This window comes from Agrobacterium albertimagni AOL15 (assembly GCF_000300855.1).
Taxonomy (GTDB): Bacteria; Pseudomonadota; Alphaproteobacteria; order Rhizobiales; family Rhizobiaceae; genus Allorhizobium; species Allorhizobium albertimagni.
In genome coordinates this window covers 1-114,713 of record NZ_ALJF01000023.1, presented here as the reverse complement: position 1 = coordinate 114,713, position 114,713 = coordinate 1, and the positions used below count along the sequence as shown (strand labels likewise).

General features: G+C 60.9%; 108 protein-coding genes (1 of these 108 running past the window's edge). 70 read left to right on the top strand and 38 right to left on the bottom strand.

The genetic code is table 11. The annotated features are described in order from the left end of the window. The 3 genes from QWE_RS22425 to QWE_RS22415 all read left to right on the top strand — a co-directional run. Positions 1-77, top strand: the 3' end of a protein-coding gene (locus tag QWE_RS22425; RefSeq protein WP_006728472.1) for an AzlC family ABC transporter permease. Its footprint begins 706 nt before the window's first position; the window shows 77 of its 783 coding nt (coding positions 707-783); its start codon lies off the left edge, out of view; it ends in the stop codon at positions 75-77. Further along, the gene (locus QWE_RS22420) at positions 77-406 is read left to right on the top strand and encodes an AzlD domain-containing protein (protein ID WP_006728471.1); all 330 of its coding nucleotides are present in this window, start codon (positions 77-79) and stop codon (positions 404-406) included. Before QWE_RS22425 ends, QWE_RS22420 begins: the two co-directional genes overlap by 1 nt. 90 nt (positions 407-496) lie before the next feature. Then, positions 497-685, top strand: a complete 189-nt coding sequence (locus QWE_RS22415) for a hypothetical protein (RefSeq protein WP_006728470.1) — start codon at positions 497-499, stop codon at positions 683-685. Between the two features lie 28 nt (positions 686-713). Here QWE_RS22415 and QWE_RS22410 read toward each other — a convergent pair whose 3' ends face one another. The 4 genes from QWE_RS22410 to QWE_RS22395 all read right to left on the bottom strand — a co-directional run bounded on the left by QWE_RS22410 (position 714) and on the right by QWE_RS22395 (position 3,613). Further along, a complete protein-coding gene (locus QWE_RS22410) occupies positions 714-1,133 on the bottom strand; it encodes an HIT family protein (protein ID WP_006728469.1) in 420 nt (139 codons plus the stop codon). Between the two features lie 71 nt (positions 1,134-1,204). Then, a complete protein-coding gene (locus QWE_RS22405) occupies positions 1,205-2,404 on the bottom strand; it encodes a GNAT family N-acetyltransferase (RefSeq protein ID WP_006728468.1) in 1,200 nt (399 codons plus the stop codon). A 10-nt stretch (positions 2,405-2,414) separates the two neighbouring features. After that, positions 2,415-3,146 carry a glycerophosphodiester phosphodiesterase gene (locus QWE_RS22400; RefSeq protein ID WP_006728467.1) on the bottom strand — a complete coding sequence of 244 codons (732 nt, stop codon included), beginning with the start codon at positions 3,144-3,146 and terminating at the stop codon, positions 2,415-2,417. Continuing rightward, positions 3,143-3,613: a RidA family protein gene (locus QWE_RS22395; RefSeq protein WP_006728466.1), complete on the bottom strand. Its 471-nt coding sequence runs from the start codon at positions 3,611-3,613 to the stop codon at positions 3,143-3,145. Before QWE_RS22395 ends, QWE_RS22400 begins: the two co-directional genes overlap by 4 nt. A gap of 116 nt (positions 3,614-3,729) precedes the next feature. Between QWE_RS22395 and QWE_RS22390 the strand changes: the two genes are divergently transcribed. The 14 genes from QWE_RS22390 to lpxB all read left to right on the top strand — a co-directional run bounded on the left by QWE_RS22390 (position 3,730) and on the right by lpxB (position 17,976). Continuing rightward, complete coding sequence (locus QWE_RS22390; protein ID WP_006728465.1) at positions 3,730-4,560, top strand: cell envelope integrity EipB family protein; 831 nt, start codon at positions 3,730-3,732, stop codon at positions 4,558-4,560. 189 nt (positions 4,561-4,749) lie between these two features. After that, positions 4,750-5,517 (top strand): 30S ribosomal protein S2, encoded by a 768-nt coding sequence (gene rpsB / locus QWE_RS22385; protein WP_006728464.1) that lies wholly within the window; start codon positions 4,750-4,752, stop codon positions 5,515-5,517. A 257-nt stretch (positions 5,518-5,774) separates the two neighbouring features. Further along, a complete protein-coding gene (tsf, locus tag QWE_RS22380) occupies positions 5,775-6,701 on the top strand; it encodes a translation elongation factor Ts (RefSeq protein ID WP_006728463.1) in 927 nt (308 codons plus the stop codon). Between the two features lie 95 nt (positions 6,702-6,796). Further along, positions 6,797-7,519: a UMP kinase gene (pyrH, locus tag QWE_RS22375; protein WP_006728462.1), complete on the top strand. Its 723-nt coding sequence runs from the start codon at positions 6,797-6,799 to the stop codon at positions 7,517-7,519. Between the two features lie 59 nt (positions 7,520-7,578). Continuing rightward, on the top strand, positions 7,579-8,139 hold the full coding sequence (frr, locus tag QWE_RS22370) for a ribosome recycling factor (RefSeq protein WP_006728461.1): 561 nt from the start codon (positions 7,579-7,581) through the stop codon (positions 8,137-8,139). 50 nt (positions 8,140-8,189) lie between these two features. Beyond that, positions 8,190-8,933 carry an isoprenyl transferase gene (locus QWE_RS22365; protein WP_006728460.1) on the top strand — a complete coding sequence of 248 codons (744 nt, stop codon included), beginning with the start codon at positions 8,190-8,192 and terminating at the stop codon, positions 8,931-8,933. 8 nt (positions 8,934-8,941) lie between these two features. Beyond that, positions 8,942-9,775: a phosphatidate cytidylyltransferase gene (locus tag QWE_RS22360; RefSeq protein WP_006728459.1), complete on the top strand. Its 834-nt coding sequence runs from the start codon at positions 8,942-8,944 to the stop codon at positions 9,773-9,775. Between the two features lie 65 nt (positions 9,776-9,840). Further along, on the top strand, positions 9,841-10,974 hold the full coding sequence (rseP, locus tag QWE_RS22355) for an RIP metalloprotease RseP (RefSeq protein WP_006728458.1): 1,134 nt from the start codon (positions 9,841-9,843) through the stop codon (positions 10,972-10,974). Positions 10,975-11,168: 194 nt separating this feature from the next. Next, positions 11,169-13,523 (top strand): outer membrane protein assembly factor BamA, encoded by a 2,355-nt coding sequence (bamA, locus tag QWE_RS22350; protein WP_006728457.1) that lies wholly within the window; start codon positions 11,169-11,171, stop codon positions 13,521-13,523. A 50-nt stretch (positions 13,524-13,573) separates the two neighbouring features. Next, positions 13,574-14,638 (top strand): UDP-3-O-(3-hydroxymyristoyl)glucosamine N-acyltransferase, encoded by a 1,065-nt coding sequence (lpxD, locus tag QWE_RS22345; protein ID WP_006728456.1) that lies wholly within the window; start codon positions 13,574-13,576, stop codon positions 14,636-14,638. Then, positions 14,631-15,098 (top strand): 3-hydroxyacyl-ACP dehydratase FabZ, encoded by a 468-nt coding sequence (gene fabZ / locus QWE_RS22340; RefSeq protein WP_006728455.1) that lies wholly within the window; start codon positions 14,631-14,633, stop codon positions 15,096-15,098. The genes lpxD and fabZ overlap by 8 nt, the downstream gene beginning before the upstream one ends. Next, positions 15,095-15,910 carry an acyl-ACP--UDP-N-acetylglucosamine O-acyltransferase gene (gene lpxA, locus QWE_RS22335; RefSeq protein WP_006728454.1) on the top strand — a complete coding sequence of 272 codons (816 nt, stop codon included), beginning with the start codon at positions 15,095-15,097 and terminating at the stop codon, positions 15,908-15,910. The genes fabZ and lpxA overlap by 4 nt, the downstream gene beginning before the upstream one ends. Before the next feature lie 3 nt (positions 15,911-15,913). Further along, on the top strand, positions 15,914-16,795 hold the full coding sequence (locus tag QWE_RS22330; RefSeq protein WP_006728453.1) for an LpxI family protein: 882 nt from the start codon (positions 15,914-15,916) through the stop codon (positions 16,793-16,795). Positions 16,796-16,800: 5 nt separating this feature from the next. Continuing rightward, positions 16,801-17,976, top strand: a complete 1,176-nt coding sequence (gene lpxB / locus QWE_RS22325) for a lipid-A-disaccharide synthase (protein ID WP_006728452.1) — start codon at positions 16,801-16,803, stop codon at positions 17,974-17,976. 1 nt (position 17,977) lies between these two features. Here lpxB and QWE_RS22320 read toward each other — a convergent pair whose 3' ends face one another. Further along, positions 17,978-19,168, bottom strand: a complete 1,191-nt coding sequence (locus tag QWE_RS22320) for a GTP-binding protein (RefSeq protein WP_006728451.1) — start codon at positions 19,166-19,168, stop codon at positions 17,978-17,980. A 92-nt stretch (positions 19,169-19,260) separates the two neighbouring features. Then, positions 19,261-20,331 (bottom strand): zinc ABC transporter substrate-binding protein, encoded by a 1,071-nt coding sequence (locus QWE_RS22315; RefSeq protein WP_006728450.1) that lies wholly within the window; start codon positions 20,329-20,331, stop codon positions 19,261-19,263. A 100-nt stretch (positions 20,332-20,431) separates the two neighbouring features. Here QWE_RS22315 and znuC point away from each other — a divergent pair, with 100 nt between their 5' ends. From znuC to QWE_RS22300, 3 genes are read left to right on the top strand one after another with little or no spacing between them, the layout of a single operon-like run. After that, complete coding sequence (gene znuC / locus QWE_RS22310) at positions 20,432-21,355, top strand: zinc ABC transporter ATP-binding protein ZnuC (protein WP_040300880.1); 924 nt, start codon at positions 20,432-20,434, stop codon at positions 21,353-21,355. Then, complete coding sequence (locus QWE_RS22305; RefSeq protein ID WP_040300899.1) at positions 21,345-22,160, top strand: metal ABC transporter permease; 816 nt, start codon at positions 21,345-21,347, stop codon at positions 22,158-22,160. The genes znuC and QWE_RS22305 overlap by 11 nt, the downstream gene beginning before the upstream one ends. A gap of 1 nt (position 22,161) precedes the next feature. Next, complete coding sequence (locus QWE_RS22300; RefSeq protein WP_006728447.1) at positions 22,162-22,569, top strand: Fur family transcriptional regulator; 408 nt, start codon at positions 22,162-22,164, stop codon at positions 22,567-22,569. A 10-nt stretch (positions 22,570-22,579) separates the two neighbouring features. On the opposite strand, the gene QWE_RS22295 is transcribed toward QWE_RS22300, so the two are convergent. From QWE_RS22295 to QWE_RS22270, 6 genes are all read right to left on the bottom strand, one after another. Further along, positions 22,580-23,107 carry a gamma carbonic anhydrase family protein gene (locus QWE_RS22295; protein ID WP_006728446.1) on the bottom strand — a complete coding sequence of 176 codons (528 nt, stop codon included), beginning with the start codon at positions 23,105-23,107 and terminating at the stop codon, positions 22,580-22,582. Between the two features lie 16 nt (positions 23,108-23,123). Next, entirely contained in the window at positions 23,124-23,396 is a 273-nt protein-coding gene (locus QWE_RS22290) for a hypothetical protein (protein WP_006728445.1), read from the bottom strand. A 48-nt stretch (positions 23,397-23,444) separates the two neighbouring features. Further along, positions 23,445-24,866, bottom strand: coding sequence for a D-alanyl-D-alanine carboxypeptidase (locus QWE_RS22285; protein ID WP_040300879.1), 1,422 nt, complete (start codon positions 24,864-24,866; stop codon positions 23,445-23,447). Between the two features lie 136 nt (positions 24,867-25,002). Further along, a complete protein-coding gene (locus QWE_RS22280) occupies positions 25,003-25,797 on the bottom strand; it encodes a hypothetical protein (protein WP_006728443.1) in 795 nt (264 codons plus the stop codon). 204 nt (positions 25,798-26,001) lie between these two features. After that, the gene (locus QWE_RS22275) at positions 26,002-26,610 is read right to left on the bottom strand and encodes a transglutaminase-like cysteine peptidase (protein ID WP_006728442.1); all 609 of its coding nucleotides are present in this window, start codon (positions 26,608-26,610) and stop codon (positions 26,002-26,004) included. A 484-nt stretch (positions 26,611-27,094) separates the two neighbouring features. Continuing rightward, complete coding sequence (locus tag QWE_RS22270; RefSeq protein ID WP_006728441.1) at positions 27,095-27,706, bottom strand: PilZ domain-containing protein; 612 nt, start codon at positions 27,704-27,706, stop codon at positions 27,095-27,097. 313 nt (positions 27,707-28,019) lie between these two features. On the opposite strand from QWE_RS22270, the gene QWE_RS22265 reads away from it, so the two are divergent. Then, entirely contained in the window at positions 28,020-28,796 is a 777-nt protein-coding gene (locus tag QWE_RS22265) for a rhomboid family intramembrane serine protease (protein WP_006728440.1), read from the top strand. A gap of 102 nt (positions 28,797-28,898) precedes the next feature. Beyond that, positions 28,899-29,333 (top strand): CBS domain-containing protein, encoded by a 435-nt coding sequence (locus QWE_RS22260; protein ID WP_006728439.1) that lies wholly within the window; start codon positions 28,899-28,901, stop codon positions 29,331-29,333. 48 nt (positions 29,334-29,381) lie between these two features. Here the strand turns inward: QWE_RS22260 and QWE_RS22255 are convergent, their stop codons facing one another. From QWE_RS22255 to folE, 3 genes are all read right to left on the bottom strand, one after another. After that, positions 29,382-30,338 carry a patatin-like phospholipase family protein gene (locus QWE_RS22255; RefSeq protein ID WP_006728438.1) on the bottom strand — a complete coding sequence of 319 codons (957 nt, stop codon included), beginning with the start codon at positions 30,336-30,338 and terminating at the stop codon, positions 29,382-29,384. A gap of 81 nt (positions 30,339-30,419) precedes the next feature. After that, entirely contained in the window at positions 30,420-30,872 is a 453-nt protein-coding gene (gene hisI, locus QWE_RS22250; protein ID WP_006728437.1) for a phosphoribosyl-AMP cyclohydrolase, read from the bottom strand. A gap of 14 nt (positions 30,873-30,886) precedes the next feature. Continuing rightward, positions 30,887-31,492, bottom strand: a complete 606-nt coding sequence (folE, locus tag QWE_RS22245; protein ID WP_006728436.1) for a GTP cyclohydrolase I FolE — start codon at positions 31,490-31,492, stop codon at positions 30,887-30,889. 270 nt (positions 31,493-31,762) lie between these two features. Between folE and QWE_RS22240 the strand changes: the two genes are divergently transcribed. The 5 genes from QWE_RS22240 (at position 31,763) to QWE_RS22220 (ending at position 36,111) form a co-directional block, all read left to right on the top strand. Continuing rightward, positions 31,763-32,209 (top strand): iron-sulfur cluster assembly scaffold protein, encoded by a 447-nt coding sequence (locus QWE_RS22240; protein ID WP_006728435.1) that lies wholly within the window; start codon positions 31,763-31,765, stop codon positions 32,207-32,209. Between the two features lie 2 nt (positions 32,210-32,211). Next, positions 32,212-32,580: a membrane protein insertion efficiency factor YidD gene (gene yidD, locus QWE_RS22235; RefSeq protein WP_006728434.1), complete on the top strand. Its 369-nt coding sequence runs from the start codon at positions 32,212-32,214 to the stop codon at positions 32,578-32,580. 44 nt (positions 32,581-32,624) lie between these two features. Next, positions 32,625-33,053 carry a DUF2267 domain-containing protein gene (locus QWE_RS22230; RefSeq protein ID WP_006728433.1) on the top strand — a complete coding sequence of 143 codons (429 nt, stop codon included), beginning with the start codon at positions 32,625-32,627 and terminating at the stop codon, positions 33,051-33,053. A 118-nt stretch (positions 33,054-33,171) separates the two neighbouring features. After that, positions 33,172-35,169 (top strand): threonine--tRNA ligase, encoded by a 1,998-nt coding sequence (gene thrS, locus QWE_RS22225; protein WP_006728432.1) that lies wholly within the window; start codon positions 33,172-33,174, stop codon positions 35,167-35,169. Positions 35,170-35,271: 102 nt separating this feature from the next. Then, positions 35,272-36,111: a lysophospholipid acyltransferase family protein gene (locus tag QWE_RS22220; RefSeq protein ID WP_006728431.1), complete on the top strand. Its 840-nt coding sequence runs from the start codon at positions 35,272-35,274 to the stop codon at positions 36,109-36,111. 6 nt (positions 36,112-36,117) lie between these two features. On the opposite strand, the gene QWE_RS22215 is transcribed toward QWE_RS22220, so the two are convergent. Next, a complete protein-coding gene (locus QWE_RS22215; RefSeq protein ID WP_006728430.1) occupies positions 36,118-37,071 on the bottom strand; it encodes a hypothetical protein in 954 nt (317 codons plus the stop codon). A gap of 110 nt (positions 37,072-37,181) precedes the next feature. On the opposite strand from QWE_RS22215, the gene QWE_RS22210 reads away from it, so the two are divergent. The 3 genes from QWE_RS22210 to QWE_RS22200 all read left to right on the top strand — a co-directional run bounded on the left by QWE_RS22210 (position 37,182) and on the right by QWE_RS22200 (position 39,658). Continuing rightward, the gene (locus tag QWE_RS22210; protein ID WP_006728429.1) at positions 37,182-37,766 is read left to right on the top strand and encodes a nitroreductase family protein; all 585 of its coding nucleotides are present in this window, start codon (positions 37,182-37,184) and stop codon (positions 37,764-37,766) included. Then, positions 37,766-38,374 carry a flavin reductase family protein gene (locus tag QWE_RS22205; RefSeq protein ID WP_006728428.1) on the top strand — a complete coding sequence of 203 codons (609 nt, stop codon included), beginning with the start codon at positions 37,766-37,768 and terminating at the stop codon, positions 38,372-38,374. Before QWE_RS22210 ends, QWE_RS22205 begins: the two co-directional genes overlap by 1 nt. 144 nt (positions 38,375-38,518) lie before the next feature. Beyond that, positions 38,519-39,658: a DUF2336 domain-containing protein gene (locus QWE_RS22200; protein WP_006728427.1), complete on the top strand. Its 1,140-nt coding sequence runs from the start codon at positions 38,519-38,521 to the stop codon at positions 39,656-39,658. Positions 39,659-39,662: 4 nt separating this feature from the next. On the opposite strand, the gene QWE_RS22195 is transcribed toward QWE_RS22200, so the two are convergent. From QWE_RS22195 to parE, 3 genes are all read right to left on the bottom strand, one after another. After that, positions 39,663-40,076 (bottom strand): hypothetical protein, encoded by a 414-nt coding sequence (locus tag QWE_RS22195; protein WP_006728426.1) that lies wholly within the window; start codon positions 40,074-40,076, stop codon positions 39,663-39,665. 136 nt (positions 40,077-40,212) lie between these two features. Then, positions 40,213-41,415, bottom strand: a complete 1,203-nt coding sequence (locus tag QWE_RS22190) for an AI-2E family transporter (RefSeq protein ID WP_040300897.1) — start codon at positions 41,413-41,415, stop codon at positions 40,213-40,215. Between the two features lie 90 nt (positions 41,416-41,505). Beyond that, entirely contained in the window at positions 41,506-43,560 is a 2,055-nt protein-coding gene (gene parE / locus QWE_RS22185; RefSeq protein ID WP_006728424.1) for a DNA topoisomerase IV subunit B, read from the bottom strand. Between the two features lie 223 nt (positions 43,561-43,783). On the opposite strand from parE, the gene QWE_RS22180 reads away from it, so the two are divergent. The 5 genes from QWE_RS22180 to QWE_RS22160 all read left to right on the top strand — a co-directional run bounded on the left by QWE_RS22180 (position 43,784) and on the right by QWE_RS22160 (position 48,383). Next, entirely contained in the window at positions 43,784-44,659 is an 876-nt protein-coding gene (locus tag QWE_RS22180; protein ID WP_167539710.1) for an alpha/beta hydrolase, read from the top strand. 143 nt (positions 44,660-44,802) lie between these two features. Then, positions 44,803-45,573, top strand: coding sequence for a triose-phosphate isomerase (tpiA, locus tag QWE_RS22175; RefSeq protein WP_006728422.1), 771 nt, complete (start codon positions 44,803-44,805; stop codon positions 45,571-45,573). A gap of 108 nt (positions 45,574-45,681) precedes the next feature. Further along, positions 45,682-46,062, top strand: coding sequence for a preprotein translocase subunit SecG (secG, locus tag QWE_RS22170; RefSeq protein WP_006728421.1), 381 nt, complete (start codon positions 45,682-45,684; stop codon positions 46,060-46,062). Between the two features lie 133 nt (positions 46,063-46,195). Next, positions 46,196-47,833: a CTP synthase gene (locus QWE_RS22165; RefSeq protein ID WP_083872989.1), complete on the top strand. Its 1,638-nt coding sequence runs from the start codon at positions 46,196-46,198 to the stop codon at positions 47,831-47,833. A 106-nt stretch (positions 47,834-47,939) separates the two neighbouring features. Then, a complete protein-coding gene (locus QWE_RS22160) occupies positions 47,940-48,383 on the top strand; it encodes a hypothetical protein (RefSeq protein WP_006728419.1) in 444 nt (147 codons plus the stop codon). Positions 48,384-48,395: 12 nt separating this feature from the next. On the opposite strand, the gene QWE_RS22155 is transcribed toward QWE_RS22160, so the two are convergent. The 6 genes from QWE_RS22155 to gltA form a co-directional block, all read right to left on the bottom strand. Further along, positions 48,396-49,610, bottom strand: a complete 1,215-nt coding sequence (locus QWE_RS22155; RefSeq protein WP_006728418.1) for a molybdopterin molybdotransferase MoeA — start codon at positions 49,608-49,610, stop codon at positions 48,396-48,398. Continuing rightward, on the bottom strand, positions 49,610-50,107 hold the full coding sequence (gene moaC / locus QWE_RS22150; RefSeq protein WP_006728417.1) for a cyclic pyranopterin monophosphate synthase MoaC: 498 nt from the start codon (positions 50,105-50,107) through the stop codon (positions 49,610-49,612). Before moaC ends, QWE_RS22155 begins: the two co-directional genes overlap by 1 nt. Then, the gene (trpC, locus tag QWE_RS22145) at positions 50,104-50,919 is read right to left on the bottom strand and encodes an indole-3-glycerol phosphate synthase TrpC (RefSeq protein WP_006728416.1); all 816 of its coding nucleotides are present in this window, start codon (positions 50,917-50,919) and stop codon (positions 50,104-50,106) included. The genes moaC and trpC overlap by 4 nt, the downstream gene beginning before the upstream one ends. Before the next feature lie 16 nt (positions 50,920-50,935). Next, on the bottom strand, positions 50,936-51,952 hold the full coding sequence (gene trpD / locus QWE_RS22140; protein ID WP_006728415.1) for an anthranilate phosphoribosyltransferase: 1,017 nt from the start codon (positions 51,950-51,952) through the stop codon (positions 50,936-50,938). 25 nt (positions 51,953-51,977) lie between these two features. Then, positions 51,978-53,867, bottom strand: coding sequence for a peptidylprolyl isomerase (locus tag QWE_RS22135; protein WP_006728414.1), 1,890 nt, complete (start codon positions 53,865-53,867; stop codon positions 51,978-51,980). Positions 53,868-54,088: 221 nt separating this feature from the next. Further along, positions 54,089-55,378: a citrate synthase gene (gene gltA, locus QWE_RS22130; RefSeq protein WP_006728413.1), complete on the bottom strand. Its 1,290-nt coding sequence runs from the start codon at positions 55,376-55,378 to the stop codon at positions 54,089-54,091. A 265-nt stretch (positions 55,379-55,643) separates the two neighbouring features. Here gltA and QWE_RS22125 point away from each other — a divergent pair, with 265 nt between their 5' ends. Next, positions 55,644-58,136, top strand: coding sequence for a ComEC/Rec2 family competence protein (locus QWE_RS22125; RefSeq protein ID WP_100220970.1), 2,493 nt, complete (start codon positions 55,644-55,646; stop codon positions 58,134-58,136). On the opposite strand, the gene lexA is transcribed toward QWE_RS22125, so the two are convergent. Further along, positions 58,117-58,833: a transcriptional repressor LexA gene (gene lexA, locus QWE_RS22120; RefSeq protein ID WP_006728411.1), complete on the bottom strand. Its 717-nt coding sequence runs from the start codon at positions 58,831-58,833 to the stop codon at positions 58,117-58,119. The two genes, QWE_RS22125 and lexA, sit on opposite strands and share 20 nt — an antisense overlap. A gap of 203 nt (positions 58,834-59,036) precedes the next feature. On the opposite strand from lexA, the gene QWE_RS22115 reads away from it, so the two are divergent. The 15 genes from QWE_RS22115 (at position 59,037) to QWE_RS22045 (ending at position 72,285) form a co-directional block, all read left to right on the top strand. Next, complete coding sequence (locus QWE_RS22115) at positions 59,037-59,591, top strand: DUF1003 domain-containing protein (RefSeq protein WP_420804578.1); 555 nt, start codon at positions 59,037-59,039, stop codon at positions 59,589-59,591. 20 nt (positions 59,592-59,611) lie between these two features. Continuing rightward, complete coding sequence (locus QWE_RS22110; RefSeq protein WP_006728409.1) at positions 59,612-60,505, top strand: VOC family protein; 894 nt, start codon at positions 59,612-59,614, stop codon at positions 60,503-60,505. Then, positions 60,502-61,350: a 3-deoxy-8-phosphooctulonate synthase gene (gene kdsA / locus QWE_RS22105; RefSeq protein WP_006728408.1), complete on the top strand. Its 849-nt coding sequence runs from the start codon at positions 60,502-60,504 to the stop codon at positions 61,348-61,350. The genes QWE_RS22110 and kdsA overlap by 4 nt, the downstream gene beginning before the upstream one ends. A gap of 213 nt (positions 61,351-61,563) precedes the next feature. Then, entirely contained in the window at positions 61,564-62,838 is a 1,275-nt protein-coding gene (eno, locus tag QWE_RS22100) for a phosphopyruvate hydratase (protein WP_006728407.1), read from the top strand. A gap of 139 nt (positions 62,839-62,977) precedes the next feature. Then, positions 62,978-63,295, top strand: a complete 318-nt coding sequence (locus tag QWE_RS22095) for an FtsB family cell division protein (protein WP_006728406.1) — start codon at positions 62,978-62,980, stop codon at positions 63,293-63,295. Positions 63,296-63,444: 149 nt separating this feature from the next. After that, on the top strand, positions 63,445-64,491 hold the full coding sequence (gene pdhA, locus QWE_RS22090; RefSeq protein WP_006728405.1) for a pyruvate dehydrogenase (acetyl-transferring) E1 component subunit alpha: 1,047 nt from the start codon (positions 63,445-63,447) through the stop codon (positions 64,489-64,491). A 15-nt stretch (positions 64,492-64,506) separates the two neighbouring features. Next, on the top strand, positions 64,507-65,913 hold the full coding sequence (locus tag QWE_RS22085) for a pyruvate dehydrogenase complex E1 component subunit beta (protein ID WP_006728404.1): 1,407 nt from the start codon (positions 64,507-64,509) through the stop codon (positions 65,911-65,913). Positions 65,914-65,925: 12 nt separating this feature from the next. Next, positions 65,926-67,266, top strand: coding sequence for a pyruvate dehydrogenase complex dihydrolipoamide acetyltransferase (locus QWE_RS22080; RefSeq protein WP_006728403.1), 1,341 nt, complete (start codon positions 65,926-65,928; stop codon positions 67,264-67,266). A 16-nt stretch (positions 67,267-67,282) separates the two neighbouring features. Next, on the top strand, positions 67,283-67,921 hold the full coding sequence (locus QWE_RS22075) for an SGNH/GDSL hydrolase family protein (RefSeq protein ID WP_006728402.1): 639 nt from the start codon (positions 67,283-67,285) through the stop codon (positions 67,919-67,921). A 111-nt stretch (positions 67,922-68,032) separates the two neighbouring features. After that, a complete protein-coding gene (locus QWE_RS22070) occupies positions 68,033-68,299 on the top strand; it encodes an HP1242/YdcH family protein (RefSeq protein ID WP_006728401.1) in 267 nt (88 codons plus the stop codon). Positions 68,300-68,374: 75 nt separating this feature from the next. Then, the gene (gene lpdA / locus QWE_RS22065; protein ID WP_006728400.1) at positions 68,375-69,820 is read left to right on the top strand and encodes a dihydrolipoyl dehydrogenase; all 1,446 of its coding nucleotides are present in this window, start codon (positions 68,375-68,377) and stop codon (positions 69,818-69,820) included. A 76-nt stretch (positions 69,821-69,896) separates the two neighbouring features. Further along, entirely contained in the window at positions 69,897-70,151 is a 255-nt protein-coding gene (locus tag QWE_RS22060) for a GlsB/YeaQ/YmgE family stress response membrane protein (protein ID WP_040300877.1), read from the top strand. Between the two features lie 38 nt (positions 70,152-70,189). After that, positions 70,190-71,182 (top strand): lipoyl synthase, encoded by a 993-nt coding sequence (gene lipA, locus QWE_RS22055; RefSeq protein WP_006728398.1) that lies wholly within the window; start codon positions 70,190-70,192, stop codon positions 71,180-71,182. 71 nt (positions 71,183-71,253) lie between these two features. Next, positions 71,254-71,823: a P-loop NTPase family protein gene (locus QWE_RS22050; protein ID WP_006728397.1), complete on the top strand. Its 570-nt coding sequence runs from the start codon at positions 71,254-71,256 to the stop codon at positions 71,821-71,823. 9 nt (positions 71,824-71,832) lie between these two features. Continuing rightward, entirely contained in the window at positions 71,833-72,285 is a 453-nt protein-coding gene (locus QWE_RS22045) for a type II toxin-antitoxin system RatA family toxin (protein ID WP_006728396.1), read from the top strand. On the opposite strand, the gene QWE_RS22040 is transcribed toward QWE_RS22045, so the two are convergent. Both QWE_RS22040 and QWE_RS22035 read right to left on the bottom strand, forming a co-directional pair. Then, on the bottom strand, positions 72,270-72,776 hold the full coding sequence (locus tag QWE_RS22040; RefSeq protein ID WP_006728395.1) for a CinA family protein: 507 nt from the start codon (positions 72,774-72,776) through the stop codon (positions 72,270-72,272). The two genes, QWE_RS22045 and QWE_RS22040, sit on opposite strands and share 16 nt — an antisense overlap. Next, entirely contained in the window at positions 72,776-73,984 is a 1,209-nt protein-coding gene (locus tag QWE_RS22035) for a bifunctional 2-C-methyl-D-erythritol 4-phosphate cytidylyltransferase/2-C-methyl-D-erythritol 2,4-cyclodiphosphate synthase (protein WP_006728394.1), read from the bottom strand. Before QWE_RS22035 ends, QWE_RS22040 begins: the two co-directional genes overlap by 1 nt. Positions 73,985-74,232: 248 nt before the next feature. Between QWE_RS22035 and dusB the strand changes: the two genes are divergently transcribed. The 11 genes from dusB to bchJ all read left to right on the top strand — a co-directional run bounded on the left by dusB (position 74,233) and on the right by bchJ (position 88,069). After that, positions 74,233-75,159: a tRNA dihydrouridine synthase DusB gene (gene dusB, locus QWE_RS22030; RefSeq protein ID WP_240532606.1), complete on the top strand. Its 927-nt coding sequence runs from the start codon at positions 74,233-74,235 to the stop codon at positions 75,157-75,159. Then, positions 75,156-76,289, top strand: a complete 1,134-nt coding sequence (locus tag QWE_RS22025) for a two-component system sensor histidine kinase NtrB (RefSeq protein ID WP_006728392.1) — start codon at positions 75,156-75,158, stop codon at positions 76,287-76,289. The genes dusB and QWE_RS22025 overlap by 4 nt, the downstream gene beginning before the upstream one ends. Next, positions 76,289-77,740, top strand: a complete 1,452-nt coding sequence (gene ntrC, locus QWE_RS22020) for a nitrogen regulation protein NR(I) (RefSeq protein WP_006728391.1) — start codon at positions 76,289-76,291, stop codon at positions 77,738-77,740. Before QWE_RS22025 ends, ntrC begins: the two co-directional genes overlap by 1 nt. 180 nt (positions 77,741-77,920) lie before the next feature. Next, positions 77,921-80,188 carry a sensor histidine kinase NtrY-like gene (locus tag QWE_RS22015; protein ID WP_006728390.1) on the top strand — a complete coding sequence of 756 codons (2,268 nt, stop codon included), beginning with the start codon at positions 77,921-77,923 and terminating at the stop codon, positions 80,186-80,188. Next, the gene (gene ntrX, locus QWE_RS22010) at positions 80,178-81,542 is read left to right on the top strand and encodes a nitrogen assimilation response regulator NtrX (RefSeq protein ID WP_006728389.1); all 1,365 of its coding nucleotides are present in this window, start codon (positions 80,178-80,180) and stop codon (positions 81,540-81,542) included. Before QWE_RS22015 ends, ntrX begins: the two co-directional genes overlap by 11 nt. 50 nt (positions 81,543-81,592) lie before the next feature. After that, positions 81,593-82,969: a Trk system potassium transporter TrkA gene (gene trkA, locus QWE_RS22005; protein WP_006728388.1), complete on the top strand. Its 1,377-nt coding sequence runs from the start codon at positions 81,593-81,595 to the stop codon at positions 82,967-82,969. Positions 82,970-82,982: 13 nt separating this feature from the next. Then, the gene (locus QWE_RS22000) at positions 82,983-83,846 is read left to right on the top strand and encodes a D-amino-acid transaminase (protein WP_006728387.1); all 864 of its coding nucleotides are present in this window, start codon (positions 82,983-82,985) and stop codon (positions 83,844-83,846) included. 111 nt (positions 83,847-83,957) lie between these two features. After that, positions 83,958-84,209: an RNA chaperone Hfq gene (gene hfq, locus QWE_RS21995; protein ID WP_006728386.1), complete on the top strand. Its 252-nt coding sequence runs from the start codon at positions 83,958-83,960 to the stop codon at positions 84,207-84,209. Between the two features lie 67 nt (positions 84,210-84,276). Further along, on the top strand, positions 84,277-85,611 hold the full coding sequence (hflX, locus tag QWE_RS21990) for a GTPase HflX (RefSeq protein ID WP_006728385.1): 1,335 nt from the start codon (positions 84,277-84,279) through the stop codon (positions 85,609-85,611). Between the two features lie 84 nt (positions 85,612-85,695). After that, complete coding sequence (gene bchE, locus QWE_RS21985; RefSeq protein WP_006728384.1) at positions 85,696-87,321, top strand: magnesium-protoporphyrin IX monomethyl ester anaerobic oxidative cyclase; 1,626 nt, start codon at positions 85,696-85,698, stop codon at positions 87,319-87,321. Then, positions 87,308-88,069 carry a bacteriochlorophyll 4-vinyl reductase gene (bchJ, locus tag QWE_RS26065; RefSeq protein ID WP_083872986.1) on the top strand — a complete coding sequence of 254 codons (762 nt, stop codon included), beginning with the start codon at positions 87,308-87,310 and terminating at the stop codon, positions 88,067-88,069. Before bchE ends, bchJ begins: the two co-directional genes overlap by 14 nt. On the opposite strand, the gene QWE_RS21975 is transcribed toward bchJ, so the two are convergent. The 3 genes from QWE_RS21975 to QWE_RS21965 are packed head-to-tail and all read right to left on the bottom strand — an operon-like array spanning position 87,969 to position 90,634. Further along, a complete protein-coding gene (locus tag QWE_RS21975) occupies positions 87,969-89,186 on the bottom strand; it encodes an FAD-dependent oxidoreductase (protein ID WP_006728382.1) in 1,218 nt (405 codons plus the stop codon). The two genes, bchJ and QWE_RS21975, sit on opposite strands and share 101 nt — an antisense overlap. Positions 89,187-89,192: 6 nt before the next feature. After that, positions 89,193-90,026, bottom strand: coding sequence for a nucleoside triphosphate pyrophosphohydrolase (gene mazG, locus QWE_RS21970; protein WP_006728381.1), 834 nt, complete (start codon positions 90,024-90,026; stop codon positions 89,193-89,195). 20 nt (positions 90,027-90,046) lie between these two features. Further along, complete coding sequence (locus QWE_RS21965) at positions 90,047-90,634, bottom strand: deaminase (RefSeq protein ID WP_006728380.1); 588 nt, start codon at positions 90,632-90,634, stop codon at positions 90,047-90,049. A 269-nt stretch (positions 90,635-90,903) separates the two neighbouring features. On the opposite strand from QWE_RS21965, the gene cysG reads away from it, so the two are divergent. The 5 genes from cysG to QWE_RS21940 all read left to right on the top strand — a co-directional run bounded on the left by cysG (position 90,904) and on the right by QWE_RS21940 (position 95,860). Further along, entirely contained in the window at positions 90,904-92,346 is a 1,443-nt protein-coding gene (gene cysG / locus QWE_RS21960; protein ID WP_006728379.1) for a siroheme synthase CysG, read from the top strand. Between the two features lies 1 nt (position 92,347). Continuing rightward, positions 92,348-92,662 (top strand): DUF2849 domain-containing protein, encoded by a 315-nt coding sequence (locus QWE_RS21955; protein ID WP_006728378.1) that lies wholly within the window; start codon positions 92,348-92,350, stop codon positions 92,660-92,662. 15 nt (positions 92,663-92,677) lie between these two features. Continuing rightward, positions 92,678-94,351 carry a nitrite/sulfite reductase gene (locus tag QWE_RS21950; RefSeq protein ID WP_006728377.1) on the top strand — a complete coding sequence of 558 codons (1,674 nt, stop codon included), beginning with the start codon at positions 92,678-92,680 and terminating at the stop codon, positions 94,349-94,351. A 13-nt stretch (positions 94,352-94,364) separates the two neighbouring features. Then, entirely contained in the window at positions 94,365-94,877 is a 513-nt protein-coding gene (locus tag QWE_RS21945; protein WP_006728376.1) for a DUF934 domain-containing protein, read from the top strand. Positions 94,878-95,047: 170 nt separating this feature from the next. Next, positions 95,048-95,860: a ferredoxin--NADP reductase gene (locus tag QWE_RS21940; protein ID WP_006728375.1), complete on the top strand. Its 813-nt coding sequence runs from the start codon at positions 95,048-95,050 to the stop codon at positions 95,858-95,860. A gap of 71 nt (positions 95,861-95,931) precedes the next feature. On the opposite strand, the gene bmt is transcribed toward QWE_RS21940, so the two are convergent. The 4 genes from bmt to QWE_RS21920 form a co-directional block, all read right to left on the bottom strand. Beyond that, positions 95,932-96,951 carry a betaine--homocysteine S-methyltransferase gene (bmt, locus tag QWE_RS21935; protein WP_006728374.1) on the bottom strand — a complete coding sequence of 340 codons (1,020 nt, stop codon included), beginning with the start codon at positions 96,949-96,951 and terminating at the stop codon, positions 95,932-95,934. A gap of 126 nt (positions 96,952-97,077) precedes the next feature. Next, positions 97,078-98,130 carry a quaternary amine ABC transporter ATP-binding protein gene (locus tag QWE_RS21930; protein ID WP_006728373.1) on the bottom strand — a complete coding sequence of 351 codons (1,053 nt, stop codon included), beginning with the start codon at positions 98,128-98,130 and terminating at the stop codon, positions 97,078-97,080. Next, positions 98,123-99,037, bottom strand: coding sequence for an ABC transporter permease (locus QWE_RS21925; RefSeq protein ID WP_040300875.1), 915 nt, complete (start codon positions 99,035-99,037; stop codon positions 98,123-98,125). The genes QWE_RS21930 and QWE_RS21925 overlap by 8 nt, the downstream gene beginning before the upstream one ends. Positions 99,038-99,260: 223 nt before the next feature. Further along, complete coding sequence (locus QWE_RS21920) at positions 99,261-100,259, bottom strand: ABC transporter substrate-binding protein (protein ID WP_006728371.1); 999 nt, start codon at positions 100,257-100,259, stop codon at positions 99,261-99,263. A gap of 999 nt (positions 100,260-101,258) precedes the next feature. On the opposite strand from QWE_RS21920, the gene QWE_RS21915 reads away from it, so the two are divergent. Further along, complete coding sequence (locus tag QWE_RS21915; RefSeq protein ID WP_006728370.1) at positions 101,259-102,713, top strand: cobyric acid synthase; 1,455 nt, start codon at positions 101,259-101,261, stop codon at positions 102,711-102,713. A 38-nt stretch (positions 102,714-102,751) separates the two neighbouring features. Here the strand turns inward: QWE_RS21915 and QWE_RS25965 are convergent, their stop codons facing one another. Continuing rightward, positions 102,752-102,877, bottom strand: coding sequence for a hypothetical protein (locus tag QWE_RS25965; RefSeq protein ID WP_276307007.1), 126 nt, complete (start codon positions 102,875-102,877; stop codon positions 102,752-102,754). A gap of 135 nt (positions 102,878-103,012) precedes the next feature. Then, positions 103,013-103,135, bottom strand: coding sequence for a hypothetical protein (locus tag QWE_RS25960; protein WP_276307006.1), 123 nt, complete (start codon positions 103,133-103,135; stop codon positions 103,013-103,015). Positions 103,136-103,606: 471 nt separating this feature from the next. Here QWE_RS25960 and QWE_RS21910 point away from each other — a divergent pair, with 471 nt between their 5' ends. After that, entirely contained in the window at positions 103,607-104,263 is a 657-nt protein-coding gene (locus QWE_RS21910; RefSeq protein WP_040300874.1) for a response regulator, read from the top strand. 5 nt (positions 104,264-104,268) lie between these two features. Here the strand turns inward: QWE_RS21910 and QWE_RS21905 are convergent, their stop codons facing one another. After that, positions 104,269-105,828, bottom strand: coding sequence for a sensor histidine kinase (locus tag QWE_RS21905; protein WP_240532601.1), 1,560 nt, complete (start codon positions 105,826-105,828; stop codon positions 104,269-104,271). 198 nt (positions 105,829-106,026) lie between these two features. Here QWE_RS21905 and QWE_RS21900 point away from each other — a divergent pair. Continuing rightward, the coding region (locus QWE_RS21900) for a peroxidase family protein (protein WP_006728367.1) at positions 106,027-114,713 on the top strand (8,687 nt) is incomplete at its 3' end.

Below are 114,713 nucleotides of genomic sequence, written 5' to 3'. Positions count from 1 at the left end.
ATGTGATCCGGGGAGCCCAGAAGCAGGCGACCGTCGCTATCGCCGAGTCGACCCCCCAAACGGACGAGGTGGTCTGATGCAGGACTACTGGCCTTATATCGTCATCATCGTCGCCGGCTGGCTTGCCACGGACATCTGGCGCTGGCTCGGTGTCCTGGCCGGAAACCGGCTGCAGGAGGGATCCGAAGCGCTGAACTGGGTGAGGGCGGTCGCGACGGCGCTGGTGATGGCGGTGACGGCAAAACTCGTCGTCTTCCCGACAGGCACGCTCGAAACCTCACCGCTCTGGCTGAGGCTGGCGGCGGCTGCGCTCGGCTTTGCGGCCTTCCTGCTGGCCGGTCAGCGCGTCATCGTCGGAGTCCTGGTTCCCCTGGCGATCCTGGGTGCCGGCCTCATCTGGCTCTGACATCATGTCCGTTCACAGACACGTGTGATCGCTGGTATTGCCACATTTCGCTTCCCAAATCGGGTGTCCGATCAACCGGAGGATAGCGAAATGTCAAAGGTAGTACGCTTCCGAAAGCTGAAGCACGGGGACCCGCCCCGTTTCAAGGTCTTGCCTGATGATCTGCGCAAGACGTCGTCCCGCGACGGCGGCTGGAGTTCGACGGGCTCGTTCCCCCTGATGGTTCTTGCGCTCATCGGTTTTGCCGCCGTTCTGGTCGTCGGCGGCGTCATCGGCTGATTTGTAGCAAGCCTGGCTGGTGCTCGCCTCAGAGCGCCGCCTTGATCTTCTCGGCCTGGGCCTTCAACATCTCCACATCGGCCATGCCGCCCGCATGCGGCTTGAGCGGCACGCCTTCGTGGCGCGGGATGACATGGAAGTGCAGGTGGAAGACGGTCTGCCCGGCTGCCAGTTCGTTGAACTGGGCGACATAGACGCCATCGGCGTCGAAGGCGTCCTTCGCGGCGTTGGCAAGCTTCTGCACGACCGGGATCAGCTTCGCCAGCACCGCCGGATCGGCATCGAGCAGGTTACGCGATCCGGTCTTCGGGATGACCAATAGATGTCCCGGCGCCTGCGGCATAACATCCATGAAGGCCAGCGTGTGTTCATCCTCGTAGAGTTTCACCGAGGGAATGTCGCCGGCCAGGATCTTGGCGAAGATGTTGTTGGGATCATAGGCGGTCATGGTGCTCTCCTCGATTTCTGCGGCCACTTAACGGCAAGGCAGGCTGCGCTTCAAGCCTGAGCTTGCAGCTCTCAACCGTCGAATTCCTCGCCTTCGCGTGGTTGGCGCTCGCCCTTGCGGAAGGGCGTATGTTCTCCGAGATACTCGCCGATCTGGGCCACTTCGCGCCGCTCGTGTTCGAGATAGTCGGCGACCGCCCGGCGCAGCCCGGGATGGGCAATGAAATGGGCGGAATGGGTGGTCACGGGTTCGTAGCCACGTGCAAGCTTGTGCTCACCCTGCGCGCCGGCTTCCACACGGGGAAGGCCCCGGTGCAGGGCGAAATCGATCGCCTGGTGATAGCAGACCTCGAAATGCAGAAATGGGTGATCCTCGATGCAGCCCCAGTGACGGCCATAGAGCGCGTCGGCGCCGATGAAGTTGATCGCCCCTGCCACGTAGCGCCCGTCGCGCTTTGCCATGACGAGCAGGATGTCGTCCGGCATGCGCTCGCCGACCAGCGAGTAGAACAAGCGGGTCAGGTAAGGTCGGCCCCATTTGCGGCTGCCGGTGTCGATGTAGAAACGGAAGAACTGATCCCAGATCTCCTCCGTCAGATCGCTGCCCGTCAACCAGTCGATGCTGATCCCGTTCTCCAGCGCGATGCGCCGCTCCTTGCGCAAGTTTTTGCGCTTCGACGAGGAAAGCTCGGCGAGAAACGCCTCGTGATTGGGGTAACCGCGATTGATGAAATGGAACTGCTGGTCCGTGCGCTGCAGAAAGCCGGCTTCCGTGAGGGCAGGGAGCTCACCTTGCGACAGGAAGGTCACATGCGCCGAGGATGTCCCTAGTTCGCGGCATACCTGTTCCAGCCCTTGTGCAAGCAGGCTCTGGACCCTTCCCACGTTCTCGCCCTGCCGGATGAGCAGTCGGGGCCCGGTGGCCGGTGTGAAAGGGATGGAAGCCTGAAGCTTGGGGTAATAGCTCCCACCCGCACGGTGAAAGGCATCGGCCCAGCCGTGGTCGAAGACATATTCTCCCTGGCTGTGGCTCTTCAGATAGCAGGGAATGGCGCCGATGAGGCGCCCTTCCTCTTCAAGCAGCAGATGGTGCCCCATCCAGCCCGTCTCGGCTGTCGCCGAGCCAGACTCTTCAAGCGCCGAGAGAAAGGCAAACGAGGTGAAGGGATTATAGCCTGGGGCGGAGCGGGACGCTCCAATGAGCTCTCCCCATTCGGCCGAAGCGATCTCCTTGAAGGAGCGCACTACGCGGATCGTCACCTCGTCTGCCATGGGTCTCCCGTCAGGCGATCGCCGGCGACTGGCGCGGGTCGAAGCCTTCGAATGTCATCTGGTCTGCATATTTATAGGTCTGTGCCCGCATGATTTCATCCCTGACGGTCCAGGTAATCACGGGTGTGCCCTTTTCACGCAGGCCGCTGACGAAGTCATTCGGCAGATGCGCGACGCAATACGACGTGAAATCGAGGCCGAGATCCATGGCTTCGCGATGCGCCGCAAAGTTTTCGGGCTTCACGCCTTCCGCAGTCAGGCCGACAGGCCAGGGGCATTCGGCGATCTTCAATGCCCGTAGCAGGTGATAGTCGAAGCTCATCAGCGCGACCTTGCCTTCGTAACCCTCGAGCACTTCGAGCACGGCCTCGACGAAACCGTCGTCCTGCTCGGCGTCCAGGCCCTTGAGTTCGATCACAAGCGGCACCTGGCCCTTCACGAGGTCGAGCATCTGGCGAAGCGTCGGGATCTTGTCCTTGGTGCCGCCGATCGACAGCATCCGTAACTCGCCGGCCGTGCGCTCACGCACCTCACCGGTCATGTTGCAGAGCCGCTGCAGGTCGTGGTCGTGGAAGACCATCGGGACGCTGTCGGAGGAGAGCTGGATGTCGCATTCGATGGCAAAGCCTGCCTCGATCGCCCGGCTGAAAGCCGAAAGCGTGTTTTCCCAGATCTCTCTGTTCATGTCGTGATAGCCGCGATGCGCGACGGGCAGGTCCTTGATCCAGTCGATATGGCTCACAGGGCAATCTCCAGGATGGCGTCGATCTCGACGGCAGCGTTCAGTGGCAGTTGCGCTACACCGACGGCCGCACGCGCATGCTTGCCCGCGTCGCCGAGTACATTGGCGATCAGGTTGGATGCGCCGTTGATGACGAGATGCTGTTCGACGAAGCCGGGTGCCGAAGCGACGAAGCCGTTGAGCTTGACGACGCGGGTGATCCGCGAGAGATCGCCGGACAAGGCAGCTTTCGCCTGCGCCAGGATGTTGATCGCGCAGAGTTCGGCTGCTCTCTGGGCGTCGGCAAGCGCAACGTCACCGCCGACCAGACCGATCACTGCCACTTTTCCGCCTTCAATCGGCAACTGTCCCGAGAGGAGCAGCAGGTTTCCGCTGATCACATAGGGCACGTAATTGGCGGCGGGGGCTGCGGCTTCCGGCAGGCTGATGCCCAGCGCTGCAAGGCGGCCGTCGATTGTGTCGGACATGGTCGATTCCCGGTCTGTTGATAAAAGTTGAGAAAGTTGTGGCGACGAAAAGCATGTCTCGCTTTTGCCGGATGTGTTCTTATAACATCGATGACGAGTCCAACAGGAGGGTGTCGATGTTTCCTTTGCGAATGGCGGTCCGTGCGACGCTTTCCCTGGCAGCCGTCAGCGCGGCGGGGCAGGCAGCATCTGCTGCGACCGTCGGCCTGGTGCCGCATCGCGCCGTCTACGAGATCGGGCTGAAGGAAGCGTCCGACCGCTCCGGCATCGAATCCGTACGCGGCCGCATGGTCTATGAGTTCAGCGGCTCGGCCTGCAAGGGCTTCAACACCCAGTTCCGCTTCGTCACCCGCATTGATGTCGGCGAGGGCGTGCGCGTCACCGACCAGCGATCCACGACCTTCGAAGATGTCGCCGCCGGCACGTTCAGGTTCGAGAACAAGTCCTTCACCGACGATCAGCTCGACAAGGATGTCAGCGGCGCCGCAGCCGAAGCCGGTGGCAAGGTCAAGATCGAGCTGACCGGTCCCGACAAGCGGGCGCTCGAGCTTGCCGACAGCCGCTTTCCGGCCGAACACATGCTCGAAGTGATCGCCCGTGCGCGAAAGGGAGAGCAGGTCTTCGAATCGCGGATCTTCGATGGCTCCGAAGATGGCGACCAGACCTTCCTCACCACGACCATCGTCGGTGGACCGACCAAGTCGAGCGACACGGACCCGGAGGCCAAGGCCCTGGAATCGCTCGGCGCTCAGGACTACTGGCCCGTTTCGATCGCCTATTTCGACGAGAAGACCAGGGGCGACCAGGAGCCGATCTACAGCCAGTCCTTCAAGCTTTACGAGAACGGTGTCACACGCGACCTGACGCTCGACTATGGTGATTTCGTCCTGGCCGGGAAGCTGACCAAGCTCGAAGTTCTCGGCAAGCCGGATGTCGGCTGCCCGTAAAGGGGCTCGAATACCGGCAAATTACCTGTTTTTCCCTTGATTTTTACCCGACGCCCCTGTATGGCCGGCGTCATTCCACACGCGAGGCTTGGGATCGACAGGGAGAAATCCTGCCGCTTCCGCCCGGTGGCAGTCCGAAAGGACTGCTGTTTGCTTCGCGGGGGTTCAACCGGAAAAGGAGAAAAAGGCATGGCATTGCCTGATTTTAGCATGCGTCAGCTTCTGGAAGCTGGCGTTCACTTCGGTCACCAGACTCACCGCTGGAACCCGAAGATGAAGCCGTACATCTTCGGCGATCGTAGCAACATCCACATCATCGACCTGGCTCAGACCGTTCCTATGCTGTCGCGCGCCCTTCAGGTCGTGTCCGACACCGTCGCTCGCGGCGGCCGCGTTCTGTTCGTTGGCACCAAGCGTCAGGCTTCGGAAATCATCGCTGATTCCGCCAAGCGTTCGGCCCAGTATTACGTCAACTCCCGCTGGCTCGGCGGCATGATGACCAACTGGAAGACCATTTCGAACTCGATCGCCCGTCTGCGCAAGCTCGACGAGATCCTGGCTTCGGAAGCCTCTGGCTACTCCAAGAAGGAGCGCCTGAACCTCGAGCGCGAACGCGAGAAGCTTGAAAAGGCTCTCGGCGGTATCCGCGACATGGGCGGCACCCCGGACCTGATGTTCATCATCGACACCAACAAGGAAAAGATCGCGATCGACGAAGCCAAGCGCCTCGGCATCCCGGTTGTTGCTGTGATCGACTCGAACTGCGATCCGGACCTGATCGACTACCCGATCCCGGGCAATGACGACGCTTCGCGCGCCATCGCTCTCTACTGCGACCTGATCTCGCGCGCTGCCATCGACGGCATTGCTCGCCAGCAGGGCGCTTCCGGTCGTGACATCGGCGCCTCTGCCGAAGCTCCGATCGAGCCGGCTCTCGCGACCGAAGCCGAAGCGTAATCGCGTATAGCGGCGGGCTCTCCGCCGCTTTTCCCGTCAAGGGAATGGCCGCCTGTGCGCTCTTCGAGCAGCGGGCGGCCTCCGTTCTTCCGGATGCCGCTTGCCAAAGCGAGAGGGCGTCGAAGACGGCCGATTGTTTCCGTGGTGACCTGCTTCATCACGTTGTCATACATCCGGGTACATTTCGTCCCCAACACAGCGGCCCTCCGTTCGCCCAAAGCCACGGATCGTCCGCCTGAACAGACAAGAGGCACACAATGGCTGAAATCACTGCAGCACTGGTAAAAGAACTGCGCGAAAAGTCCGGCGCAGGCATGATGGATTGCAAGAAGGCTCTGACCGAGAACAACGGTGACGTCGAAGCCGCCATCGACTGGCTGCGCGCCAAGGGTATCGCCAAGGCCGACAAGAAGTCGGGCCGCACGGCTGCTGAAGGCCTGATTGGTATCAACGGCGCCGGCACCTCCGCCGTTGTCGTCGAAGTCAACTCCGAAACCGACTTCGTTGCCCGCAACGACGCCTTCCAGGATCTCGTCCGCGGTGTGGCTTCGGTCGCCATCGGTACCGACGGTTCTGTTGAAGCAATCGGCGCTGCAAGCTATCCGGCCACCGGCAAGACCGTCACCGACACGATCAAGGACGCGATCGCCCATATCGGCGAGAACATGACGCTGCGCCGCGCCGTCAAGCTCTCGGTCGAGGACGGTGTCGTCGCGACCTACATCCACAATGCCGTTGCTGACGGCCTCGGCAAGCTCGGCGTTCTAGTCGCGCTCAAGTCGACCGGCAACAAGGACGTTCTGGCTGCCATCGGCCGTCAGGTCGCCATGCACATTGCCGCGACGAACCCGCTCGCCATCCGTTCGGAAGAAGTCGACGCCGCTGTTGCCGAGCGCGAGCGCAACGTCTTCATCGAGCAGTCTCGCGCTTCGGGCAAGCCGGACGCCATCATCGAAAAGATGGTTGAAGGCCGCATGCGCAAGTTCTTCGAGGAAGTCGCTCTTCTCTCGCAGGCTTTCGTCATCAACCCGGAACTGACCGTCGGCGACGCCATTAAGGCTGCCGAGAAGGAAGCCGGCGCTCCGATCGAAGTCACCGGCATGGCTCGCCTGCTGCTCGGCGAAGGCATCGAGAAGGAAGAATCCGACTTCGCCGCCGAAGTCGCAGCCGCTGCCAAGGGCTGATTGCTGCTACCCTTCTTCGAGGGAAAACATCGGGCATCGCGTGACAACGCGATGCCCTTCGTGTATCCGGCACAGAATTGATCTCGGGAGTATTCATGTCAGCCAAGCCATTGTTCAAGCGCGTCCTCCTCAAGGCTTCGGGCGAAGCCCTCATGGGTAGCCAGGGATTCGGGATCGATGTGGCAGTGGCCGACCGGATCGCCGGAGACATCGCCGAAGCCCGCCGCATCGGCGTGGAAGTCGGCGTCGTTGTCGGTGGTGGCAACATCTTCCGCGGTGTAGCCGTCGCGTCGAAGGGGGGCGATCGCGTCACCGGCGACCACATGGGCATGCTGGCAACGGTGATCAACGCGCTCGCTCTCGCTACCTCGCTCCGCAAGCTCGATATCGACACCGTGGTTCTCTCGGCCATCGCCATGCCCGAGATTTGCGAAAGCTTCTCCCAGCGCGCTGCCTTGCACCACCTAGCTCAGGGCAGGGTGGTGATCTTCGCCGGCGGCACGGGCAATCCGTTCTTCACGACCGATTCTGCCGCTGCCTTGCGCGCCGCCGAAATCGGCGCACAGGCCATTTTCAAGGGCACCCAGGTCGACGGCATCTATTCGGCCGACCCCAAGAAGGACCCGGCTGCAACCCGCTTCGACAGCCTGACCCATGATGAAGTCCTGCAGAAGGGACTCGCCGTCATGGACGTCGCCGCCGTTGCACTCGCACGCGAAAACCATATTCCGATCATCGTCTTCTCGATCCACGAGAAGGGTGGTTTCGGCGAAATCCTGTCCGGCGCCGGCCGCATGACAATCGTTACCGACAACTGATTTCACATGAATGGCGGCGATCTGATGCCGCCGACAGACAGAGCAATGGGAGAACCATGATGACCGCAGGGGTTGATCTCAACGACATCAAGCGCCGCATGGACGGCGCGATCAACGCGTTCAAGAACGACATCGCATCGCTGCGCACCGGCCGCGCTTCGGCCAACGTCCTCGATCCGGTCGTGGTCGAAGCCTATGGGTCGCGCGTGCCGCTGAACCAGGTCGCCAACGTCACGGTGCCGGAGCCGCGCATGCTCGGCGTGTCGATCTGGGACAAGTCGATGGTGGGTGCCGTCGATCGTGCGATCCGCGAAGCCAATCTCGGCCTCAATCCGATCGTTGACGGCCAGAACCTGCGTATTCCGCTGCCTGAGCTCAACGAAGAGCGCCGCAAGTCGCTGGTCAAGGTGGCACACGACTACGCCGAAAAGGCCAAGGTCGCGATCCGCCACGTCCGCCGCGACGGCATGGACGGCCTGAAGAAGGCGGAAAAAGACGGCACGATCGGTCAGGATGACAGCCGTAGCCAGTCTGAGCGTGTTCAGAAGATGACTGACGAGACGATTGTCGAAGTCGACCGCTTGCTCGTGGAGAAAGAAAAGGAAATCATGCAGGTTTAAGGCAGAGTCGTTTCTTTCGAGCACTCTCAACGCCGCCTGGATCCTCGCCAATGTCGACAGTTCAACATCGCATCGTTCCGCAGCATGTTGCGATCATCATGGATGGCAATGGTCGCTGGGCAAACGCCCGGGGGCTTCCCCGGACGTTCGGCCATCGCAAGGGCGTTGAGACTGTCCGCGAGACCGTGAAGGCTGCCGGCGAGGCAGGCGTCGGCTTTCTGACGCTTTTTGCATTCTCCTCGGAGAACTGGCGGCGGCCTGAAGCTGAGATCAACGAACTGTTCGGCCTGCTCAAGGCATTCATTCGTCGAGACCTCGCCGATCTGCATAGGGCCGGTATCCGCATCCGGATCATCGGTGATCGGGTCAACCTGCGCGACGACATCCGCTCCCTGCTCCTCGAAGCAGAAGAAACCACGACAAACAACACCGGCATGACGCTCGTCATTGCCTTCAATTACGGTTCGCGTGACGAGATCGCACGCGCCGCTGCACGTCTGGCGGCCGACGTACAGGCTGGCCGGCTTGATCCCTCGCAGATCGATGCAAGCAAGCTCAACGACTGCCTGGATACTGCCGGCATCCCCGATCCCGATTTGGTGATCCGCACCAGCGGAGAGGAACGTCTGTCGAATTTCCTTCTCTGGCAGGCAGCCTATGCCGAATTGATGTTTGTGCCCGACTTCTGGCCAGACTTCACGCCGGCACTTTTTGATTCCGTGCTCGAACGATATGCCGCCCGCGACCGTCGCTTCGGCGGCCTCTCGGCCAAAGCCGTGGCCGTCGGCTCATGATGCTCACAATGTCGCGAGAACTTCAGCTCAGAATCGTTTCCGCCATCGTGATGATTGCGGTGGTTCTGGCGGCAACCTGGTTCGGCGGCCTGGCTTTCAAGATCCTGGCTGCCGGTATCGGTCTGCTGATCTACTACGAATGGTCGACGATCACGCGACTCGCGGAAAACAGCATCCGGGCCAATGCCTTCGGCTGGTTCTCGATGGCATTAATCAGTCTCAACATGTTGTTCGGGCGGGCGGAATTGACCGTTCCGCTGTTTGCGGGGCTGGTCGTCACGGCTGCAATCCCGGCCGTTCTTCGCCGCGTCAACTGGTGGCAGCCGGGCGGACTGTTTTACGCAGGGCTGAGCGCAATCTCGCTCTCCGCCATTCGCGGCGAAGATTCGCTCGGTTTCATCGCTATGCTTTTCGTGTTCATCGTCGTGTGGTCGACCGACATTCTTGCCTATTTTGTGGGGCGAGCAATCGGTGGGCCGAAGCTTGCACCGAAGATCTCTCCCGGCAAGACCTGGTCCGGCGCGATCGGGGGGACTGTGGCTGGCGTAATCGGCGGGCTCCTGATTGCGATGGCGCATTTCCAGGATGTCGGGCTTTGGGTTGCGATCGTCGCCTTTGCCTTGTCGGTCGCGAGCCAGATCGGCGACCTCTTCGAATCGTTCATCAAGCGCCGTTTCGGGGTCAAGGATTCGAGCCGCCTTATACCGGGGCATGGAGGCGTCATGGACCGTGTCGACGGCCTTGTATTTGCCTGTTTTGCCGCGTTCTTCTTGGCAATCGGCAGTTCCGCCGGCGGTGTCGGTACCGTCGTCTCGATGGGCGCCTTCCTCTTCGGTCTCTGAGGCGGGTGGCTGGCGTCAGGTGACGGGCACAAATTCTCGCTGAAGCGAGTGCAGGAAACGGACAGATGGATCACATCAGCGCAGTCTTCGGCTTTCTTGGCGGATACATCCTGCCTTACATTCTCATTCTGTCACTGCTCGTCTTCATCCATGAGCTGGGCCACTATCTGGCAGGCCGCTGGTCGGGCATTCGAATTCTGGCATTCTCCGTTGGCTTCGGCCCTGAGTTGGTCGGCTACACGGACAAGCACGGAACACGCTGGAAAATCTCGGCGATTCCCTTGGGCGGTTATGTCCGGTTCTTCGGCGATGCGGATGCCGCGAGCCGTCCGGACGGCTCCCTTGCAGACGAACTGACCGAAGAAGAGCGCGCTCAGACGCTGAATGGCGCCAAGCTCTGGAAAAGAGCCGTCACCGTCGCCGCGGGTCCCCTTGCAAACTTCCTGCTCGCGATTGTCATCTTTGCCGGCATGTTCGCCTTTATGGGCAAGCCCGTTTCCGATCCTGTCGTGGCAGATATCAAGGCGGGCAGTGCGGCTGAAGAAGCCGGCATCGAGCGCGGCGACGTCCTGCTGGCTCTGGACGGCCGCATGATCGAGACCTTCGACGATGTCGTGCGCTACATCACCATGCGTCCGGAAATCCCGGTGGAAGTTACTGTGCGGCGTGATGGCCAGGAGATCGATTTTGCCCTGACCCCGAAGCGGGCCGTAACCAGCGACCGCTTCGGCAATGAGATGGAAGTCGGACAGATCGGAATCATCACCGACCAGCAGGCGGGCAATTTCCGAATCGTGGAGCTGTCGCCGCTCCAGGCGGTGTGGGAAGGCGTGCGCCAGACCGGGCACATCATCACCGGGACCTTCGACTATATCGGCAACATGATCGCCGGACGCATGAATGCCGATCAGCTCGGCGGCCCGGTTCGCGTCGTTCAGGCCTCCGGTCAGATGGCGACGCTCGGCGTTATCGCTCTGTTAAATCTGGCAGCGGTTCTCTCCGTTTCCCTGGGGCTTTTGAACTTGTTCCCAGTTCCGGTCCTTGACGGCGGCCATCTCGTTCTCTACGCGATTGAGGCAGTGCGGGGGAAGCCCATGGGGCAGGGCGCACAGGAAATCGCGTTCCGGATCGGTATGGCGATGATCCTGTCTCTGATGGTCTTCGCCACTTGGAATGATATCAGCCGTTTGATTGGCTAAGGCGGGATCCCGCAAGCTGCGAAAGGATTTGTTTACGCTGTTTCAAATTGATAGTGGCGATTGGGCCACGCGTTGAAATGAAGTAAACAGAAATTAACGCGCGCACTTGCTTGTAGGGTAAAACCCGTTAAAACCACACACGGGCCGGAGTCGGGTGCCGACTTTGGGGCAATGGAAGAAGGTATAGTATACACATGAAGGCTGGTTCAAAGTTTTTGAACGCAGTATCGGCGGTCGCGCTGTCTGCTGGTGTCGTGTCTTCGGGCGCAGGTATTGCCGTTCTTGCATCGGCAATTGCTGCCGAAGCCGCAGTGGTTCAGCGTATCGACGTACGCGGAGCTCAGCGTGTTGGTCCGGAAGCTGTGCGCTCCAACCTTTCGATCCAGCCGGGTCGGACTTTCTCCAACGCCGACATCGATGAATCGGTCAAGCGTCTCTACGCGACCGGCTTCTTCTCCGATGTTCAGATTTCCGTTTCCGGCGGTACGTTGGTGGTCACGGTTGCTGAAAACCAGCTGATCAATCAGGTGGTCTTCAACGGCAACCGCAAGATCAAGGACGACAAGCTTCAGGGCATCGTCCAGACGCAGGGTCAGGGTCCTTACAGTGACAGCCTGATCAGCGCCGACATTCAGCGCATCCGTGAAGCCTATTCCGCCATCGGCCGTTCCGACGTGGAAGTGACGACGCAGGTCGTTCCGGTCGCCGAAGGTCGTGTGAATCTGGCCTTCGTGATCAACGAAGGTGAGCGCACCAAGATCAGCTCGATCAATTTCGTTGGCAACAGGGCTTATTCCGATGGCCGACTGGCCGCCGTTCTGCAGACCAAGGAATCGGGCATTCTGTCCTTCCTGACCCGCAAGGACGTCTACAACGAGGACAAGCTGCGCGCTGACGAAGAAGCGCTGCGTCAGTTCTACTACAACCACGGCTACGCAGACTTCCGCGTGATCTCGTCCGAGGCCGTCCTCAACGAGACCGGCAACGAATACACGATCAACATCACGGTCGATGAAGGTCAGCGCTACCGCTTCGGCGCTGTCTCCGTCGAATCGACTGTTGACGGCATCGATGGTTCGGAACTCCAAGGTCTCCTCGAGACCCGCGAAGGTCAGACCTACAGCGCCCGCGACATTCAGAAGTCGATGGAAGCCATTTCCCGTCGCGTGTCGTCGGCCGGCTATCCCTTCGCCCGTGTCGTTCCGCGCGGTGACCGCAACTTCGAAACCAACACCATCGGCGTGACCTATCTGGTCGACCAGGGTGAGCGCGCTTATGTCGAGCGTATCGAAGTCCGTGGCAACACCCGTACCCGCGACTACGTCATTCGCCGCGAATTCGACATCTCCGAAGGCGATGCCTTCAACCAGGAGACCATTTCGCGCGCCAAGCGTCGTCTGGAAGCTCTCGGCTTCTTCTCGGCGGTCAACATCTCGACCCAGGCTGGCAGCTCGCCGGACCGCGTCGTCGTGATCGTCGACGTTCAGGATCAGCCGACCGGCTCGTTCGGTATCGGCGCCGGCTACTCCGTCGGTGACGGTGGCCTGGTTCTGGAAGCCTCCGTCGAAGAAAAGAACTTCCTCGGCCGCGGTCAGTTCATCCGCGTTGCCGCCGGTGGTGGCTTCGACGAGACCCAGACCTACAACTTCTCCTTCACCGAGCCCTACTTCCTCGGTTATCGCCTGGCTGCCGGCTTTGACGTGTTCAAGAGCTCGACCAGTGCGAACTCCTACTACGACTACGAAGAGCAGGGCGGTACGATCCGCGTCACTGCGCCGATCACCGAAGATCTGGCCACGACGCTGCGTTACACCTACAAGACCCTCGACTACATCAACGATGGCGCCTTCGGTGCGAATGGCGTTGCCGGCGGCGGTGATGACCGTGTAGCAGACCCTTACATCGATGCGATCACGGGCAGCACCTGGAAGCAGTCGATCCTCGGTCACTCGATCGTCTACAACACCGTCGATGACCGTCAGAACCCGCACGAAGGCATCTATGCGAGCTTTACGCATGAATATGCCGGCCTCGGTGGCGACTCCGAATACTACAAGGCCTTTGTCCGCGCCCGCGTCTTCTACACGCTGTCGGACGAGTTCGACATCGTCGGCTCGCTCGCTGGTTCGGCTGGCCATGTCGTTGCTCTCGGTGACAACCTGAACGTCTTTGATCAGTTCAAGATCGGCGGCAAGGAAATCCGCGGCTTCGACAACAGCGGTATCGGCCCGCGCATCGGTGACGACTCGATCGGTGGCACGACCTATTTCACGGCTTCGGCTGAAGCGACTTTCCCGCTTCCGCTCGTGCCCCAGGACCTGGGTTTCCGCGGTGCGGTCTTCGCAGATGCCGGCACGCTCTACGGCAGCGATCTGCGCAGTCAGTCTGGCGTTGTCGGTACCGACATGTCGCTCCGTGCATCGGTTGGTGCAGGCGTGATCTGGAATTCGCCCTTCGGTGCGCTTCGTGTCGACTACGCGGTTCCGGTCGCCAAGGAAGACTTCGACGATACCCAGGAATTCCGTTTCAGCATGGCGAACCAGTTCTAAGACTGGCTGTCCAGAACTGCTGACAGGTTGACGTTCTGGAGCGTTTGCTGATGGACCATAATCATTTCTTTCCGCCCCATGCCGGGGTGACCCTGGCTGCGCTTGCAGCCCAGACGGGGGCGGAATTGCAGGACGAGAGCCAGGGCGGACGGATCGTAAGGTCCGTGTCGCCTGTCTCCAGAGCGAAGGAAGGGGATGTTTGCTACATCCTCTCTCGTCGCAACAAGGAAGAACTGGCGACATGCCAGGCGGCTGCGATCTTCTGCGAAAAGCCTCTTCTCTCTCTCATTCCCGACCATATTCCCGTTCTTCTCGCTAAGAGCGCGCAGACGGCCTTTGCCCTTGCAGGCGCAATCCTGCATCCGACGGGCTTGAAGCCCATACGGATGACGACCGAGCCTGCTCGTATCTCGCCGGCAGCCTATGTCGATGCGACGGCAAAGCTCGAAGATGGTGTCGAAGTCGAGCCCATGGCGGTCATCGGCGCTGATGTCGAGATTGGCAGCGGCACACGGATCGGCCCCGGAGCCGTGATCGGTCCCGGTGTTCGCATCGGTCGCGACTGTGTGATTGCTGGTGGCGCGACAATCCAGGTCGCTCTCGTCGGCAACAATGTCATCATTCACAACGGCGCGCGTATCGGGCAGGACGGTTTCGGCTATGCACCGGGTCCTCGCGGCATGCTGAAGATCGTCCAGATCGGCCGCGTGATTATCCAGGACCATGTAGAAATCGGCGCCAACACCACGATCGATCGCGGCACGATGGACGACACCGTGATCGGCGAGGGGACGAAGATCGACAACCTCGTGCAGGTCGGCCACAACGTTCGCATCGGCCGCCATTGCGGTATCGTCAGCCAGGTCGGTATTGCCGGCAGCACGGTGATCGGTGACGGCGTGATGATCGGTGGTGCCGCCGGCATCAACGGCCATATCAAGATCGGCGACGGCGCCCAGATTGCCGCCATGAGCGGCGTCCTGGCCGAGGTGCCGGCAGGTGAGAAATACGGCGGCGTTCCGGCCCGCCCGTTGAAGGATTATTTGCGCGAGGTGGCCGATACGCTCAGCCGCTACGATAGCCGCGCCAAGGAAAAAGGAGCCAGCAATGACTGAACTCGCGAAAAGCGAATTGGGTTCGGCTGATATCCTCGAGATCATGAAGCTTCTGCCCCACCGCTATCCCTTTTTGCTGGTGGACAAGATCATCGAGATTGACGGCGACAATTCGGCCATCGGCATCAAGAATGTCACGGCGAACGAACCGCATTTCACCGGACATTTTCCGGAAAGCCCGATCATGCCGGGCGTCCTTTTGATCGAAGGCATGGCCCAGACTGCTGGTGCCATCTGCGCTCGGCTTCAGGGCGAGGGCGGAAATCTCGTCTATTTCATGACGATCGATAACGCGCGTTTTCGCAAGCCGGTCGTTCCTGGCGACCGCGTTGAATTCCATGTCGTCAAGCAGAAGCAGCGCGGCAACATCTGGAAGTTCCATTGCGACGCCAAGGTCGACGGTGCACTGGTCGCCGAGGCCGACATTGGGGCCATGATCATGCGCAAGGATCAGAAATGAGCCAGATCGCCGCAAGCGCCGTCATCCATCCGATGGCCGTGGTCGAAGACGGCGCGGTGATCGGCGAGAATGTGAAGATTGGGCCCTTCTGCCGGGTGGGTGCTCGCGTGACGCTGAAAGACGGCGTCGAACTGATTTCGAACGCTGTCGTCACCGGTCTCACCGAAATCGGCGCGGGTTCGACTATCCACCCGATGGCCGTGATCGGTGGTGTCTCGCAAAGCCTTCACGAGGCGGGCGAGGATTCCACGCTGGTCGTCGGTGCAAATTGCACCATGCGCGAAGGCGTGACGATGAACTGCGGCACGGTCGGCGGTGGCGGTATCACCCGCGTCGGCGACAACTGCCTGTTCCTGGCCAATTCGCATGTCGCCCATGACTGCATTCTCGGCAATGACATCATCCTGTCGAACAATGTCATGCTGGCCGGTCATGTTCACGTCGGTGACAAGGCGATTCTCAGCGGTGGCTGCGCCGTGCACCAGTTCACCCGTATCGGCCGTCAGGCATTCATCGGTGGTCTATCCGCCGTTGCCTATGATGTCATTCCCTATGGCATGCTGAACGGCAATCCCGGCATTCTCGGCGGCCTGAACGTGGTCGGCATGACCCGCGCCGGCATCGAACGCTCGGTGATCCACCAAGTGCGTCGCGCCTTCAAGCAGATCTTCGAAAGCGAAGGATCGGCGCGGACGAATGCTGCCGCCATTCGCGACGAATATCTGGACTGCGCGCCGGTGATCGAGATCCTCGACTTCATAGCCGCTGAAAGCGATCGGGCACTGTCCTCGCCCAATCGCGGCAAGAACTGAGTGATGACGGCGGCCGCTCAATCGGACGGCCTGCCCCGAACCGGTCGCCTGGCCATTATTGCCGGCAGCGGAAAGCTCCCCGTTTTCCTGGCTGAAGCAGCACGCGCCGCAGGCGAAGACCCCTTCGTTCTCAGGCTGAAGAACGAAGCCGATGATATCTGGCAGGGCTTTGACAACGCGGTCATTGGCGTCGGTGATATGGCCGGCCTGTCGGCGCTCTTTCGCCAGCATGATATTCGCCGGGTCGTCATGTCGGGGGCGGTCAAGCGCCGGCCGGCTTTTGGCGAAATTCGCGTCAATCTGAAATCCCTGCTGAAACTGCCGATGGCGCTGAAGACTCTGATGGCTGGCGGCGACGATGCCGTGCTTCGCATGGTCATTTCGTTGATCGAAGCACAGGGTTGTGAAGTGCTGGGCGCCCACGAGATCCTGCCGGGCTTGCTGGCAACGGTTGGACCGCTCGGTGCAGTGTCTCCCGACGGCGATGACGAGCGTGACATCGAAAAGGCGGCAGAGGCCGCGGAAGCCCTGGGAAGGCTGGATGTAGGGCAGGGCGCTGTTGCCGTCGGCGGCCGCATCGTAGCGCTGGAGGGCGTCGAGGGCACCGACGCGATGCTCGCCCGCGTCGAGGGCCTGCGTGCCGAAGGACGGATCTCCAGGCGCCGCAGGGGCGTTCTGGTCAAGCTCTGCAAACCCCAGCAGGATCTGCGCGCCGATCTGCCGACCATCGGCGTCTCGACCGTCGAGAATGCCAAGGCCGCCGGGCTTGCCGGGATTGCCGTTGAAGCCGGCCGTGCGCTGGTCGTCGAGCGTGAGGTGATGATTGCGGCGGCCAATGCCGCCGGTCTTTTCGTCGTCGGCCTGGATCGTTCGCGCAAGGAGTAGGCAGCATGTCGGACAAACCCTTGAAGATTGCCGTCATCGCCGGTGAGGTCTCAGGCGATCTCCTGGGGGCAGATCTGATCGCGCATCTGAAGACGATGCATGAAGGGCCTGTCGAACTCGTCGGCGTCGGCGGGGAGGCGCTCGAGGCTCAAGGATTGAAGTCGCTCTTCGACTTCTCCGAGCTCTCGATCATGGGCGTTACCCAGGTTCTGTCGAAGCTGCCGCGGCTGATCAAGCTGATCTCCTGGACAGCCGATTCCATTGTCGCGGCCAGACCGGACTTGCTCCTGATCGTCGACAGTCCCGATTTCACCCACCGCGTTGCCAAAAAGGTGCGGCAGAAGCTGCCGGATCTGCCGGTCGTGAACTATGTCTGCCCCAGTGTCTGGGCGTGGAAGGAGTACCGCGCCAAGGCGATGCTCGCCTATGTCGATTCTGTTCTCGCCGTCCTGCCCTTCGAGCCATCGGTGATGCAGCGTCTCGGCGGTCCGGAGACCCATTTCGTCGGTCATCGGCTCGCAAGCAATGCCGACATTCTGCGCGTACGCGAGGCACGCAAGGCGAGGGGAGTGAGAGCGGCGGGCGACAAGCGGACCATCCTCCTCCTGCCCGGTTCGCGCGGTGGCGAAATCACGCAGCTTCTGCCGGTTTTCGGTGAAGCCATGCAGGAATTCGTCGCCCGCAATGGCGAAACGCGCTTCGTGCTCCCCACCGTGCCGCGCCAGGAGGCGCGCGTCCGTGAAATCACGAAGGGCTGGCCATTGAGACCCGAGATCATGCTCGGCGACAAGGCGAAGTGGCGCGCCTTTGAAGAGGCGGATGCCGCGATCGCCGCCTCAGGGACCGTGATCCTCGAGCTGGCACTCGCGCATGTACCCGTGGTCTCGACCTACAAGGGCGACTGGATCATCAGAATGCTCAGCCACCGGATCAAGATCTGGACCGGTGCATTGCCCAACCTGATCGCCGACTACGCGGTGGTGCCTGAATACTTCAACGACGTCTTGCGCCCCGCAAGCCTCGTGCGCTGGGCCGAGCGACTGTCGACGGACACGCCGCAGCGTGCCTCGATACTCGCGGGCTATGACGATGTCTGGCAAAGGCTGCAGACGCAAAGGCCGGCCGGTGAAGCCGGCGCGGCCGTGGTTATGTCTTTGCTTCAAGAGCGCGGCAGGCTTTGACTCAAGCCCAACGCGCAAAGGGATCGGCAAGGCTTTCCCATGCGGATGGTGTGAACCTCTTTTCCGCAACTAGGCATGCATCGAGCTCGGCTTCGATCCTGCGCTGATCCATGGGATCGGCGCCGATGAAGACGAGTTCCTGTCGCCGATCGCCCCATTCCGGGTCGAGATAGGGCGCCATTGCGTCGAGGAAGCCTGGATCGTCCGGCCAGCGTGACTTCGGCACAGATGCCCACCAGAGCCCCATCTTCGTTGTCCGGACAAGCGGCCCCGCCTGGCTCATCTCGCCGACATGATGCGGACGGGTGGCGAGCCAGAAGAAGCCCTTGGCGCGAATGACGCCCGGCCAGGGGCGATCGAGAAAGGCGCGGAAGCGTGTCGGATCGAACGGTGCTCGCGCCCGGTAAACGAAAGAGCGGATGCCATACTCCTCGGTTTCCGGCACATGATCCCGAAAGCCGTGCAACTCCTGGAACCACAGCGGATGGGTCTCCGCCTTGGCGAGGTCGAAGAGCCCGGTACCGAGGATGTCCTTTGCCGCCACTTCGGCGAAATCGGTTTCGATCACACGCGCATCGGCATTGAGACCTGCGATGATCTTGCGTGCCGCGTCGAGTTGATCCGGCATCGCGGTGCCGACCTTGTTCAGGATGATGACATCGGCGAACTCGATCTGCTCGACCAGGAGATCGACAAGCGTCCGGTTGTCGTTGTCGCCAGCCGTTTCTCCACGATCGGCGAGGAAATCGCTGGAGGAATAGTCTCCGATCAGATTGGCGGCATCGACGACGGTCACCATCGTGTCGAGCTGCGCGATATCCGAAAGACTGCGGCCCTCCTCGTCGCGGAAATCGAAGGTGGTGGCGATCGGCAAGGGCTCCGCAATGCCTGTCGCCTCAATCAGCAGATAGTCGAAGCGGCCCTGTTCGGCGAGGCCGCGGACTTCGTTCAACAGGTCATCGCGCAGCGTGCAACAGATGCAGCCATTGCTCATTTCGACCAGTTGTTCCTGCGTCCGCGACAGGGCCGCATCACCGCCACGCACGAGCGCCGCGTCGATGTTGACCTCGCTCATGTCGTTGAGGATGACGGCAACGCGCAAGCCATCGCGGTTTGCGAGTACGTGATTGAGCAGTGTCGTCTTTCCAGCACCGAGAAAACCGGAAAGAACGGTGACAGGTAGCTTTTTCATAGGGCACCATATTTAATGTAATAACATTACAATCGAAGGCCTGAAAAAGGCGGAACCGAAGTCCCGCCTTTTCGCTCGGGGGAGGGATGGGATTATAGGGACAAGCAGGTGCTCATGGAGGTGGCCAGATTGCGCATCAGCTGGCCATACAAGGCAGGACCTGCCTCCAGCGAGCCGCCTTCGGGGTCGAGAACGCCGGACTTGGCTTCGGTGCCCTCGGTCACCACGCCAATCAGCTTGGGTTCGAACTGCGGCTCAGCGAAGACGCAGGCCGCTCCGAGTTCCTTGATCTTGGCATGGATCGCGGACAGGCGTTCTGCACCCGGCATGGTTTCGGGGCTGACCGTCACCGAACCGGCGACGCGCACATCGTAGCGCTTCTCGAAATACTGATAGGCATCGTGGAAGACGACGAAGGGCTTGTCGAGCACCGGCTTCAGCTGCGCGGCAATCTCGACGTCGAGAGCGTCGATGTCGGCGTTGACGGCCGTCAGATTGGCTTCGTATGCGCTCTTGTTCGCCGGATCGACGTCTACAAGGCTCTTGGCGATCTCTGCAGCCATGGCTTTCGCGTTGGCCGGATCGAGCCAGAGATGCATGTCCATGCTGCCATGCGCGTGGTCGTCATGCGCGTGTTCATGGCCAGCCTCGGCGGCTTCCTCTTCGTGCCCGTGCCCGTGCCCGTGATCGTGTCCATGATCATGATCATGGCCGGCCTCAGCGGTTTTCCCGTGATCATGGTCGTCATGCCCGTGGGCATGGCCCTCTTCACCATCCTCGCCATGGTCATGCGCCTCGAATGCCCCACCTTCACGGAACGGAAGCTTGGTGAGGCCGGGCGCATCTTCCAGCTCGATGACCTTGGCATTCTTCGGCAGCGCCTCAAGCGGCTTCTCGAGGAAGGCTTCGAGCCCGGGGCCGATCCAGAAGACCAAGTCTGCGTTTTCCAGTGCACGCGCATTGGACGGTTTCAGCGAATAGGTATGCGGCGATGCTGCGCCCTCGACGATCAGCGATGGCTCGCCGACACCCTTCATAATCGAGGCGACGAGCGAATGAACCGGCTTGATCGAGACGACGACATCCGGAGCGGCCGCGGCGAGTGTCGGAGACAGAATGAGGAACGCCGTCGAGGCGGCCAGTCCGAGGCGATAGCGGGTCATGCACAGCTCCTGAGGATGGTTATGTAATACTATTACCTAAGTTGCGTTATGCTATAACGTGTGGCATAGGAGGAGGCAACATCAAAATCTTGAGATTTCCATGAATGCGATGAAATCACGGGAGGCCGCACCGTTGGTGTCCCTCTCCGGCGCCGGTGTCTTCCGAAACGGACGCTGGCTGGTCCGCGGTGTCGACTTTTCCGTCCGTCCCGGCGAGATCGTAACCCTGATCGGGCCCAACGGCTCCGGAAAATCAACGAGCGCCAAGATGGCAATCGGTGTGCTCAAGGCCGACGAGGGCAGGGTGGAGCGCAAACCCGGCCTGCGTGTCGGCTATGTGCCGCAGCGCCTGAGCGTCGACTGGACCATGCCGCTCACGGTTCGCCGTTTGATGACGCTGACCTCTCCTTTGTCGAATTCGGAAGTAGAGGCGGCTCTCGAGGCGGTAGGCATTGCGCACCTTGCGGGCGCAGAGGTTCAGCACCTCTCGGGCGGAGAGTTTCAGCGTGCTCTGCTGGCCCGTGCCATGGGCCGCAAGCCAGATATCCTGGTGCTCGACGAACCAGTGCAAGGGGTCGACTTCTCCGGCGAGATCGCGCTCTATGACCTCATCACGTCGATCCGAAATTCGACAGGCTGCGGCATTCTTCTGATTTCGCACGACCTGCATGTGGTGATGGCCGAAACCGACACGGTCATCTGTCTGAACGGTCACGTTTGCTGCCGCGGCACCCCGGCGGCCGTCAGCCAGAGCCCGGAATATATGCGGCTTTTCGGCGCCAAGGCGGCTCAGACACTTGCCGTCTACAGCCACGACCACGACCACACCCATCTCCCGGACGGGCGCGTGCTGCATGCCGATGGCAGCGTCACCGACCACTGCCACCCGGATGATGGCCATCATGACCATCACAGCCATGATCACCACGATCACGGCCATGAACATGACCATGCCCATGATCATCACGTTGGGCAGCCTGCCGCGACGTCGGTGAAGGACCGGGAGCATGGCCATGCTGGATGATTTCTTCGTGCGCGCCATCCTCGCCGGCATCGGCCTCGCTTTGACGACGGGCCCGCTTGGCTGCTTCGTCATCTGGCGTCGCATGGCCTATTTCGGTGACACCATGGCTCATTCAGCGCTTCTCGGCGTCGCTCTGTCGCTGTTCTTCTCGCTCAATCTGATGGTCAGCGTCTTCGTCGTCGCTTCTATGGTCTCGCTGATCCTGATCGTCCTACAAAAGCGCCAGGGACTGTCGGCCGATGCCCTGCTCGGCATCCTCAGCCACGCAACGCTCGCCATCGGCCTGGTGATGGTCGCCTTCATGACCTGGGTGCGCTTCGACCTCATCGCCTTTCTGTTCGGTGACATTCTCGCGGTCACACCGACCGATGTCGCAATCGTCTGGATCGGCGGCTTGTTTGTTGTCGGCGTGATTGCCTGGCTTTGGCGGCCGCTGCTCGCCGGCACCGTCAATGTCGAATTGGCCGAGGCCGAGGGCATGCAGCCCGAACGCGCCCGCCTGATCTTCATGTTGCTGATGGCGCTGGTCATCGCGATTGCCATGAAGATCGTCGGCATTCTGTTGATCACATCCTTGCTGATCATTCCGGCCGCCGCCGCACGCCGTTTCGCTTCGACGCCGGAAATCATGGCCGTTCTCGCATCGCTGATCGGTGCCGTCGCTGTGGTCATGGGGCTCTTCGGCTCGCTGACCTATGACACGCCGTCGGGACCGTCGATCGTCGTTGCCGCACTTCTTCTCTTCCTCATCAGCCTCCTGCCGCGTCCTGGCAGCAAGGCTCGCGACATCAGCACGAGGGCATGACATGACCAAGAGCGATCTTACCCGCAATCAGTCCCTCGTCTTCGATGCGCTTATGCAGTCCGATGGCCCGCTTTCGGCTTACACATTGCTCGACAAGTTGCGCGAGCACGGCTTTCGTGCGCCCCTGCAGGTCTACCGCGCGCTCGACAAGCTGGTCGAGTTCGGCATGGTCCATCGCCTCGAAAGCCTTAACGCCTTCGTTGCCTGTGCCCATCCGCATGACGGTTGCAGCGGCCATGGCACCGTCGCCTTCATGATCTGCAACAAGTGCGGCCATGTGACAGAATTCCACGACCACGAAGTCGATCACCGCCTGGAAACGATCACCCGTGGCCGCAGCTTCAAGCCTGAAAAGACGACGATTGAAATCAGAGGGCTTTGTGCTGAATGCACGGAGATCGCGGCCTAGATCGGCAGTCTCAGAGTGGATGCAGATCGCGTGCAAACCGGCGCCAGTTGCGCACATAGTTTTCGGCTGACAGTCGCAGCCCTGCGATCGAGGCTGCGTCGAGCTCTTTGACCACCCGCGCGGGAGATCCGACAATCAGCGAATTGTCCGGGAAGACTTTGCCCTCGGTGATCAGGGCGTTCGCGCCGACGAGGCAGTTGTTGCCGATGCGCGCGCCATTGAGGACCGTCGACCCCATGCCAACAAGCGAATTGTTGCCGATCGTGCAGCCATGAATGATGGCATGGTGGCCGATGGTGCAACCTTCGCCGATCGTAACGCCCTTGCCGGGATCGGTATGCACCATGACGCCGTCTTGGATATTGGTGCCTGCACCGATCACGATGGGATCATTGTCGCCGCGCAGGACCGCCCCGAACCAGATGCCGACATCGTCTCCGAGGCGAACGTCGCCGATAACCTGGGCATCGGGCGCCAGCCAGAAACGGTCGGCGGCCGGTGTATTGGGAACTTTGTCCCCGAGGCGATAGAGCGGCATCAAAGGTGCCTTTCCGTCAACGCAGCCGCAGAATGACGGGGAACCGGCCGGCCTGTGCTGAGACATGCAGATGAATGTTGGCTTCCGGCTGCGAATAACGCCAGGCGCGCGCACCATGGCTGAGCAGCAAACCGATCAGATCCTTGGTCTTCGAGCGCTTCTCGCGCAAGCCGAGATCCGCCAGACGATAGGCAGCTTCGTGAAGAGGATGCAGGACACTGCTGGCGGAGGTGAAGCCGCCGTTATCCTGATCCTCGATTAAGCCGTAGTGGAAGTCTTTCGATGCCATTTCGTGATCCTCGTAAACAATACAAATCGAGGGTTTCGGGCGATCGTGTTACTGGGCGGCGGCCCAGCAGCCGATTCCCTTCTTCTTCAGCGCGTTACAGGCGTCGACGGCCTCCTTCTGCTCGCCGAAGCCGCCAAAACGTGCGCGGAAGATCTTCTTGGAGCCATCGCCGTAAGCAACGGTGAAGGGGGTGGCGGAACGCAATACCTGTCCGCCTTTCGCCTGCGCGTCACGCAGGAGATCCATGGCCATCTGCTGGTTCGGCGATGTCCCGATTTGCACGACCCAGCCACCGGACGGAGCGGTCGACGCCGTGGTAATGGCATCCACGTCAGGAGGTGTGGTTGCGGCCGAAGCGACGGACTGCGCAGCGGCTGCCGGTGCGACTGCTGCACCTTCGTTCGGCAGATAGGCCGGCGCGGGCTGCGGGACCGGGACGGGAGGCACAGAGGCCGATGGTGCAGCGGCAGGCATGCTGTTGAGAGCGGCGCTTGCGGCGTTTCCGGCCGGCGGCGCTGCATAGGCCTGGGCAACACCTGTATAGCGGACGTCAGGCATGGGCCCGGTCTGCGGCAGTTGCGGCAGGCCGCCCGCCGTCGCAGTAGCGGCGCCTGCGGGTGCGACCGACGTGTTGTTCTTGGCGATCAGGTTGCTGCCACCACGCGTGCTCGTCGCTGCCGGCAGGTAACGCTGAACCAGGCTCGTCATCTGCGCATTGCGCCGTGCGCCGGAAGTTGCACCCAGCACAACAGCGACGATGGAGCGGCCGTCCGCCTCGGCAGATGTCGCGAGGTTATATCCGGCAGCCCGGGTGTAGCCGGTCTTGATGCCATCGACGCCGCGGACCTGGCCAAGCAGACGGTTGTGATTGCCGATCGTCTGTTTGCCGAACTGGAAGCTGCGGGTGGAGAAGTAGCCGTAATACTGCGGGAAGTGCTGGCGCAGCGCAATGCTGAGCCGGGCCTGGTCGCGCGCCGTGGTCATCTGCGCGGTATTCGGAAGGCCATGCGCATTCCGATAGGTGGTCTTGGTCATGCCGAGGCTGCGAGCCTTGGCGGTCATCATTTGGGCAAAGCGCTGCTCCGAACCACCGACATATTCAGCAAGGGCGGTCGCCACGTCATTGGCCGAACGCGTGACGAGCGAGAGGATCGCCTGCTCGACGGTGATGCTGCGGCCAGTGCCGACGCCGAGCTTCGATGGCGGCTCCTTGGCAGCATTGGCAGAGAATGGCACCTTGCTGTTCAGCGAAATGCGACCGGCTTCCAGCGCTTCGAAAACCATGTAGAGCGTCATCATTTTCGTCAGCGATGCCGGATAACGCAGGCTATCGGCGTTCTCACTGTAGAGAACCTTGCCCGTCTTGGCATCGATGACGATGCCGGCATATTTGGGATTTGCCTGGGCAGAGCCGACGGCAGCGACACTCGTCACAAAGACCGCAAACGCCGCGATGACAAGCCGACGCATTGCGGCTGCGAAGTTGGAGCTTCCGAAAACTTTATGCACCACGATACTCTTTTAATCTCACCATTGACGACCGGACGCTCTCCCCCAATCGCGACCATCTCGGGTGGACCCTACGGAATTAGCCTTACCAAGAGGTTTATGATGAACGGTCGGTTGACGCTTTGGATTGATTTTTAAGCGTCGCGGTTGAAGCCGCCGGACCTGCCCGCCCTGAGACATAGGCGCGAACGGCCTCATCGATCGCCTGCCAGTCTCCGAGCATTCGGCTCGAAAATCTGTAGAGAACCGTCAGGTCCTCTCCGACATGGATGTCACGCTGGCAATCGCTGCTGGTGGCCTTGTCTGCGGCCGACGGCAAGAGGCAGCGGATCGCGTAGGTCGTTCCGTCCGGCGCTGTGGCCGTGAGCAGGCTTTCGCCCTCGTAACCCGTTCCAGCCCTGAAGGTCTGACGTTGCAGTCCCGCAGGCCCCAGAGCGATTTGTGGTTCGAGGAGGCTCCTGTAGATCGGTTCGACGCGCCCGGACATGTCCTTGGACATCGTGCTTTGCGAGATCTGCAGGAAGACAAGCGACTGCGAAAGCGCCAGATCGTCGAAACGGCGTCGCTCTGTGCTGGAATAGCCGGTCATTTCCGGCCAGAGCAGGTACAGATCGACCCGCTCGGCGACGCCGCTGCGGCGCTGGTGCTCGAAACGGATGGTGTTTGCGGGAACGGCGAGCCGGTCGCGGCCGATCGTGATGTCGACGATCTCGGTGCTTTCGCTATGGCCCGCGAGTGATAGTCGAGCGCCATAGGCGCGGCCAAACCAGCTGATGGCGATTGAGGCGGCCGCGAGGATCAGAATGGTGCTCGTGGCGATGATCAGGAAGCGCGTCGAGATGAGCGGTGCACGCTCGTCTTCCGCCTGCAGGCCTTTGCCGTCGCCTCGCATCTCGCTCTGATCCTCTCGACGCGGCCCTGATTGAATACGGCCGCAAGATCAGACTTCGGTGAACGTGGTTAAATTCGGGTTAAGGTTTTCTGTTGGCATCGGCAAAAAGAGAGCCGGTCCCGGTTGGACGGGACCGGCTCATTGGCTCCGGTCGGGGGACGGGTAGGCGGGGACAGACCGGGCCAGAAGGCGGTGGCAACGCGTTTATTGCGATACGCTGCCGACGTAGCTTGCGCGACCGTCCTGAAGCTTCACCCAGCGTGCCGGGTGGCTCGAAGACTGTCGCTTCAGATAGGTGTATTCGGTCTCGGACCACAGCAGCACCTTGTTGCGCATGTTGTCGAGAATGAAGTCGCCGTGGTCGGTCCGGACGGTGAGCACGGCATGCCCTTCGCCATTCGGCTGCAGGACAACGGTCATCAGGAGGTCTGCGGGATCCAGGCCGCGATCAATCAGCATCTTGCGCTTCAAGAGCGCGAAATCTTCGCAATCGCCGACGCTGCGGGGATAGGCCCAGCGTTCTTCGACGCCATAGATCTCCAGGTCGGTCAGCGGCGTGATCGAGCTGTTGACGGTGTAGTTGACGTCGAGGATGGTCTTCCAGAGCTGCTCCGTGAGCAACATCGGTCCGCTATCCGTCTGGCCGCCCGCGCATTCGCCCTGATAGGTCTGGCAGAATTCGTAATGACCGATCGGCGGATTGGCTTTGCCGACGACCTGCATGTTGGCCGGCATGGCCGAGACTTGAAAGGCCAGTGCGCCAGCGATGACGGCGGCCAGAGTTCCAATACCCAGATTTTTCTTTGTTGTCATTGGTTGTCTCCCGGTAATGGAGATAGCAATGACAGAGAGATTTTGATGGCCCGCGAATATTAGTGCTAAGATATAAGCTTAAGTTGACGAAAAAGAGAATCTATATTTAGTATCATTCGAGTTATATTTGAATAAACTTCGTGGCAAATTTGATGAAAATTTGAACTTAATCGTACCTTTTGATAAGCCGCGAAGGCGCTATCGGCGCACAAAAGGCAATATATACAATGGGATAACCGTAAGGCGTAATGTCGGCTTGGCTGTTGCGATGAAAGCACTTCGGCTGCTAGGCGCGGCGTTCCTGCCACCCTGGATGCTACTGTGTCCTTCCGTCACGGACCTGGAATGCCGTCCAGGGGCCAATTTCGGACCCCAAATTTTCTGAAAAAAACTGTGCCGGTCTGGGACGATTGTCGTTTCGGCATAGAAAAAGGCGCCTCGCGGTGTCCGCAGGCGCCTTGTCGGGGGAGGGATTGTTTAGCCCTCAGAGGAATTCGGTGAGCGCTTCCTTGGACTGGAGCGTCAGGAACTCGATGGCGACGCCTTCCATGAAATGGCGAACCACGCGTCCGCGCATGTTGCCGAGGCGTACGGCCGAGCCGATCGGCGGGCGAATGTCGATATCGACGGCTGCGCCCGACAGGGACAGGTCCATCAGGCGGCAAGGATAGGTCTTGCCGTCTTCGAGCGTGAGTTCTGTTCTCGTCTGGCGCGGCGTCAAGCGATCGTGGCGACGGTCTTCCGGCAGTCCAAGCTCGTGCTTGTTGGCGATCCAGGTCAGCTGTGCCGCAAGCTTCTCACGCTTTCGCACCGTCGCGTTGATGGAGATGACGAAGCCGTCATCGGTCAACTTGACTACGGTGCCCTCGATGCGCCCGAGATGATCGATATAGGCAATCACACGTTCGCCCGGACGCGGCATGCCGGCACAAGCGAAGCGCACGTCGCCTGGCGACATGTCGATAACCTTGCAGACATACTCCTCATAGCTGGCAAGCATGAGGCGACCCTGCAGGCTGACGGCGACGCGCTGAAATGCGCGTTGCTGTCCCGGCGAAGCGATCGTGTTCGTATGGCTTGCCTGCGTTGAGTACATCTCGGAGATTCTGTCTGTTTCTCTATGGCTCGACATTAGGGGGAGAGCCGTTAATATAGTGTTTGCTTTTGGGCGCGCTTTTTCCAGACGGAACGATATCGCCGCAGGATTAAGGTTAAGGAAGGCTTTCGGTTGTGGGCGTCGCTTGCTCATGGCATGAGGGTTCTACCATACGCGAAGGGCTTCCTTCGGCACCAACTCCAGTCGGCGCGACGATCCGCCTAGCGCCAGCAAGGCCACTCGGTTTCCGGGCGGCCTTTTTTTTATCTGCGGCCTGCATTACCTCATGTTTGCGCAACAGAAGGAAGTGCAGATGCAGGATGAGGTTGGATCGCGAGGCGAAGATCGCCGGGACAACGATGAGCTTGTGCCCCAGCGCGGCGCGCGGTCCGAGGAAAATCCGCCTGTCTTCAATCTGCCGACCGGCATCCTTGTTGCGCTCGCACTGATCTGCGGGATCTACGCGATCCAGGAATTCCTTCTGTCGCCGGCGCTCAACCAGTGGGTCGCCGTTGAGTTCGGTTTTTCGCCCATCCGCTATCTCTATCCGCTCGACGAACAGTCGCTGGCCTGGCTGTGGACGCCGGTGAGTTATTCTCTGCTGCATGGCAGCTTCGAACATCTCGCCTTCAACAGCCTTTGGCTCGCCGCATTCGGGACGCCCGTCTGTCGTCGCATCGGCGAGGTGCGATTCGTCTTGTTCTGGGTGGTGTCATCGGTGGCTGCCGCTGCATTGCACGCCGTCGTCAACTGGGGAGAGCCTTCATTGATGGTCGGCGCCTCCGGGGTGATTTCGGCCCTGATGGGTGCCGCCTGCCGCTTTGCTTTCGGGGATCGGCAGCGTAGCCTTGCCCGATTGAGTGGCTGGCAACCTCCCTTGCTGACGGTCGGTCAGGCCCTGGCCGACCGTACCGTGCGTGTCTTCATCATTATCTGGTTCTTGGGCAACATCGCGATCGCCTTTGGAATGCCGATGCTCGGTGGAAGTACCGCTTCGATTGCCTGGGATGCGCATATCGGCGGCTTCCTGCTCGGCTTCTTCGGATTTGCAGCCTTCGATCCCCATACGGGCCGTCACACAAGGGCGTGATGCCGGACTTATTGCATTCTCCTTGAATAAAGGGCACCCTTGGTCCTGGCGGTCGAAGGAGGGTTGGGCCGCCGCGCGAGTGTTCTATGCGAGGAGGAACTCATGCCTGCATCAGCCAGAAGCATACTCGAACAGAAGGGCCGCAACGTCATCACCATCAGTCCCAGTGTCAGCTTGGGCGAGGCGGCCCGGGTCCTGGAAGAACACAAGATCGGTGCCGTCGTCGTTGTCGGTATGGAAAGCCGCATTGTCGGCATCTTCACCGAACGTGACGTGGTTCGGGCGATCGGGACGGCCGGCAAGGATGCCTTCGATCAGCCGGTCTCGGCCTTTATGACGGCGAATGTCTATCGTTGCCGCGAAGAGACCGGCGTCAACGAGTTGATGGAAATGATGTCCAGTCGGCGTTTCCGTCACGTGCCCGTCGAGGACAATGGCAAGCTTTCAGGCATCATCTCGATCGGGGACGTGGTAAAGTCACGCATCCGCGAGATCGAGCAGGAAGCCGAGCACATCAAGGCCTATATCGCCGGCTGAATCTGGGATTGCGTGAAGGCCCGTGGGAGGGCGCGGTCGATACCGTGCCTAGCGGAGAACCGCTTCCTGCATGCGGCGGATCTCCGTGACGCGGGCCTTTGCTTCCTCATAGCCGCGATCGATTGCCTCGCCGGCCCGATGAAACTCGGAAAGCCCGATGTCATTGAGACGCGGATGCAGGGCAAGGTCCGGCGGATCCCCGGCAAGACGTGCCCTGGAAATGCGGTCCTGAATGATGTTGAAGGCCTGTACCATCACGCCGGTCAGGCCCACCTTGTTCGGCGCTCTAGCTGTGTCTGCGCTGGCCTTGTCCGGCGACGAGGCCTTGTGTTTGACCACCGCAGACCGTCCGAAAACGTCGTAGTGCAGATTGACCGCCATCACCAGCGGCTGCTCATAGGCACGGCAGACGGACACCGGCACCGGATTGACCAGAGCGCCGTCGATAAGCGTGCGGTTGTTGCAATGAATGGGTTCGAAGATGCCGGGCAGGGCATAGGATGCCCTCAGTGCCGTAATCAGGCTGCCGCCGTCGATCCAGACTTCGTGGCCGCTGTTGAGTTCGGATGCGACCGCAACGAAGGGCTTCGGCAGGTCCTCGACATTGAGCCCTTCGAGGTGCTCCTGCATCCGCTTGGTGAGGCGCATGCCGCCGAGAAGCCCGCCACCACCGATGGTCAGGTCGAGCAGCGAGGCTATCCGGCGCATGGTCAGCGACCGGGCGAAGGCTTCCAACTCGTCGAGTTTGCCGGCGAGATAGCAGCCACCGACGAGGGCGCCGATCGACGTGCCCGCAATCATCCCGACTTCGATGCCTTCTTCGTCAAGGGCTCTCAACACGCCGATGTGTGCCCAGCCACGCGCAGCACCGCCGCCAAGGGCAAGCGCCACTTTAGCCTTTGCGCGTTTCTCGGGAACGATCGGCCCCGCAGGCGCCGCGCCGACGTCCTTGGCAGGTTGCGAAACAGTCGCGCCGCCGTTCGAAATCATGCTCCAGTTCAGCATCTCCGCTACCCCATTAGCTGAACACTCAGGGCTCCATTAGGACATCGTCTGCTTACGATTTCGTTATGCACGCGGCGGAGGTCAATGACCGTAGACGTCACCGGGATCGAAGTGCCGGTGGTCGTCGGCAATCTCGAGTGATGGCTTTCCGTCGGCAAGCTGGGCAGTCCGATAAAAGCAGGAGCGTCGCCCGGTATGGCAGGTCGCATCATGACCGGCAACCTCAACCTTTAGCCAGATTGCGTCCTGGTCGCAGTCGACCCTGATTTCCTTGACCGTCTGAAGATTGCCGGAGCTTTCACCCTTCTTCCAGATCTTGGCCCTGGAGCGGCTGTAATAATGACCGATCCCGGTGTCGAGCGTGAGCGCGATGGCTTCGGCGTTCATATGCGCCACCATCAACAGCTCTCCGTCCCGCGCGTCGGTGACGACGGCGGTCACAAGTCCATGGTCATCGAACTTGGGGGTGAAGGCGAGCCCCTCCTCGAGGATCTTCTTGTCTGCCGAGGGGGCGTCGAAATCAAAACCGGACATGGGGACTCGCAGTCTTAGCGGCTCCGTACCATGGACATGAAGCGCGCCTGCTCGGCGGCATTGTCCTTGAAGGCGCCGGTGAAGGTTGTGGTGAGCGTCGTGGAACCGGTCTTCTGGATCCCACGCATGGCCATGCACATATGCTCGGCCTCGAGGAACACCGCAACCCCGCGTGGCACCAGGGTCTCGTCGATCGCCTGGGCAATCTGTGCGGTCATGTTTTCCTGGGTCTGAAGACGCTTGGCGAAGACGTCCACGACACGCGCAATTTTCGACAAGCCGAGCACACGTCCTTTCGGCAGATAGGCGACGTGGGCCTTGCCCATCACCGGCAGCATGTGGTGTTCGCAATGCGAGAAGAAGGAAATATCGCGTACGAGGACCATGTCGTCATAGCCGCCGACTTCCTCGAAGGTACGGCCGAGCACGTCCTCGATATCGGCGCTATAGCCGGAGAACAGCTCTTCATAGGCCTTTGCCACGCGCGCCGGCGTATCGAGCAGCCCCTCGCGTTGCGGGTCGTCACCTGCCCAGAGCAAAAGCGTGCGCACGGCCTGTTCAGCCTCTTCGCGCGTCGGCCGCGGGGCTTCTACAGTCAGTTTCTTGACGATGGCATCCATGGCCTTGGTCTCCCGGTCCCGCTTGAGGCGAGCCGCTGGTTTGGCTATGCCGGATTGTAAAGGCGTAATGCGGCTCATAATGCAAGTCCGTTATCGGTGTTTCAGCCGAGAAGATCGTTTCGTCCGTGGCCGGCCTGCGTTTGTCCTGCGCCTGTCGCTTCGATATAGTGTCCCGCGAGAACGACAAAAAGACGGCCGCTGCGACATGATGAAGGCTGCATTGTCGCAACCACTCCCTATATACGGGAGAGGCGCTGAACCGGATTGACCATGGACGACATCTACAACACCAAGATCCTAGAATTTGCCGGAAACATCGGTCGCATCGGCGTGCTCGCCGACGCCGATGCCGTTTCGGAGAAACACTCCAAGCTCTGCGGCTCCAAGGTTCGGGTCCATCTGAAGCTTCGCGACGGCGTGGTGACCGATTTTACCCATGAGGTGAAGGCCTGCGCACTCGGCCAGGCCTCGTCGGGCATCATGGCGCGCCATGTGGTCGGGGCGACATCGGCCGAACTGCGGCAGGCGCGGCTGGACATGCTGGCCATGTTGAAGGAAGACGGGGATGGACCTTCGGGTCGTTTCGAGGACATGCGCTTCCTGAAGCCCGTCAAGGACTACAAGGCCCGCCACGCCTCCACGATGCTGACCTTCGATGCGGTTGTCGACTGTCTGGATCAGATCGAAACGCCGGCTGCCGCCGCCGAGGCAAGCTGATCATGTGCGGCAGCCCCGACTGTGGCCATCAGCCGGCAGGCGGTGGACTGAAGAGCCGCAATTGGCAGGGGCCGTTTCGCAAGACCCCGGGCCGGCTGCTCGGCATGGGCTTTATCCGTTTCTATCAGCTAACCTTTTCCAGCATCGTCGGCAGTTCCTGCCGCCATATGCCGACCTGTTCCGAATATGGCTACGAGGCGGTAGCGCGGCACGGTCTCTGGCGGGGTGGCTGGCTCACCCTCTTTCGCGTCGTCCGCTGCGGTCCAGGCGGCACCTGGGGTCCGGATCCCGTGCCCGAAACTTTGGCTCAGCGCTTTACCTGGTACGCCCCCTGGCGCCTCTGGACCTTCGGACGCAAGCAGGCGACCTGAATTCGCCTTAGGATCGATATGCCGAATCGCTCGGGAGATGACGCATGCCCATGCCCCTCGAATATCGCCAGGCCTCTGCCGACTACGATGCCTTCATGAAGGATCTGGTCGCGAGCTCGATGCTCACATCGTCTCATCAGGCCTACACGATGTTGCAGGCTGTGCTGCAGGTCTTCCGGCGGAGGCTGACCTTTGCCGAGGCCATATCCTTCGCAAATGTGCTGCCGCCCGTCTTGCGCGCCATCTTCGTCAGCGACTGGGATGTCGATTTACCCAAGTCACCCTTTGCTGAAAGGGATGAGCTGATGAAAGAAGTCCGCGCCTTCCGTCACGACCATAATTTGTCGACCGAAACCGCGATCGAGGATGTAACGTCAACGATCAGGCGACATGTCGATCCTGCTGCCTTCGACCGCGTCATGAAGACCTTGTCCGCTGAAGCCCGCGGTTTCTGGTCAATGGGATCGGCCTAGCAAGATCCTTTACTCATCAGCACTTTCGGCCTATCAAGCGCCGGTTCGTGGCGGGGTTTTTGACCCCCGCAATTTTCACCACCCGCATTCGTTGGCGGGACTGGATCAGGAGACGTTTATGTCCGCTTCCGTAGCTCTCACTTTCCCCGATGGCTCTATCCGCGAATACGCAGCCGGCACGACCGGTGCCGAGGTCGCTGAATCCATTTCCAAGTCGCTGGCCAAAAAGGCCGTCGCCATCGCGCTCGACGGCACGCTCCGCGACCTCTCCGACCCGGTTGTCGAGGGGAAGATCGAGATCGTCACCCGCACCGATCCGCGAGCGCTGGAGCTCATCCGCCACGATGCCGCGCACGTCATGGCAGAAGCCGTGCAGGAACTGTGGCCCGGCACCCAGGTGACCATCGGTCCGGTGATCGAGAACGGCTTCTACTACGACTTCGCCAAGGACGAACCCTTCACCCCGGAAGATCTTCCGAAGATCGAAAAGAAGATGAAGGAGATCATTCAGCGCAACAAGCCGTTCACCAAGGAAGTTTGGTCGCGCGACAAGGCGAGGGACGTCTTCGCCTCCAAGGGCGAGAAGTACAAGGTCGAGCTGGTCGACGCGATCCCGGCTGACCAGGATCTGAAGATCTACTATCAGGGCGACTGGTTCGACCTCTGCCGTGGGCCGCATATGGCGTCCACAGGGCAGATCGGCATGGCCTTCAAGCTGATGAAGGTCGCCGGCGCATATTGGCGTGGTGACAGCAACAACCCGATGTTGACCCGCATCTACGGCACGGCCTTTGCCGAACAGGAGCAGCTGGACAACTATCTGCACATTCTGGCCGAAGCCGAGAAGCGAGACCACCGCAAGCTTGGCCGTGAAATGGATCTCTTCCATTTCCAGGAAGAAGGCCCCGGCGTCGTCTTCTGGCACGGCAAAGGCTGGCGCATGTTCCAGACGCTGACCTCCTATATGCGTCGTCGTCTCGAAGGCACCTATCAGGAGGTCAACGCACCGCAGATCCTCGACAAGTCGCTCTGGGAAACTTCGGGGCACTGGGGCTGGTATCAGGAAAACATGTTCGCCGTGAAATCGGCCCATGCCTTCATGAACCCGGACGACGCGGAAGCCGATCAGAAGGTCTTTGCCTTGAAGCCGATGAACTGCCCGGGTCACGTGCAGATCTTCAAGCACGGCCTCAAATCCTATCGCGAGTTGCCCGTGCGCCTCGCCGAGTTCGGCACGGTTCACCGTTATGAAGCCTCCGGCGCCCTGCATGGCCTCATGCGCGTGCGCGGCTTCACCCAGGACGATGCCCACGTCTTCTGCACGGAAGAGCAGATGGCGGCCGAATGCCTGCGCATCAACGACCTCATCCTCTCGGTCTACGAGGACTTTGGTTTCAACGAGATCGTCGTGAAGCTCTCGACTCGCCCGGAAAAGCGCGTCGGTTCGGACGACCTCTGGGATCGCGCCGAAAGCGTCATGATGGACGTGCTGAAGCAGATCGAGGAACAGTCCGGCGGCCGCATCAAGACCGGCATCCTGCCGGGCGAGGGCGCCTTCTACGGTCCGAAGTTCGAATACACCCTGCGGGACGCCATCGGCCGTGAATGGCAGTGCGGCACGACCCAGGTCGACTTCAACCTGCCGGAACGCTTCGGTGCCTTCTACATCGACCAGAACTCGGAAAAGGTTCAGCCGGTCATGATCCACCGCGCCATCTGCGGCTCGATGGAGCGTTTCCTTGGCATCCTGATCGAGAACTTCGCCGGCCATATGCCGCTTTGGTTTGCGCCGCTTCAGGTGGTCGTCGCAACGATTACCTCGGATGCGGACGACTACGGGCGCGAAGTGGCAGAACAGCTGCGCGATGTCGGCCTGCAGGTCGAGACCGACTTCCGCAACGAGAAGATCAACTACAAGGTTCGCGAGCACTCCGTGACCAAGGTGCCGGTCATTATCGTCTGCGGAAAGCGTGAAGCGGAAGAAAAGACCGTCAACATCCGTCGCCTTGGTTCGCAGGAGCAGGTCTCGATGCCGCTCGTTGAGGCCATAGCGGTGCTTGCGGGCGAGGCGACTCCTCCGGACGTGAAGCGCAAGCTTGCGAACCGGAAAGTCTGATCAAGACCGGCCGTCTGACAGTGTTTTGTCGCACTGTCAGACGACTGTCATCGAAACGGCATATGACGGTCCGATGACTTTCAGTATCACCGGAGCCTTGCCGTGAAGTTCAAAGAGCTTTCCTATGCCAACGAGCGCGACCCGAAGCTCAAGCGCTGGTTCATCCGCTCGATCGAAGGCCTCTCAGGTCGCGACCGCTTCACCCGGCTCTACGAAATCTGGCGCAACGACATCGTCGGCAAGACCGATCGCGTCTTCGGCAAGATGCTCGACCTGATCAATGTCGATCTGAAGGTCGAAGGCACCTGGCCGCCTGAAAACATCCCCGAAGGCCCAATCGTCATCGTCGCCAATCATCCCTTCGGCATCGGCGATGGCATGGCCGTCCTGGCGCTGGCAGAGCAGCTTGGCCGTCCTTTCCGCGTTCTGATCAACAACGAACTGTTGAAGGTGCCGGAAATGGCGCCTTACTCGTTGCCCGTCTCCTTTGAGGAAACCAAGGAAGCGCTCGCCATCAACATGCAGACCCGGCACGAAGCTTTGCGTCTGTTGAAGGAAGGCGTGACCGTCGTGATTTTCCCGGCAGGCGGTGTCGCGACTGCCCGAAAGGGCTTCGGCCGAGCCGAGGACCTTCCCTGGAAGATGTTTCCGGCCAAGCTCATCCAGGCCGCGAAAGCCAATGTGGTACCGGTCTTCTTCGAAGGCCAGAACGGCCGCCTCTTTCATCTCGCCAGCAAGATCTCCCTGACCTTGCGCGTGTCTTTGCTGATCCGCGAATTCCGCCGTCTGTCCGGATCCACGATCCGAGCGCGTGTCGGTGTGATGATTCCGTGGGAGGAGCTGAGCACGCATGCCGATCGCAAGGACCTCCTCGCACGGCTTTTCGGCGCGGTCTTCAGCATGGCACCTGCCGAGCGTAGCAAGGTCCGCCGCGCTGCCTGAGAGGTGTCAGGGCTGGTTGAGCATCAGCTCGACATCCATGTTGACACCGGCTTTGACCTCGAAATCCCGCTGGAAGAGCTTGTCCTTGTTGCGGGCAACCGCCGTGTACTGACCTTCTGCCAGCACCATAACCGGGAAAGCGCTGACGCTTTCCGCCACGATGTCGCCGCCTGATGTCAGCACGGACCAGGCGGTGTCGGCAATCGCTTCCCCACCTTCTTCCGAGACCAGCTTGAAGCCGACCTGAGAGGCGCGGTGCTGGATGGTCGCTTCGGTGAGTTCGCCGGCTTCGACCGTGATGTCGGCGCGCACCACGGCGTTGATCGAGCCGTATTCGGATACGACATGATAGGTGCCGGCGTTCAGGCGGACGATGGTGTTCGGCTTGACATCCGCAAGCACCAGGCCGCGCTCTCCGTCCTCACGCACTTCGGAGGCGTAGATGTCGAAACTCAGCTGCTTGTCGGGGATATGGGTGTCGGCGCCGGAGATGGCGCTCAGCGACATGCCGCCGGCATCAAGCACCAGAAGCTGATCGGCGACCTCGCCTTCGGCCGGCACGGTGAGCTTTTTGGTGGCGCCCGCACGCCCGAAGGAGACGTTGACGAAATAGTCGCCGGGCGCAAGCTGAAAAGCCGCAGATCCACCCTCGGCGCTGGCAAGCAAAGGCAGCTTGCCGTCGGCTCCGGGAATGGGGCTGAAGACGCGCCAGGACAGCCCATGCTGCATCGGTTCGCCCTTGTCGGTCAGCTTGGCGTCCAGCTTTACGCTGCGCCCTTGCGTCACATTGGCGATCGCGGCTGCACCCGGAGCCGAAAACGCCTTCAGCTTCGGCATCTTGGTAGAGCCGTTCAGCTGTTTGAAGGTTTCAAAGGCTTCCTGAGCAAAGGAAGGCGACGTTGCAGCTAAGGCCACAAGAAGCCAGAGCAGCAGCCGGACAAGACCAGATTGGCGGGACATGCGATGCACTGTGTGTTGACTTCCTTCCCAATGCCGGCAACTTCAAACCGAACCGCATGGCAATTTCAAGACCTGCCGCGACCGCAAAGGCCTATGAAGGTAACAAGAAAATGAAAAAAGACATCAAGCTGCTCGATTATCTCGCAGTTCGCCGCTCCGTGCCCGCTTTTCAGATGTGCGAGCCGGGTCCGGACAAGGCGGAAATCGAGTCGATTCTGACACTGGCGGTCCGCGTTCCCGATCATGGCAAGATCGCCCCCTGGCGCTTCATCGTCTATCGTGGCGAGGAACGCGCCCGGATCGGCGAAGAACTGCTGAAGATGGCGCTGGAGAAGAACCCGGGTCTCTCCGAGGAGATGATCCAGGTCGAACGCGCGCGTTTCACCCGGGCGCCAGTGGTCATCGCAGTCATCTCGACGGCTGCCCCGCATGCGAAGATCCCGGAATGGGAGCAGGTCATGTCCGCCGGCGCCCTCTGCCTCAACCTGCTGATGGCGGCCAATGCCCATGGCTACGTCTCGAACTGGCTGAGTGAATGGTTCGCCTTCGACGAGCGCGCCCATCCGCTTCTCGGCGTAAAGGCCGGTGAAAAGGTGGCGGGCTTCATCCATATCGGCTCGACCGAGTTTCCGATCGTCGAGCGTCCGCGTCCGGCGCTGGAAGATCTCGTCTCCTGGCAGGGTGGCGAAGACTGATGTTCTACGACACCGAAACGAATGCCCACGGCATGGCACACGATCCCTTCAAGGCGATCGTGGCGCCGAGGCCCATCGGCTGGATTGGCACGAAGGGCAGGGACGGCATCCGCAATCTTTCCCCCTATTCCTTCTTCAATGCCGTCGGCGACAGACCGAAGATGATCATGTTCTCGTCGAGCGGCCGCAAGGACAGCCTCAGAAACGTCGAGGAAACCGGCGTCTTCACGGCGAGTTTCGTAAGCCGGACATTGATGGACAGGATGAACGAATCGTCGGCCGCCGTTGCCTACGAGACGGATGAATTCGAGCTTGCGGGTCTGACCCCGGCACCTGGCCACATCGTCGACGCGCCCTTTGTCGGCGAGGCGGTGGCAGCGCTCGAATGCCGGGTCACCAAGGTTCTGACCTTGCCCGACATGGACGGGAATGACACTGACAGCCATGCCGTCTTCGGCCAGGTCGTCGGAATCCACATTGCCGAAGAGGTCATCCGCAACGGGCGATTCGATCTGGCAGCTGCCGACCCCATCATGCGTCTCGGCTATATGGACTATGCCGGCATGGGGCCCATCTTCGAGTTGAAGCGGCCGAGCCAGAGAACCTGAGCAAGCCGCGACGCGGTCTTCGCTTTGCTGAACGGGTCGGGCTTCGTGGTTAATGAACGTGGTGAACGTTTCTTAAACACTTTGATCCTACTGTCGAAACACTGAATGCTTCGGGTTTTGTACAGGTGGCGAGTGGGTTCGACTTTGATCGTTGCAGCTTTTCTCAGATGGGTCGAAACGGCAAAGACGCAGGAGCGGGCACGTGCGGCAAACGCGCTCGCTCGGGCTTACCTCAAGTCCGACATGGCGCCGGACGAACGCCAGTCAGCCCAGATGGCGATGACCTATCTGCTAGATGATCCGGCACCGCAGGTGCGGCTCGCGCTCGCCGATATTCTGGCCCGCGAAGAATGTGCGCCACGGGCATTGATGGTGTCTCTCGCCGAGGATCAGCCGGAGATCGCTTCGATCGTCATTCTGTGCTCGCCAGTGTTGTCGGATGCCGATCTGGTCGACATAGCCGGCCGCGGCACCGTCGAGACGCGTGCTCTGATTGCTGCCCGTAGCGAAGTGAGCGTTGGCGTCGCAGCGGCGCTGGCCGAGATTGGCGATGCAGCCGAACTCGAGGTGCTGCTGGAAAATCCCGGTGCCCGCATCACCTCGTTCACACTGCGCCGCATTGCGGAGCGTCACGGCCACAGCGAACGCATCCGCGCCCTTCTTCTGGATCGTGACGATCTGACTAGCGGTGTGCGGCAACTGCTCGTTCAGTTCGTCACAGAAGCGCTTGCAGGCTCGGATCTCGTGATCGGTGCCATCGGCAGCCGTCGTATTGAGCGCATCGCGCGTGAAGCGGGCGACAGCGCCACCATTGCACTACTCGCCGACGTTCATGGCGACGAACTCGTGCGTCTGACAGAACAGCTTCGCGTCGCCGGGCGCCTGACGCCCGCTTTCCTGATGCATGCGCTGTGTGCTGGCCGGACCGACTTCTTCTCCAGTGCAATCGTTGCGATTTCCGGTCTCGACGAGCGCCGCGTGCGCTCGATCCTGGCAACCGGTCGATTCCATGCCGTGCGCGCACTTTTGGAATCTGCCGGCCTCGGTCGAGATGTCAGCCCGCTTTTCGTCGAGGCTGTCATGCTGTGGCGGGGGCTCATCCAGTCGGCGAGCGGCTTCGACCTCGATCACATCGCCCACCGCCTGGTGCAGCGTTATCGCGGGGACAGCAATCTGAGCGAACCCGCAACAGCACTCGTCGACATGATCGAACGGCTCGCCATCGCGGAAGAACGTCGACTGGCGCGGGATTACGCCTCCGGTTTCGCGCTCGCTGCAGCCTGAGCCGTCAGGGCACGATCTTCTTCGCAACCCACGAATAGCTTTCCGACACGACGTGGATCGGCTTTTCGAAGATCATCTTGATTGCGGCCTTGCCGGGCAAGACCTCGCGGACCGCATCGACCGCACGGTCCTTCAGCGTCCGCTCCTGTTCTGGCGTCGGTGCCGCAACCGCAGCAGCATTGTTCTCGTTCTCCGCTGATTGAGCAGCCAGTGCCTCGGTAATGTCAGGTGGAGGCATCTGGCAGACGGCAACGGCCGTGGGGTAACCGATATTGCCGTAGCGTCCGAGCACCTGCTCCGATGCGGCGTTGCACAGCTCTATCGACACAAAGCGTTCTGCCGGCGTCTCGACGAACTCGCATTGGCTGACACTGTCGTCGCAGCCGAGAATCGTCATCATGATCAGTGCAGTCTTCATCGCAAGGGGCTCCCGTCGGGGTCGTTGGCCGTCAGACGAAACAGAATGATTGGAGCCGAAGCAAGGCAGGAGGCCGATGTCTCATCGACATAGGCTTCAAGGTGCGAGGAGTGACGTCTTGAACCCGCAGATCGTGCTAGGCAGCCGAGATCCGCTTGGCTTCAAGCTCCGATTCGGTGAAGAGATCGAGTTCCCCTTGTTCCTCCGAGGGAAGGGCCTCATCCGAAAGCTCGACCTCGCGGATCCACTCGCGCCAGATGGACACCAGCAACGCCATCAACACCGGACCGATGAAAAGGCCCAGGAAGCCCATGGTTTTCACGCCTCCCACCAGACCGAAGAAGGTCGGCAGGAACGGTAGCTTGATCGGGCCGCCGACGAGGCGGGGACGGACCGTCTTGTCGACGATGAACAGTTCGACCGAGCCCCAGATGAAGAGAGCCACGCCCTCGATCGTCGCGCCGCTGGCGACGAGATAGATCGAGACCAGCGTAAACGAGAGCGGCGCGCCGCCGGGTATGAGAGCCATAATGCCGGTGATGACGCCCAGCGTGACAGGAGAGGGAACGCCGGCCAGCCAATAGGCGATGCCGAGGATGATGCCTTCGCCGATGGCGATCAGTGTCATCCCGGTGACGGTTGAGCTTATCGTGGCGGGCACGACGCGCGAGATCCGCTCCCAGCGATTGGGAAGGATGCGTTCGCCGAGCAGGTCCAGCTGCCGGGCGAAGCTCTGGCCGTCCCGGTACACGAAGAACAGCGCAATCAGCATGAAGAGCAGGGTCAGCAGCAGATGGAACAGGCCATCGCCGGCTGCGACCACGGCCCGGTAGATATTGCCGATATTGGCGCCGCTGACGATCTGGATCAGTTCGCCGATGGCGCCAGGCTGCCCGACATGCTCCGTCCATTTCAGTGCCAGCCAGTCGCCGACGCGCGGCAGTGCCGCAATCCAGGCGGGCGGCGGAGTGCCCGTGGTATTGGCCTCGACGGCCCAGGTGATCCATTGCCGGATTTCTTCGATAGCGTAGGAAATCGCGATGCCGATCGGCACGATCAGGAATGTCAGGATGAACAGCAGAGCAAGCGTCGCGCCGAGCGTCGTATTGCCGCCGATGCGGTCGAGAAGCCCCCGGTAGAGCGGCCAGCTTGCAAAGGCGATCACGAGTGCCGCCAAGACTGGCACGACAAAGCCGTGAAAGAAGTAGATCGCCGCTATACCGATCAGCACCAGCAGCCAGCGCGCCACCGAGATCGGCGTAATCAGCGCGATACGATTGGCCGTCGCCTGACCGAGCCAACGTGGCCCCTTCGACGTCTGAATTTCAGCTTGGCTCACGATCTGGAATGTCCCGTTAAAGCTGCCCTGCATATGGCGCATTATCGCGCTGGAAACAAGCGGCGGCCCGGAAGTCATCGTGTCCATGCTTCAGATGTCGAGGTTCTCGGCGAAGGCGGCGCGCTCCTGGATGAAGCGGAAACGGGCCTCGGGCTTCGTCCCCATCAAGGCGTCGACTGCGTCCCGCGTGCCCTCGAAGTCGACGTCATCAATGCCGACCCTAAGCAGCGTCCGCTTGCTCGGATCCATCGTCGTTTCCTTCAACTGCGCCGGCATCATTTCGCCAAGGCCTTTGAAGCGCCCGATTTCGACCTTCTTGCCCTTGAAGACCGTCTCCATCAGTTCGGCGCGGTGGGCGTCGTCGCGGGCATAAACGGTCTTCGCCCCCTGTCGAATGACGTAAAGCGGTGGAACGGCGAGATAGAGATGGTTGCCTCGGATGAGTTCGGGCATTTCCTGATAAAAGAAGGTGATCAGCAGCGATGCGATATGCGCGCCATCGACGTCGGCATCGGTCATCACGATGATGCGTTCGTAACGAAGGTCTTCCTCGCGATATTTTGTCCGCGTACCGCAGCCGAGCGCCTGAATGAGATCGGCGATCTGCTGGTTGGCCATCAGCTTTTCGCGGCTGGCTGAGCCGACGTTGAGGATCTTACCGCGCAGCGGCAGGATCGCCTGGTTGGCGCGGTTGCGCGCCTGCTTGGCCGAGCCACCGGCCGAGTCACCCTCGACGATGAAGAGTTCGGCGCCTTCTGCCGTGTTCTGCGAGCAGTCGGCGAGTTTGCCCGGCAGGCGCAGCTTGCGCACGGCCGTCTTGCGATTGACTTCCTTTTCCTTGCGCCGACGCAGACGCTCTTCCGCGCGCTCGATGACCCAGTCGAGGAGCTTTGCCGCCTCATTGGGATTGTCGGCGAGGTAATGGTCGAAGGGGTCGCGAAGAACGTTTTCGACAAGACGCTGGGCCTCGACGGTCGCGAGCTTGTCCTTGGTCTGGCCGACGAATTCTGGCTCGCGGATGAAGACCGACAGCATGCCGACAGCGGAGATCATCACGTCGTCGGTGGTGATCTCCTTGGCGCGCTTGTTCTGCGTCAGTTCAGCGTAGTTCTTCAGGCCCTTGGTCAGCGCAATGCGCAGGCCAGCCTCATGCGTGCCACCCTCGGGTGTCGGGATCGTGTTGCAGTAGGAGTGCAAAGCCGGATCGCCACCATACCAGGTGACCGCCCATTCCATCGCGCCATGGCCGCCGGTCTTCTCGGTCTTGCCGGCGAAAATCTCGCGGGTGACGGTGAACTCCTTGCCGAGCGTCGCGGCCAGATAGTCCTTCAGGCCTCCGGGGAAGTGGAAGACGGCCTTCTCCGGGATGTCGCCACCCTCGGGCACCATGCCGGGATCGCAGGACCAGCGGATCTCGACGCCACCGAACAGATAGGCCTTCGAGCGCGCCATCCGGAAAATCCGGCCGGGATCGAACTTCGCATGATCGCCGAAGATCTGCGGGTCGGGGTGAAAGCGCACACGCGTGCCGCGTCGGTTATGCACTTCGCCCAGTTCTTCGAGCCCGCCCTGCGGTACACCGCGCGAAAAAGTCTGGCGATAGAGCTTGCGATTACGAGCGACTTCGACCTCAAGCAGGTCGGAGAGTGCGTTGACGACGGAGACGCCGACGCCGTGGAGACCGCCTGAAGTCTCATAGGCCTTGCCGTCGAACTTACCGCCGGCATGCAGCTTGGTCATGATGACTTCGAGTGTCGACTTGCCCGGGACCTGTGGATGCAGTTCGACCGGGATACCGCGACCATTATCCGTGACGGTCAGAAAGCCCTGAGTATCGAGATGCACGTCAATAAAGTTGGCGTGGCCGGCCACCGCTTCGTCCATCGAGTTGTCGATGACTTCGGCAAACAGGTGGTGCAGCGCCTTTTCGTCCGTGCCGCCGATATACATCCCCGGACGCATACGCACCGGCTCGAGGCCTTCGAGAACACGAATGGAGGACGCACCATATTCCTCGCCACCCGCACTCGAAGCAGGGGCAGCCGGTCGCGCGGCGGGCGCGGGCGCAGGGGTCGGCGTCGTCACGGTTTCCGTCTCGACCTTCTGGGCGAGCGGCATGCCGGAAAAGAGATCGTTGTCGTCCATGGCGTCGTTCGATACTCTGTTGCTGTTCGATGCCGGCTTCGCGGCACCTTCATAAAGCCGCCGCATCAGGCCAGTCGCATCTGCGAATCGGTCGGATTGTGCCAGAAAGGCAGGGCAGGCGCGAAGGACCAGAGAGCCGGCGCATGTTGAATTCGGGCCAGCTTTGCGTGGCGCATTTCGCGAAGGCAAGCGTGAGCCGAGAGGAAACCCATCTTCCATGCAGATGTCCACAGCTCATTTCCGCACTGCGGCGATTTCCTGCGTTCTCTTTCCGTTTCTGTTCCTGTCGAGTGCCAAAGCCGACACCATCGCACCATTCAAGGATGAGCTGTTTTCGAACCAGACGGTGCTGGAAAGTGGAGACAGCGGCGATTTCACCCGCATCGATTATGACGAGATGCGCGACATCAACGGTCGCGACAGTATCCCTGAGCGTCGCGTGAAGGAGCGCTATGTTTCGCTGAAGGTACGCAGGGTCCAGGAGAACCAGACACTGCAGCTCCCGACCGGGCCGATGGAGGTCGGACGGGTCGGCCGTGACCAGGGCCAGGCCTTCACCGTGATCTTCATTCACGGCAGGGGCGGGGACAGACGCCTTGGCCTGAACGACATCAGCTTCGGCGGCAATTTCAACCGCCTGAAGAACCTCGCTGCCGAAAACGGCGGCACCTATTACGCGCCTTCTGTGAGAAGCTTCGACGACAAGGGGGTAAGCGAGGTCGCGTCTCTTGTTGCCTACGCCTCGGCCCAATCCGGCGGTAAGCCCGTGGTGCTCGCCTGCGCTTCCATGGGCAGCTTCATCTGCTCGGGCGTGTCGAGGGACCCGGCAACCGTGGCGAAGCTCTCAGGCATGGCGATCCTCGGCGGTGCGCCGGATCCGGCACTGTCGAAGAGTGCCGCCGCCAAGGCCAGGCTGCCGATCTGGTTCACCCATGGCAGCCGCGACAGTGTCTACGCGGCCGAAGACCAGGTTTCCATCTACAGGAAGCTCCGCGCAGCCAGTCAGCCGGTACGCTTCACTCTGTTCGAGACCGGATCGCACGGGACGCCGGTGCGTATGTCGGATTGGCGTGCCCTCCTCAATTGGCTCATCCGCTAACGGGTTGGTCTGCCGGTTATCCAGGCGGGCAGGGTTCACATTTTCACCATGTCGCCCGATAAACGGGCCAATCGGATAGCGCAATCTTTCCTTCTGGGCTCAGATTTGTTACTTCGCACAAGCGAAATAGGGGGTAAGACGATATGACACCGGATGTTCGCCCGCTTGTTGCGGGCAATTGGAAGATGAACGGCACACGAGCCTCGCTCGATCAGATCAAGGCGATTGCTGAAGGTGTCCAGGGGCCGCTGTCCGAGAAGGTCGAAACCCTGATCTGCCCGCCGGCAACGCTGCTTTACGTCGCGACCGCGCTGTGCACCGACAGCCCCCTCCAGATCGGCGCCCAGGATTGCCATCAGAATGCTTCTGGCGCTCATACGGGCGATCTCTCGGCCGAGATGATCGCCGACTGCTTCGGCACGCATGTGATCGTCGGTCACTCCGAGCGCCGCACCGACCATGCCGAAACCGATCATCTTGTGCGCGCCAAGGCGGAAGCCGCCTATGCCGCAGACCTGACGGCCGTGATCTGCATTGGCGAGACGGCAGACGAGCGCAAGTCCGGTCAGACACTCGACATCCTCAAGCGTCAGCTTGCCGGCTCCGTCCCGGATGGCGCGACGGCAGAACGCACTGTTGTCGCCTATGAGCCAGTTTGGGCGATCGGGACCGGGCTAACGCCGACCGTTGCCGACGTGGCCGAAGCGCATGCTTTCCTGCGTGCCGAACTCATCAAGCGTTTTGGCGACGTGGGCAAGAAGATGCGCCTCCTCTATGGCGGCTCGGTCAAGCCGTCGAATGCGAAGGAACTGATGGCGGTCGACAATGTCGACGGTGCCTTGATCGGTGGCGCAAGCTTGAAGGCGGCCGATTTCCTCGCCATATACCAGGTCTATGAGGAACTGACCGCCTAAGGGGCAAAGTCCCGAAATGCGGAAGAGGGGCTTTCAATGCCCGTTCCTCTCATGTAAAGAGCCGCCAACCTCATTGATTTTGCCCTGATAGGGCAGGATGGACATTCCATGCAGACCGTATTGCTCGTTATCTATCTCATGGTCGTCGTCGCCCTGATCGGCGTCGTCCTCATCCAGCGCTCCGAAGGCGGCGGCCTCGGCGTCGGCGGCGGCTCGGGCTTCATGTCGGCACGCGGCACGGCCAATGCGCTGACCCGCACCACAGCAATCCTCGCGACGCTGTTCTTCGTGATCTCCTTGGCGCTCGGCATCCTGGCTCGTCATGAATCGCGTCCGACCGACATCCTTGACCGCATCCCGGCAGGCAACGGCACGACCCAGGGCGGCGGCAGCGTACTCGACCAGCTCCCGGGCACCGCACCGGCTCAGTCGACGCCTGCGGCACCTGCTGCTCCTGCAGCAGACCCCAACGTCGTTCCGAACAACTGATCGGAACGACTTCCATCACTCCGGCGGGCTCCAGGGTCCGCCGGTTTTCTTTTGTCCATATTCCGCCGATTCCACGAAAAATGTGGGACAAACCCGATTAGGGCTGGCGGAATCGAATCTGAAACGGTATCCGGTGAAGCCCATGGCGCGATATGTATTCATCACTGGCGGCGTGGTTTCCTCTCTTGGCAAAGGAATTGCGGCCGCGGCACTCGGAGCATTGTTGCAGGCACGCGGTTACCGCGTACGTTTGCGCAAGCTGGATCCTTATCTCAACGTTGACCCGGGCACCATGAGTCCGACTCAACACGGCGAAGTCTTCGTCACCGACGACGGCGCCGAGACCGACCTTGATCTCGGTCACTATGAACGCTTCACGGGGCGGTCGGCCACCAAGACCGACAACATCACCACCGGTCGCATCTACAAGAACATCATCGACAAGGAACGCCGCGGCGATTATCTCGGCGCAACCGTTCAGGTCATTCCCCACGTGACAAACGAGATCAAGGATTTCGTCATCGAGGGCAATGACGACTATGATTTCGTCATCTGCGAAATCGGCGGCACCGTCGGCGACATCGAAGCTATGCCTTTCATGGAAGCGATCCGCCAGCTTGGCAACGACCTGCCGCGCGGCACGGCCGTCTACGTTCACCTGACCCTGATGCCTTTCATCCCGGCGGCCGGCGAGCTGAAGACCAAGCCGACCCAGCATTCCGTCAAGGAACTGCAGGCGCTCGGTATCCATCCGGACATTCTTCTGGTTCGTGCCGACCGCGAAATCCCGCAGGCGGAACGCCGCAAGCTCTCGCTGTTCTGCAACGTGCGTGAAAGCGCCGTGATCCAGGCTCTCGACGTCGCCAACATCTATGACGTGCCGATGGCCTATCACAAGGAAGGCCTCGACAACGAGGTTCTGGCGGCCTTCGGTATCGAGCCGGCCCCGAAGCCACGTCTGGATGCCTGGGAAGAGGTCTGCAATCGCATCCGCACACCGGAAGGCGAAGTGACGATTGCAATCGTCGGCAAGTACACCGGCCTCAAGGACGCCTATAAGTCGCTGATTGAGGCGCTTTATCACGGTGGCATCGCCAACCGGGTGAAGGTGAAGCTCGAATGGATCGAGTCGGAAATCTTCGAAAAGGAAGACCCGTCGCCATGGCTCGAAAAGGTCAACGGCATCCTGGTGCCCGGCGGTTTCGGCGAGCGCGGCTCCGAGGGCAAGATCCTGGCGGCCCAGTTCGCCCGTGAGCGCAAGGTGCCATATTTCGGCATCTGCTTCGGCATGCAGATGGCCGTCGTCGAAGCGGCCCGTCATCTCGCCGGCATCGAGAACGCGTCTTCCACCGAGTTCGGCAAGACCGAAGAGCCGGTCGTTGGCCTTATGACCGAATGGATGAAGGGCAACGAGCTCGAGAAACGTTCGGCTGTCGGCGATCTCGGTGGCACGATGCGTCTCGGCGCGTACAAGGCCTCGCTGAAGAAGGGCACCAAGATCTCCGAGATCTATGGCTCGACCGACATCTCTGAGCGCCACCGCCACCGCTACGAAGTCAATGTCGACTACAAGGACCGCCTGGAAGCCTGCGGCCTAGTCTTCTCGGGCATGTCGCCGGACGGCCTTCTGCCGGAAACCGTCGAATATCCTGACCATCCGTGGTTCATCGGCGTTCAGTACCATCCGGAACTGAAGTCACGCCCGCTCGACCCGCATCCGCTCTTCGCGAGCTTCATCGGTGCGGCCCTCGAGCAGAGCCGCCTCGTCTGACCTTTGCCTTCGATACTGTTTGAGAAACCCGGCCTAGTGCCGGGTTTTTTTCGTTCAAGGCCTGCGCAAGGAACAACGTCTACTTCAGGTAGAGAAGGAGTTCGCTATGCGCATTTCAGACACAGGGCTTTATGTGCCGACGACCTACACCACCCGTAGCAAGCCTGCCCAGGAACAGCTGCCGACCACAGCGGCCGGGTCTCCAACAACCGCACAACGCACCCTGGAGCGAGACCAATCCGCCTCTGGCCTTGCCTCGAACCTCTGGCAGTTGCAGACGGGTGTGTATTCAAGCAAGGACGCCGCAGAGGCTGCCATGAAGCGAAATGATCTGCGTGCCGAATTCCTGGAGGAAAGCGCCAAAACGCCGGCCGAACGGATCCGTGACCTCTATTTGGAGGAGCATGAGCTTACGGAAGAGATGCTCGCCGAGATGCCGGAGGAGGATCGCAAGGCTGTCGAAGAGGAAATTGCGGCGCTGATCAAACGGCAATATGGACTGGAAGATACTGCAGCCGAGGAAGGCAAGACGATCGCCACTGGGGTCTGATCTCACGATCCTTCAGAGCCGTAGAAGCATCACCGGCACGGTCTCGCCGGCCTCTGCCGCCGGGGCATGGGGCGGCCGCACGATCAGGCAATCGGATTGCGAGAAGATCCGCATCATCGACGAATCCTGCTTGCCGAAGCTTTCGACCGAGGGGATCCCGTCATCCTGCTCCGTCAGCTTTGCGCGCACATAATCCTGCCGCTTGTCATTGGCGGGCAGAGCGGCCTGTAGCCGGGCTTGCGCCATGCGTCGGCGGGGCTTCCGGTGACCAAGCTTGCACAGCAGAGGTTCGAGAAAGAGAAGGCCGCAGACGAGGCTCGACACCGGGTTGCCCGGAAGTCCGAGCACATGCATGTTATCGAGACGGCCGACCATCAGCGGCTTGCCGGGCCGCATGGCAATACGCCAGAAGTCGAGCTCCATGCCGGCGGAAATTAGCGTGGATTGCACCAGGTCATGGTCGCCGACGGATGCTCCTCCGAGCGTGACGAGCACGTCGACACTGAGTCCGCGTGCCTGCTCCACAGCTTGTCGCAACAGCTCACGATCATCAGGCACGATGCCAAGGTCGATCACCTCGGCGCCATTCTCGCGCGCCAGTGCGGCGATCCCGAAGCTGTTCGAACCGATGATCTGGCTGGGTCCAGGCGTTTGTCCGGGCGGCAGTAGTTCGTCGCCCGTCGCAAGGATCGCAATCCGTGGGCGGCGATAGACGGGCAGTGTCGCATGGTTCATCGCGGCGGCCAGCGTCAGGTGGCTGAAGTCCATGTGCAACCCCGCAGACAGCGCGACATCGCCTTCGACGAAATCCTGCCCGCGCGGTCGAATGTGTCGTCCGACTGTGACGGCAAAGGTAGTGCGGATTCTGTTATCGCCAAGCGTTTCGGCATCCTCCTGCAAGAGGATGCTGTCGGCTCCATCCGGAACGGGCGCACCGGTGAAGATCCGCACCGCCTCGCCAGGTCCTACCGTTCCGCCAAAACCATGGCCGGCCGCCGATTCGCCAATGACCGTGAGGATACTGCCGACCTCTGCCGCATCGGCTGCACGCAGAGCATAGCCATCCATGGCGGAGGCATTGAAAGGAGGCTGTGTGAGGCGGGCGAGCAGATTGGTCGCGAGGATGCGCCCATTGGTGTCGTGAAGCGAAACCTGTTCGATATCGCTGACCGGGTGGGCCACGGCAAGCAGCCTTGCAAGTGCGTCCTCGACCGGCAGCAGCGACATCAGCCTCGCTCCGGGTGGCGGAAATCGCCCGATTTGCCGCCACTCTTCTCCATCACGCGGATCCCACCGATTTCCATCGTCTTGTCCACGGCCTTGGCCATGTCGTAGATCGTCAGGCAGGTGACAGAGACGGCCGTCAACGCCTCCATCTCGACGCCGGTCTTGCCGGTTAGCTTGACGGTCGCCGCGACGCGCAGCCCCGGCAGATCCGGGTCCTCCTCGATATCGACAGTCACCTTGGACAGCATCAGCGGGTGACACAGCGGAATGAGATTGCTCGTCTGTTTGGCCGCCATGATGCCGGCAATGCGGGCGGTGCCGATCACATCGCCCTTCTTGGCATTGCCCTCGCGTATCGTGGAAAGCGTCTCCGGCTTCATCTTCACGAAGCCTTCGGCGACCGCAATGCGAACCGTGTCATCCTTGGCCGAGACATCCACCATATGCGCCTCGCCGGAGGCGCCGATATGCGTCAGACCGCTGGACCCGGAAGTCATTCCGCAGCCAGCGCGCCGGTCTTGCCGGTCAAAAGCAGGCGGGTCGCCTCAGCGACATCGTCCTTGCGCATCAGGCTCTCGCCGACGAGGAAAGTCGTGATGCCCGACTTCTGCAGCCGCTGGCAGTCTTCATAGGTGAAGATGCCGCTCTCACCGACCAGCAGGCGATCGGCTGGAACCATGGCCGCGAGGTCTTCGCTGACCGTAAGGCTGACGTCGAAGGTCCGCAGATTGCGGTTGTTGATGCCGACGAGAGGCGACTTGAGCTTCAGCGCCCGTTCCATTTCCTCGGCATCGTGCACTTCGATCAGAACATCCATGCCGAGGTCGAAGGCAACGCTCTCCAGGTCCGCAGCCTCTGTGTCCGACAGCGATGCCATGATCAAGAGAATGCAGTCGCCACCCCAGGCACGGGCCTCGTAGACCTGATAGGCGTCGAACATGAAGTCCTTGCGCAGCGCCGGCAGCGAGCAGGCCTTGCGAGCGGCCGTGAGGTATTCGGGTGCCCCTTGAAAGCTCGGCATATCCGTCAGCACCGAAAGGCAGGCAGCGCCGCCGGCCTCATAGGCGGCCGCGAGTGCCGGCGGATCGAAATCCGGACGGATGAGCCCCTTGGAGGGGCTCGCCTTCTTGATCTCGGCAATGAGGCCGAACCGGCCTTCCTCCCGGGCACGCAGAAGCGATCGGTAAAAGCCGCGCGGCGCGTCCTGGCTCGCGATCCGGTCCTTGAGTTCCGACAGCGAGACGGCAGCCTTGGCAGCCGCAATTTCTTCCCGTTTGTAAGTTTCGATGCGCTTCAGGATATCGGTCATGGTCTGAAGTTTACCCTTAAGCGGCAGAGTTGGAAATGGTGATCAGCGTGTCGAGAGCCCGTGCCGCACTGCCCGTGTCCAGCGATTGGCTTGCGAGATGCATGCCCTCGGTCACGTCCTTTGCCTTGCCGGCGACAACGAGCGAAGCGGCGGCGTTGCAGAGTGCCACGTCGCGATAGGCGGTCTTGGCGCCACCCAGTACGTCCCGCAAAGCGGCTGCGTTAACAGTACCATCGCCACCCCTGATCGCGTCGAGAGAAACGGTCTCAACGCCAAAATCGTCCGGTGTCAGCTCGAAGGTCCGGATTTCGCCGTCCTTCAGTTCGGCCACCTGGCTCGGTCCGGTCGTGGTGATTTCGTCCAGCCCGCTGCCATGCACGACCCAGGCACTGGTGAGGCCGAGATCGCGCAACGCTTCCGCGCCGGGAACGAGCCATTCCGGCGAGTAGACGCCGAAGAGCTGCTTCTTGACGCGGGCAGGGCTCGAAAGCGGCCCGACGATGTTGAAGATGGTCCGCGCCCCGAGTTCGACGCGGGCGGGGCCTACATGCCGCATGGCCGGATGATGCAACTGCGCAAACATGAAGCCGATACCGGCCTCGCGGATGCAGCGCGAGATCATGTCCGGCTCGATGTCGAGTTTGACGCCGAGCTGCGACAGCGCATCGGCCGTGCCCGATTTCGAGCTCAGCGCCCGATTGCCATGCTTCGCAACTGGCACGCCGGCTCCGGCTACGATCAGTGCCGCCAGTGTCGAGATGTTGTAGGTATTGGTCCCGTCGCCGCCCGTGCCAACGATATCGATCGCATCCTCGGGAGCATCGACCGGCACCATCTTCTGGCGCATGATCGACACGGCCCCGGCAATCTCGTCAACGGTTTCGCCGCGGACCCGAAGCCCCATCAGGAAGCCGCCGACCTGCGCCATGCTGGCTTCGCCCGACATCAGGATTTCGAAGGCGTCGCTTGCTTCCTGCCGCGAAAGCGGCTGGCGCGTGGCGATCTTGGCGATGAAGGGCTTCAACCCGGACATTCTCTGCTCCCCCTCTGGCCGACGATTACCGGACGATGGCCTGCTGGGCCAGCGCCTGATTGATCGTCACGCCATATTCCGACTGAAGCTGACCGACCATCTGGTCGAGGATGTCATCGCCTGCGGAGTTCGCGACCTGAGCGATCTGCTCATCCTCATTGAGCGGCACGCCGCCGGTAGGCTGGTCACGGACGGCGGTGACCGTCAACAGGATCTGCGTCGAGGGATCACCGCCGGAAGCGGTCGCGACCGTGCCCTGCGGGCCAGAGAAGGCGGCCGTGATCGCTGTGGGCCCAAGAACCGCGTCTTCGGTGCGACGGGTGACACCAGCCTTGCTCTCGACCGCAAGCCCGAGTTCGGCCGCGACTTCTTCCAGAGTGCCGCCGTCTGCGACGCGCTGGCGCAGGCTCTCCGCCTTCGCACCGAGTGCTATGCGCTGCTGTTCTGCGGTCCAGTCGGCAATCGCCTTTTCGCGGACTTCGGCGAGTTCGCGATCGCGCTCGGCCTTGATGTCGGTGACGTCGAACCAGATGAAACCGTTATTGCCCATGGTGACCGGCAAGGCTTCGACACCGATTTCGGTGCGGAAGACGTCTGCGAGCAGTTTGTCCCGTTCAGGAATGCCGGCAACTTCCGTCTCGCGACTGTCGAGCCCGCGGCGGTCGATATCGGTGACGGTCACGGTCTGGAGCCTCAACTGGTCGGCCGCTTCCTTGAGCGTCGAGCCACCGGCCCGCAGATCTTCGAACTGGTCGTGGACCGATGTCAGGTCGGCGATCGCCGCCTGTTCGGCCAGCGCTTCGCGGATCTCTTCCTTCACCTCGTCGAGGCTCTGGGTGCGGCCTTCCTTGATATTGGTGACGCGCAGGATGACCGGGCCGAGAGCGCCGTCGACGACATCGGTGGTGCCGCCCTCGGCAGTCACTGCAAAGGCTGCCTCGGCAAGGGCCGGGTCAGGCAGACGGTCGCGGGTGAATTCGCCGAGCAGCACGTCACCGGCGGTCTTGCCCTGATCCGTGACGAGTTGGTCGAAGCTCGTGCCGCTCTGGAGTTCTTCAACCGCTGCTTCCGCCATTTCGCGGTTTTCGAAGCTCAACTGCTCGATCGTGCGTGTCCCGGCAATCTCGTAGGAGGACTTGCGGCGCTCGTAGTCTTCGCGAATCTGTTCGTCGGTGATGGAGGCCTTATCGGCAATGTCGGAGGGTTCCAGCTTCACATAGTTGAAGCTGCGATATTCCGGTGCGCGGTAACCGGACTTCGTCGTCTCGAACCAGGCTGCCAGGGTCGCATCATCAGGTGCCTTGATGAGCTCGATATTGGCATTGGTGAGCAGGATGTAGTTGATGTCGCGGTTTTCGTAGCGATAGGCCTTGATCGCGTCGATCAGAACCTTCGGTGCTACGAAGCCATCGGCAGTCGCGTCGACGATCTGGCTGCGGATGGCGACCTTGGAACGTTCCTCGATATAGTCGTCTTCGCGCAGCCCTGCATTGCGCAGACGCGAGGAAAACAGTGCGCGATCGAAACTTCCGGCAGAGTTCTTGAAGGCCGGATCATCCGCAATCAGCTGCGCCAGACGATCCTGGGAAAGACCGAGGTTCATGTCAGCAGCCAGCTGGTCGAGGGCAGCACCGGCGGCAAGCTGCGAGAACACCTGGGACTCGATGCCGAAGGCGCGGGCCTGTTCGGTCGTGAGCTGCATCCCGAACCGGTTGCTCATGTCGGCGACCTGCCGCTGATAGGCAAAGGCGAAGTCGGCCGAAGAGACGCTTTGATCGCCAACCGCAACGACAGTGTCGGACGTGTTGCTGAATAGCGATGCCGACACGCCCCAGACGCCAAAGGACAGGACGAGCAGCAGAAGCAAGATCTTGGCGAACAGGGTTCGGGAAGCTTTTCTCAAGAAGACGAGCATCGGGACGCATAAACCTCATTGTAAATCTTCGTCGGGGACGAAGCAGGTTGACTTCCTTAGAACAAAGCTCCGGGGAATTGAAGGCATCGGAGGGCGAAATGCGCCCCCATCACGGGGAGTTTGATCGCCGCCTGCGATAAGGGAGGCAATCAGCCTGTCGCCACAACGAAAGAAGGCCGGACAATGCCGGCCTTCTCGATACCTGAAGATGGAAGAAAGTCTCAGCGCTCGGAGAGCGCCTTGTAGTCGCGCTTCGGCTCGCCGGTATAGAGCTGACGCGGACGGCCGATGCGCTGCTGCGGATCCTCGATCATCTCGTTCCATTGCGCGATCCAGCCGACGGTGCGGGCAAGCGCGAAGAGAACGGTGAACATGGTCGTCGGGAAGCCGAGCGCACGCAGCGTGATGCCCGAATAGAAGTCGACGTTCGGGTAGAGCTTCTTGTCGATGAAGTAGGGGTCGTTGAGCGCGATCTTTTCCAGCTCGAGTGCCACCTTCATCAACGGATCGTCGCCATGGCCGGTCGCTTCAAGGACCTCGTACATGGTCTTCTGCATGATCTTGGCGCGCGGGTCGTAGTTCTTGTAGACGCGGTGACCAAAGCCCATCAGACGGAACGGATCGTTCTTGTCCTTCGCCTTGGCGATGTATTCCGGGATGCGGTCGACCGAGCCGATTTCCATCAGCATGTTGAGGGCTGCCTCGTTGGCGCCGCCGTGGGCAGGGCCCCAGAGGCAGGCAATGCCGGCCGCGATGCAGGCGAACGGGTTGGCGCCCGACGAGCCGGCAAGACGTACGGTCGAGGTCGATGCGTTCTGCTCGTGATCGGCATGCAGGATGAAGATGCGGTCCATGGCGCGCGCCAGAACCGGGTTCACCTGATACTCTTCGCAGGGAACGGCAAAGCACATGCGCAGGAAGTTCGATGCGTAGTCGAGATCATTCTTCGGATAAACGAAGGGCTGGCCGACATGATACTTGTAGGCCATGGCCGCGATCGTCGGCATCTTGGCGATCATGCGCAGCGAAGCGACCATGCGCTGATGCGGATCGGTGATGTCGGTCGAGTCGTGATAGAAGGCGGAGAGCGCGCCGACCGTGCCGACCATGACCGCCATCGGATGGGCGTCACGGCGATAGCCGGAGAAGAACTTGCTCATCTGCTCGTGCACCATGGTGTGGTGCGTGACGCGATAGTCGAAGTCCTTCTTCTGCGCAGCCGTCGGCAGTTCGCCGTAAAGCAGCAGGTAGCAGACCTCGAGGAAGTCACCCTTTTCGGCAAGCTGTTCGATCGGATAGCCGCGATGCAGCAGCGTGCCTTCGTCGCCGTCGATATAAGTGATCTTGGATTCGCAGGAAGCCGTGGACGTGAAGCCCGGATCGTAGGTGAACGTACCCGTGTGCTTGTAAAGGGCGCCGATGTCGATGACGTCAGGGCCGATCGTGCCGGCCTTGACGCTCAGGTCGACCGTCTTGTCACCGAGTTTCAAAGAAGCGCTTTTGTCCGTCATGCTGATCCTCCGGAATTGGCGGGAAGGCGTCTTGAAAAAGCCGCCATCGGTTAAGCGTGTGATGTAGCTATATGATACCGAAGTTAATGCCAAGCTATCCAAAGGGCAAATTGTGCGTCGCGAAAACGGCAACAATCGAACCGAACGGTTCTAATCGTTTGGAGCCCGGATAGGCCGCAAAACACTGATTCTCTACACGCATTGATTGACGACGATTTTCGCTTATTCTGTTTGCGGATGAGGTCGATCTGGCCGGGTGTGGCTGATGGCGGAAGTGGCGGAAACGCAAGGGGAGGGGCGCCTCCGGTCCGGTGATCTGCCGGTCCGGCTGGACTTGCCTCGGCCACTCGAAAAACGCGCAATGCCCAGCCTGACGACGATCGGTCATGGCGCTGGCGCCCGCGCCGTTTTGCATCGCATCCTGAGCCGGGTTCGACAGTGTGTCTCAGACGAAAGTCGGCACGGGCATTTTTTCCTCTTCGTGCCCGTCTGGCTCGGCGCGGGTGCTGCAATCTGGTTTTCCGTTGGTCAACCACCGCCGGCCTTGTTCCTCGGTCTGCTCCTTGCTTGTCTGCTATCTGCACTTCTGCGGGCGATGCGCGACACCGTGGCGCATGTGGTCCTGTGGAGTTCGTGCCTGATCCTTCTCGGCATGCTGATGGCCGACTGGGAGACGCGACGGATGTCCACCGTGATTCTTGATCAGCCACTCGTCACCACGGTCACCGGGCTTGTCGAGCGACGGGAGCAGGGGGTCGGCGGTGAGTGGCGTTATGTGTTGCGGGTGATCCAGACCGCGGAGCCAACCATCCGCCGGTCGCCGGAACGCGTCTCCCTCCTTGCGCGAAGCAGGCATGCGCCGGCCGCCATTGGCGATGAACTGAGCGGCCGCGCTCGTCTGTCGCCACCGTCGGGTCCGGCTTTGCCTGGATTGAACGACTTCAGTTTCCAAAGCTACTTCGCCGGCATCGGCGCTGTCGGCTTCTTCCTCGGTCCGCCGGCGGCAAAAACTTCCGATTCTCCGCAGGAACAAGGCTTGTGGGCACGCTTCGACGAGGCCCTGTTTTCGCTGCGGGACCGCATTTCGAACCGCATTCGAAGCGTGCTGCCCGGAGATCCCGGCGCCTTTGCAGCCGCAATCATTACCGGCGAACGCAGATCGATGTCGGAAGAGGCGACGGAGGCGCTGCGCGTCTCGGGCCTCGCCCATATCACCGCGATCTCGGGCCTCAACATGGCGCTTGCCGCAGGCATCTTTTTCGTCGGATTGCGCGGGCTCCTCAGCCTCATGCCGACATTCAACCACCGCTATCCGGTGAAGAAGATCGCAGCCGGCGGCGCCTTGCTGGCGACGACCGGCTATGTGCTCATATCGGGCTACCAGGTCTCGGCACTGCGCGCCTATCTGATGACGGCGGTCATGCTCGGCGCCGTCCTCTTCGACCGCCCGGCTGTCAGCCTCCACAATCTCGCGCTTGCGGCAACCGCAATCCTCGCAGTCCAGCCGTCTGCCGTCATGGGACCGAGTTTTCAGATGTCCTTTGCGGCCACAGCAGCCCTGATTGCCGGTTACGCCGGGTGGCGGGCGCGACCGCGCGCGATCCTGCCTCGTGCCCGCTCGCTTGCCATGCGGATTGCGGCTGGGTTTGCCAAGTTCGTCGGCGGCACCCTGGCGACTTCCCTCATCGGCGGGGTCTCGACCGCCATCTTTGCCATCAGCCATTTTCACCGGCTGTCGACCCATGGGCTGGAGGCCAACCTTGCCGCCATGCCGCTGATCTCGCTAGTGGTGATGCCCTTCGGGTTTATCGCCATGCTGCTCATGCCCTATGGCCTCGACGCGCCGTTCTTCTGGATCATGGGGCAGGGCCTCGAAATGGTGCTGGCGGTCGCCCACACTGTGTCCGGTTGGGGCGGCGGTTACGTCTTCCCGCGTCTTCCGGCATGGTTCATGTCCTGCACGATAGCCGGCATGCTCCTGTTGACCCTGCTCAGAACCCCCATCAGGCATGCCGGCACAGCTCTCATTGTCGTAACGCTCGCGGCTGCCTTCCTTGCTCCGCGTCCCGCGGATGGCGAGCTGATGATCAGCGAGGACGCGCGTTTGGTGGCGATTCGGGTCGCAAGTGACGAGACAACCACCCTCGCCATCAACCGGTCTCGCCCGGCAGCCTTCATCTTCGATCAGTGGCGGCCGGTGCTCGGCATCGACGAAGCAATGCCTCCGGTCATGCTTCCGAACACGGCCCTGCCACCGGCGCCAGACCGGCGCATTGGCCAAACCCTGTCGGAGGAGCAGCGCAAACTGGCAGAGACGGTGTTGGATAGCCTGCTCCAAGCCTCGGGGAGCGATCGTTTCACCTGCATCAAGCAGGCCTGTGCCATCAGGCTGGAGAACGGCAACTCGTTGTTAACGCTGGAGCGCCCGGATCTCCTCGGTGCAGCCTGCGACCGCGCTAACATCGTGGTGTTATCGGCGCGCACGCGCTTGACCGCCTGCCGCTCCGGCGCGCTTCTCATATCCGAGACGAACCTGCGCGCAACCGGCTCTCTCGAAATCTCGGGCCTCGGCGCCGAATCGCAAGCCATGACGGTCAGGTCCGCGCTGGACGGGCCCTCCAAGCCATGGACCGCACACCGGCTCTACGACTGGCGCAGCGGTTCGTTCGCCACCGCGCACGAATTTGCGCGTCCGCCTGACGTCGTCGACCAGAGCCGGACCCCGGTGCAAATGCCGATCAGTGATAACGGCGAATAAGGCCCACCAGCTTGCCCTGGATCTTGACGCGATCCGGCGGGAAGATGCGGGTTTCATAGGCCGGGTTGGCGGCTTCCAGTGCAATCGATGCGCCGCGGCGGCGGAAGCGTTTGAGCGTCGCCTCCTCGTCGTCGACCAGCGCCACGATGATGTCACCGGGATTGGCGTTCGAGGCATTGCGGATGATGACCGTATCGCCGTCGAGAATACCGGCCTCGATCATCGAATCGCCCTTGACCTCCAGGGCGTAGTGATCGCCCGCGCCAATCATCTCCGCCGGTACCGTGATGTCGTGGGTGTTGTTCTGAATGGCCGAAATCGGCACACCGGCTGCAATCCGGCCCATGACCGGGACCGAGACGGAGGAACCGTTGTCCTCGACCGGCGGCTTGGTCAGCGCTGGCGGAGGCGGCGTCTTGCCGAGGCTGCCTTCGATCACGCTCGGTGCAAAGCCGCGACGCGGCTGGATGCTCGGCGAATAGGCTTCCGGAAGCTTGATCACCTCCAGGGCGCGAGCCCGATTTGGCAGGCGACGAATGAAGCCGCGCTCTTCGAGCGCCGTGATCAGGCGATGGATCCCGGATTTCGATGCGAGGTCCAGCGCATCCTTCATCTCGTCGAAGGACGGCGGGACACCCGATTCCTTCATCCGTTCATGGATGAAAAGAAGCAGTTCCTGTTGCTTGCGCGTCAGCATATGCGGTGCCCCCAGGGTGAAACAAATCCAGAACAGACACTATCTGTTCCATTTGTGTTCCGCAAGGGGATAAATTTTCGTGAAGAGCCGGTGAGAAAATGCGATAGCCGGGGGCAACGGTCGTGAAACTGTCCAAGTTCGGCGCGCTGCAGTGCTGAGTGGACATGTTCCCGCAGAAATCAGGCAAACCGCCCTCGAGGATGCTGTCAATGCTGAAGGATATCGAGAAACTCGTTCTGGGGAAGTCGTCTTCCGACCTGTCCTTGGCAGAAAAGAAAGTCCTGAAGCGGGCGCGGGAGCGCCGTACCGTGTCGACCAATGCCGGCGAGGACTTTCTGGCGCATGCGACCTTCGGTCAGCGGCTCGCGGACGGGATTGCACGGGTCGGCGGCTCCTGGGGTTTCATTATCGGCTTTATGCTGTTTCTGGCCGCCTGGATCGTCCTGAATACGGTGATTCTGGTGACGAACGCCCTCGATCCCTATCCGTTCATTTTCCTGAACTTGATCCTGTCGATGCTCGCCGCTGTCCAGGCGCCGATCATCATGATGAGCCAGAACCGTCAGGCGGAGCGCGATCGCTTCATGGCGGCGAAGGACTACGAGATCAATCTCAAGGCAGAGATCGAAGTATTGGCCCTTCATCACAAGATCGACGAGCAGGTGTTGAAGGAACTGCGCGAAACCCGCGAGCAGATCGATGCCCTGCGGCACGCGGTCGAAGGCCTTTCCATTCAGGCGCCAAATTCTCAGAATTGATGCAGAAATCGAGAGCAGACATGTCCCATTCCACTTTCTCACCCCGCGCCATCGACCATCTCGTTTTGCCGATCGTCGATCTCGAAACCGCCCGCGCGCGACTGGGGCGTCTTGGCTTCACCGTTGCGGCAGATGCCCGCCATCCGTTCGGCACGGAGAATGCCTGCGTTTTCTTCGCCGATGACACCTATTTGGAGCCGCTGGCCGTCGGCAGCCGGGAAGACTGTCTGGAGGCCGCGCGCACCGGCAATGTCTTTGTCGCCCGCGACCAGGCCTTCCGCTTTCGGCGCGGCGAGGGGCTCTCCGCCATCGTCGTGAAGACGCAGGACGCGCAGGCCGACGATGCTGCCTACCGCGAGGACGGTATGAGCGCTGGGGCTCTGCTTGATTTCGCGCGCCAGTTTCGTTTTCCGGATGGGCGAACCGCGGAGGGGGCTTTCCGACTCGCCTTTGCAGCAGACCTGCGCGCGCCTGATTTCTTCGCCTTCGCCTGTCAGCGCATAAACCCGCTTCCGACCGATCGGGGTTCTCTGCTTGTGCATGCGAACGGCGCGACAGGGCTCCGGCGCGTGGTGCTGGTCGAAGAGAACCCGAGCGACTTCCAATATCTCTTGGAGACGGTCCTCGATCAGCGGGATGTCACCGCCCATTCCTTCGGGCTCTCTATTCAGACCGCCAACGTCGCCGTCGATGTGCTGACACCGGAGGGTTTCCGGCTCCACTTCGGCCAGGAATTGCGGGTCTCGGAAAGGGGGCTCGTCGGGGCGGCCGTGGTTGTTGCGGTTGATGATCTCGGCGTGACAGAAGCCTGCCTCGCTGCTAAGGGCGTCAGCTATCAAAAAACGGGCGCGCGCCTCGTCGTTGCGCCGGAAAAGGGGCAGGGGGTGACCTTTGCCTTCGAGGAGTTGAAATGAGCGTTTCTCCCAATTCGGAAGTCGTCGTCGGCGAAGGTCCGGCCAAGGCCGTCTTCTCCCAAAAGGGCCGTTTTGCCCTGATTGCCGGTCCTTGCCAGATGGAAAGCCGCGACCATGCCTTCATGATCGCCGGCCAGCTCGTCGAGCTTTGCCGCGAACTTGGCCTCGGCCTCGTCTACAAGTCGTCCTTCGACAAGGCGAACCGGACCTCGCTGTCTGCCGAGCGCGGCATCGGCCTCGAAACGGCGATGGAAGTCTTTGCCGACATCAAGAAGGAATTCGGCGTTCCGGTCCTCACTGACATCCACACGGAAGAGCAATGCGCCGCGGTTGCCCCGACCGTCGACGTCCTGCAGATCCCGGCTTTCCTCTGCCGCCAGACGGACTTGCTTGTCGCTGCCGCCAAGACCGGTCGTGCGATCAACGTCAAGAAGGGCCAATTCCTGGCGCCCTGGGACATGAAGAATGTCCTGAACAAGATCACGGGTTCCGGCAATCCGAATGTCATGCTCTGCGAACGCGGCGCCTCCTTCGGCTACAACACGCTGGTCTCCGACATGCGCTCGCTGCCGATCATGGCCGCCATGGGCGCGCCCGTCGTCTTCGATGCCACCCATTCTGTGCAGCAGCCTGGCGGGCAGGGCGGCTCCTCGGGTGGTCAGCGCGAGTTCGTGGAAACGCTTGCCCGTGCAGCTGTTGCCGTCGGTGTCGGTGGCCTGTTCATCGAGACTCACCAGGACCCGGACAACGCCCCGTCCGATGGCCCGAACATGGTGAAGATCACCGACATGCGTCGGCTGCTCGAAAAACTCATCGCCTTCGACGATATCGCCAAGGCGTGTTGATAGCATCCCGCGGCGCTTCAATCGGTTGAACCGGAAGCGCCGCAGGCAATTGCCGTTTAAATCGATTAGATTTTCGTTCCTTCCGCCCCTGATCCGTCATTGTATTTTCCCGATCATCGGATAAGAGAGGATGACTCACAGGCGGGTCCAGCGGCTTATGCCCGGTGATCGGCCTTCGGAGCCTTGTCCAATTTCCGTCTATAGGGAGCGAACATGACCGCCATCACCGACATCATCGGCCGCGAGATTCTCGACAGCCGTGGCAACCCGACCGTCGAAGTCGACGTCTATCTCGAAGATGGCAGCATGGGCCGCGCCGCCGTTCCCTCGGGCGCCTCGACCGGCGCGCATGAAGCCGTCGAGCTGCGTGACGGTGGCTCGCGCTATCTCGGCAAGGGCGTCGAAAAGGCCGTCGAAGCCGTCAACGGCGAGATCTATGACGCGATCGGCGGTCACGATGCCGAGAACCAGATCCAGATCGACAATCTGATGATCCAGCTCGACGGCACGCCGAACAAGGCCCGCCTCGGCGCCAATGCCATCCTCGGCGTTTCGCTCGCCGTTGCAAAGGCTGCCGCTCAGTCCTCCGGTCTGCCGCTCTACCGTTACGTTGGTGGCCCGAACGCGCATGTCCTGCCGGTCCCGATGATGAACATCATCAATGGTGGCGCGCATGCCGACAACCCGATCGACTTCCAGGAATTCATGATCGTGCCGGTTGGCGCCGAAACCATCCGCGACGCTGTTCGCATGGGTTCGGAAGTCTTCCACACGCTGAAGAAGCAGCTCGCTGCAGACGGTCACAACACCAATGTCGGTGACGAGGGCGGCTTTGCGCCGGGTCTGGCATCCGCACCGGCTGCCCTCGACTTCATCATGAAGTCGATCGAGAAGGCCGGCTATCGTCCGGGCGAAGACATGCACATCGCGCTTGACTGCGCTTCGACCGAATTCTTCAAGGACGGCAAATACGTCCTCGAAGGTGAAGGCCGCACGCTCGAGCCGGAAGCGATGGCCGAATACCTCGCCGAGCTGGCTGCCAAGTACCCGATCTTCTCGATCGAAGACGGCATGGCGGAAGACGACTGGGACGGCTGGAAGGCACTCACCGACAAGGTCGGCAAGAAGATCCAGCTCGTCGGCGATGATCTCTTCGTTACCAATTCGGCCCGTCTGCGCGACGGCATCAAGATGGGTGTCGCCAACTCGATCCTCGTCAAGGTTAACCAGATCGGTTCGCTGTCGGAAACCCTCGACGCCGTTTCGACCGCTCACCGCGCCGCTTACACGGCCGTGATGTCGCACCGCTCGGGCGAAACCGAGGATTCGACGATCGCCGATCTCGCGGTTGCCACCAACTGCGGTCAGATCAAGACAGGCTCGCTCGCCCGTTCCGACCGTACCGCCAAGTACAACCAGTTGATCCGCATCGAGGAAGAGCTGGGTCCGCAGGCCGTCTACGCAGGCGCGTCGATCCTGCGCGGCTGATCTCGGTCGAATTCCTTCGAAGCCCGTGCCGGTTCCCCGGCGCGGGCTTTTTCTTTTGCGCTGCGATTAGGGTCAACGGTCGGTTAAGATCTGACGATTACTCTTGCGACAAGTTTCGCGTTTCAGGGCATTTGTCGGCATGTGGACCAGGCATCACAAGAAAAAGAAATACGGTCGTCTCATTCTTCCCGCCGTCACCATCGCTTTCCTGTCTTATTTCGGCTACCATTCCATACATGGTGATTATGGCCTCAAGGCCGGGCAGGAGTTCGAGCGCATCCGACGGGAGCGCGCCTCGGAGCTTGATAAGCTCGTGGCCCAGCGGACTGTCCTTGAAAAGGATGTCAGTCTCTTGAGTGATGGCTCTCTCGATGAAGACATCATCGATGAAAAGGCACGCTATCAACTCAACATGTCGCGCCCAGACGAAATCGTAATCTTCAACACCTATTTCTGATTAACCTGAATTCAGTTAATCGTAAATTTTTTAGTCATTACAGTTGCTTGCGGCGAATGTGAGCCATGCATTTATGGCATTGCCGCCGTCCTCTTTCTTCCCTATTCTGTCGCCAACTTTGGACCATAATAAACCCATGGGAGGGATGCATGGCGCCTCGCAAGCCAGCAGCTGCGAACGGTCGGAAGTCTTCCGCCAAGTCAGCCGGCAAGGAATTCACCGGAAAAAACACGCCTGAATTTGGTGCGGACGAAGAACTTCACGCCTATCGTGAAATGCTCCTCATTCGCCGTTTCGAAGAAAAGGCCGGCCAGCTTTACGGCATGGGCTTCATCGGCGGCTTCTGTCACCTCTATATCGGCCAGGAAGCGGTCGTCGTTGGCATGCAGATGGCGCAGAAGGAAGGTGATCAGGTTATTACCGCCTATCGCGACCACGGTCACATGCTGGCAGCGGGCCTCAGCGCACGCGGCGTCATGGCCGAGCTGACGGGTCGCCGAAGCGGCCTGTCGAAGGGCAAGGGCGGCTCCATGCACATGTTCTCGAAAGAGAAGCATTTCTATGGTGGCCACGGCATCGTCGGCGCGCAGGTGTCGCTCGGAACGGGCCTTGCTTTCGCGAACAAGTATCGCGGCAATGACAATGTAGCTGTTGCCTATTTCGGTGACGGCGCAGCCAACCAGGGCCAGGTCTACGAGAGCTTCAACATGGCTGCCCTCTGGCAGCTGCCGATCATCTACATCGTCGAGAACAACCGTTACGCGATGGGCACGTCGACAGCTCGCGCCACGGCGCAGTCGAACTACTCGCTGCGTGGTTCCGGCTTCGGCATCCCCGGCGTCCAGGTTGACGGTATGGATGTGCGCGCCGTCAAGGCGGCCGCCGATGAGGCGCTCGAGCATTGCCGCTCCGGCAAGGGGCCGATCATCTTGGAAATGCTGACCTATCGCTATCGCGGCCACTCGATGTCCGACCCGGCGAAGTATCGCTCCAAGGAAGAAGTGCAGAAGATGCGGTCGGAGCAGGATCCGATCGAACAGGTCAAGGCTCGTCTCCTCGAGAATGGCTGGGCCTCAGAAGACCAGCTCAAGGCGATCGACAAGGACGTGCGCGACATTGTTGCGGACAGTGCCGATTTCGCCCAGGCCGATCCGGAGCCGGATGTATCCGAGCTCTACACCGACATTCTTCTGTAATCGGGGAGGGAACCCATGCCGATCGAAATTTTGATGCCCGCCCTTTCTCCGACAATGGAAGAAGGCACGCTTTCCAAGTGGATCAAGCAGGAAGGCGACACCGTAAAGTCCGGCGACGTGATCGCCGAGATCGAGACCGACAAGGCGACCATGGAAGTGGAAGCCGTTGATGAGGGCGTGCTCGGAAAGCTGCTGATTGCGGCCGGTACCGAGAACGTCAAGGTCAACACGCCGATCGCCGTTCTGCTGCAGGATGGTGAAAGTGCAGATGCGATGCCCGCGCCCAAGGCGGATGCCGACACGCCGGCTGCCGCAGCCGGTGACGCCGGCGGGAAGGCCCGCGCCGCTGCAGAGGAGCCTGCATCCTCAGCAGACAATAAGGTTCCGGCCGCTCCAAAGGTCGAAGTGGCTTCCGATCCGGACGTTCCGGCCGGTACTGAAATGGTGACGATGACGGTGCGTGAAGCGCTGCGTGAAGCCATGGCCGAGGAAATGCGCGCCAACCCGGATGTCTTCATCATGGGTGAGGAAGTCGCCGAGTATCAAGGCGCCTACAAGATCACGCAGGGGCTGCTGCAGGAGTTCGGCGCCAAGCGCGTTGTCGACACCCCGATCACCGAGCATGGCTTTGCCGGTCTCGGCGTTGGTGCGGCAATGGCCGGCCTGAAGCCGATCGTCGAGTTCATGACCTTCAACTTTGCCATGCAGGCGATCGACCACATCATCAACTCGGCTGCCAAGACGCTCTACATGTCCGGTGGCCAGATGGGTGCGCCGATCGTCTTCCGCGGCCCGAACGGTGCCGCGGCTCGCGTCGGCGCCCAGCACAGCCAGGATTACGCGGCCTGGTACAGCCAGATCCCGGGCCTCAAGGTCGTCATGCCCTACACGGCAGCAGACGCCAAGGGCCTGCTGAAGGCAGCCATCCGCGATCCGAACCCGGTTATCTTCCTGGAAAACGAGATCCTTTACGGTCACTCCTTCGAAGTGCCGAAGATGGATGACTTCGTCCTGCCGATTGGCAAGGCGCGCATCCACAAGACCGGCAAGGACGCGACCATCGTCTCCTTCGGCATCGGTATGACCTACTCGGTCAAGGCCGTCGAGGAACTGGCGAAGGAAGGCATCGATGTCGAGCTGATCGACCTCAGAACCATCCGTCCGATGGATCTGCCGACCGTCATCGAGTCGGTCAAGAAGACCGGCCGCCTGGTGACCGTCGAGGAAGGCTATCCGCAGTCGTCCGTCGGCACCGAGATCGCGACCCGCGTCATGCAGCAGGCCTTCGACTATCTCGATGCGCCGATCCTGACGATCGCCGGCAAGGATGTGCCGATGCCTTATGCGGCCAATCTTGAAAAGCTGGCGCTGCCGAGCGTTGCCGAAGTCGTTCAGGCGGTCAAAACCGTCTGCTACAAGTAAGGGGGCAAGGTCATGCCGATCAATATCACCATGCCGGCCCTGTCTCCGACGATGGAAGAGGGCAATCTGGCCAAGTGGCTGGTCAAGGAAGGCGACAAGGTCAAGTCCGGCGATGTGATCGCCGAGATCGAGACCGACAAGGCGACCATGGAAGTGGAAGCCGTCGATGAAGGCGTCGTTGCCAAGATCGTCGTTCCGGCCGGCACAGAGGCTGTGAAGGTCAATGCGCTCATTGCGATCCTTGCCGAGGAAGGCGAGGATGTCGCGGCGGCCGCCGCTGGTGGCGGTTGGCCCGCCCCGAAGGCCGAGGCTGCACCGGCACCGAAGGCGGAAGCAGCACCTGCGCCTGCCGAGGCACCAGCTGCAGCGCCGGCTCCCGCAGCCGCATCGGCGGCACCTGCTGCCTCGACCGGTGAGCGCGTCTTTGCTTCGCCGCTCGCCCGTCGCCTCGCCAAGGAAGCCGGTCTCGACCTGAAGGCCGTTTCGGGTTCCGGTCCGAAGGGCCGCGTGGTCAAGAGCGACGTCGAAAAGGCCGTCAGCACCGGTGGTGCCAAGGCCGCTCCGGCGCCAGCAGCAGCGTCAACTGCCGCAGCTGCCCCGGTTATGGCCAAGGGTGCGTCGGAAGAAGCCGTTCTCAAGAACTTCGCCGAAGGCTCCTACGAGCTCGTGCCGCATGACGGCATGCGCAAGACGATCGCCAAGCGCCTGCAGGAATCGAAGCAGACCATTCCGCACTTCTACGTCTCCGTGGATTGCGAGCTGGATGCGCTGCTGGCACTTCGCGCCCAGCTGAACGCGGCCGCGCCTGAAAAGGACGGCAAGCCGGCCTACAAGCTCTCGGTCAACGACATGGTGATCAAGGCGCTGGCTCTCGCACTGCGCGACGTGCCGGATGCCAACGTCTCCTGGACCGACACCAACATGGTCAAGCACAAGCATGCCGATGTCGGCGTGGCTGTCTCGATCCCCGGCGGCCTGATCACACCGATCATTCGCAAGGCCGAGGAGAAGAGCCTGTCTACCATCTCCAACGAGATGAAGGACCTCGGCAAGCGCGCCAAGGACCGCAAGCTGAAGCCCGAAGAATACCAGGGCGGTACGACTGCCGTGTCCAACATGGGCATGATGGGCGTGAAGAGCTTCTCGGCCGTGGTCAACCCGCCGCATGCAACGATCCTTGCGGTCGGCGCCGGCGAAGAGCGGGTCGTGGTGAAGAAGGGCGAGATGAAGGTGGCGAACGTCATGACCGTGACGCTCTCGACCGACCATCGTTGCGTCGATGGCGCGCTCGGTGCCGAATTGCTCGGCGCTTTCAAGCGCTACATCGAAAATCCGATGGGCATGTTGGTCTGATCCGGGGGCGGTTACGATGAAGACCGTTCTCGCCTATGGCGATAGCCTGACATGGGGATACGACCCGGTAAATCTGGGTCGGCATGCCTATGAAGACCGCTGGACGAGTGTCTTGCAGAAGGCGCTCGGCCATGGTGTCAGGGTCATCGCCGAAGGCTTGAACGGCCGCACCACCGCCTATGACGACCATCTGGGCGATTGCGAACGTAACGGTACGAAGGTGCTGCCGACGCTTCTCGCGACGCACAAGCCGATCGACCTGGTGATCATCATGCTGGGAACGAATGACCTCAAGCGTGGCATTCAGGGCACGGCCATCGGCGCGACCAGCGGCGTCAAGCGTCTCGTCAAGCAAGTGCAGAAGCACGACTGGGGTTTCGAGTTCGAAGAGCCCGAGATCCTGATCGTCGCGCCGCCGGCGATCCGCGAAACGGCCAATTCGGTCTTCGGCGCCATGTTCAACCACTCGGTGGAAGAAGGTGCGATGCTTGCCAGCATGTATCGCGACGCGGCGGACGAGGCCGGATGCGCCTTCTTCGACGCAGGATCGGTCGCAGAAACCACGCCGCTCGACGGCATCCATCTCGACGCGGAAAACACCCGTGCCATCGGACGCGGCCTCGAGCCGATCGTCCGCATGATGCTCGGGCTTTGAAGAAAACAGGACGGCCAGATCTCTCCGTCAGGGCGTGTTGATCAAAATCAAGGAGGTCTTGTGCGCTGCGTCTAACCTGTACCCATCAACCCCGACAGAGGAGATGGGATCATGTCGAACACACTGCACGAACTGGCAGTTGAATTCCCGGAACACGTCGCGCTGATGCGTCATCTGAAAGAAACGGATGGTCATTTCGCAAGATTGTTCGAAGCCTATCACGAGGTGAACCGGGCCATCCATCGCGCCGAAACCGATATCGAGCCTGCAGACGACTTCCACATCGTGGAAATGCGCAAGAAGCGGATGCAGCTCAAGGATGAAATCTACGGGATGCTGGTTCGTCACGAACCGGAAGCCGAGACACCCGCAGCCTGAGGGTTTCGCTTCCAGTCCCGAAACGGGCCTCCGTGAAAAACGGAGGCTCTGAGGAAACCGAGGAGTGGAAGCCCCATGTCGAATGCTTACGACGTCATCATTATCGGCTCCGGCCCCGGCGGTTACGTCACCGCCATCCGTGCCGCCCAGCTCGGCCTGAAAACCGCGATCGTTGAGCGCGAACATCTGGGTGGCATCTGCCTGAACTGGGGCTGCATCCCCACCAAGGCGCTGCTGCGCTCGGCCGAAATCCTCGACCACGCCAATCACGCAAAATCCTACGGCTTGACGCTCAACGGCACGATGACCGCCGACGTCAAGGACGTGGTCGCCCGCTCGCGCGGCGTCTCGGCCCGTCTGAACGGCGGCGTTGCCTTCCTGATGAAGAAGAACAAGATCGACGTCATCTGGGGTGAAGCCAAGCTGACGAAGCCAGGCGAAGTCGTCGTCGGCAAGATGACCAAGCCCGTCGTCGAGCCGCAGAACCCGGTTCCGAAGGGCGTCAAGGGCGAGGGCACCTACACCGCCAAGCACATCATCGTTGCGACCGGCGCGCGTCCGCGTGCGCTGCCCGGCATCGAGCCGGATGGCAAGCTGATCTGGACCTATTTCGAGGCGATGAAGCCGGACTTCATGCCGAAGTCTCTCGTCGTCATGGGCTCGGGCGCTATCGGGATCGAATTCGCCTCCTTCTACCGCTCCATGGGCGTCGACGTCACCGTCGTTGAGCTGATGGCCAACATCATGCCGGTCGAGGATGTGGAAATCTCCACCTTCGCCCGCAAGCAGCTGGAAAAGCGCGGCCTGAAGATCATCACCGAAGCCAAGGTCTCCAAGGTCGAAAAGGGCGCAAACTCGATTACCGCCCATGTCGAAACCAAGGATGGCAAGGTTCAGACGATCACCGCTGACCGCCTTATTTCCGCCGTCGGCGTCCAGGGCAATATCGAGAACCTCGGTCTCGAAACGCTCGGCGTGAAGACAGATCGCGGCTGCATCGTCATCGACGGCTATGGCAAGACCAACGTGCCGGGCCTCTACGCGATCGGCGACGTTGCAGGCCCACCAATGCTCGCCCACAAGGCCGAGCATGAAGGCGTCATCTGCATCGAGAAGATCGCTGGTCTGCCGAACGTTCATCCGATGGACAAGGCCAAGATCCCGGGCTGCACCTATTGCAACCCGCAGGTCGCCTCAGTCGGTCTGACGGAAGCCAAGGCGAAAGAACAGGGCCGCGACATCCGCGTCGGCCGCTATTCCTTCGCCGCCAATGGCAAGGCGATCGCGCTTGGCGAAGACCAGGGCATGATCAAGACGATCTTCGACAAGAAGACCGGCGAACTCATCGGCGCCCACATGGTCGGCGCGGAAGTGACCGAACTCATCCAGGGCTTCGTCGTCGCGATGAACCTCGAGACGACGGAAGAAGAACTGATGCACACGATCTTCCCGCATCCGACGCTCTCGGAAATGATGAAGGAAAGTGTGCTCGACGCCTATGGCCGGGTGCTCAACGCCTAAAGTCAGGTTGTGAAACGGGGCCTTGCCGCCTATATGGGCGGCAGGTTCCAACTGAATGGTCCGAAAGGGGCTCGACATGGCTGGTTTCGAAGTCGGCATCATCGCGACGATTTTTTTCGGCGGTCTCGCAGGCTGGCTTGCGGGCAAGCTCATGGACATGCGCTTCGGCGTCTTCATGAACATCGTGATCGGCATCGTCGGTGCCGCGATCGCAGCTGCCATATTCCGCCGCCTTGGCATTTTTGTCGAAGGTGACTGGCTGGGCTATCTGATCACCAGCTTTGTCGGCGCAAGCATCCTCCTTTTCGTCGCCCGGCTCGTCCGGCGATAACCAGAAAGGCCGCGTCAGGCGGCACATAGGGTTTGATTATGGTCACCATTCTCGACAGGACCAATCTTTCGAATGCAGCACCCCTGGTGCCTGCGGACGAGAAGCGCATCCGCCATCCGGAAAAGGCCCACAAGCCCGACACCGAAGTGCTGCGCAAGCCGGAATGGATCCGCGTCAAGGCGCCGACCTCGAAGGGCTATCACGAGACCCGCGAACTCGTCCGTTCCCACAAGCTGGTGACCGTGTGTGAGGAAGCCGGCTGCCCGAACATCGGCGAGTGCTGGGACAAGAAGCACGCCACCTTCATGATCATGGGCGAGATCTGCACCCGCGCCTGCGCCTTCTGCAATGTCGCAACCGGCAAGCCAAACCCGCTCGATCTCGACGAGCCGGCCAATGTCGCCAAGGCCGTCCGCCAAATGGGGTTGCAACACGTTGTCATCACCTCCGTCGACCGTGACGATCTTGCCGATGGCGGCGCCGAACACTTCGAAAAGGTGATCTGGGCGATCCGCGAGGCATCACCCGAGACCACGATCGAAATCCTGACGCCTGACTTCCTCAAGAAGCCCGGCGCGCTTGAGCGCGTTGTCGCGGCCAAGCCCGACGTCTTCAATCACAACATGGAAACCGTTCCGGGCAACTACCTGACGGTTCGTCCCGGCGCCCGCTATTTCCATTCCGTTCGCCTGCTCCAGCGGGTGAAGGAGCTCGACCCGACCATGTTCACCAAGTCGGGCATCATGGTTGGCCTCGGCGAAGAGCGGAATGAAGTCCTGCAGTTGATGGACGACCTGCGCTCGGCTGACGTCGATTTCCTGACTATCGGCCAGTATCTCCAGCCGACCCGCAAGCACCACAAGGTCGAGCGCTTCGTCACGCCGGAAGAGTTCAAGTCCTACGAGGACATCGCCTATACCAAGGGCTTCCTGATGGTGTCCTCGAGCCCGCTGACCCGCTCGTCGCACCATGCCGGCGATGACTTTGCCCGGCTGAAGGCGGCGCGGGAGAAGCTGGTGGCAAGGGTCTGAAGACGTCTCCAGACTTTCAAACGAAGTGAGACGGCGCTAAAGCAACCACACGCAAGGAGTGTGTGGTTGTGATGATGTTCACTAAATCGTTGGAAGATGGAGCCGCGCAATTGCGTCAGGCGCGGCGGATCATGGTCATCGGCTGCTCCGGCGGCGGCAAGTCCACATTGTCCCGCAAGCTCGCCGCCGCACTCGATCTCCCCAACCACTCGATGGATCGCGAAGTCTTCTGGCTTTCCGCATGGGTACAGCGCCCGAGAGCCGAGCAGCGCGACATCATATCCGACATCGTCGGTCGCGAGCGATGGATCCTTGACGGTACCAATCCCTCGAGCTTCGACATCCGCCTGCCTCGCACCGATCTTGTTATCTGGGCGCGGTTGCCGCGTTGGCGTTGTCTGCTTGGTGTTTATCGCCGGGCGGCGAAGTTTGTCGGCAAGCACCGGCCCGAAATGGCCGACGGCTGTGTCGAGAAATGGCCGGACCGCGAATTCCTTTCCTACATCTGGCACTTCGAGCGCCGCTTCTCGCCCCGCATCATCCAGGAAATCGAGCGTCACGGTCCGAACGTGCCCGTAGTCACCCTCAAATCCCACGGCGAAATGGCGCACCTGCTTGATCTTGCCGGGCTTCCTCATTAAGTCGCTGGCATGCCACAGTTTGAAACCCGCCGCCTCGTCAAGCACTCGCCCGAACGTATGTATGCCCTCGTCGCCGACGTCGAGCGCTATCCTGAATTTTTGCCGCTGTGCGAAGCGCTGACCATTCGCTCGCGCCGCGAACGCGACGGGAAGGAATTGCTGCTGGCGGACATGACGGTGGGCTACAAGGCGATCCGCGAGACCTTCACGACGCAGGTACTGCTGACGGCCGCCGAGCGCGCCATTGACGTGAAGTACATTGAGGGACCGTTCCGGTATCTCGACAATCGCTGGCGTTTCGAAGAGGCAGGCGAGGGCGCCTGCTCGGTTCATTTCTACATCGACTACGAGTTCAAGAACCGCATCCTCGGGGCTCTGATGGGCTCGATGTTCGACCGCGCCTTCCGCATGTTTTCGGAAGCCTTCGAGGCGCGCGCCGACAAGATTTACGCAGGCGTCTGAGGGGCGCCAGCCAGCATGTCGAGTGCTGTCCTGACGGTTGCGAGCCGCACCTGATCGCGGCCGAGATCGCCGTAGCGCATCTCCCGGTGATCAATATGCCCGCTGCGGCTCCGAAGCGCGAGATGCACCAGTCCGACAGGCTTGTCAGCCGATCCGCCACCCGGGCCAGCAATGCCGGTCACAGCGACCGCCACATGGGCGTCAGAACGGATCAGTGCGCCTTGCGCCATCTGCAGTGCTGTCTCCTTCGAGACGGCTCCGAAAGCTTCAAGCGTTGCGCTCGAAACGCCGATCAATTCCATCTTTGCCTGGTTCGTATAGGTGACGAAGCCACGATCGACGACCGCCGATGAGCCGGCAATCTCCGTCAGCGCGCCGGCAATCAGGCCACCGGTGCAGGATTCGGCCGTCGTTATCATCCAGCCAAGATCCCGATAGGCCGCGATGACCGTTGCGGCCTGCTGCTCGACATCCGCCGGATAGATCCCCATCAGTCCGCTCCACGGAAGGCGACAGTTGCCGTGGCGATGGCAGCGATGCCTTCGCCACGGCCGACGAAGCCGATCTTCTCGTTGGTCGTCGCCTTCACCGAGCAGCGATCAAGCGAGATGTCGAGGATCTCGGCGAGCTTCTCCCGCATCGCCTGACGATGTGGTCCGATCTTAGGCTCTTCGGCAATTAGCGAAATATCCGCATTCATGATCGTGCCGCCGGCACCGCGCACGACCCTTGCTGCGTGCTCAAGGAAGATGCGCGATGGAGCGCCCTTCCATTGCATGTCCGAAGGCGGGAAGTGATCGCCGATATCGCCGGCACCGCAGGTGGCAAGCAGTGCGTCTGTCAGGGCATGCAGCGCGACATCGGCATCGGAATGGCCCTTCAACTTCTGATCATGCGGAATGAAGATGCCGCAGAGCGTCACGCCGTCGCCGGGCTCGAGCTGGTGTACGTCATAGCCGTTTCCCGTGCGCACGTCGGGGAGGGCGCTAGCCTTCAGTTTCTCGTCGGCCATGGCGATATCTCTCTTTACTGTCAGTTTGACATTGTCGATCGAGCCCGCGACGAGCTGGACGGGGATGTCAGCCCATTCGGCGATCGAGGCGTCGTCGGTGAAGTCCACTGCTTGCTCGTTCGCGGCGCGCTCGTGGGCGGCCAGGATAGTCTCGTAGTGGAAGCTCTGTGGTGTCTGCGCGGCATAGAGATCCGTACGTGGCACGGTGGCTGTGACGACGCCAGAGGTGTCGCCGCGCTTGATTGTGTCCGACACGGGTATGGCGGGTAGCACGGCCGGTTTTCCCGTTTCGAGTTCGGCGGCAATCCGTTCGAGAAGGGATGCGTCTACGAATGGCCGTACGCCATCCTGGATCATCACATGTTGAATGCCGCGGTCGTGCAATGCTCTTAGTCCGTTGAGCACGGAAGCCTGCCGGGTCGCGCCGCCCTCAACGACAACAAGGGAGTCGCTACACGCCAGGTCGGAAATCGCGGCTTCCAGCAGCCCATGATCTTCCGGGTGGATCACGACGACAACTGGACCACTTTTGGGCCACTCGAGAAAGCGCTTCAGTGTGTGCCAGATGACCGGTTTGCCACCAATGCGCCTGTATTGCTTCGGCCCTTCGACGGAAGCGCCGGCGCGTTCGCCTCGGCCAGCGGCAACCACGACGATCCCGATTGTTCCGCTCCGCTCTTGCTCCATCGCCTCGCCTGGTCCATGACACATTTTCTTCGCAACCGTGCTCTATCGGCTCGCCATCGGCTTTTCCAGCATTTGCACGAATTTTTGTCGAACGGTGAGCTTTGCCTCTTGGCAAGCCAGAGAACGCTGGCTAAAAATAGTGCAAATGCGCCCTCTGCCTGAAAGATAATCATTTGAATTCCGTCGCGTTGGACACGCCCTTCAGCATCGGCCCGGTTCCCGTTCGGAACCGGATCGTGCTTGCGCCGATGTCGGGCGTCACGGATCTGCCGTTCCGCCAGCTCGCCTTCCGCTTCGGCGCCGGCCTCGTGGTCACCGAAATGGTGGCGAGCCGCGAACTGGTCTTCAATGCAGCCGAAAGCTGGTCGCGGCTGAAAGGGGCAGGGCTTACCCCGCATATGGTACAGCTTGCCGGGCGTGAGGCGAAATGGCTGGCCGAAGCCGCTGTGATCGCAGAGGCCAATGGCGCTGATATCATCGACATCAACATGGGCTGCCCGGCCAAGAAGGTGATCGGCGGTTATGCTGGCTCTGCCCTGATGCGCGAACCGGACCACGCCCTGTCTCTGATCGAGGCGACCGTCAAGGCAGTGAAGATACCGGTGACAGTCAAGATGCGCCTCGGTTGGGACGAAACCTCGATCAATGCGCCCGACATTGCGGCCCGAGCCGAAGCCGCCGGCGTTCAACTGATTACCGTGCATGGCCGCACCCGCATGCAGTTCTATGAAGGCAAGGCGAATTGGGACGCGATCGCCGCCGTTCGCGAAGCGATCCGAATTCCGCTGATTGCCAATGGCGACGTCGAAACCGTCGAGGATGCCCACGACATCCTGCGCCGCTCCGGCGCCGACGCCGTCATGATCGGTCGCGGTTGCCAGGGTCGCCCATGGCATGCTGGCGTTCTCGCGGGTCATGCGGGACCTGCTGCATCCGAGATGTCAGACGTCGTCGTTGAGCACTATCGGGCGATGCTGGATCACTATGGTGCCGAAGTCGGCGTGCGCCACGCCCGCAAGCATCTCGGTTGGTATCTCGATCGCCATGCACCGGATCTCGCGTCTGAGGCAAAGGCGTCCATCATGACATCGAAAGATCAGGGCTTCGTCGTTGAAGCCTTGCAGCGGGCGCTCTCGGATCACGGTGGCGCCAGCGCCAGACAGGAGGCCGCATGACGGCGAATGACAAGAGCGGTGGCCTCGCCATGGCCGTGCTCAACGCCATCCAGAACCCGGTGGTGATGGTGGATGCGAATGGGCATATCGCTTTCGCCAACTGGGAGGCCGAGGCCTTTTTCGGTGCGAGCGCCACGCATCTGGCCCGCTATCGCATTTCGACATTCATCCCTTTTGGCAGTCCGCTTCTGTCCTTGATCGAACAGGTTCGTGAACGCCGTGCGCCGGTCAATGAATACCGCGTCGACCTGAGTTCGCCGCGCCTCGGTCAGGAAAAGCTTGTTGACCTCTATGTCGCGCCTGTCCTGAGCCAGCCTGGTAATGTCGTGGTCGTCTTCCAGGAACGCTCGATGGCCGACAAGATCGACCGCCAGCTGACCCATCGGGCGGCCGCCCGCTCCGTCACCGGCCTTGCCTCGATGCTGGCGCATGAGATCAAGAACCCGCTCTCCGGTATCCGCGGTGCTGCGCAGCTGCTCGAGACAGCCGTCACCGATGAAGATCGGGCGCTGACCCGCCTGATCTGCGACGAGACGGATCGCATCGTTTCGTTGGTCGATCGCATGGAGGTCTTTTCCGACGAGCGACCAGTCGATCGGCAATCGATCAACATCCATTCGGTGCTCGACCAAGTGAAGGCGGTGGCCAAGGCCGGCTTTGCCCGCAATATCAGGATCACCGAGAATTACGACCCGTCGCTGCCGCCGGTCTATGCGAACCGGGATCAACTGGTGCAAGTCTTTCTGAATCTGGTTAAGAATGCATCCGAGGCCATCGGCGAGCGCTCCGACGGTGAAATCCAGCTGACTACGGCCTATCGCCCCGGCATCCGACTTTCCGTCGCCGGATCCCGCGAAAAAATCTCTTTGCCGCTTGAATTCTGCGTCCATGACAACGGGCCCGGCGTGCCATCCGACCTGCTCCCGCATCTCTTCGACCCCTTCATCACGACGAAGACGAATGGGTCGGGTCTCGGTCTGGCGCTCGTCGCCAAGATCATCGGCGCCCATGGCGGGATCGTCGAATGTGACAGCCAGGCGAGCCGCACCACCTTCCGGGTCCTGATGCCCATGTCGAAAGAGACGGCGCTCGAAGATGCGCCCCTGCCAAAATCCACGGGAACGAACTGATGACAGCGACGATCCTTGTTGCAGATGACGATGCTGCGATCCGCACAGTCCTGAACCAGGCGCTGAGCCGTGCCGGCTACGATGTCCGGATCACCTCGAACGCGGCGACCCTCTGGCGCTGGATTTCGGCGGGCGAGGGTGACCTCGTCGTCACCGATGTCATCATGCCGGATGAAAACGCCTTCGATCTCTTGCCGCGGATCAAGAAGGCAAGGCCGGATCTGCCGGTGCTGGTCATGAGCGCCCAGAACACCTTCATGACCGCGATCAAGGCTTCCGAGAAGGGCGCCTATGATTACCTCCCGAAGCCCTTCGACCTCACCGAACTGATCGCGATCATCGGTCGTGCGCTGTCCGAACCGAAGAAGCGTCCGGCCCGTCTCGATGATGACATGCAGGATGGCATGCCGCTGGTCGGGCGCTCGGCCGCCATGCAGGAAATTTACCGGGTGCTGGCGCGCCTGATGCAGACGGACCTGACGCTGATGATCACCGGCGAATCCGGTACCGGCAAGGAACTGGTCGCCAAGGCGTTGCACGACTACGGCAAGCGCCGGAACGGTCCTTTCGTCGCCATCAACATGGCGGCCATCCCGCGGGATCTGATCGAATCGGAACTCTTCGGTCATGAGAAAGGCGCCTTCACCGGCGCGCAGAACCGCTCGACTGGCCGATTCGAACAGGCCGAAGGCGGCACTTTGTTTCTTGACGAAATCGGCGACATGCCGATGGATGCCCAGACCCGTCTGCTCCGCGTCCTGCAGCAGGGCGAATATACCACTGTTGGCGGCCGCACTCCGATCCGGACCGATGTCCGGATCGTCGCGGCGACCAACAAGGATCTGAAGCAGTCGATCAATCAGGGGCTCTTCCGCGAAGACCTCTACTACCGACTGAATGTCGTGCCGCTGCGCCTGCCGCCGCTTCGCGACCGCGCCGAAGACATTCCTGATCTGGTCCGGCACTTTATTCAGCAGGGCGAAAAAGAAGGCCTCGATTCCAAGCGTTTCGACCATGAGGCGCTCGAGGTGATGAAGGCCTATCCCTGGCCCGGCAACGTGCGCGAGCTGGAGAACGTCGTTCGCCGACTGATGGCGCTTTACCCACAGGACGTGATCGCCCGTGAAATCGTCGAGCAGGAACTGCGCGCCGACGTCGCCGACAGTCCGATCGCCAAGGTCGGCATGCCCTCGGGTACGATGACGATTTCTCAGGCCGTCGAAGAGAACATGCGGACCTATTTCGCCTCCTTCGGTGATGCGCTTCCGCCCTCGGGTCTCTATGACCGCGTTCTGACCGAGATGGAGTATCCGCTGATCCTCGCCGCCCTGACCGCCACCCGTGGCAATCAGATCAAGGCGGCCGATCTGCTCGGCCTGAACCGCAACACGCTGCGCAAGAAGATCCGCGAGCTCGGCGTGTCGGTTTACCGCAGTTCCCGCTCGGCTTGACAAGGCCCAAGCCGCCGTTGCAATTTCGCCACAATGCGTTGCTCAAAAGCCACGTTGCTTCGTGGCCTGACGCGCCGTTTGCGTGAGGCAGGCCCGACGGAGTTTTGCAGCACACAATTTGCCGCGATCGAGAGGTCGCCGCATGAACGAGATCCGGCTACGCGGATCCGGGGGAAGATGATGGCACGCGTGAGGACTGCCTCCGCAGCGGACGTCGACAGCGCGCTGGCGCAGGATCGGCGCGCATCCTTCGCACTGCCGGGCCTTTTATTGGCTGGCGGCGCGCTCCTGTGTGCGTCTCTGACATTGCCGATCTTGCTGGGCCTCACATCGATCGAGCCGACCTCTGAGGTCCTCGTTGCTTCTGCCGTCATCAATTCGCTGTTCATCGTCGGCCTGATGTTCCTGATCGGGCGCGAGGTGATGCGTCTCTTCAAGGCGCGCAACCGAGGCCGTGCCGCTGCGCGTCTGCATGTGCGAATCGTCGCCTTGTTTTCCATCATCGCAATCACGCCGGCGATCCTGGTGGCGATATTCGCGTCGATCACCCTCAATGTCGGTCTCGACCGTTGGTTCTCGATCAGAACGCAGTCGATTGTCTCCTCGTCGATGAATGTCGCGCAGGCCTACATGCTGGAAAGCGCAAGCTATCTGCAGGGCCAGACGATCTCGATGGCCAATGACCTCGAACGCAATCGCGCCCTCTTTTATCTCGATCGCCAGGGCTTTGTGGATCTGATGACGCGCCAGGCCCGGGGCCGCGGGATGCTCGGTGCCTTTTTGGTGCGCGAGGATGGATCGGCGATCACCCAGGCGGATATCGATACGGACAAACCGCTCCCGGCCATTCCGCGCGATGCCCTGGGCAGCGCCGCTTCCGGCCAGCCGACGCTGATCCCGCCTGGCATCACGAACCTCGTCGGCGCCATCATCAAGCTGGACAGTATTTCCGGCACCTTCCTCTATACGATCCGCGCAGTCGATCCGAAGGTCATGCAGGCCATGCGCCTGATGGAAGAGAACACCGCCGAATACCAGTCGATGGAAGATGGCCGAACGACGCTGCAGATCGCCTTTGCCATTCTCTATCTCGGTTTTGCCCTGATCGTTCTGCTCGCTGCGATCTGGACAGCGATTGCGGTCGCCGACCGGATCGTCAGACCCATCCGGCTATTGATTGGCGCGGCCGACAGCATCGCCTCGGGGAACCTCAACGTTATCGTGCCGGTACGCGCCGCCGATGGCGATGTCGGCAGCCTGTCGCGGACTTTCAATAAGATGGTCTCGCAGATCCGCTCGCAGCGTGACGAGATCCTTGAGGCCAAGGACGAGGTCGATGACCGCCGCCGCTTCATCGAGGCCGTGCTCTCCGGTGTCACGGCCGCCGTCATCGGCGTCGAGGACGATGGCATCATCACCATCGTCAATCCGTCTGCCGAGTATTTCCTGGCACTGCCCGGCGAGCAGTTGATCGGCGAGAAACTCGCCCTGGTGGCCCCGGAAGTGGATCGAGTTCTCGCAGAAGCAGCCGTCCGCCATCGCGGTGGTTACCGCGAGCAGATCAACATGATCCGCGGCGGCAAGGAGCGGACGCTCAACGTGCAGGTCACGCGCGAGGAGACGCGAGGCTCGGTTGATTCCTATGTCATCACCCTCGACGAGATCACCGACCTAGTCGTGGCCCAGCGTTCGACCGCCTGGGCAGACGTCGCCCGGCGTATTGCGCACGAAATCAAGAACCCGCTGACGCCGATCCAGCTGTCGGCCGAACGCCTCAAACGTCGCTATGGCAAGCAGATTGCCGAGGATGACAAGGCGGTCTTCAACCAGTGCACCGATACCATCGTCCGCCAGGTTGAAGACATCGGCCGCATGGTCGACGAGTTCTCGGCCTTTGCCCGCATGCCGAAGCCGACGAAGCAACGCTCCGACTTGCGCGAGATCCTGACCGACGCCGTTTTTCTTCGTGAGATCGGCAGTGCCGAAATTGAGTTCCAGCGGGAATTCGGCACGGAGCCGCTCGAAGGAAACTTCGATGCACGCATGCTCGCGCAGGCGGTCGGCAATATCGTCAAGAATGCCGTCGAATCGATCGAAGCCGTACCGAAGGACGAGCTTGGCGAGGGCGGCAAGATCCTGGTGCGGTCGGCCTTCGACCGTGAGCAAGACCGCTTCATTGTCGATGTCATCGACAACGGCCGCGGGCTGCCGAGCGAGAACCGCCACCGGATTCTCGAACCCTACATGACGATGCGCGAGAAGGGCACCGGCCTCGGCCTCGCGATCGTGAAGAAGATTATTGAAGAGCATGGCGGGCAGCTAGAGCTGCACGACGCACCGGCCGATTTCGACCGGGGCAGGGGCGCGATGATCCGCATCATCCTGCCGCGCGCAGACACTGCCGCTATCGAGACTGAAAGCGATAAGGAAAAGGTCCATGGCCTCTGATATTCTCGTAGTCGACGACGAAGAAGACATTCGCGAGATCGTCTCCGGCATTCTGAGCGACGAAGGGCATGAAACCCGCACCGCGCATGACGCCGATAGCGCGCTGGCCGCCATTTCGGATCGCGTGCCGCGTCTGGTCTTCCTCGATATCTGGATGCAGGGCAGCCGCCTCGATGGCCTGTCGCTGCTCGACGAGATCAAGCTGCGCCATCCCGACTTGCCTGTCGTAATGATCTCGGGGCATGGCAATGTCGAGACGGCAGTCTCGGCGATCAAGCGGGGTGCCTTCGACTTCATCGAAAAGCCCTTCAAGGCGGATCGGCTGATCCTGATTGCCGAGCGCGCGCTGGAGAATTCCAAGCTGAAGCGCGAGGTCTCCGAACTGAAGCGCCGCACGGGTGATGCGATCGAACTGATCGGCACCTCGGTGGCCGTCTCGCAATTGCGCCAGACGATCGAAAAGATTGCGCCGACCAACAGCCGCATCATGATCTTCGGGCCCTCCGGTTCGGGCAAGGAGCTCGTCGCACGCATGATCCACAAGCGATCCGCCCGCTCGGGCGGACCGTTCGTCTCGCTGAATGCGGCGGCGATCACGCCTGATCGCATGGAGATGGCCTTGTTCGGCACCGAGGGCACACCCGGCCAGCCGCGCCGGATTGGTGCGCTCGAAGAGGCCCATCGCGGTATTCTCTATCTCGACGAAATCGGAGAAATGCCGCGCGAAACGCAGAACAAGATCCTGCGTGTACTCGTCGAACAGCAGTTCGAGCGTGTCGGCGGATCGAAGCGCGTCAAGGTCGACGTGCGCATCATCTCGTCCAGCGCCTACAACCTGGAGAGCCTGATCGCCGAAGGCCGCTTCCGCGAGGACTTGTTCCATCGCCTGGCCGTAGTCCCGGTCAAGGTGCCGGCACTCGCCGAGCGCCGCGAGGACATTCCATTCCTCGTCGACATGTTCATGCGCCAGGTTTCCGAACAGGCCGGAATCCGTCAGCGCAAGATCGGCGACGACGCCATGGCAGTTCTGCAGGCCAATGACTGGCCCGGCAATATCCGCCAGCTACGCAACAACATCGAGCGGTTGATGATTCTGGCCCAGGGCGACAGCCCCGATTCGCCGATCAGCGCCGAAATGCTTCCGCAGGATCTCTCGGACATGTTGCCGAAGGTGTCCGCTCGCAACGACACGCACATCATGACCCTGCCGTTGCGCGAAGCGCGCGAGATGTTCGAACGCGACTATCTGATTGCCCAGATCAACCGCTTCGGCGGCAATATCTCGCGGACCGCAGAATTCGTTGGCATGGAACGCTCGGCCCTCCATCGCAAACTGAAATCGCTTGGCGTATAAGCGGGCGAAACGAATCCGGTAGACCGCGAACCTGGGGCAGGAAGCTTGCCATGAAAGTCATCATCTGCGGCGCGGGCCAGGTCGGCTACGGTATCGCCGAACGCCTCTCCCAGGAGGGCAACGACGTCTCGGTGATCGACACCTCGGCATCTCTCGTCTCTCACATCACCGAGACCCTCGATGTCAGCGGTTATGTCGGTCACGGCGCCCATCCGGACGTGTTGGCGCGCGCAGGTGCCGACCAGGCCGAAATGCTGATCGCCGTCACGCTTTATGACGAGATCAACATGACGGCCTGCCAGGTCGCGCATTCCCTGTTCAACGTGCCGACCAAGATTGCCCGTATTCGCTCGCAAAACTATTTGCGTCCTGAATATTCGGACCTCTTCAGTCGCGACAACCTGCCGATCGACGTCACGATCTCGCCCGAGATCGAAGTCGGCAAGATGGTGTTGCGCCGAATTTCCTTCCCTGGCGCCACCGATATCGTCCGTTTCGCCGACGACCATATTGCGATGCTCGCCATCGAGTGCATGGAAGATTGCCCTGTTGTCGACACGCCGCTCAATCAGCTCAGCGAACTGTTCCCTGATCTCATGGCCACCGTCTGCGCCATCTGGCGCAACGGCCGCCTGCATGTCGTTCGCTCGCAGGACCACCTGCAGGTCGGTGACTTGGCCTATGTCATCTGCCAGCGGGACCACGCCCGTCGAACCCTTGGTCTCTTTGGCCATGAAGAACAGGAAGCCGCCCGTATCGTCATCGCCGGCGGCGGTAATATCGGTTACTACGTCGCCAAGTCTATCGAGCAGATGCAGCCCAAAACGCGTCTGAAGATCATCGAGAACGACCGCGAGCGCGCACTATCCGTGTCCGATCAGCTGCAGGACGGCATCGTGCTGCATGGCTCGGCGCTCGATCAGAACATTCTCCAGCAGGCCGACATCCAGGATGCCGATCTGATGGTGACGCTCACCAACAATGACCAGACGAACATCCTGAGCGCCGCCATGGCCAAGCGCCTGGGCTGCAAGTCTGGCATGGCGCTGATCAACAGCCCGTCCTTCCACGATCTTGCCACCTCGATCGGCATCGATGCCCATATCAACCCGCGTGCCGTGACGATTTCTCGCGTGCTCCAGCATGTGCGTAAGGGCCGTATCCGCGCCGTCTATGCCGTCCAGAAGGGCAAGGCCGAGGTCATCGAGGCTGAGGCGCTTGAAACCTCGCCGCTCGTCGGCAAGCCCTTCCGTGAACTCGAACTGCCGCCCGGCCTGCGCGTCGGCGCGATCTTGCGCGACAAGGCGGTGATCCGCCCGGATGGTGAAACCAAGATCAAGGCCAAGGATCGCGTGGTCATGTTCGCAGCCGCCGACGCCGTGCGCCATGTCGAGCAACTCTTCCGCGTTTCGATCCAGTATTTCTGAAAGAAGCAATCCCATGCCACGCATCGCCTATGTCAATGGCCGTTACCTGCCTCATGCCGACGCGGCGGTGCATATCGAGGATCGCGGCTACCAGTTCGCCGATGGTGTCTACGAGGTCTGCGAGATTCGCCATGGCGTGATCGTGGACCTCACGCGGCATCTCGACCGTCTTGATCGTTCGCTCTCACTGCTGCGGATGAAGAGCCCGATGAGCCGCGCGGCCCTGACCCAAGTCATCCGTGAAGTGGCACGCCGCAATCGTGTGAAGAATGGTCTCTTCTATCTCCAGGTGACGCGTGGTGTTGCCCGGCGCGACCATGTCTACCCCTCAGCCGACACGCCGCCAAGCCTCGTGATCACTGCCAAGATCACCGATCCCTCCGTGATCGCGAAGAAGAACGAGACGGGACTGAAGGCCATCACGCTGCCGGATAATCGCTGGGACCGCGTCGACATCAAGACGGTCGGCCTTTTGCCCAATGCCATGGCGCGCCAAGCGGCGAAGGAACAGGGTGCGCAGGAAGCGATCTATGTCGATTCGCGCGGCATGGTGACGGAAGGTGCGGCGACCAATGTCTGGATCGTTGATAAGGACGGTCTGCTCATCACGCGCCCCGCCGAACACGGCATCCTGCGTGGGATTACCCGCACAGGCCTGATGGACGTGACCGAAAAGCTTGGCATCCGCGTCGAGGAGCGCGAGTTTTCCCGTGAGGAAATGCTGTCGGCGCGGGAGGTTTTCATTACCGCTGCCACCAGCATCTGTTTTCCGATCGTCGAAATCGACGGGCAGTCGATCGGAAACGGTCATCCCGGCGCCATGGCCGAGCGTATTCGTTCGACCTTTTTCGACATTGCGGAGAAGACGGTGATTTGATACCACGTTTTTTCGGCGGAGGGCGAGGGGCATTTTCCCGACGCTGATCAGTTATCAAACAATAATCACACCGGTCGACAAAAGGCCGGCAAGAAAGAAAGAAGCGGCGCCATGGCGGAACGTTCTCAGAATCTGCAGGATCTTTTCCTCAATACCGTTCGCAAGCAGAAGATTTCGCTGACGATCTTCCTGATCAACGGCGTGAAGCTCACCGGTGTTGTGACATCCTTTGACAATTTCTGCGTTCTCCTGCGTCGCGACGGTCATTCCCAGCTGGTCTACAAGCACGCAATCTCGACCATCATGCCGGGCCAGCCGATGACGATGTTCGAGAACGACGAAGCCTCCTCCGGACAGGACTGAGATCATAACCAGCCGCGATACATCAAACGATTCGATCATCCCGGAGGACGAAAAGGGCCGGGATGACATGCGGGCGCTCGTGCTCGTGCCGGTCCTGAAGCAAGCCAAGGCGCAACCGCTACCCGACGGCGCACCACCGGCACCGAGCCGCTCGAACGAGGCGCGTCTCGAAGAGGCGATCGGCCTTGCGCGCGCCATCGATCTCACCATCGTTCAGGGTCTGATCGTCCAGATCAACCAGCCGCGCCCGGCAACGCTGATGGGGTCCGGCAAGATCGCCGAGGTCAAGGCGCTGCTAGACGAGCACAATGCCGGTCTCGTCATCGTCGATCATCCGCTGACACCGGTTCAGCAACGCAATCTCGAAAAGGAATGGGGCGCCAAGGTCATCGACCGTACGGGCCTCATCCTCGAAATCTTCGGTCGCCGCGCCTCCACCAAGGAAGGCACGTTGCAGGTCGAGCTCGCCCATCTCAACTATCAGAAGGGCCGTCTCGTTCGCTCCTGGACGCACTTGGAACGCCAGCGCGGTGGTGCGGGCTTCATGGGTGGTCCGGGTGAAACCCAGATCGAAGCCGACCGCCGTCAGCTGCAGGACAAGATCATCAAGCTCGAACGCGAGCTTGAGCAGGTTGTTCGAACCCGCCAGCTGCACCGCGCCAAGCGCCGCAAGGTGCCGCATCCGATCGTGGCACTCGTTGGTTATACGAACGCCGGCAAGTCGACGCTGTTCAACCGCATCACCGGTGCGGGCGTGCTCGCCGAAGACATGCTCTTTGCGACGCTCGATCCGACGCTGCGACGCATGAAGCTGCCGCATGGTCGAACCGTGATCATGTCGGACACCGTCGGTTTCATCTCCGACTTGCCCACCCACTTGGTCGCTGCCTTCCGCGCGACACTGGAGGAGGTGCTGGAAGCCGATCTGGTGCTGCATGTCCGTGACATGTCGGATCCGGATAACGGAGCTCAGTCGGCGGATGTCCTGCGCATCCTCGACGATCTCGGCATCGACGAGAAGGAACGCGCCGAGCGCATCCTCGAAGTCTGGAACAAGATCGATCGTCTCGACCCTGAGAACCATGACGGTCTTCTTCAGAAGGCGGCCGGCCGCGAAAACGTCCTGCCGGTCTCCGCCGTCACGGGCGAGGGCGTCGACACCCTGCTCGACGTCATCTCGCAGCGCCTCTCGGGCGTGCTGACCGAGGCTACAATCACGATTCCCAGCGACAAGCACGCTGTGATTTCCTGGCTCTATGAAAACGGCATCGTCGATGGCCGTGAAGATCACGAGGACGGCTCCGTCAGCCTCGACATGCGCCTGACCGATCGCCAGGCCAACGAGCTCGAACGCAAACTCGGCGGGCTGAAGCCTCCCGTCAGGGAAGACTGGGAGCGCTGAAAGCGCATCTTCACCGCTTGATCCAGGTCAACTGATCGCGCGCCCATGTGTGTCAACTTTTGTTTACACATATGGGAGGTGGTCATGCGCGTCGTCTTCATTCATCCGAACTATCACTCCGGCGGCGCCGAGATCGCCGGCAACTGGCCACCCGCCTGGGTCGCCTATCTCGGCGGTGCGCTGAAGTCCGCAGGCTTCACTGACATCCATTTCCTCGATGCCATGACCAACGACATGACCGAGGATCGGCTGCGCGAGGAATTACGCAGTCTGCAGCCGGATTTGATCGGCTGCACCGCCATAACCCCTTCGATATACATGGCCGAGCGCTGCCTTGATATCGCAAAAGAGGTCTGCCCGGGGGCGCTCCGGGTTCTCGGCGGCATCCATGCAACCTTCATGTACCAGCAGGTTCTGACCGAGGCGCCCTTCATCGACGTTATCGTTCGCGGCGAGGGCGAGGAGATCATCGTCGAACTCGCCCGCGCCTTTGCCGCCGGCAACTGGAAGGAGGCGAGGGCGGGGATCAAGGGCCTCGCCTACATCACCGATGACGGCAAGATCATCGCGACACCAGCCGCGCCCACCGTCAAGAATTTTGATGCCGTGGAGCCGGACTGGACGCTGCTCGAGTGGGAGAAGTACATCTATGTGCCGCTCGGTGTGAGGGTCGCGATCCCGAATATGGCGCGTGGTTGCCCCTTCACTTGCTCCTTCTGCTCGCAATGGAAGTTTTGGCGCGACTACCGCATCCGCGATCCGAAAAAGGTGGTCGACGAGATCGAGAAGCTGGTCAACGACCACCAGGTCGGCTTCTTCATCCTCGCCGACGAGGAACCCACCATCAATCGCAAGAAATTCATCGCCTTCTGCGAAGAGCTGATCGCTCGCGGTCTGCCGGCAAGGGTCAAATGGGGCATCAACACCCGCGTCACCGACATTATCAGAGACGAAGAATATTTGGCCCTCTATCGGAAGGCCGGCCTCGTGCATGTCTCGCTCGGCACGGAAGCCGCCGCCCAGCTGAAGCTCGATCGCTTCAACAAGGAGACCAAGGTCGCTGAGAACAAGAAAGCGATCCGCCTCTTGCGCGAGGCCGATATCTTCACCGAAGCGCAGTTCATCGTTGGCCTGGAGAACGAGACGGCGGAGACGCTGGAGGAAACCTATCGCATGGCGCGCGACTGGAACCCGGATCTCGCCAACTGGGCCATGTACACCCCCTGGCCCTTCTCGCCGCTCTTCCAGGAGCTTGGCGACAAGGTCGAGATCTTCGACTTCTCGAAGTACAACTTCGTCACACCGATCATGAAGCCCGACGCCATGGACCGTGCCGAACTGCTCGACCGCGTCATGAACAACTACCGACGCTTCTACATGATCAAGGCGCTTTTCCACTATCCGTGGCGCGGCAAGGGCTTTCGGCGGCGCTATCTTCTCGGCTGCCTCAAGGCCTTCATGAAAGCCGGCTTCGAACGAAAATTCTACGATCTCGGCAAGCACAATTACTGGGGGCCGCAATCCAAGGACAAGGTCGATTTCGGCTTCGACATGACCCGCAAGATCGCACCGGCCCAGATCGACGACTGGCAGGCGGCCTCCGACCGTGCAAGCCAGCTGCGTGCTCGCAAGGCTGGTGCCGCGGAAGAGGCGCGGACACCCGTGCTTGCCTGCGGCGGAGGGCCGGAGAGCCACGATGTCCACGTCTGAGGCCCGCCTTTTGGGAAGGGAAGCTGAGGGCTCTGAGGGAGAGATGGAACTTGCCCGCAGCGGCACGCCGACCTCAGGCGGTAACGGCGCCCGGATCGGGCCCAATAGCCTGACCCAGACGGGTCAGGCGCTCGCGGCGCTGTTTGGCGAAAAGACGGCCCGGCGCATCTTTGATCGCGCGGGCATCGGCCATCGCTACGCCGATCCACCCGGCACGATGCTGGATGAACGGGAACCGCAGCGGCTCTTCGCCGTGCTCCGCGACACCTTGTCTAAAGAGGATGCCACCCACGTCCTGGCGGAAGCCGGGCACCGTACCGGCCACTATTTGCTGGCCATTCGCATCCCAAAACCGGCACGTCGCCTGTTGCCACACCTGCCAACCGCCATCACCGCTCGCCTGCTTGTCCGTGCCATCTCAGCCCATGCCTGGACCTTTGCAGGGAGCGGCCGGTTCTCAGCCGAGGTCCGTGGCTGGCGCCAACCGGTCGTGCAGCTTGCGATCCAGAATAACCCCCTAGCAACTCCCGGCTGCCCCTGGCATGGCGCCGTTTTCGAACGTCTCTTCGCAACCTTGACCGCAACCCATGTTTCGGTCCTGCATCCTCGCTGCCAAGCCAAGGGCAACGACTGCTGCGAATGGATGATTACGGGTGCGATCGGGCCACTGCGGCGGCCCCGAATGTCTCGGAGAGCCGCAGCCGACCGACCGGATCGAGAAGATCGCCCGTCACAAGCGTCGAGATGATGGATCGCACGCCCGGCAAGGTCGTCACGGGGGCGATCAGGTGATCCCGGAGCGCAGGCAAGAGACGGCTGTCCGATTGATAGAAGGGCGTCAGCACCTGACTGAGGAACTGGTAGCTGCGCACATGCATCTGCCTTTGCCGCAAATGCAGCGCGATCGCCTTCTCGACATCCTGTGCGTGAACCAATGCGGAGCCGAGCGATGCAGCGTCGAGCAGCGCCATGTTTGCACCCTGGCCGAGTTGTGGGCTGGTCGCATGCCACGCATCACCGATCTTCAGTGCATGGCGCCCAATCACCGGCGGACGCGTCTGGTGGCGATAGCGCGCATGAACCGGCTCCGCGACGGCAGCGAGCGGAAGCGCATCCGGCCAGAGCTTGGCCACCGCCTCCAGCCAAGCGTTGCGTCCAGCCTTGACCCATTCGGGATGATCAGCGGTGCGCAGGCTCCAGAAAAAGGTCGCCATGGCGGGCGCCCCTTCGCGGGCGGTCCCGACCGGCAGCACGCCGGCCATCCGTGAGGCACGGTCGTAGCGTTGTTCGAGCAGGTCCTCCTGGAAAGGCCCGTCATCGGGGAAGGGTACCGTTGCCCAAAGCGCTCCATAACTGAGTTCGCTGTCCGGGCGACTGCCAATCGGCGAATTGGCACCCATGGCATCGATCACAAGGTCGGCCGGCAATGACCGAGAACCATCTTGGAAGACAAGACGGGCACGAGGCCCCGGCTCAACGCCGCTGATCCGCGCCGATGCCTCGAAAATCACACCGGCTATGCGAGCCGCCTCGAACAAGGCGTCGAACAGCGCCACTCGTTGGATGGCGATCCCGAACTCGCCCGACCGGTAGCGCACGTCGAGCACAGGCTTGCCGCCGTCTTTCAAGCGTCCGACCATACGGTCGATGCGTCTTCCGCGCGCGGCGACTAGATCGAGAAGCCCCATCGCCGAAAGGACCTGAGCACCCGTCGGCTGCAGCACAAAGCCGGAGCCCACCGGACGCGGCGCCTCCATCTGGTCGTAGAGCGTCACGGAGGCGCCGAACCGGGCGAGCATGGTGCCGAGCGCAAGTCCCCCGACGCCAGCACCCGCAATGGCCACATCAAGTCCCGTGAGCTTCATGCTGGTTCAACCAATTTGCCGCTGGATGCCTTTTGCCGCCTGCCAGAGCTCTTCCATCCGTTCCAGCGAAGCCGCCTCCAGCGTCTCGCCCGAAGCATGAAGAGACGTTTCTATATAACTGAAACGATTGCGGAACTTCGTGTTCGTGCCGCGCAGTGCCTGTTCCGGTTCCGCCCCCACATGCCGGCCGATATTGACCAATGCGAAGATCAGGTCGCCGAGTTCGTCCTTGACCTTGTCCGGCCGATTTTCGGCCAGCGCCTCACGCAATTCGCCGATTTCCTCCTCGATCTTGTCGAGGATCGGGGCAGCCTCCGACCAGTCGAAGCCGACCTTGGCGGCCCGTTCCTGCAGCTTTAACGCTTCTGTGAGCGCCGGAAATGACCGCTGTACCGAGCCGAGATAGCCCGTGTCGGGATCGGCGGCCGAGCCACGGGCTGCCCGGCGTGCGAGACGTTCGGCTTTTTCGTCCTGCTTGATCTTGTCCCACTGCGCCTTCACAGCGTCGGGCGTATCGGCATCGGATCGCGCAAAGACATGCGGATGCCGCCGGATCATTTTGCGCGTGATCGCCTCGACAACATCGCCGAAGGAGAACAGGCCTTCCTCTTCAGCAATACGGGCATGAAAGACCACCTGTAACAACAGATCGCCCAACTCCTCGCAGAGATCGTCCGGATCCTTGCGCTCAATCGCGTCAGCGACTTCATACGCCTCCTCGATTGTATAGGGCTTGATCGTCTCGAAGGTCTGGACGATGTCCCAGGGGCACCCGGTCTGGGGCTGGCGCAGCGCCGCCATGATTTCGAGTAGGCGATCGATGTCGGTGGAGGCTTCCATTTTTATCCCGTATGGCTCGCTCAGTTGAGCGGAATGGCGTTGTCGCCCTTGGACGACTGGTAAGTCTCCGACAAAAGGTCATACTGAGCCTTGATATGGCTCACCTGTTCGAAGAGTGCGGGGCGATCGGCATCGCTGGCGGAGGCCACCATTTCGATCATCGCATGGCTAAGCCAGAAGGCGTTCTGCCGCCGATAGCCGCCGGGCTCCAGGCCGAAGACCTCCTTCAGAATCTTCAGATCATGGGGGATGGCAAAGGCGTCGCGGCTGTCTTCATGGCTGAAGAAATAGTAGAAATTGTCGAAACCCGCCCAGGTGATCGCCGACATGCACATGGTGCAGGGTTCATGGGTCGAGAGAAAGATCAGGTCCTTCGTGTCAGGCCGCTCGCCCTGCTCGTAGAAGCGCTTCAATGTATGAACCTCGCCGTGCCAGAGTGGGTTTTCCAGCTCGTTGTTGGTCTCGGCAAGCACGAGAGACAGGTCCGACTTCCTGAGGATGGCGGCGCCGAAAACCTTGTTGCCGGCAGCGACGCCTTTGGCAGTCAGCGGCAGGATGTCATGTTCGATCACGTCGAGAAGGCGACGGGTAAGTTCGGGTGTGGTCAAGGTGGCGCGCTCCGCAGTCTTGTGCAATGCAATCTTAGCGCTTGCCGAGCAGCGGCCGAAAGGGAAATGATGCACCCACTTCGGTTTTCCCAGCCATTTAGGCGAGGGCGAGAGCGATCGCGTCAGACTTTGAACACAACGGTGCATTTTGCTCGCAAGGGCGAGGAGACTAGGACAGAAATACCTCAGTGCGGGGGCGAAGGGATTCCTGTTTCTTCAATTCTCAAAGCCGAAACGCGATGATGAGGCTTACTTTGAACGGATGCTTCATGGCACAGCAGGACAAACAGCTTTCGGTCTTCCCGGCCTTCTTCAAGGTCGAGGGTAAGGTCGCCGCCGTCTTCGGAAACGGTGACGAGGCCTATGCCAAGGCGCGCCTGCTGAAGAACACCGAAGCCCGCATCATCGCCTATGCTGATGCCCCGGAAGAGGATTACGCTGCCTTTCTGGCTGCAAACGCAATTGAGCAGATCGCCAAGACTTTCGATCCCTCGCAAGTTCAGGGCGCGCGTCTGGTCTTTGCCGCAACGGGGCAGGGCGCTCTCGACCGCGAGATCGTGGCTGCCGCCCGCGCCGCCCGCATCCCGGCCAATGCCGTGGATCAGCCCGACTACTGCGATTTCTACACGCCGGCACTCGTCAACCGTGCCCCCATCGCCGTTGCCATTGGCACCGAAGGTGTGGGCCCGGTTCTCGCCCAGATGATCCGTGCCGACATCGACCGTCTTTTGCCGCGCTCGCTCGGCAAGCTTGGTCGCCTCGCCAATTCCTATCGCCGCGCCGTTGATCGCCTCGTGCCGCGCGGAGCGCCGCGTCGGTTGTTCTGGCGCGATTTCTTCAAGGGCAAGGTCGCAGATCACGTCGAATCCGACGAGATCAGCCTTGCCCGCCGCGAAGCGACACGCCTGCTGAAGGGCGTTGCTGCCGATCGCGTTGAAGGTCGCGTTTTCCTCGTCGGTGCAGGCCCGGGTGCGGAAGATCTGCTGACGCTGCGTGCCCATCGCCTGATGATGGAATGCGACGTGATTGTCTATGATGCCTTGGTCCCGCGCGAAGTGGTCGATATGGGCCGCCGCGATGCCGAGCGTATTCCCGTCGGCAAGCGCAAGGGCTGTCATTCGAAGTCGCAAAGCGAGATCAACGCGCTCCTCGTCGAGCTCGGTCATGCCGGCAAGCGCGTTGTCCGCCTGAAGTCGGGCGATCCGCTGATCTTCGGTCGTGCCGGAGAAGAGATGGCAGCACTTCGCGATGCAGGAATTCCTTATGAGATCGTCCCCGGCGTGACCTCGGCACTTGCTGCCGCTGCCGACTTCGAACTGCCGCTGACCCTGCGCGGCGTATCCTCGTCGCTGGTCTTCACCACCGGCCACGATTTGCAGGGCAACGTCCTGCCGGATTGGGCGCGTCTTGCGCTATCGGGTGCCACAGTCGCCGTCTATATGGGCCGCACGGTGGCGGCCTCCGTCGCCGAACGCCTGATGGCAGGCGGGCTCGCCGAGGACACGACCGTTGCGGTCGTCGAAAATGCCGGGCGCCGCGACAGCCGCCTGCTGCACGGTACCCTCAAGGAATTGCCAAGCCTGGAGGCTCGCACGGAGCTGACGGGTCCGGTCATGGTCATCATCGGCGACGCCGTCGCCGGCGCCGATTTCAGCCGCTCCGAACCCTTGGGCGCGCACGTGACGGCTGAACTGGAAACGCAGAGGAATTGACATGGTAGACAAGGTTCTGACAGCAAACCGCCTGACCGACGGCATCGCCGTCTGGCTGGACGCCAATGGCCAGTGGGCCGAGCGTCTGCAGGAAGCCTTCGTTGCCCGCCATGCTGAGGCTGTCGAAGCGCTGGAAACCGCCGGCAAGCAGGCCTTCGCTAGCAATCTCGTCGTCGATGTGAACGTCATCGAGATTGAGGAAAAGGACGGCAAACTGCGCCCCTTGCGCCTGCGCGAACGTATCCGGGCGGAAGGCCCGACCATCGCTTATGCCGAGGGTCACGGTTATGCCGACCCGGCATTCATTGCGGCTTGAGGCCTGAGGTAAGACATGTATCGTTATGACGAATTCGACCACGCTTTTGTGTCGGCGCGCGTAGAGCAGTTCCGCGACCAGGTGGCCCGCCGCCTGTCGGGTGAGCTTGCCGAAGACGCCTTCAAGCCGCTGCGCCTGATGAACGGCGTCTATCTCCAGCTTCATGCCTATATGCTGCGTGTCGCCATTCCCTATGGCACGTTGAACTCCAGGCAGATGCGCATGCTGGCCCATGTCGCCCGCAAATATGACCGCGGCTATGGTCACTTCACCACGCGCCAGAACATCCAGTACAACTGGCCGAAACTGTCTGATACGCCAGCTATCCTGGAAGATCTCGCAAGCGTCGAAATGCACGCCATTCAGACCTCGGGCAACTGCATCCGCAACGTGACCGCCGACCATTTCGCTGGTGCGGCCGCTGACGAAGTCGCCGATCCGCGCCCCTATGCCGAGATCCTGCGTCAGTGGTCCTCGCTGCATCCGGAATTCTCTTTCCTGCCGCGCAAGTTCAAGATCGCTGTCACCGGCGCAGAAAAGGACCGCGCCGCGATCCAGGTGCATGACATCGGCCTGCAGCTGAAGAAGAACGAAGCGGGTGAGCTCGGCTTTGCCGTTTATGTCGGCGGCGGCCAAGGCCGCACGCCGCTGATCGCCAAGAAGATCAACGGTTTCCTGCCGGAAGCCGACCTTCTGACCTACATCACCGCGATCGTTCGCGTGTACAATCTGCACGGCCGTCGCGACAACAAGTACAAGGCGCGCATCAAGATCCTCGTGCATGAGACCGGTGTCGAGGAACTGACCCGTCAGGTGGAAGCCGAGTTCGCCGAGATCCGCGACAGCGAATTGAAACTGCCGGAAGGCGATATCCGCGCGATCGAAACCTATTTTGCCCCGCCGGCACTGACAGACCGTCCAGATGGCTGGGAAGCGCTCGCCCGCGCCCAGAAGGCGGATCCGGCCTTCGCCTCCTGGGTCAAGCAGAACGTCCAGCCGCATCGTCATCCCGACTACGGCATGGTGACGATCTCGCTGAAGCCGATCGGCGGCACGCCGGGTGACGCGTCGGATGCGCAAATGGATCTCGTTGCGGACCTCGCCGAGCGTTACGCCTTCGACGAAATCCGCGTCAGCCACGAGCAGAACCTGATCCTGCCGCATGTCGCCAGAGGCGATCTCTATACGCTCTACCAGGCGCTCGAGAAGTCTGGCCTCGCTACGGCAAACTCCAACCTGATCACCGACATGATCGCCTGTCCCGGCTTGGACTATTGCGCGCTGGCCAATGCACGGTCCATTCCGGTGGCACAGGAGATCTCGACCCGCTTCGGCTCGCTGGAGCGCCAGCAGGAAATCGGTGAACTCAAGATCAAGATCTCCGGCTGCATCAATGCCTGCGGCCACCACCATGTTGGCCATATCGGCCTGCTGGGTGTCGAGAAGAAGGGTGCTGAACTGTACCAGATCACGCTCGGCGGTTCGGGAGACGAGAACTCGTCGATCGGCGAGATCATCGGTCGCGGTTTCGAGCCGGAAAAGGTAACCGACGCGGTAGAGACCATCGTCGATACCTATCTTGGCCTGCGCCTCGATCCCAAGGAGACCTTCCTCGAAGCCTATCGCCGCGTCGGCCCCAAGCCGTTCAAGGACGCGCTCTATGGCAACGCTTCTGCCGAAGCCGCGTGAGACTGGAAACGTGATGACCAAGATTTGGAAAGAAACCGGTTTCGTCGAGGGCGATATCTGGGTGACAGAAACCGAAGAGCGCAAGGCAGGGGAGGGCGAAAAGGCCATTCTGCCGCTGGACGCCTTCCTCGAAGCCGTTGGCGAAACCAACGACGTCGGTCTCGGTGTATACATTGCGCCTGCCGATGACGTGAAGAAGCTTGAGCCGCATCTCGATCGCATCGCGCTGATCGCCGTTGCCTTCCCGGCCTTCAACGATGGCCGCGGCTTCAGCCATGCGACGCTGCTGCGCGAACGCCTGGGCTATACCGGCGAACTCCGTGCCGTCGGTGATGTCCTGATCGACCAGGTGCCGCTGATGCTGCGCACCGGCTTCGACAGCTTCGCGGTCACCAATCCGGTCGCCCAGCGTAGGCTTGCCGAAAACTGTCTCACGGGCGTTGCCCAGCGCTACCAGCCGACGGCTCGGGAATCCGAGGCGGTCGGTGGTTTCAGCTGGCGTCGTCTTGGCTCCACTGGCGCCTGAGACATCAACAAATCGCTATGTGGAGGCGGCGAATTGACCTCGGTCAAGGATGCCGCCTTCGCTTTCATGGATATCTCGGCTGCGAAATCTGCATGCCGGCTGAATTGTGGAATGGGACGGTCTGGATTATAGGCTCTTCCCAATCGACCGAACGATAGGACCGACAGCCTATGAATGCTCCTGTGAAGACCGACAATGCCGAACTGATCGTGCCCGAGGGCGTCTATGCCGAAACGGTTCTGAGCGTCACCCATTACACCGACCATCTTTTCCGCTTCCGCATGACCCGTCCGGCCGGCTTCCGCTTCCGCTCCGGCGAGTTTGCGATGATCGGCCTGATGGTCGAGGGAAAGCCGATCTACCGCGCCTATTCGATAGCAAGCCCTTCCTGGGATGAAGAACTCGAATTCTTCTCGATCAAGGTGCCGAACGGCCCGCTTACTCAGCACCTGCAGCGCATCCAGCCGGGTGACAAGGTGCTGATGCGCAAGAAGCCGACGGGCACGCTGGTGCTCGACGCGCTCACTCCCGGCAAGCGCCTCTACATGTTCTCGACCGGCACCGGCATCGCGCCCTTCGCCAGCCTGATCCGCGATCCCGAGACCTATGAGAAGTTCGAGGAAGTCATCCTCACCCACACCTGCCGCGACGTCGCCGAGCTGAAATACGGCTTCGATCTCGTCGACGAGATCAAGAATCACGAATTTCTCGCCGAAGTCGTCGGCGACAAGCTGAAGCACTATGCGACGGTGACCCGCGAAGACTATCCCTTCAAGGGCCGCATCACCGACCTGATCGAGAATGGCAAGATGTTTACCGATCTCGGCGTCCCGGCACTCGATCCCGAAATCGATCGCGGCATGATCTGCGGCTCGACCGCCATGCTGAAGGATACCAAGGCACTGTTGGAGAAGGCGGGCCTTACCGAAGGCGCCAACAACAAGCCGGCGGAATTCGTCATCGAACGCGCCTTCGTCGGCTGAACGTCGATCGGATGCTGAAATCAGAAAGGGCGCCACACGGCGCCCTTTTTTGTTGATCCTGTCTTGGCCGGTCAGTTGCCGCGACGGCGGGGCCGACGGCTGCTTTCCTGCGCACCGCTTTCGTCCGCGGTCTTGTTGCGCAGCGGTCCGATGCGATCGACGATCACCTCCAGCGTCGGGCGAGGGCCGGGTGTATAGTCGTCGAGTGCCTTGCGCATGGCGGCCAGGTGGTCACAGGACGTCCCGCAGCAGCCGCCGATGATCTTGGCGCCGGCATCGCGGGCGAGGCGGGCGTAGTCGGCCATCAGTGGCGGGGTGCCGGAGTAGAAGATCTCCGAACCCCGGAATTCCGGAATGCCGCAGTTGCCCTTGACGATGACGGTCGCGCCCGGGTTTGCGCCGGTCATGTCGAGCAAGCTCTGCAGGATGTCGGAAGCGCCAACGCCGCAGTTTGCGCCGACCGCCAGCGGCCCCGAGCCGATATCGCCCGCGACGCCATGGATGTCCTTCGGATGCAGGCCCATCATGGTCTTGCCGGCCGTGTCGAAGGACCCTGTGAATGTATAGGGCATGCCGACCTTGACGGCAGCCTCGGCAGCCGCGCGGATTTCATCCGGCGACGACATGGTCTCGATCCAGGCCACATCTGCACCACCGGCCTTCAGCCCCTCCATCTGCTCAACGAAGGCCGCAACCGCTTCCTCGTAGGACATCGCACCGAGCGGGATCAACAATTCGCCAGTCGGGCCGACGGAGCCGGCGACGATGACTTTGCGCGGCGCCTTGTCCGCCACCGAACGGGCAATCTCCGCGGCCTTCTTGTTCAGTTCATGAACGCGGTCCTGGGCATGGTGAAGCTTCAGGCGATGGCGCGTGCCGCCGAACGAATTGGTGAGGATGATGTCGGCGCCGGCATCGACGAAATCCTGATGCAGCTTGACGATCTTTTCCGGCTGCGCCTCGTTCCAGAGTTCGGGCGCTTCACCCGCCTCAAGACCCTGCGCGAACAGATTGGTGCCGGTGGCACCATCGGCGAGCAGCACGCCCTTTTCGGCCAGCAGTTCGGAGAGCGGATTAGACGGGGTTGCCATGGCGGATCCTCTAATGGTCATGCCATTCATATAAAGAAGTCTTTATATGGTTTCAATCTCGAAAAGACAGCGGCCCCGTTAGAGACGAGGCCGCATCGTTTTCGGTGGAGGGAATACCGTTCGCCGCTATTCGGCAGCGATCTGCTTGTCCTCGTGGCTCTTCGGCGTGACCATGGCGGCAATGATCTGCTGCAGATCGACGCGGCCGATGGGCGTGCCGCCGTCATTGGTCACGACTGCGCTCGATTGCCGCGCATCCGTCATGATACGTGCCGCCGCCTCCAGAACGGTTCCGCCGGGCATGGCAAGCCCCTCGGCGGTCCCGGTCAATGGGCCCATGATCGTGTCGAGCCGGATGACGCGGCCGCGGTTCACTTCCTTGACGAAGGCCGAGATGTAATCGTCGGCCGGCTGCAGCACGATGTCTTGGCCGGAGCCCTGTTGAATGACCTCGCCATCCCTGAGGATCGCGATCTTGTCACCCAGGCGCAGCGCCTCGTCGAGGTCGTGGGTGATGAAGACGACGGTCTTCTTCAGCTCCTGCTGAATGTCGAGCAGGACAGTCTGCATGTCGACGCGGATCAGCGGGTCGAGCGCCGAATAGGCCTCGTCCATCAGCAGGATGTCGGCATCATTGGAGAGCGCCCGGGCAAGCCCGACACGCTGCTGCATGCCGCCTGAGAGCTGGTTCGGGTAATGCCCCTCGAAGCCGGAGAGCCCGACGCGGTCGATCCAGCGGCGGCCGATCTCCTCGCTCTTCGAACGCGGAATTCCTTGAATGTCGAGGCCGTAAACGGTGTTCTCGAGGACTGTGCGGTGCGGCAGCAATGCGAACTTCTGGAACACCATCGCCGTCTTGTGGCGGCGGAATTCCCGCAACTCCAACGGGCTCATCTGACAGACGTCGACGCCGTCATAGAGGACTTCGCCGGAGGTCGGTTCGATCAGCCGGTTGATGTGGCGGATCAGCGTCGATTTGCCGGAGCCCGACAGACCCATGACGACGGTGATACCACCGCCGGGCATCTCGATGTTGATATCCTTGAGGCCGAGCACATGGCCATGGGTCTCGTTGAGCTCCGACTTCGACATGCCGGCCTTCACCTGATCGATGAAGGCACCGCCATTGGGGCCGAAGATCTTGTAGAGATTGCGGATCTCGATGTCGTGACTAGCCATGGACCACCTCCGTGTGGCGCTGAAGGCGCTTGCCGTAAGCCTGGCTGGCGCGGTCGAAGATGATAGCGATGGCAACGAGCGCGAAACCGTTGAGGAAGCCGATCGTCAGGAACTGGTTGGAAATCGCTTGCAGCACGTTCTTGCCGAGCCCGCCGACACCGATCATCGAGGCAACGACGACCATGGCGAGCGACATCATTATGGTCTGGTTGATCCCGGCCATCACGGTCGGCAGGGCGAGCGGGATCTGGACGTTGATCAGTTTCTGCCGCGGTGAGGACCCGAAGGCGTCTGCGGCTTCCAGCACCTCGCGATCGACCAGTCGGATGCCGAGATTGGTCAGGCGGATCATCGGCGGAACGGCATAGATGACAACGGCAATGACGCCCGGGACCTTGCCGATTCCGAAGACCATGACGACCGGAATGAGATAGACGAAACTCGGCATGGTCTGCATGACGTCGAGGATAGGATTGATGATGGATTGGGCTCTGTCCGATCGCGCCATCAGGATACCCAATGGAATGCCGATGATGATGGCAAGTAGGGTCGATACGGTGACGATGGCCAGCGTGACCATCGTATCTTCCCAGAGACCGACGAAGCCAATGAACAACATGCCGATGATCGTCAAAGCCACGATGCGCATGTTGCGGCTGGCGTAGTACACAATCAGGACCATGACCGCCAAAAAGACGAACCAGGGTGTGCTGACGAACAGCGCCTCAAGCCAGTTCAGGAAGAGCTGTAGTGGATGCGTCACAGCGTCGATGACATTGCCATAGGCACGCACGAAGCCCTTGAAACTGTCGTCGATACTCTTGCGCGCGACACGCATCGTTGTGCCGTCGATCGCCGGAAACTTGCACATCAGTTCCGGCAGGTAATTACATAAAGTCGAAGCCATCTCGTTCCCCTTGTCGACCCCCGCTCGTTGTGACGTCCGAGACGCTGCGATGGGCCTTTACGGCGATGCCATGTTCCCGAGGCAAGAGGCTAGTCGAGTTCCGGAAGGGAATTCATGCCGTCTGCGACGTCGGGAGTCGTTGAATGGCGTGATGCGGCATGCCGCTTCGCAGAAAGCGCGGCGGGCAACGAGGCCCGCCGCATGTTCGCAATGAAAGCTGCGCTCAGAGAGCGGCCTTGATCTTCTCGGCAACGTCCGGAGCGACCCAAGTGGTCCACATTTCCGGATAGGTTTCGAGGAAGTGGCGTGCGCCGTCTTCATTGGTGCCCTGGTTGTCTTCCATCCAGGCGAGAACCTTGCCGACGGTTGCGTTGTCCCACTTGCGGGTCTGCACGTAATCCATCGCGACACCGGCCTTTTCGGCAAAGCCCTTGGTGACGACGGTGTAGACGTCGGAAACCGGATAGGCGTTTACCTTCGGATCCGGGCAATCCGGAACGGCGGTGCAGGCATCCCAGGACGCTTTGTCATGCTCGACGCCGAAGGACAGCTTCACCATTTCGTACTTGCCGAGAATGGCGGTCGGAGCCCAGTAATAGCCGAGCCAGCCCTTCTTGTTTTCAAAGGCGTTGGCGATCGAGCCGTCGAGGCCGGCGGCCGAGCCGGTATCAACCAGTTCGAAGCCCTTCTCCTTCGCACCGAGTGCACGGTAGAGATTAGCGGTCGAAACCTGGCAGTTCCAGCCGGACGGGCAGTTGGTGACGGCAGCCTTGGATGCATCTTCAGGTGCCGGGAAAAGTTCCGGACGGGCAAGCGCATCCTCGACCGTCTTGATCTCAGGATGTTCGTCGGCCAGGAACTTGGGGATCCACCAGCCTTCTACACCACCGTCGGAGAGAAGCGGAGCAGCCTGGATCAGACGGCCTTCGGCAATGGCTTCGTCCAGGGCGGTGCGCACGGCATTCACCCAGAACTCCGGCGCCATGTCCGGCTGGCCTTTTTCATTCATGGAAGCGAAAGTCGGCATGGTATCGCCGGTAACCACGGTCACCTTGCAGCCATAACCGCTTTCCAGGATGATCTTGTCGACATAGGCGGCGACACCAGCCGACGCCCAGTTCATTTCGGCTATCGAGACATCACCGCATTCGGCAGCCTGGGCAGAGCCGGCAACTGCGTAGAGACCCGCGGCGAGAATTGTGGAAGCAATCAGCTTCTTCATGGAGTTAAGACCTCCCAGTCTTATCTTGCAGCGTTCATCGGGACGGGCAGAGGCGGCTACTGCAGACCGCATTGCCATTTTTGTCTTCATGCGCATGAGCGCCCGGACGCGTCAGGCCGGTGCGTCATCGAGTGGACCAGGTCTTGTCGTGAGGAGCGTTGCTGCCCTGTCGACCTCGTGTCACGACTATAAGCCTACGTCTTTGGTTCCGAAAATCAACCTCTTGCGACCCCGGCCATGCGCGGCGGCGCTGGACCCAAGCTATTGTTGCGACTGATTTTGCCGCATTTCGGCCTCCGCGCGAGGTCAATGCGCCCAACGGACGAGCAGTTGCATCAGGCGGAACAGAAGCGGCGTTTGGCTGCAATCCAACGTGAGACCTAACGTGTCCCAACTGCGTCAATATGACAGGCGCGAAGGGGCGCTCGTGCAAGCACAAAAAAAATTGAAAAATTGTCGCCCGAGGCGTCGGGCTAACGATCCGGTAACATCTAAAGCGGTAGATGGAAGCACCGACGCGTTACTGTCGGTTGCGCCCCGGATCGAGTATTGCGTCCCGGGGCGTTTTGTTTTTCAGGTCCGGCCGAGAGCGGCATCCACATCGCGCCACGCGATGTTTGCGACCCGTCTCAAGCCGCTGATCAACCCTTGCGGAACGCAATCGGATTGCGAACTTCCCACCGTGCAACGGGCTTGCGCTGCGGTGCACGGCCGTTCCAGGCGATGGCGAGGCTATTGCGGTTCTGCAGGATGTAGAGCATGGGTGTTTCCTAGATTGCCGCGCTCTTGAGGGCGCTGGTTTCGAGCCGCAGATAATCACTGCGAAGTCTCCGCACCAGCGCGCAAACCGTCATTGAATGTCGCAAATGATCAACAGCTGAGATATCGGCCGCGACAGGCTGCCGCAGTGTCGCATTTGCATCAACCTTGGCGGCGAAATCGCTGCAAGATCATGAAAAATAGGCAGTCCATGCCGGGGCGGAAACAGGACAGGACAGGATGACAAGAGCGATCATGTTGCAGGGGACAGGATCGGATGTCGGAAAGACGATACTGGTGGCCGGTTTGTGCCGTCTGGCTGCGAACAGGGGGCTCAAGGTAGCTCCCTTTAAGCCTCAGAACATGTCCAATAATGCTGCCGTCTCCGATGACGGTGGGGAAATTGGCCGCGCCCAGTGGCTCCAGGCGCTTGCGGCCCGCACGCCGTCTTCCGTGCACATGAATCCGGTGCTGCTCAAGCCCCAGAGCGAAACCGGCAGCCAGATCATCGTCCAGGGCAAGGTCTTCGGCCAAGCCAAGGGACGCGACTACCAGCGGCTGAAACCGCAGCTGCTGGGCGCCGTCCTCGAAAGTTTCGAGACCGTTTCCGCCGGCAAGGACATCGTCATCGTCGAAGGCGCCGGCTCGCCTGCCGAGATCAACCTGAGGGCGGGCGATATCGCCAATATGGGTTTCGCCACCCGCGCCGGCGTGCCGGTGGTCCTCGTCGGTGATATCGACCGGGGAGGGGTGATCGCCTCGCTGGTGGGCACCCATACGATCCTGCCACAGGAGGATCGTGCTCAGATCATCGGCTACATCATCAACAAGTTCCGCGGCGATGTCAGCCTCTTCGATGATGGCCTTTCGGCGATCGGCGCCTTTACCGGCTGGCCCTGCTTCGGCGTCATCCCCTGGCTGAAGGCGGCTGCGCGCCTTCCGGCAGAGGATTCCGTCGTCCTGGAGCGCCTGGTCAAGGGGACCGGCGGCGCCTTGAAGGTTGCCGTACCCGTCCTCTCACGCATAGCAAACTTCGACGACCTCGACCCGCTCGCCGCCGAACCGGAGGTCGAGCTGGTTTATGTCCGCCCCGGCGACCCGCTGCCTGTCAATGCTGGCCTGGTGATCCTGCCCGGATCGAAGTCGACGATCGCGGATCTGGAGGAGTTACGGAGCCACGGCTGGGACCGCGATCTTGCGATGCATGTGAGACGCGGCGGACGCGTGATCGGAATTTGTGGCGGATATCAGATGCTGGGTCGACAAATCTCGGATCCTCTTGGCCTCGAAGGTGCGCCACGCACGGTCGAAGGACTTGGGTTGCTCGATATCGAAACCGTCATGGCGCCGGAAAAGACCGTTCGCAACAGCGAGGCGCACTCCCTCGAGCACGACGTGCCGTTGTCGGGCTACGAGATCCATCTTGGGGTGACGCAAGGGCCGGACACGCTTCGACCACCAATCCGGATTGACGGTCGCGCTGACGGCGCAGCCTCCGCCGATGGGCGCGTCATCGGCACCTATTTGCATGGTCTGTTTTCAAGTGACGCCTACAGACGCAAGCTCATGGAGAGTTTCGGCGTCTCAGGCGGCGGAACCAACTACCGGGAAAGTGTAGACGCCGCCCTGGACGATCTGGCGACGGAACTGGAAACGCGCCTCTCGCGCGAATGGCTGGACACACTGCTGGGCTGACGAAAAACAGCCGATGCGACCCGCTGGATGCGGCGTGATCAGGTTTCCTGAGACACGTCCATTGGCGATGCCATCAGCTCGCCGCCGCCGAGCGAATTGTTCGAATATTTGAAGGCGAGTATGCTGAGCACCGAGGCGATCAGCAGGATGAAGATGTATCTCATGGTCTTTGCTCCTGCCTGGTGATCCTCAACGAGATTGCGGCAAAAGCAGTTCCTCCATGGCCGTATTCCGGCCGGAAACCGGAACGAACTGAAGTGTCTGTTGTTGAAATGCCACAATCTTGGCCATGAGGGCGATCAACCCGCAGCAACATCGCTCGCAGACGCAGTCAGCCGTCCACCGCCGAGAGAGTTGTCGGAATACTTGATCGCCAGGATGCTGAATACCGCTGCGATCATCAGGGCCACCGTCACACGCATGAAACCAATCCTGTCAGCCTGCTCTGGATCAGAATAGGACACGGGCCTTGGTGATCGGCTAAATCAGTCGCTACAATGCGATCAATCTCGCGAAAAACTGAGTTGTGCTGAGAAGGCCGGGGCAGGGAGGCAGGGCGAGACTACGGGCGCGCGCGCCCCTTTCGGGGGCAATGTAGCATCCCAAATCCGCAGGTTCTTTGATCGGCAACGGCTGATCACGGGCTGCAAAAGAAATACATCAAGTAAACAATATATTCAGTTAGGAATATGGATGTGGGAACATTCAATTACTTGGTGCGTCAGTCTCGCGAGACAGTAGATGTTGTGAATTCACTCCGCTCAACCACTTGGGGGTCCGCCGGGATCGTGGACTCCACCAGAAAAAGCCGTGCCGTTATTAACCGAAAATTAATCAAGCGCTTCCCGAATTGTATCGACTATGGTAGGTATATCCCTAAAGGGGTAGGGGTAATGCTTGTACGTGTCGCGTTCGTAGACGATCACCCGATACTGTTGGAGGGCCTGGTCAGCTTGTACAAGACCAAGGCTGATCTCGATGTCGTGGCGATGGGCCATACCACCGTGGATGCTTTGAATATCCTGGAGGATCATAATCCGGACGTCATCGTCATGGACTTAAGTATGCCCGGAGATTCCTTTGCCGCGATCGACGTTATGTTGGCGTCTTATCCCTCGACCAAGGTCATCGTCTTCACCGCGTCCAGCGCGATCCAGCCCGCTGTCGAACTGATCGAGGCCGGCATCAGCGGTTATGTGCTCAAGGGCGCATCGTCTTCCGACCTGCATCATGCCATCATCAGTGCTCATAGCGGAGAGACCTACATCACGCCGGGCTTCGCCACGAAAGTCATCGTGTCGATGAAGACCGCGGAACTGCGGCGCAAGGCACAGGCGCCCGAGCGGCTCCACCACCGGGAAGAGCAGATCGTGAGTGCTCTCCTCAAGGGCCTCACCAACAGGGAAATCGGCGTCAGTCTCAGCATCAGCGAAAAGACGGTCAAACACTACATGACCTCGTTGATGAGCAAGCTCAACGTTCGCAATCGGGTCGAACTGGTGATCGCTGTCAGGAACCGGACCTCTCCGAGGGACCGTATCGCCAGCTGACGATCTCAGTCGACGTTTCCAATCGGCAAGCTCGCGATAGCGAATGAGCCGTTGCGGCGCGGGAAATAGCGCACACGGCCACCGAATGTGCGAACCCGTCTTTTCTGGCTCACCTTGCCCAAACGGGCCCGCTGCACCTCCCGTTTGGATGACAGAACTGGGCGTTGGCCAATATCCACCACCGCGACGAACAGGCGTCCGCGTTTGAAGCTGCAGCGCACGAAGTGCGCGTTGCCATGGGCGTGACGATAGCTGTTCATCAGCCCCTCCAGAACGAACCGGTAGAGGCAGATCGACAGATCTGGAATACGCAGCTCCGTGCCGGTGCTACCGGTCAAGACCGTATCCCGTCCCGTGATCTCCAAGAAACGCTTGGTCGCCAGCTGCAGGGATTCATCGATGGTGGCGTGCTCGAGCTCGGGCAGAACCAATCCGGCCGACAGATTTCGCACCTCGTCCAGAACATTGCCCACGAGATCCAGGATCTTGGTCAGGGAATCCCGCATCGCTGGGGAAACATCCGCACGCGGCGTGACGAGATCGCTCAAACGCAGTTTTACAAGCGTCAGGATCTGAACCGACCCATCATGCAGGTCCGCACCGATCTGATCCAGGATGCGCTCGTTCAGCTTTCCAGCCTCTGTCCGTGCATTGTCGGCGAGCAGACGAAGGCGATTGTTTTCAACCGACAGCTCGATCGCGTTGCGGAGGCTTTCCTTTAGGGTTCGGCGTTGCTGTTCGATAAGGCGTGCCCCCCGCCTAACCACAAGATAGAGTAGCGACAGCATGGGGACAGACAGAAGAAAGACGCCAATCATGGACCTTTGGCGGGTCTCTGCAATCTGCCGTTCGAGCACTTCGGATTCTTCGTAAATCTCCCCCGCCAGCAAAACCTCCCCCTCCGGCGATCGAATGAGGGGACTGTAGACCTCCAGAAGCGACAGGGATTCCTCTTCGTCGGTATAGGCGTGTTTGGCAACCGTGGTCCGCGAGACGATCGTTTTTCCGGCCAGTGCTTGGACAAGCTCGTCAAACAGAACCGGTTCCTCGGTGGTATCAGGTGGATAGACCTGTCGCCCATCGGCGGACCAGATCTTGATATTGATGACCCGCTGTCCTGGTGGCCCAGTCCCGATCAGATTGGTTATCCTGGTCTGAAATACGTCATCGAAGCGAAAGCCCCCATCTTCCGACCGCTCTATCAGCGGCGCGACAAGGGTCTGCAGTCTGACGGCCCCTGCAGAGCCCGCAGCGTCCCGCGCCGCCTTTTCGACCTGAGCGGCGACAAACAGGCTCACCCCGGTCATCAGGCCAAAGACGATCAGGGATGCGGCAATGAGAAACTGCGCCGATAACGACAGCGATTTCAGCCGGAGCCAAGCACCGGGTGGCACCGATGGCGGCGCAGTTTCCTGCGCAATCGTCTTCGACCGTGTGTCCATCAGACCGGGCCGAGTTCTGCCCAGAGCGTCAGCATCGATTTTCTCTTCCCCCCTGCGCCTCATAGGGGCGCTCAGTATAGTTACGCAGTTTTTCTGCCTACACTTGGGTTTGGATTCATGCACGCTTAAGTCTTCTTGTCGACTGCGTTCGCAAGAAGTTCAGACCAAGGTCTGAACTAAAATTGGACTTTGATCCAAAATATCGCGGGACCAATTTCCCTATCGATTTCTCACGGCTGTGAGACGCTGCTCTTCTGACAAAACCCTGACAAAAAGTCACAGGGGCGTGAAAAGCGGAGGCGGGGTATCCCCGAAAAAGGCATGGTCCAGGTCAATCAGCACGATCTCGAATTCATCCTGCGGCAGATCAAGATCGCCGAGGCGAACTCGATTGCACATTCCGGCACCAGCGCAGTGGCACTCACGAACATATGGGTCGATGAGCTCGGCAACGTGGTACCGGCAGGCACAGCTGGCGCCACGCTTGCGATCAGCGCAGAACATGTCCCTTACGGTTTGCGTACCGTCGACGGAAGCTACAACAATCTCGGCGCCGGTCGCGAAAATTGGGGCGCTGTGGATCAGCCGTTCCTCGATCTGCTCGGTGACGAGTGGCGTGTCAGCGACGGGGACACCTTCCAGATCCGGACCGGGCAGACCAGTTTCACGACGATCGGCGGGGCCTATAACCCGACCGGCGCCGTTGCCGATGCCGATCCCCGACTGATCTCGAACCTGATCGTCGACCAGACGCTGTCGAATCCTGCCGCGATCTACACGGCCCTCATGCAGGCCGGCTTCACGGGCAATGTACTCAACGCGGTGACGTCGATAAAGACTCAGTTCGATGGACTTCTGGCTTCGGCCAAGACGGCCAACAGTCAGCTTCCGGCAGCCGACCAGAAGACGGTCGCCGTGCTCATTGCTGATGTCACCAATACCCTGGCGCCGGCGCTCGAGACCACCTACGGCATCACCTTCGATGGTCCGTCCCTCCTGATCGAAAACGTGTCGCCGGACGAAGGCCTCTCGGCGTCCTACAATTCGTGGTTCACTCTGTTCGGCCAGTTCTTCGACCACGGCCTCGACCTGGTGCAGAAGGGCGGCAACGAGAAGATCTACATTCCGCTCGCTCCGGATGACCCGCTCTACGTGCCCGGCAGTTTCACCAACTACATGGTGCTGACGCGCGCACCGCAGACACCGCTCAATCTGACAACGCCCTTCGTTGATCAGAACCAGACCTATTCCTCGGTTGCGTCCAAGCAGCTCTTTCTGCGCGAGTACAAGATGGTCGACGGCAAGCCCGTATCGACCGGTCACCTGCTCGAAGGTGCGAAGGGCATCGCCACTTGGGGCGAAGTCAAGGCGCAGGCGCGTGAGGTGCTCGGCATCAACTTGACCGACGAATTTGTCGGGGCGGTGCCGTTGTTCAAGATGGATGCCTACGGCGAATTCGTTCGCGGCCCGAACGGCCTTCCGATGGTCGCCACCGGCACTCCCAACAATATCGTATGGGTCGAAGGCAATCTCACCACGCCGATCAGCCTCGCAAATGCCGTCCTGACCAGCCACGCCTTCCTCGACGACATCGCCCACAACGCGGTCCCCGGGCTGGTCGATCATGACCGGGATCCTTCAACCGCCCCCATCATGAAAGTGGCGGATGCCGACAATGTCGCGAACAACGCTATTCAGCTGAATTCGCTTGGCCAGGCAACGACCTATGACAACGAACTCCTTGATGCGCATTTCGTTACGGGTGACGGTCGTGGCAACGAAAACATCGGCCTGACCGCTGTCCATCACATTTTCCATTCCGAGCACAACCGTATCGTCGAGCAGGTCAAAGATCAGGCAATTGCGGCTGCTCAGAACGGTAATTTCGCCTTCCTGAACGAGTGGCTCGCAACAGATGTCCAGTCGCTGCCAGTCGGCAGCCTCGCGGCCATCAAAGACGCGCTGAAATGGGACGGCGAACGCCTCTTCCAGGCAGCGCGCTTCACCACGGAAATGCAGTATCAGCATCTGGTGTTCGAGGAGTTCGCGCGGAAAATCCAGCCCGATGTCGACGCCTTCGTCTTCAACCCGTCGATGGACATCAATCCGGCGATCTTTGCCGAGTTCGCGCATGTCGTCTATCGCTTCGGCCATTCGATGTTGAATGAAACCGTCGACAGCGTCAGCGCCACGGGCGTCAAGAGTTCCATGGATCTCTTCACCGCCTTCCTGAACCCGACGGCCTATGCGCCAGGCTCGATCACCGCCGACCAGGGTGCCGGCGCCGTCATACGCGGCATGACCGGCCAGGTCGGCAACGAGATCGACGAGTTCGTCACGGACGTCCTGCGCAACCACCTGGTCGGCATTCCGCTCGACCTCGCGGCGCTGAACATCGCGCGTGGCCGCGAGACCGGTCTGCCTGGCCTCAATGCTGCGCGCGCCCAGTTCAAGGCGATCGCCAACGGCGACACACAGCTCGACCCCTACAAGAACTGGGTCGACTTCGGCATGAACCTCAAGAACCCGGCCTCGATCGTCAACTTCATCGCAGCCTATGGCACGCATTCTACAATTGCATCTGCGACGACAGCGGACGCGAAGCGTGATGCCGCCATGAAGCTGGTCTTCGGTGACAGCTCACTGAATGAAGCCGATCGTCAGGCCTTCCTGAACGGCACCGGCTCCTATGCCGGCAATCTCGGCGGCCTGAATGACGTCGATCTCTGGATTGGCGGTCTGGCCGAAAAGAAGATGGCCTTCGGTGGCATGCTGGGCTCCACTTTCTCCTTCGTCTTCGAACTGCAGCTTGAAAACCTGCAGAACGGCGACCGTTTCTACTATCTGTCGCGTACCCAGGGCCTGAACCTGCTGAACGAGCTGGAAGCCAATTCCTTTGCCGAAATGGTCATCCGCAACACCGACATCGGTCAGACAGGCTATGCTGTACCGGGCGACATCTTCTCGGTCCCGGACCATGTTCTCTATGTCGATCTCGCCGAGCAGACGAAATGGGGCTACACCGATCCGGTTGGCACAGATCCGTTCCTCAATGCTCTCGCACCTTTGGTCCAGCGAGGCGCGAACTTCATCAAGTACAATGGTCTCGACCATGTCCTCATCCAGGGAACGAACGGCGACGACACGATCATCTCCGGCGGCGGTGACGATTCGGTCTGGGGTCGCGGCGGCAACGACCGCATCGAAGCCGGCTATGGTGTCGACAAGATCCATGGCGGTGAAGGCGACGACATTATCACCAATGCCGGCACCGACATCGGCGAAACCGACTTCCTCATGGGTGAAGAAGGAAACGACGTCATCCATGCCGGGTCGGGTCTGGCACTCGTTTTCGGCAACCAGGGTTCCGACGTCCTGATCGCCGGCCCGGACGGCAAGGAAATGTTCGGCGGCGAAGGCGACGACTTCATGCTCGGTGGCGACGGTGGCGACTTCCTGCTCGGCAACGAAGGCGACGACTGGATCGAAGCCGGCAATGGTTTCGACACGACCGCAGGCGACAACTCCGAGCTCTTCTTCAATTCGACCATTCTCGGCCATGACGTCATGTTCGCCGGTGAGAACGAGCATGATTTCGACGCCGAATCCGGCGACGACATCATGGTCCAAGGCGAAAGCGTCATGCGCAACGAAGGCATGTGGGGCTACGACTGGGCAATCTACAAGGGAAGCACCAAGTCGGCAGACGCTGACCTTCTGCGGCCGATCTTCACGACCGATCAGCAGGATATCTTGCGCAACCGCTTCGACGCCGTGGAAGGACTTTCAGGCTACAAACAGAACGACCTCTTGAAGGGCGACAACCGCTCGACAGCCTTCCCGACAACGCCGGATCCGGAAGCCGAGCCGGATGCGAACCTCGCCGGTGCCGAAAACACCATGATCAAGCACCATCTGAGCCAGGCCGGTATCGATCGTATCGCCGGCTTGCGCGAATTGCTCGGCAACCTGGTGCAGAATAGCGCGACCGTGGGTGAAGCTGCCCGGGAAGCCGAAATCGCCTTCGACGACGGCAACATTCTCCTCGGCGGCGGTGGCAGCGACGTGATCGAGGGCCGTGGCGGTGACGACGTCATCGACGGCGACGCCTGGCTGAATGTTCGGATCAGGATCTCGCCAACGCAGGATGGACCCATTTACACGGCCGACAGCCTTGCAGGTCCTGTCTATCTGCAGTCGCAGCTCGTCAACGGTGAAATCCCGGCGAATACGGCACCGGCTTTTGGCGGTAAGGCTCTCTCCGATCTTCTGCTCGAGCGCGCCATCACGCCAGGCCAGATGAAGATCGTTCGTGAAATCGTCGACGGCGGCAAATCGGGAGATGTCGACGTTGCAGTCTATTCCGACGTTCGGGCGAACTATTCTATCGAGCAGAATGCCGACGGCAGCATCACGGTCACCCATGTTCAGGTCGACCCGACCGGCGCACTCGGGCTGATTAATTCCGATGGCGTCGACCGCCTGAAGAACATCGAGGTCCTGCGGTTTGCCGATGGTGATGTTTCGCTGACACCGCCGAAGCTCTATCTGCAGACGCCGTCGAGCCAGTACCGCGACAACTTCGATACACCGGCCCACAACAACTCCAACGGAACTGCAACCTGGGCTTCGTCTTGGGTCGAAACCAACGATACCACCACAGGCAACGTTGTTACCGGTGGCCAGATCCAGCTCGACAACAACACCAACGTGCTTCGCTTCGCAGGCGGTGATGGCGCGCAGATCCAGAGAGCGGTGAACCTGGCCGGAGCGACGACGGCAACACTTGCCTATTCGATCCAGGAATCTGGCCTCGATCCGAATGACAACGAGAGCGTCCGTGTCTTTTTCTCCAGAGACGGCAGCGCGGCGAACTTCGTGCAGGTCGACCTCATCAATAGCAACACAAACACTGCCAATCGCAACATTACGCTGACCGGGCCGTTCACTGAGAATGCGATTGTTCGGTTCGTGACGACGGCGCTCGGCAACAATGACCTGGTCAGCATCGACAACCTCGCGATCACCTATACGACCGCTCCCGTGGTCGACTACGAGGCGACCTTTACGGAGGACGGCGCAGACCAGAGCGTCGCTTCGGCTCCGGTCATCGTCGAGAATGATCGCATTGTCTCCGCTCGTATCGTTCTGACGAATGCACAGCAGGGCGACAGTTTCGTCATTCCGAACAACCTGCCGGGCAATATCAACAGCGCGGTAGACACGAGTGTGCCGGGCCGCATCACGGTCACGCTCACAGGCAACGAACCCCAGATCGGCTTCTGGCAGGCAGCAATCCAGGCGATCCAGTTCCGCAACAGTTCTGACAACCCCAGCATTGTCGACCGCCTCATCGAAGTCACGGTCAATGACGGTGTCTTCAACAGCAATACTGCCAAGACCACCGTGAACGTCGTGTCTGTCAACGATGTGCCATTTGCCGGAAATGACAGTGTCATCACCAATGTCCAAGGCAGCTTTACACTGCCCGACTGGGTATTGCTGCAGAATGACACCGATCCCGACGGGGTCCTGTCGATCACTGGTGTTACGGAAAACCAGACTGATTTTGGGGTCCAGCGGACGGGCGCTTCAACGACCTTTACCTACACGACCCAGGCGAACCGGACAGCAACCTATACCGTCAGCGACGGGGTAGCTTCCGATACGGCGTCCGTGAACATTTCCTACGACGCCGGCACGATCAACGGGACGAATGGTGCAAACATCATTGTTGGTGACGGCACGGGATCGACGATCAATGCTCAAGGCGGAAACGACGTGATCTTCACCGGCGCCGGCAACGATGCGGTCGACGCCGGAACGGGCAATGACATCATTGTCTGGAACGTCGGCGATGGTCGTGACTTCGTCAATGGCGGCACCGGCAACGATACGATCATCATCAACGGCGACGGCACAAACGAAGTCTTCCGCGTCTATTCCCGTGCGGCAGCGCTTGGCGCCGGCATCACCGGATTGAACAATGCGACCGAAATCGTCATCACCCGCGGTGGTACAACCAGTGCCAACATCATTGCCGAGCTCGATAACATTGAGGAGATCATCATCAACACCGGGCCGGGCAGCGACCAAGTCTTCGCACTCGGCAACTTCAATCCGACCAGCCTGAACTTCAACACGATCACCATCAACGGTTCTGAAGGAAACGATACGGTTGATATTTCCGGCCTCGCTTCGGCGCACCGCATCCTGTTCCGGTCGGCTGGTGGCCAGGACACCATCCTCGGCACACTCAGAGCCCAGGACGTGGTCGAGATTCCCGAAGGAACAGACCCGGCAAGCTATAGCCTGACGGTCAACACGAACGGAACGAAGACGCTTTCGAATGGGTCGCACTCGATCACATTCTCCGGCCAGACGCCGCAGCTCGCAACTCCTGGCGACGATCACGAAGACGATGGTAACGAGTCAGGTGAGGTACCCGGGCCTGCAGGCGCCTTTGAATACACAGCGCGTGACGTCCAGGGCATCACCAATCTCATCAAGGGTCTTCCGGCCTTTGCGGGAGATGATGATACGGCGGGTGCCGGCGGCGTCCGGGATCTCTCTGGTAACGGCAACAACATCGACAATCCGACGTTCGGCTCTGCGGACGAGCCATTTATTCGCCTGACCGAAGCCCGCTATGGTACAGGCGTCGAGCTGGATGACCAGGGCAACATCATCAACAGGGCCCTCAATCCGATCTTCGACGGGCTCGACCCGCGTGCGATCTCGAATCTCATCGGTGCACAGGAAGCAAACCTGCCGAAGGCACCGAACGATGCGAACATCTTCTTCATGGCCTTCGGTCAGTATTTCGACCACGGTCTCGACTTCCTGCCGAAGGGTGGGGCCGGCAGGGTGATCATTGACGGCGCGGACGTTTCCGGTCCGACGGCGGCCAACTTCACCGATCTGACCCGTGGCTCGCTGGCAGCCCCGCTGGAATCGGCGAGTGACACGCCGCAGCATCTCAACAAGACATCGCCTTACGTCGACCAGAACCAGGTCTACGGTTCGAACATCATCGTCGGCCAGTTCCTGCGCGAAAGCGATGGCAGCGGCGGCGTGGGCTCGCGCATCCTGATGGGACCGGAAGATCCCTCGGCGCCCGGCTTCCACCTGATGTCGACGCTGCGTGAACTGCTCGACCATCACCGGGCGGCCGGAACCGTCTTCGAGGGTCCTGGCCTTGGTACCGGCAAGACCCTGATGGACTACTATCCGACTCTGTGGACGCAGAACGGCGGCTACAACATGACCGTGGTCCGAGAGCTCGCCGGAAACTTCATGGGCTCGAGCCATGCGCTTCTGCTCGACGCCAATCCGGTGATCAGCCCGCTTGACCACTATATCGGCGGCGACGGTCGTGCGAACGAGAACTTCACGCTGACCTCGATGCACACCATCTGGGCCCGCAACCACAACTTCCATGTCGAGAAGTTGCAGGCGGCCGGATTTGAGGGCACGCCGGAAGAGCTCTTCCAGGCCGCCAAGATGGTCAACGAAGCCGAGTATCAACGCGTCGTCTTTACGGAATTCGCCGATGCGCTTATCGGTGGCATCCAAGGCAATGGCAGCCACGGCTTCGAAGGCTATAACGACAAGGCAGACGCCGGCATCAGCCACGAATTTGCCGCTGCGGTCTATCGCATCGGCCACTCGCTGATCGGTGACACGATCACGGTCAAGGGACCGGACGGGCAGAACATATCGGTCAATCTGTTCGATGCCTTCCTGAACCCGACCAACGACGTGTTCACACCACAACAGCTCGCCCAGTTGCAGGCCATGGGTTACGATCCAAAGCCGGGCTACGAGCAGCTCGGAACCGGTGCGATCCTTGCTGGCATCGTCGAGCAGCCGGCGGAAGACGTCGACTTCAACGTCGTCGATGCGGTGCGCAACGACCTCGTTCGGATCCGGGCCGATCTCTTCGCCTTCAACGTGGCGCGTGGACGCGACGTGGGTCTCGGTACCCTCAACCAGGTGAAGGCCGATCTGAAGGCCTCGACCGATCCCTATATCAAGTTCGCTGTCGAATTCCTCGAAGCCAATGGCGGTTCGATGAACCCCTATTCCAGCTGGCAGGACTTCCAGCAGCGGAACGGGATCAGCAATGTCGTGCTCGCACAGTTCATGGCAGCCTATCCGGATCTCGTGTTGCAGGCCGACCAGATTGCCGCCTTCAAGGCGATCAACGGCAATATCGTCACGGTCCAGCAGGATGGCACCGGCCTGGTCAAGGGCATTGATCGTGTCGATCTCTGGGTCGGTGGCCTTGCCGAGAAGCACTTCAACGGCGGCATGGCCGGTGACACCTTCTGGGTGGTTCTGCACGAACAGTTCGATCGCCTGCAGGAAGCCGATCGCTTCTACTATCTGGAGCGCTTCGACAACTTCGACCTCTATGAGAACTTCATCGATGGCCAAGGCTTCTCGGACATCGTCGCCCGCAATACCGGCCTGACCGGTCTGCCGGAAGACATCTTCTCGTCTGATCTCGAGGATGGTCCTGACGATGGCGGCGAAGACAACGATGATGACGACTCTGACGATGACGGCCAGAGCGACGGTGACGATGATGATGACGATGACGGCATCGACGATGGTGAAGACGGTGAGGACGAGGATGACGACGGCCCGTCGGACGGCGAAGGAGACGGAGACGATGGCGGCGATGGCGCGGGTCCCGGAACCGGCGGCGGCACCGGTGGCGGCTCTGGTACAGGTGGCGGAACGACTCCGACGCCGACACCAGTCGCAGGCCTCACGCTGATCGGCACGGCCGCGGCGGAAGCGCTTCTTGGCGCGGGTGGTGACGATACGATCCTGGGTGGTGCTGGAACGGATGTTCTGGTCGGTCAGGGCGGCTCGGACATTCTGCGTGGCGAGGATGGCGACGACGTGGTGTCGGGCGGCGATGGCAATGACGTCATCAATGCCGGCCAGGGCGACGACGAGGTGCATGCCGGCGGTGGCAACGACATCGTCTTCGGCGG

Excerpts from the sequence above, each read along its gene's own strand:
- frr (WP_006728461.1), top strand. The coding sequence starts at position 7,579 with ATGACCGCAGGGGTTGATCTCAACGACATCAAGCGCCGCATGGACGGC.
- QWE_RS22180 (WP_167539710.1), top strand. The coding sequence starts at position 43,784 with ATGTCCACAGCTCATTTCCGCACTGCGGCGATTTCCTGCGTTCTCTTT.
- QWE_RS22210 (WP_006728429.1), top strand. The coding sequence starts at position 37,182 with ATGAAAAAAGACATCAAGCTGCTCGATTATCTCGCAGTTCGCCGCTCC.
- QWE_RS22270 (WP_006728441.1), bottom strand. The coding sequence starts at position 27,706 with ATGTACTCAACGCAGGCAAGCCATACGAACACGATCGCTTCGCCGGGA.
- QWE_RS21945 (WP_006728376.1), top strand. The coding sequence starts at position 94,365 with ATGACCAAGATTTGGAAAGAAACCGGTTTCGTCGAGGGCGATATCTGG.
- trpD (WP_006728415.1), bottom strand. The coding sequence starts at position 51,952 with ATGTCCGGGTTGAAGCCCTTCATCGCCAAGATCGCCACGCGCCAGCCG.
- QWE_RS22280 (WP_006728443.1), bottom strand. The coding sequence starts at position 25,797 with ATGCGAGGCGACGGCAAAGGCCTGCAGGCGGAAGACGAGCGTGCACCG.
- QWE_RS22285 (WP_040300879.1), bottom strand. The coding sequence starts at position 24,866 with ATGCGTCGGCTTGTCATCGCGGCGTTTGCGGTCTTTGTGACGAGTGTC.
- QWE_RS22265 (WP_006728440.1), top strand. The coding sequence starts at position 28,020 with ATGCAGGATGAGGTTGGATCGCGAGGCGAAGATCGCCGGGACAACGAT.
- QWE_RS22360 (WP_006728459.1), top strand. The coding sequence starts at position 8,942 with ATGTCGCGAGAACTTCAGCTCAGAATCGTTTCCGCCATCGTGATGATT.
- QWE_RS22215 (WP_006728430.1), bottom strand. The coding sequence starts at position 37,071 with ATGTCCCGCCAATCTGGTCTTGTCCGGCTGCTGCTCTGGCTTCTTGTG.
- QWE_RS22025 (WP_006728392.1), top strand. The coding sequence starts at position 75,156 with ATGACGGCGAATGACAAGAGCGGTGGCCTCGCCATGGCCGTGCTCAAC.
- bamA (WP_006728457.1), top strand. The coding sequence starts at position 11,169 with ATGAAGGCTGGTTCAAAGTTTTTGAACGCAGTATCGGCGGTCGCGCTG.
- QWE_RS22085 (WP_006728404.1), top strand. The coding sequence starts at position 64,507 with ATGCCGATCGAAATTTTGATGCCCGCCCTTTCTCCGACAATGGAAGAA.
- QWE_RS22035 (WP_006728394.1), bottom strand. The coding sequence starts at position 73,984 with ATGGAGCAAGAGCGGAGCGGAACAATCGGGATCGTCGTGGTTGCCGCT.
- gltA (WP_006728413.1), bottom strand. The coding sequence starts at position 55,378 with ATGACGGACAAAAGCGCTTCTTTGAAACTCGGTGACAAGACGGTCGAC.
- QWE_RS22050 (WP_006728397.1), top strand. The coding sequence starts at position 71,254 with ATGATGTTCACTAAATCGTTGGAAGATGGAGCCGCGCAATTGCGTCAG.
- eno (WP_006728407.1), top strand. The coding sequence starts at position 61,564 with ATGACCGCCATCACCGACATCATCGGCCGCGAGATTCTCGACAGCCGT.
- QWE_RS22315 (WP_006728450.1), bottom strand. The coding sequence starts at position 20,331 with ATGACCCGCTATCGCCTCGGACTGGCCGCCTCGACGGCGTTCCTCATT.
- QWE_RS22060 (WP_040300877.1), top strand. The coding sequence starts at position 69,897 with ATGGCTGGTTTCGAAGTCGGCATCATCGCGACGATTTTTTTCGGCGGT.
- thrS (WP_006728432.1), top strand. The coding sequence starts at position 33,172 with ATGTCCGCTTCCGTAGCTCTCACTTTCCCCGATGGCTCTATCCGCGAA.
- QWE_RS21920 (WP_006728371.1), bottom strand. The coding sequence starts at position 100,259 with ATGAAGAAGCTGATTGCTTCCACAATTCTCGCCGCGGGTCTCTACGCA.
- QWE_RS22295 (WP_006728446.1), bottom strand. The coding sequence starts at position 23,107 with ATGCCGCTCTATCGCCTCGGGGACAAAGTTCCCAATACACCGGCCGCC.
- QWE_RS22300 (WP_006728447.1), top strand. The coding sequence starts at position 22,162 with ATGACCAAGAGCGATCTTACCCGCAATCAGTCCCTCGTCTTCGATGCG.
- QWE_RS22125 (WP_100220970.1), top strand. The coding sequence starts at position 55,644 with ATGGCGGAAGTGGCGGAAACGCAAGGGGAGGGGCGCCTCCGGTCCGGT.
- QWE_RS22015 (WP_006728390.1), top strand. The coding sequence starts at position 77,921 with ATGGCACGCGTGAGGACTGCCTCCGCAGCGGACGTCGACAGCGCGCTG.
- QWE_RS22275 (WP_006728442.1), bottom strand. The coding sequence starts at position 26,610 with ATGACAACAAAGAAAAATCTGGGTATTGGAACTCTGGCCGCCGTCATC.
- folE (WP_006728436.1), bottom strand. The coding sequence starts at position 31,492 with ATGGATGCCATCGTCAAGAAACTGACTGTAGAAGCCCCGCGGCCGACG.
- QWE_RS22205 (WP_006728428.1), top strand. The coding sequence starts at position 37,766 with ATGTTCTACGACACCGAAACGAATGCCCACGGCATGGCACACGATCCC.
- QWE_RS22160 (WP_006728419.1), top strand. The coding sequence starts at position 47,940 with ATGCGCATTTCAGACACAGGGCTTTATGTGCCGACGACCTACACCACC.
- QWE_RS22040 (WP_006728395.1), bottom strand. The coding sequence starts at position 72,776 with ATGGGGATCTATCCGGCGGATGTCGAGCAGCAGGCCGCAACGGTCATC.
- pdhA (WP_006728405.1), top strand. The coding sequence starts at position 63,445 with ATGGCGCCTCGCAAGCCAGCAGCTGCGAACGGTCGGAAGTCTTCCGCC.
- QWE_RS22110 (WP_006728409.1), top strand. The coding sequence starts at position 59,612 with ATGTCCCATTCCACTTTCTCACCCCGCGCCATCGACCATCTCGTTTTG.
- QWE_RS22080 (WP_006728403.1), top strand. The coding sequence starts at position 65,926 with ATGCCGATCAATATCACCATGCCGGCCCTGTCTCCGACGATGGAAGAG.
- trpC (WP_006728416.1), bottom strand. The coding sequence starts at position 50,919 with ATGACCGATATCCTGAAGCGCATCGAAACTTACAAACGGGAAGAAATT.
- lpxA (WP_006728454.1), top strand. The coding sequence starts at position 15,095 with ATGAGCCAGATCGCCGCAAGCGCCGTCATCCATCCGATGGCCGTGGTC.
- bchJ (WP_083872986.1), top strand. The coding sequence starts at position 87,308 with ATGTCCACGTCTGAGGCCCGCCTTTTGGGAAGGGAAGCTGAGGGCTCT.
- ntrX (WP_006728389.1), top strand. The coding sequence starts at position 80,178 with ATGGCCTCTGATATTCTCGTAGTCGACGACGAAGAAGACATTCGCGAG.
- rpsB (WP_006728464.1), top strand. The coding sequence starts at position 4,750 with ATGGCATTGCCTGATTTTAGCATGCGTCAGCTTCTGGAAGCTGGCGTT.
- QWE_RS22000 (WP_006728387.1), top strand. The coding sequence starts at position 82,983 with ATGCCACGCATCGCCTATGTCAATGGCCGTTACCTGCCTCATGCCGAC.
- QWE_RS22420 (WP_006728471.1), top strand. The coding sequence starts at position 77 with ATGCAGGACTACTGGCCTTATATCGTCATCATCGTCGCCGGCTGGCTT.
- bchE (WP_006728384.1), top strand. The coding sequence starts at position 85,696 with ATGCGCGTCGTCTTCATTCATCCGAACTATCACTCCGGCGGCGCCGAG.
- parE (WP_006728424.1), bottom strand. The coding sequence starts at position 43,560 with ATGGACGACAACGATCTCTTTTCCGGCATGCCGCTCGCCCAGAAGGTC.
- hfq (WP_006728386.1), top strand. The coding sequence starts at position 83,958 with ATGGCGGAACGTTCTCAGAATCTGCAGGATCTTTTCCTCAATACCGTT.
- QWE_RS22135 (WP_006728414.1), bottom strand. The coding sequence starts at position 53,867 with ATGCTCGTCTTCTTGAGAAAAGCTTCCCGAACCCTGTTCGCCAAGATC.
- QWE_RS22155 (WP_006728418.1), bottom strand. The coding sequence starts at position 49,610 with ATGTCGCTGCTGCCGGTCGAGGACGCACTTGCAAGGCTGCTTGCCGTG.
- ntrC (WP_006728391.1), top strand. The coding sequence starts at position 76,289 with ATGACAGCGACGATCCTTGTTGCAGATGACGATGCTGCGATCCGCACA.
- dusB (WP_240532606.1), top strand. The coding sequence starts at position 74,233 with ATGTCGGGCGTCACGGATCTGCCGTTCCGCCAGCTCGCCTTCCGCTTC.
- QWE_RS25965 (WP_276307007.1), bottom strand. The coding sequence starts at position 102,877 with ATGAGATACATCTTCATCCTGCTGATCGCCTCGGTGCTCAGCATACTC.
- QWE_RS22320 (WP_006728451.1), bottom strand. The coding sequence starts at position 19,168 with ATGAAAAAGCTACCTGTCACCGTTCTTTCCGGTTTTCTCGGTGCTGGA.
- QWE_RS22255 (WP_006728438.1), bottom strand. The coding sequence starts at position 30,338 with ATGCTGAACTGGAGCATGATTTCGAACGGCGGCGCGACTGTTTCGCAA.
- lipA (WP_006728398.1), top strand. The coding sequence starts at position 70,190 with ATGGTCACCATTCTCGACAGGACCAATCTTTCGAATGCAGCACCCCTG.
- QWE_RS22070 (WP_006728401.1), top strand. The coding sequence starts at position 68,033 with ATGTCGAACACACTGCACGAACTGGCAGTTGAATTCCCGGAACACGTC.
- QWE_RS21955 (WP_006728378.1), top strand. The coding sequence starts at position 92,348 with ATGGTAGACAAGGTTCTGACAGCAAACCGCCTGACCGACGGCATCGCC.
- QWE_RS22410 (WP_006728469.1), bottom strand. The coding sequence starts at position 1,133 with ATGACCGCCTATGATCCCAACAACATCTTCGCCAAGATCCTGGCCGGC.
- hflX (WP_006728385.1), top strand. The coding sequence starts at position 84,277 with ATGCGGGCGCTCGTGCTCGTGCCGGTCCTGAAGCAAGCCAAGGCGCAA.
- QWE_RS22240 (WP_006728435.1), top strand. The coding sequence starts at position 31,763 with ATGGACGACATCTACAACACCAAGATCCTAGAATTTGCCGGAAACATC.
- QWE_RS21940 (WP_006728375.1), top strand. The coding sequence starts at position 95,048 with ATGAATGCTCCTGTGAAGACCGACAATGCCGAACTGATCGTGCCCGAG.
- QWE_RS21975 (WP_006728382.1), bottom strand. The coding sequence starts at position 89,186 with ATGAAGCTCACGGGACTTGATGTGGCCATTGCGGGTGCTGGCGTCGGG.
- QWE_RS22390 (WP_006728465.1), top strand. The coding sequence starts at position 3,730 with ATGTTTCCTTTGCGAATGGCGGTCCGTGCGACGCTTTCCCTGGCAGCC.
- QWE_RS22045 (WP_006728396.1), top strand. The coding sequence starts at position 71,833 with ATGCCACAGTTTGAAACCCGCCGCCTCGTCAAGCACTCGCCCGAACGT.
- QWE_RS22260 (WP_006728439.1), top strand. The coding sequence starts at position 28,899 with ATGCCTGCATCAGCCAGAAGCATACTCGAACAGAAGGGCCGCAACGTC.
- yidD (WP_006728434.1), top strand. The coding sequence starts at position 32,212 with ATGTGCGGCAGCCCCGACTGTGGCCATCAGCCGGCAGGCGGTGGACTG.
- QWE_RS21915 (WP_006728370.1), top strand. The coding sequence starts at position 101,259 with ATGACAAGAGCGATCATGTTGCAGGGGACAGGATCGGATGTCGGAAAG.
- QWE_RS22405 (WP_006728468.1), bottom strand. The coding sequence starts at position 2,404 with ATGGCAGACGAGGTGACGATCCGCGTAGTGCGCTCCTTCAAGGAGATC.
- bmt (WP_006728374.1), bottom strand. The coding sequence starts at position 96,951 with ATGGCAACCCCGTCTAATCCGCTCTCCGAACTGCTGGCCGAAAAGGGC.
- QWE_RS25960 (WP_276307006.1), bottom strand. The coding sequence starts at position 103,135 with ATGCGTGTGACGGTGGCCCTGATGATCGCAGCGGTATTCAGCATCCTG.
- QWE_RS22330 (WP_006728453.1), top strand. The coding sequence starts at position 15,914 with ATGACGGCGGCCGCTCAATCGGACGGCCTGCCCCGAACCGGTCGCCTG.
- QWE_RS22290 (WP_006728445.1), bottom strand. The coding sequence starts at position 23,396 with ATGGCATCGAAAGACTTCCACTACGGCTTAATCGAGGATCAGGATAAC.
- QWE_RS22415 (WP_006728470.1), top strand. The coding sequence starts at position 497 with ATGTCAAAGGTAGTACGCTTCCGAAAGCTGAAGCACGGGGACCCGCCC.
- znuC (WP_040300880.1), top strand. The coding sequence starts at position 20,432 with ATGAATGCGATGAAATCACGGGAGGCCGCACCGTTGGTGTCCCTCTCC.
- QWE_RS22365 (WP_006728460.1), top strand. The coding sequence starts at position 8,190 with ATGTCGACAGTTCAACATCGCATCGTTCCGCAGCATGTTGCGATCATC.
- QWE_RS21925 (WP_040300875.1), bottom strand. The coding sequence starts at position 99,037 with ATGGCTTCGACTTTATGTAATTACCTGCCGGAACTGATGTGCAAGTTT.
- tsf (WP_006728463.1), top strand. The coding sequence starts at position 5,775 with ATGGCTGAAATCACTGCAGCACTGGTAAAAGAACTGCGCGAAAAGTCC.
- QWE_RS22395 (WP_006728466.1), bottom strand. The coding sequence starts at position 3,613 with ATGTCCGACACAATCGACGGCCGCCTTGCAGCGCTGGGCATCAGCCTG.
- QWE_RS22095 (WP_006728406.1), top strand. The coding sequence starts at position 62,978 with ATGTGGACCAGGCATCACAAGAAAAAGAAATACGGTCGTCTCATTCTT.
- hisI (WP_006728437.1), bottom strand. The coding sequence starts at position 30,872 with ATGTCCGGTTTTGATTTCGACGCCCCCTCGGCAGACAAGAAGATCCTC.
- kdsA (WP_006728408.1), top strand. The coding sequence starts at position 60,502 with ATGAGCGTTTCTCCCAATTCGGAAGTCGTCGTCGGCGAAGGTCCGGCC.
- lpxD (WP_006728456.1), top strand. The coding sequence starts at position 13,574 with ATGGACCATAATCATTTCTTTCCGCCCCATGCCGGGGTGACCCTGGCT.
- moaC (WP_006728417.1), bottom strand. The coding sequence starts at position 50,107 with ATGACTTCCGGGTCCAGCGGTCTGACGCATATCGGCGCCTCCGGCGAG.
- fabZ (WP_006728455.1), top strand. The coding sequence starts at position 14,631 with ATGACTGAACTCGCGAAAAGCGAATTGGGTTCGGCTGATATCCTCGAG.
- QWE_RS22195 (WP_006728426.1), bottom strand. The coding sequence starts at position 40,076 with ATGAAGACTGCACTGATCATGATGACGATTCTCGGCTGCGACGACAGT.
- lexA (WP_006728411.1), bottom strand. The coding sequence starts at position 58,833 with ATGCTGACGCGCAAGCAACAGGAACTGCTTCTTTTCATCCATGAACGG.
- QWE_RS21930 (WP_006728373.1), bottom strand. The coding sequence starts at position 98,130 with ATGGCTAGTCACGACATCGAGATCCGCAATCTCTACAAGATCTTCGGC.
- pyrH (WP_006728462.1), top strand. The coding sequence starts at position 6,797 with ATGTCAGCCAAGCCATTGTTCAAGCGCGTCCTCCTCAAGGCTTCGGGC.
- lpdA (WP_006728400.1), top strand. The coding sequence starts at position 68,375 with ATGTCGAATGCTTACGACGTCATCATTATCGGCTCCGGCCCCGGCGGT.
- QWE_RS21950 (WP_006728377.1), top strand. The coding sequence starts at position 92,678 with ATGTATCGTTATGACGAATTCGACCACGCTTTTGTGTCGGCGCGCGTA.
- secG (WP_006728421.1), top strand. The coding sequence starts at position 45,682 with ATGCAGACCGTATTGCTCGTTATCTATCTCATGGTCGTCGTCGCCCTG.
- cysG (WP_006728379.1), top strand. The coding sequence starts at position 90,904 with ATGGCACAGCAGGACAAACAGCTTTCGGTCTTCCCGGCCTTCTTCAAG.
- QWE_RS22305 (WP_040300899.1), top strand. The coding sequence starts at position 21,345 with ATGCTGGATGATTTCTTCGTGCGCGCCATCCTCGCCGGCATCGGCCTC.
- trkA (WP_006728388.1), top strand. The coding sequence starts at position 81,593 with ATGAAAGTCATCATCTGCGGCGCGGGCCAGGTCGGCTACGGTATCGCC.
- rseP (WP_006728458.1), top strand. The coding sequence starts at position 9,841 with ATGGATCACATCAGCGCAGTCTTCGGCTTTCTTGGCGGATACATCCTG.
- tpiA (WP_006728422.1), top strand. The coding sequence starts at position 44,803 with ATGACACCGGATGTTCGCCCGCTTGTTGCGGGCAATTGGAAGATGAAC.
- QWE_RS22230 (WP_006728433.1), top strand. The coding sequence starts at position 32,625 with ATGCCCATGCCCCTCGAATATCGCCAGGCCTCTGCCGACTACGATGCC.
- mazG (WP_006728381.1), bottom strand. The coding sequence starts at position 90,026 with ATGGAAGCCTCCACCGACATCGATCGCCTACTCGAAATCATGGCGGCG.
- QWE_RS22075 (WP_006728402.1), top strand. The coding sequence starts at position 67,283 with ATGAAGACCGTTCTCGCCTATGGCGATAGCCTGACATGGGGATACGAC.
- lpxB (WP_006728452.1), top strand. The coding sequence starts at position 16,801 with ATGTCGGACAAACCCTTGAAGATTGCCGTCATCGCCGGTGAGGTCTCA.
- QWE_RS21910 (WP_040300874.1), top strand. The coding sequence starts at position 103,607 with ATGCTTGTACGTGTCGCGTTCGTAGACGATCACCCGATACTGTTGGAG.